Annotated in this window: 93 protein-coding genes and 1 pseudogene (1 of these 94 cut by a window edge); 78 read left to right on the forward strand and 16 right to left on the reverse strand. The window is 70.8% G+C overall.

All coding sequences use genetic code 11. The features are described 5' to 3' along the window. The 4 genes from AC1DZA_RS02500 to AC1DZA_RS02515 all read left to right on the forward strand — a co-directional run. Nucleotides 1-5,179, forward strand: partial view of a hypothetical protein gene (locus AC1DZA_RS02500; RefSeq protein ID WP_476771580.1) — the 3' end only. The gene continues 23,588 nt to the left of window position 1, outside the view; the window shows 5,179 of its 28,767 coding nt (coding positions 23,589-28,767); its start codon lies beyond the left edge, outside the window; its stop codon occupies nt 5,177-5,179. A gap of 154 nt (nt 5,180-5,333) precedes the next feature. Beyond that, complete coding sequence (locus AC1DZA_RS02505) at nt 5,334-5,603, forward strand: GlsB/YeaQ/YmgE family stress response membrane protein (protein ID WP_159601013.1); 270 nt, start codon at nt 5,334-5,336, stop codon at nt 5,601-5,603. 175 nt (nt 5,604-5,778) lie between these two features. Next, nucleotides 5,779-6,072: a DUF6412 domain-containing protein gene (locus AC1DZA_RS02510; protein WP_476771581.1), complete on the forward strand. Its 294-nt coding sequence runs from the start codon at nt 5,779-5,781 to the stop codon at nt 6,070-6,072. Between the two features lie 109 nt (nt 6,073-6,181). After that, nucleotides 6,182-6,997 (forward strand): YidC/Oxa1 family membrane protein insertase, encoded by an 816-nt coding sequence (locus tag AC1DZA_RS02515; RefSeq protein WP_476771582.1) that lies wholly within the window; start codon nt 6,182-6,184, stop codon nt 6,995-6,997. 24 nt (nt 6,998-7,021) lie between these two features. Here AC1DZA_RS02515 and AC1DZA_RS02520 read toward each other — a convergent pair whose 3' ends face one another. Next, the gene (locus tag AC1DZA_RS02520; RefSeq protein WP_476771583.1) at nt 7,022-7,753 is read right to left on the reverse strand and encodes a glutamine amidotransferase; all 732 of its coding nucleotides are present in this window, start codon (nt 7,751-7,753) and stop codon (nt 7,022-7,024) included. Continuing rightward, nucleotides 7,750-8,502 carry a LysR family transcriptional regulator substrate-binding protein gene (locus AC1DZA_RS02525; RefSeq protein WP_476771584.1) on the reverse strand — a complete coding sequence of 251 codons (753 nt, stop codon included), beginning with the start codon at nt 8,500-8,502 and terminating at the stop codon, nt 7,750-7,752. The genes AC1DZA_RS02520 and AC1DZA_RS02525 overlap by 4 nt, the downstream gene beginning before the upstream one ends. 140 nt (nt 8,503-8,642) lie before the next feature. On the opposite strand from AC1DZA_RS02525, the gene AC1DZA_RS02530 reads away from it, so the two are divergent. Beyond that, nucleotides 8,643-9,035, forward strand: a complete 393-nt coding sequence (locus tag AC1DZA_RS02530; protein WP_396133153.1) for a DUF5997 family protein — start codon at nt 8,643-8,645, stop codon at nt 9,033-9,035. Nucleotides 9,036-9,066: 31 nt separating this feature from the next. Here AC1DZA_RS02530 and AC1DZA_RS02535 read toward each other — a convergent pair whose 3' ends face one another. Continuing rightward, nucleotides 9,067-9,714 carry an alpha/beta hydrolase gene (locus AC1DZA_RS02535; protein WP_476771585.1) on the reverse strand — a complete coding sequence of 216 codons (648 nt, stop codon included), beginning with the start codon at nt 9,712-9,714 and terminating at the stop codon, nt 9,067-9,069. A gap of 218 nt (nt 9,715-9,932) precedes the next feature. Between AC1DZA_RS02535 and AC1DZA_RS02540 the strand changes: the two genes are divergently transcribed. Then, a complete protein-coding gene (locus AC1DZA_RS02540) occupies nt 9,933-10,514 on the forward strand; it encodes an NUDIX hydrolase family protein (protein WP_309977229.1) in 582 nt (193 codons plus the stop codon). Nucleotides 10,515-10,558: 44 nt separating this feature from the next. On the opposite strand, the gene AC1DZA_RS02545 is transcribed toward AC1DZA_RS02540, so the two are convergent. The 5 genes from AC1DZA_RS02545 to AC1DZA_RS02565 form a co-directional block, all read right to left on the reverse strand. Further along, complete coding sequence (locus AC1DZA_RS02545; RefSeq protein ID WP_476771586.1) at nt 10,559-11,518, reverse strand: nucleoside hydrolase; 960 nt, start codon at nt 11,516-11,518, stop codon at nt 10,559-10,561. A 64-nt stretch (nt 11,519-11,582) separates the two neighbouring features. Further along, on the reverse strand, nt 11,583-12,086 hold the full coding sequence (locus AC1DZA_RS02550; RefSeq protein WP_476763423.1) for an N-acetyltransferase family protein: 504 nt from the start codon (nt 12,084-12,086) through the stop codon (nt 11,583-11,585). A 169-nt stretch (nt 12,087-12,255) separates the two neighbouring features. After that, nucleotides 12,256-13,824, reverse strand: a complete 1,569-nt coding sequence (locus tag AC1DZA_RS02555) for a DEAD/DEAH box helicase (protein ID WP_476771587.1) — start codon at nt 13,822-13,824, stop codon at nt 12,256-12,258. 242 nt (nt 13,825-14,066) lie between these two features. Beyond that, a complete protein-coding gene (locus AC1DZA_RS02560) occupies nt 14,067-14,696 on the reverse strand; it encodes a DUF1684 domain-containing protein (protein WP_476763464.1) in 630 nt (209 codons plus the stop codon). Continuing rightward, nucleotides 14,693-15,238 carry a hypothetical protein gene (locus AC1DZA_RS02565; protein WP_476763465.1) on the reverse strand — a complete coding sequence of 182 codons (546 nt, stop codon included), beginning with the start codon at nt 15,236-15,238 and terminating at the stop codon, nt 14,693-14,695. The genes AC1DZA_RS02560 and AC1DZA_RS02565 overlap by 4 nt, the downstream gene beginning before the upstream one ends. A gap of 130 nt (nt 15,239-15,368) precedes the next feature. Here AC1DZA_RS02565 and AC1DZA_RS02570 point away from each other — a divergent pair, with 130 nt between their 5' ends. Both AC1DZA_RS02570 and AC1DZA_RS02575 read left to right on the forward strand, forming a co-directional pair. After that, entirely contained in the window at nt 15,369-16,688 is a 1,320-nt protein-coding gene (locus tag AC1DZA_RS02570) for a hypothetical protein (RefSeq protein WP_476771588.1), read from the forward strand. A 302-nt stretch (nt 16,689-16,990) separates the two neighbouring features. Beyond that, nucleotides 16,991-17,812, forward strand: a complete 822-nt coding sequence (locus tag AC1DZA_RS02575; protein WP_476771589.1) for a 2-phosphosulfolactate phosphatase — start codon at nt 16,991-16,993, stop codon at nt 17,810-17,812. A 61-nt stretch (nt 17,813-17,873) separates the two neighbouring features. Here AC1DZA_RS02575 and AC1DZA_RS02580 read toward each other — a convergent pair whose 3' ends face one another. The 3 genes from AC1DZA_RS02580 to AC1DZA_RS02590 all read right to left on the reverse strand — a co-directional run bounded on the left by AC1DZA_RS02580 (nt 17,874) and on the right by AC1DZA_RS02590 (nt 20,408). Then, nucleotides 17,874-18,485, reverse strand: a complete 612-nt coding sequence (locus AC1DZA_RS02580) for a CGNR zinc finger domain-containing protein (RefSeq protein WP_309977243.1) — start codon at nt 18,483-18,485, stop codon at nt 17,874-17,876. A 98-nt stretch (nt 18,486-18,583) separates the two neighbouring features. Next, complete coding sequence (locus AC1DZA_RS02585) at nt 18,584-19,081, reverse strand: SprT-like domain-containing protein (RefSeq protein ID WP_476763497.1); 498 nt, start codon at nt 19,079-19,081, stop codon at nt 18,584-18,586. A gap of 91 nt (nt 19,082-19,172) precedes the next feature. Further along, nucleotides 19,173-20,408 carry a PQQ-dependent sugar dehydrogenase gene (locus AC1DZA_RS02590; RefSeq protein WP_476771590.1) on the reverse strand — a complete coding sequence of 412 codons (1,236 nt, stop codon included), beginning with the start codon at nt 20,406-20,408 and terminating at the stop codon, nt 19,173-19,175. A gap of 47 nt (nt 20,409-20,455) precedes the next feature. Here AC1DZA_RS02590 and AC1DZA_RS02595 point away from each other — a divergent pair, with 47 nt between their 5' ends. The 4 genes from AC1DZA_RS02595 to AC1DZA_RS02610 all read left to right on the forward strand — a co-directional run bounded on the left by AC1DZA_RS02595 (nt 20,456) and on the right by AC1DZA_RS02610 (nt 24,437). Then, entirely contained in the window at nt 20,456-21,217 is a 762-nt protein-coding gene (locus tag AC1DZA_RS02595) for a LamB/YcsF family protein (RefSeq protein WP_476771591.1), read from the forward strand. Next, nucleotides 21,214-21,846 (forward strand): 5-oxoprolinase subunit B family protein, encoded by a 633-nt coding sequence (locus tag AC1DZA_RS02600; protein ID WP_476761678.1) that lies wholly within the window; start codon nt 21,214-21,216, stop codon nt 21,844-21,846. Before AC1DZA_RS02595 ends, AC1DZA_RS02600 begins: the two co-directional genes overlap by 4 nt. Then, a complete protein-coding gene (locus tag AC1DZA_RS02605) occupies nt 21,843-22,703 on the forward strand; it encodes a 5-oxoprolinase subunit C family protein (protein ID WP_476771592.1) in 861 nt (286 codons plus the stop codon). The genes AC1DZA_RS02600 and AC1DZA_RS02605 overlap by 4 nt, the downstream gene beginning before the upstream one ends. A 96-nt stretch (nt 22,704-22,799) precedes the next feature. Beyond that, nucleotides 22,800-24,437 carry a glycoside hydrolase family 10-like protein gene (locus AC1DZA_RS02610; RefSeq protein ID WP_476771593.1) on the forward strand — a complete coding sequence of 546 codons (1,638 nt, stop codon included), beginning with the start codon at nt 22,800-22,802 and terminating at the stop codon, nt 24,435-24,437. A 40-nt stretch (nt 24,438-24,477) separates the two neighbouring features. On the opposite strand, the gene AC1DZA_RS02615 is transcribed toward AC1DZA_RS02610, so the two are convergent. Next, on the reverse strand, nt 24,478-25,338 hold the full coding sequence (locus tag AC1DZA_RS02615) for a spermidine synthase (protein ID WP_476771633.1): 861 nt from the start codon (nt 25,336-25,338) through the stop codon (nt 24,478-24,480). Nucleotides 25,339-25,408: 70 nt separating this feature from the next. Continuing rightward, entirely contained in the window at nt 25,409-26,179 is a 771-nt protein-coding gene (locus tag AC1DZA_RS02620; protein ID WP_476761674.1) for a spermidine synthase, read from the reverse strand. A gap of 346 nt (nt 26,180-26,525) precedes the next feature. On the opposite strand from AC1DZA_RS02620, the gene rpoB reads away from it, so the two are divergent. The 18 genes from rpoB to AC1DZA_RS02710 all read left to right on the forward strand — a co-directional run bounded on the left by rpoB (nt 26,526) and on the right by AC1DZA_RS02710 (nt 52,696). Then, nucleotides 26,526-30,017 carry a DNA-directed RNA polymerase subunit beta gene (gene rpoB / locus AC1DZA_RS02625; protein ID WP_476761673.1) on the forward strand — a complete coding sequence of 1,164 codons (3,492 nt, stop codon included), beginning with the start codon at nt 26,526-26,528 and terminating at the stop codon, nt 30,015-30,017. Nucleotides 30,018-30,058: 41 nt separating this feature from the next. Continuing rightward, on the forward strand, nt 30,059-33,955 hold the full coding sequence (gene rpoC / locus AC1DZA_RS02630; RefSeq protein ID WP_476771594.1) for a DNA-directed RNA polymerase subunit beta': 3,897 nt from the start codon (nt 30,059-30,061) through the stop codon (nt 33,953-33,955). 198 nt (nt 33,956-34,153) lie between these two features. Further along, entirely contained in the window at nt 34,154-35,275 is a 1,122-nt protein-coding gene (locus tag AC1DZA_RS02635) for a hypothetical protein (RefSeq protein ID WP_476761864.1), read from the forward strand. Nucleotides 35,276-35,379: 104 nt separating this feature from the next. Next, nucleotides 35,380-36,573, forward strand: a complete 1,194-nt coding sequence (locus AC1DZA_RS02640) for an RDD family protein (protein ID WP_476771595.1) — start codon at nt 35,380-35,382, stop codon at nt 36,571-36,573. Continuing rightward, nucleotides 36,570-41,066 carry an FtsK/SpoIIIE domain-containing protein gene (locus AC1DZA_RS02645; protein ID WP_476771596.1) on the forward strand — a complete coding sequence of 1,499 codons (4,497 nt, stop codon included), beginning with the start codon at nt 36,570-36,572 and terminating at the stop codon, nt 41,064-41,066. The genes AC1DZA_RS02640 and AC1DZA_RS02645 overlap by 4 nt, the downstream gene beginning before the upstream one ends. Before the next feature lie 122 nt (nt 41,067-41,188). Then, nucleotides 41,189-41,476: a WXG100 family type VII secretion target gene (locus AC1DZA_RS02650; RefSeq protein WP_159603581.1), complete on the forward strand. Its 288-nt coding sequence runs from the start codon at nt 41,189-41,191 to the stop codon at nt 41,474-41,476. Nucleotides 41,477-41,561: 85 nt separating this feature from the next. Then, nucleotides 41,562-41,888, forward strand: coding sequence for a hypothetical protein (locus AC1DZA_RS02655; protein WP_476771597.1), 327 nt, complete (start codon nt 41,562-41,564; stop codon nt 41,886-41,888). A gap of 13 nt (nt 41,889-41,901) precedes the next feature. Beyond that, nucleotides 41,902-43,248, forward strand: coding sequence for a hypothetical protein (locus tag AC1DZA_RS02660; RefSeq protein WP_476761868.1), 1,347 nt, complete (start codon nt 41,902-41,904; stop codon nt 43,246-43,248). A gap of 31 nt (nt 43,249-43,279) precedes the next feature. Further along, nucleotides 43,280-43,882, forward strand: coding sequence for a hypothetical protein (locus tag AC1DZA_RS02665; RefSeq protein ID WP_476761869.1), 603 nt, complete (start codon nt 43,280-43,282; stop codon nt 43,880-43,882). After that, nucleotides 43,879-44,442, forward strand: coding sequence for a hypothetical protein (locus AC1DZA_RS02670; RefSeq protein ID WP_476771598.1), 564 nt, complete (start codon nt 43,879-43,881; stop codon nt 44,440-44,442). Before AC1DZA_RS02665 ends, AC1DZA_RS02670 begins: the two co-directional genes overlap by 4 nt. Beyond that, complete coding sequence (locus AC1DZA_RS02675) at nt 44,439-45,350, forward strand: hypothetical protein (protein WP_476771599.1); 912 nt, start codon at nt 44,439-44,441, stop codon at nt 45,348-45,350. Before AC1DZA_RS02670 ends, AC1DZA_RS02675 begins: the two co-directional genes overlap by 4 nt. A gap of 23 nt (nt 45,351-45,373) precedes the next feature. Continuing rightward, the gene (locus tag AC1DZA_RS02680; protein ID WP_476761872.1) at nt 45,374-45,856 is read left to right on the forward strand and encodes a DUF6121 family protein; all 483 of its coding nucleotides are present in this window, start codon (nt 45,374-45,376) and stop codon (nt 45,854-45,856) included. Nucleotides 45,857-45,929: 73 nt separating this feature from the next. Then, complete coding sequence (locus AC1DZA_RS02685) at nt 45,930-46,577, forward strand: spermidine/putrescine ABC transporter substrate-binding protein (protein ID WP_476771600.1); 648 nt, start codon at nt 45,930-45,932, stop codon at nt 46,575-46,577. 313 nt (nt 46,578-46,890) lie between these two features. After that, nucleotides 46,891-47,265, forward strand: coding sequence for a 30S ribosomal protein S12 (gene rpsL / locus AC1DZA_RS02690; RefSeq protein WP_022889720.1), 375 nt, complete (start codon nt 46,891-46,893; stop codon nt 47,263-47,265). Further along, nucleotides 47,265-47,735 (forward strand): 30S ribosomal protein S7, encoded by a 471-nt coding sequence (gene rpsG, locus AC1DZA_RS02695; protein WP_159600517.1) that lies wholly within the window; start codon nt 47,265-47,267, stop codon nt 47,733-47,735. The genes rpsL and rpsG overlap by 1 nt, the downstream gene beginning before the upstream one ends. Nucleotides 47,736-47,819: 84 nt before the next feature. Next, the gene (gene fusA / locus AC1DZA_RS02700) at nt 47,820-49,934 is read left to right on the forward strand and encodes an elongation factor G (protein WP_309977291.1); all 2,115 of its coding nucleotides are present in this window, start codon (nt 47,820-47,822) and stop codon (nt 49,932-49,934) included. Nucleotides 49,935-50,066: 132 nt separating this feature from the next. Further along, entirely contained in the window at nt 50,067-51,257 is a 1,191-nt protein-coding gene (tuf, locus tag AC1DZA_RS02705; protein ID WP_159600513.1) for an elongation factor Tu, read from the forward strand. Nucleotides 51,258-51,475: 218 nt separating this feature from the next. Continuing rightward, a complete protein-coding gene (locus AC1DZA_RS02710) occupies nt 51,476-52,696 on the forward strand; it encodes an acyltransferase family protein (RefSeq protein ID WP_476771601.1) in 1,221 nt (406 codons plus the stop codon). Here AC1DZA_RS02710 and AC1DZA_RS02715 read toward each other — a convergent pair whose 3' ends face one another. Then, the gene (locus AC1DZA_RS02715; RefSeq protein ID WP_476771602.1) at nt 52,697-53,173 is read right to left on the reverse strand and encodes an OsmC family protein; all 477 of its coding nucleotides are present in this window, start codon (nt 53,171-53,173) and stop codon (nt 52,697-52,699) included. 504 nt (nt 53,174-53,677) lie between these two features. Here AC1DZA_RS02715 and rpsJ point away from each other — a divergent pair. The 23 genes from rpsJ (at nt 53,678) to map (ending at nt 66,226) form a co-directional block, all read left to right on the forward strand. Continuing rightward, nucleotides 53,678-53,986, forward strand: coding sequence for a 30S ribosomal protein S10 (gene rpsJ, locus AC1DZA_RS02720; RefSeq protein ID WP_017201594.1), 309 nt, complete (start codon nt 53,678-53,680; stop codon nt 53,984-53,986). Nucleotides 53,987-53,994: 8 nt separating this feature from the next. Further along, entirely contained in the window at nt 53,995-54,651 is a 657-nt protein-coding gene (rplC, locus tag AC1DZA_RS02725; RefSeq protein ID WP_056734926.1) for a 50S ribosomal protein L3, read from the forward strand. A 3-nt stretch (nt 54,652-54,654) separates the two neighbouring features. Next, complete coding sequence (rplD, locus tag AC1DZA_RS02730; protein ID WP_476760857.1) at nt 54,655-55,329, forward strand: 50S ribosomal protein L4; 675 nt, start codon at nt 54,655-54,657, stop codon at nt 55,327-55,329. Then, entirely contained in the window at nt 55,326-55,631 is a 306-nt protein-coding gene (gene rplW, locus AC1DZA_RS02735) for a 50S ribosomal protein L23 (protein WP_476760856.1), read from the forward strand. Before rplD ends, rplW begins: the two co-directional genes overlap by 4 nt. 16 nt (nt 55,632-55,647) lie before the next feature. Further along, nucleotides 55,648-56,487 (forward strand): 50S ribosomal protein L2, encoded by an 840-nt coding sequence (rplB, locus tag AC1DZA_RS02740; RefSeq protein ID WP_159600503.1) that lies wholly within the window; start codon nt 55,648-55,650, stop codon nt 56,485-56,487. A gap of 12 nt (nt 56,488-56,499) precedes the next feature. Further along, nucleotides 56,500-56,781, forward strand: coding sequence for a 30S ribosomal protein S19 (rpsS, locus tag AC1DZA_RS02745; protein WP_307039500.1), 282 nt, complete (start codon nt 56,500-56,502; stop codon nt 56,779-56,781). Between the two features lie 25 nt (nt 56,782-56,806). Next, a complete protein-coding gene (gene rplV / locus AC1DZA_RS02750; protein WP_026378675.1) occupies nt 56,807-57,172 on the forward strand; it encodes a 50S ribosomal protein L22 in 366 nt (121 codons plus the stop codon). Next, nucleotides 57,172-57,924 (forward strand): 30S ribosomal protein S3, encoded by a 753-nt coding sequence (rpsC, locus tag AC1DZA_RS02755; protein WP_159600501.1) that lies wholly within the window; start codon nt 57,172-57,174, stop codon nt 57,922-57,924. The genes rplV and rpsC overlap by 1 nt, the downstream gene beginning before the upstream one ends. 2 nt (nt 57,925-57,926) lie before the next feature. Then, on the forward strand, nt 57,927-58,346 hold the full coding sequence (gene rplP, locus AC1DZA_RS02760; RefSeq protein ID WP_056010870.1) for a 50S ribosomal protein L16: 420 nt from the start codon (nt 57,927-57,929) through the stop codon (nt 58,344-58,346). Next, the gene (rpmC, locus tag AC1DZA_RS02765) at nt 58,346-58,666 is read left to right on the forward strand and encodes a 50S ribosomal protein L29 (protein WP_309977309.1); all 321 of its coding nucleotides are present in this window, start codon (nt 58,346-58,348) and stop codon (nt 58,664-58,666) included. Before rplP ends, rpmC begins: the two co-directional genes overlap by 1 nt. Before the next feature lie 2 nt (nt 58,667-58,668). Next, nucleotides 58,669-58,983: a 30S ribosomal protein S17 gene (gene rpsQ / locus AC1DZA_RS02770; protein WP_159600497.1), complete on the forward strand. Its 315-nt coding sequence runs from the start codon at nt 58,669-58,671 to the stop codon at nt 58,981-58,983. Nucleotides 58,984-59,015: 32 nt separating this feature from the next. Then, a complete protein-coding gene (gene rplN / locus AC1DZA_RS02775; RefSeq protein WP_122937450.1) occupies nt 59,016-59,384 on the forward strand; it encodes a 50S ribosomal protein L14 in 369 nt (122 codons plus the stop codon). Nucleotides 59,385-59,387: 3 nt separating this feature from the next. After that, a complete protein-coding gene (gene rplX, locus AC1DZA_RS02780; protein WP_309977312.1) occupies nt 59,388-59,747 on the forward strand; it encodes a 50S ribosomal protein L24 in 360 nt (119 codons plus the stop codon). Then, entirely contained in the window at nt 59,747-60,334 is a 588-nt protein-coding gene (gene rplE / locus AC1DZA_RS02785) for a 50S ribosomal protein L5 (RefSeq protein ID WP_309977314.1), read from the forward strand. Before rplX ends, rplE begins: the two co-directional genes overlap by 1 nt. A 128-nt stretch (nt 60,335-60,462) precedes the next feature. Further along, entirely contained in the window at nt 60,463-60,861 is a 399-nt protein-coding gene (rpsH, locus tag AC1DZA_RS02790; protein ID WP_159600491.1) for a 30S ribosomal protein S8, read from the forward strand. A gap of 4 nt (nt 60,862-60,865) precedes the next feature. Further along, entirely contained in the window at nt 60,866-61,402 is a 537-nt protein-coding gene (gene rplF, locus AC1DZA_RS02795; protein WP_476771603.1) for a 50S ribosomal protein L6, read from the forward strand. 2 nt (nt 61,403-61,404) lie between these two features. Further along, entirely contained in the window at nt 61,405-61,764 is a 360-nt protein-coding gene (gene rplR, locus AC1DZA_RS02800) for a 50S ribosomal protein L18 (protein WP_159600487.1), read from the forward strand. Continuing rightward, on the forward strand, nt 61,761-62,459 hold the full coding sequence (rpsE, locus tag AC1DZA_RS02805) for a 30S ribosomal protein S5 (protein WP_203230643.1): 699 nt from the start codon (nt 61,761-61,763) through the stop codon (nt 62,457-62,459). Before rplR ends, rpsE begins: the two co-directional genes overlap by 4 nt. After that, entirely contained in the window at nt 62,459-62,644 is a 186-nt protein-coding gene (gene rpmD, locus AC1DZA_RS02810) for a 50S ribosomal protein L30 (RefSeq protein ID WP_022889741.1), read from the forward strand. Before rpsE ends, rpmD begins: the two co-directional genes overlap by 1 nt. Further along, a complete protein-coding gene (rplO, locus tag AC1DZA_RS02815) occupies nt 62,644-63,306 on the forward strand; it encodes a 50S ribosomal protein L15 (RefSeq protein WP_309977323.1) in 663 nt (220 codons plus the stop codon). The genes rpmD and rplO overlap by 1 nt, the downstream gene beginning before the upstream one ends. A 137-nt stretch (nt 63,307-63,443) precedes the next feature. Then, nucleotides 63,444-64,763 (forward strand): preprotein translocase subunit SecY, encoded by a 1,320-nt coding sequence (gene secY / locus AC1DZA_RS02820; RefSeq protein WP_309977325.1) that lies wholly within the window; start codon nt 63,444-63,446, stop codon nt 64,761-64,763. Further along, nucleotides 64,760-65,392: an adenylate kinase gene (locus AC1DZA_RS02825; protein ID WP_476771604.1), complete on the forward strand. Its 633-nt coding sequence runs from the start codon at nt 64,760-64,762 to the stop codon at nt 65,390-65,392. The genes secY and AC1DZA_RS02825 overlap by 4 nt, the downstream gene beginning before the upstream one ends. Before the next feature lie 6 nt (nt 65,393-65,398). Beyond that, nucleotides 65,399-66,226: a type I methionyl aminopeptidase gene (gene map / locus AC1DZA_RS02830; RefSeq protein ID WP_476771605.1), complete on the forward strand. Its 828-nt coding sequence runs from the start codon at nt 65,399-65,401 to the stop codon at nt 66,224-66,226. 43 nt (nt 66,227-66,269) lie between these two features. Here the strand turns inward: map and AC1DZA_RS02835 are convergent, their stop codons facing one another. After that, on the reverse strand, nt 66,270-68,222 hold the full coding sequence (locus AC1DZA_RS02835) for a BglG family transcription antiterminator (protein ID WP_476771606.1): 1,953 nt from the start codon (nt 68,220-68,222) through the stop codon (nt 66,270-66,272). Between the two features lie 222 nt (nt 68,223-68,444). Here AC1DZA_RS02835 and AC1DZA_RS02840 point away from each other — a divergent pair, with 222 nt between their 5' ends. The 16 genes from AC1DZA_RS02840 (at nt 68,445) to glmM (ending at nt 80,798) form a co-directional block, all read left to right on the forward strand. Continuing rightward, nucleotides 68,445-68,759, forward strand: a complete 315-nt coding sequence (locus tag AC1DZA_RS02840) for a PTS sugar transporter subunit IIB (RefSeq protein WP_309977333.1) — start codon at nt 68,445-68,447, stop codon at nt 68,757-68,759. 91 nt (nt 68,760-68,850) lie between these two features. Beyond that, nucleotides 68,851-69,117: an HPr family phosphocarrier protein gene (locus AC1DZA_RS02845; RefSeq protein ID WP_476760850.1), complete on the forward strand. Its 267-nt coding sequence runs from the start codon at nt 68,851-68,853 to the stop codon at nt 69,115-69,117. Nucleotides 69,118-69,159: 42 nt separating this feature from the next. Further along, complete coding sequence (ptsP, locus tag AC1DZA_RS02850; RefSeq protein WP_476771607.1) at nt 69,160-70,842, forward strand: phosphoenolpyruvate--protein phosphotransferase; 1,683 nt, start codon at nt 69,160-69,162, stop codon at nt 70,840-70,842. Nucleotides 70,843-70,861: 19 nt separating this feature from the next. Further along, nucleotides 70,862-72,361 (forward strand): PTS mannitol transporter subunit IIBC, encoded by a 1,500-nt coding sequence (locus AC1DZA_RS02855; RefSeq protein WP_476771608.1) that lies wholly within the window; start codon nt 70,862-70,864, stop codon nt 72,359-72,361. A gap of 103 nt (nt 72,362-72,464) precedes the next feature. Next, nucleotides 72,465-72,905: a PTS mannitol transporter subunit IIA gene (locus AC1DZA_RS02860; RefSeq protein ID WP_476771609.1), complete on the forward strand. Its 441-nt coding sequence runs from the start codon at nt 72,465-72,467 to the stop codon at nt 72,903-72,905. Continuing rightward, on the forward strand, nt 72,902-74,053 hold the full coding sequence (locus AC1DZA_RS02865) for a mannitol-1-phosphate 5-dehydrogenase (RefSeq protein ID WP_476771610.1): 1,152 nt from the start codon (nt 72,902-72,904) through the stop codon (nt 74,051-74,053). Before AC1DZA_RS02860 ends, AC1DZA_RS02865 begins: the two co-directional genes overlap by 4 nt. 198 nt (nt 74,054-74,251) lie before the next feature. Next, nucleotides 74,252-74,473, forward strand: a complete 222-nt coding sequence (infA, locus tag AC1DZA_RS02870) for a translation initiation factor IF-1 (protein WP_021759551.1) — start codon at nt 74,252-74,254, stop codon at nt 74,471-74,473. Between the two features lie 68 nt (nt 74,474-74,541). Continuing rightward, entirely contained in the window at nt 74,542-74,655 is a 114-nt protein-coding gene (rpmJ, locus tag AC1DZA_RS02875; protein ID WP_129520984.1) for a 50S ribosomal protein L36, read from the forward strand. A gap of 166 nt (nt 74,656-74,821) precedes the next feature. Next, nucleotides 74,822-75,202, forward strand: a complete 381-nt coding sequence (rpsM, locus tag AC1DZA_RS02880; RefSeq protein WP_159605227.1) for a 30S ribosomal protein S13 — start codon at nt 74,822-74,824, stop codon at nt 75,200-75,202. Between the two features lie 33 nt (nt 75,203-75,235). Continuing rightward, a complete protein-coding gene (gene rpsK, locus AC1DZA_RS02885) occupies nt 75,236-75,634 on the forward strand; it encodes a 30S ribosomal protein S11 (protein ID WP_159605229.1) in 399 nt (132 codons plus the stop codon). 97 nt (nt 75,635-75,731) lie between these two features. Next, on the forward strand, nt 75,732-76,718 hold the full coding sequence (locus AC1DZA_RS02890; protein WP_130353495.1) for a DNA-directed RNA polymerase subunit alpha: 987 nt from the start codon (nt 75,732-75,734) through the stop codon (nt 76,716-76,718). A 46-nt stretch (nt 76,719-76,764) separates the two neighbouring features. Next, on the forward strand, nt 76,765-77,292 hold the full coding sequence (gene rplQ, locus AC1DZA_RS02895) for a 50S ribosomal protein L17 (RefSeq protein WP_476771611.1): 528 nt from the start codon (nt 76,765-76,767) through the stop codon (nt 77,290-77,292). A gap of 83 nt (nt 77,293-77,375) precedes the next feature. Continuing rightward, a complete protein-coding gene (truA, locus tag AC1DZA_RS02900; RefSeq protein WP_476771612.1) occupies nt 77,376-78,302 on the forward strand; it encodes a tRNA pseudouridine(38-40) synthase TruA in 927 nt (308 codons plus the stop codon). Between the two features lie 136 nt (nt 78,303-78,438). Next, nucleotides 78,439-78,885, forward strand: coding sequence for a 50S ribosomal protein L13 (gene rplM, locus AC1DZA_RS02905; protein ID WP_476771613.1), 447 nt, complete (start codon nt 78,439-78,441; stop codon nt 78,883-78,885). 44 nt (nt 78,886-78,929) lie between these two features. Beyond that, nucleotides 78,930-79,415: a 30S ribosomal protein S9 gene (rpsI, locus tag AC1DZA_RS02910; protein WP_159606543.1), complete on the forward strand. Its 486-nt coding sequence runs from the start codon at nt 78,930-78,932 to the stop codon at nt 79,413-79,415. A gap of 21 nt (nt 79,416-79,436) precedes the next feature. After that, nucleotides 79,437-80,798, forward strand: coding sequence for a phosphoglucosamine mutase (gene glmM, locus AC1DZA_RS02915; RefSeq protein ID WP_476771614.1), 1,362 nt, complete (start codon nt 79,437-79,439; stop codon nt 80,796-80,798). Nucleotides 80,799-80,846: 48 nt separating this feature from the next. Here glmM and coaA read toward each other — a convergent pair whose 3' ends face one another. After that, on the reverse strand, nt 80,847-81,803 hold the full coding sequence (gene coaA, locus AC1DZA_RS02920; protein ID WP_476761656.1) for a type I pantothenate kinase: 957 nt from the start codon (nt 81,801-81,803) through the stop codon (nt 80,847-80,849). Nucleotides 81,804-81,879: 76 nt separating this feature from the next. Here coaA and glmS point away from each other — a divergent pair, with 76 nt between their 5' ends. From glmS to AC1DZA_RS02965, 9 genes and pseudogenes are all read left to right on the forward strand, one after another. After that, nucleotides 81,880-83,730, forward strand: a complete 1,851-nt coding sequence (gene glmS, locus AC1DZA_RS02925) for a glutamine--fructose-6-phosphate transaminase (isomerizing) (protein WP_476771615.1) — start codon at nt 81,880-81,882, stop codon at nt 83,728-83,730. A 19-nt stretch (nt 83,731-83,749) separates the two neighbouring features. Then, nucleotides 83,750-84,118 carry a holo-ACP synthase gene (locus AC1DZA_RS02930; RefSeq protein ID WP_476771616.1) on the forward strand — a complete coding sequence of 123 codons (369 nt, stop codon included), beginning with the start codon at nt 83,750-83,752 and terminating at the stop codon, nt 84,116-84,118. Beyond that, nucleotides 84,115-85,275 carry an alanine racemase gene (gene alr, locus AC1DZA_RS02935; protein ID WP_476771617.1) on the forward strand — a complete coding sequence of 387 codons (1,161 nt, stop codon included), beginning with the start codon at nt 84,115-84,117 and terminating at the stop codon, nt 85,273-85,275. Before AC1DZA_RS02930 ends, alr begins: the two co-directional genes overlap by 4 nt. After that, nucleotides 85,275-85,796, forward strand: a complete 522-nt coding sequence (gene tsaE, locus AC1DZA_RS02940) for a tRNA (adenosine(37)-N6)-threonylcarbamoyltransferase complex ATPase subunit type 1 TsaE (protein ID WP_476771618.1) — start codon at nt 85,275-85,277, stop codon at nt 85,794-85,796. Before alr ends, tsaE begins: the two co-directional genes overlap by 1 nt. Nucleotides 85,797-85,805: 9 nt before the next feature. Beyond that, nucleotides 85,806-86,426 carry a tRNA (adenosine(37)-N6)-threonylcarbamoyltransferase complex dimerization subunit type 1 TsaB gene (tsaB, locus tag AC1DZA_RS02945; RefSeq protein WP_476771619.1) on the forward strand — a complete coding sequence of 207 codons (621 nt, stop codon included), beginning with the start codon at nt 85,806-85,808 and terminating at the stop codon, nt 86,424-86,426. Continuing rightward, nucleotides 86,423-86,956, forward strand: a complete 534-nt coding sequence (gene rimI / locus AC1DZA_RS02950) for a ribosomal protein S18-alanine N-acetyltransferase (protein ID WP_476761650.1) — start codon at nt 86,423-86,425, stop codon at nt 86,954-86,956. Before tsaB ends, rimI begins: the two co-directional genes overlap by 4 nt. Next, nucleotides 86,953-88,005, forward strand: coding sequence for a tRNA (adenosine(37)-N6)-threonylcarbamoyltransferase complex transferase subunit TsaD (gene tsaD, locus AC1DZA_RS02955; protein WP_476771620.1), 1,053 nt, complete (start codon nt 86,953-86,955; stop codon nt 88,003-88,005). Before rimI ends, tsaD begins: the two co-directional genes overlap by 4 nt. A 144-nt stretch (nt 88,006-88,149) precedes the next feature. After that, entirely contained in the window at nt 88,150-88,575 is a 426-nt protein-coding gene (locus tag AC1DZA_RS02960) for a DUF4190 domain-containing protein (protein ID WP_476771621.1), read from the forward strand. 42 nt (nt 88,576-88,617) lie between these two features. Then, a pseudogene (locus AC1DZA_RS02965) lies at nt 88,618-88,810 on the forward strand (hypothetical protein); the annotation flags it as partial.

The raw sequence follows: 88,810 nt of genomic DNA on the forward strand, positions 1-88,810 counted from the left end.
GGTCTGGAACGCGCCGCTGTTCACCGTCACCGGGTACGACCCGTTGCGCGACGGCGGGCTCGGCATCGGCGGCGACATCATCACCGTCTGCAACCTCGTGAACCCGATCGACGGCGTCGCGTGCGACCTCGAGCAGACGGCCGGCCCGAACTCGCCGCTCGTCGTCTACGGCGACACCTCGCAGGACGGTGTCTGGTATTCGGGCCACCCCTCCGACGTGCTCGGCATGGAGTTCGGCCCGAAGCCGTTCGACCCGTTCACGCACATCCCCGACGCCGAGAACGAGGACGACGAGTGGATGCTCGGACTCGCGCACCCCTACGACAACGCGGGCAACGACATCATCGACGCATCCGGGCTCTTCGCCCACCGCGCCGGGAACAACCTGCCGACCGTCGGCTTCTCGGCCTACGGCGGACTCGGCGACGACCTCATCATCGGCAGCCAGGCGGGCGACCACCTCGCGGGCGGCTCGGGCGACGACGAGATCCGCGGCTTCCGCGGCGTCGACCACATCTACGGCGACTCGGGCATGAACGTGAACCTCTTCACGAGGGCGCTCGACATCGCGGTCATCGACCGTTCGCCGAAGCCCTCCGTCACTGGCGCGGGGTTCCTGAACAACGGCACCACCATCCAGCCGTACCCGTCGCCGGTACGCGACGACCTCCTCGTCGCCGGTCGCGACCTGCTCTTCGGCGAGGGTGCCGGCACGGTCGCCGGCGGACCCGAGTCGGCCTACGACGACATCGTCTTCGGCGACCACGGCGCGATCGTGCAGAACGGCTCGGCCGCCTACAACACGGCCGACCCGAACCTTCCCGACCCGCGCCTGCAGCGCATCCAGACCACCGCGACCTCGACGATCAGCTCGATCGAGAGCCGCAACCTGCAGCGCGGCTCCGACGACACCATCTTCGGCGGCCTCGGGCGCGACGTGCTCGTCGGCGGCGCCGGGCACGACTCGGTCGACGGCGACGAGGCCGACGACCTCGTCTTCGGCGACAACGTCATCTTCGTGCGGACGCCTGGCGACTGGACCAGCCCGCACTTCCAGACCCTCTGCGGCACGCTCCTCTACAGCCGCACCGACCGGGTGAACGCCTGCGGCGGCGTGGTGGGCGAGGACAACTCGGGCCTCCTGCTCGTCGACGGCACCCCCCGTGCCTACCGCGACCCCGACGGGGCGCCGTGGTGGGCCGAGTACGACGTCACGAACCTCTTCCACACGTTCGCGTTCGATGAGGGCACCTCGGGCGCGGGCAGCTTCGGCAACGACTACCTCGCGGGCGGGCAGGCGCACGACGTGGTCTTCGGCCAGCTCGGCAACGACACGATCCAGGGCGACGGCGGCATCGACAGCGCCTTCGCCAGGATGACGGATGACTCGACGGTCACGTGGCACGTCGGTGCGAGCCGCACGCCCCTCGGCTGCGTGGGAGCCGTCGGCGCGATGGTCTGCGACTACACCGGCGTGCTCGTGGTCGTGCCCTCGTTCGAGGCGCTCACCGACGGCGAGGACTACCTCGAGGGCAACGCCGGGAACGACCGCATCTTCGGCAACCTCGGGCAGGACGACATCGTCGGCGGCTCGAGCGACTTCTTCAGCCTCGTCAGCGCCGACCTGCGTCCCGACGGACTGCCGACCCCCGGCGCTTGGTACGGGCCGAAGGACGACCGTGGCGCCGACCTCATCTTCGGTGGCGCGGGCACGCAGATCGGCATCGACAACCAGGTCTCGGGCACGCCGAGCGTGCCCGGCCTCGACGGCGGCCTCCTCGCCGACAACACCCTGCCGGCCGACATGGACGCCCGCGACGCCGACACCATCGTCGCCGACAACGGCCGCATCATCCGCATCGTCGGCATCAACCACGTCGACGTGAACCCGTCGGGCACCGGCCAGACGCAAGCGGGCCAGCCGAACCACGTGACCTTCAACTACGACGTCGGCGGCGCCCAGCGGCTCGTGGTGCGGGGTGTGCACCTGCTCGACTACACGGTCGGCGGCCCCGACTTCATGCCGCAGAACTTCGGCCTCCCGATCGGCGCCGACTGCAACGGCTCGGCGACGCAGCCGACGTGCTCCTCGATTCTCGACACCGCCACCGGCTCGTGGAAGCTCACGCAGATCGGCGGCCGCGACGAGGTGCACGGCGAGACCGGCGACGACACGGTCTACACCGGCGCCGACCACGACGTCATCTACGGCGACGCCCAGAACGACGACCTCATCGGCGGCTGGGGCAACGACTGGATCTCGGGCGGCACGGGATCCGACGGCATCCTCGGCGACGACGGCCGCATCTTCACGAGCCGCAACACCGGATGCTCCGTCGCCTCCTCGTCCGTCTGCAACGAGGTCGCCGAGCCGCTCTACGGGATCCTGAAGTTCCGCACGGTCGACCCCGACACGAAGACGAGCCAGGGCGACGTGCTGGGCGAGTTCATCTACACCCCCGGGCAGGTGCAGACCGCGACGATCAATGTGGCCGGACAGCTCGTGAAGGCGGCTGACCTCACCGTCTACAACCTCGGCCCGAACGAGAACATGAGCCAGCACCAGGTCGCGAACCAGCCCACGTTCGACGCGAACAACTCCGACGACATCATCTTCGGCGGCTGGGGCGGCGACTGGATCCACGGCGGCGCCGGCGACGACGCGATCTCGGGCGCCGAGGCGATCGGCATCGGCGGCACCTCGGGCTACGCTCAGCACTTCTCGCCGATCGGCGACCCGATCGGACTCGAGTACCTCGACTTCGCGCACCCGTGGAACCCGGGCGACGTGCTGCACTTCGGCGCCGACACGAACGCGTGGCACTCGAACAACCACAACGAGATCCGCCTCGGGGAGTTCCTCCTCTACGACGAGTACGACCCGCGGCGGGTCATCCTCTTCAACGGCGACGGCACCGTGTGGAAGGGCGGAACCGCCCCGTGGAACCGTCCGTTCTTCCTCAACAACGAGGCGCTCTCGGGGAACTGGGTGACCGCGTGCGTGGCGGTCGACAACCAGGGCACCTGCACCGCGACGATCTCGAACCAGCCCTCCGACGGCGACGACGTGCTGTTCGGCGACCTCGGCAACGACTGGTCGGTCGGCGGCACCGGTCAGGACACGCTCTGGCCGGGCTGGGGCAACGACCTCTCCAACGCCGACGACGTGCTCACCACCAACGGCGGCCTGAACGACGTGCCCGACGGCGTGAACTCCAGCTACCAGGACCGCGTCTACGGCGGCGCCGGCCTCGACATCCTCATCGGCAACACCGGCGGCGACCGCCTGATCGACTGGGTGGGCGAGTTCAACACCTACCTCGTGCCGTTCGCTCCGTTCGGCATCGCCACTGTGAGCCGCCAGGTCGAGCCGCAGCTGCCGCTCTTCCTCTACGCCCTCTCGCGCAGCCAGGGCGCGGACCCGACGCGCGCGACCGACACCGGCGAGGACCCGGCCCGCAACGGCGAGCCCTACGGCGAGCTGGGGCTCATCACGCAGCACGACCACGGACAGTGGCAGACGCAGACCGGCGGGCCCACCGATCCGCAGGCCGGCAACATCCCGGGCGGACGCCGCGACACCCTGCGTGGTGCCGACTTCAACGACGGCACCACCCAGGGCTTCGCCACCGACTCCGGCGCGTTCTCGGTGCAGGGCGGCGTGCTCAAGGTGACGGCGGCGGGTGTCACGAACGACGCCGTCGCCGTCTGGTACTCGGACGCCTACAAGAGCGTCTACTTCGAGCTGTCGGCGAAGATCTCCATGGACAAGGCCACCGGCGGCTGGAAGGCGAACGCCTACATCGTCTTCGACTACTTCGGGCCGTTCGACTTCAAGTTCGCGGGCATCGACGAGTCGATCAACAAGATGGTCATCGGGCACCGGAACGCGAGCGGGTGGTGGGTCGACGCGCAGGGCGTGGTGCCCGGCGGCGTGCGCTCGGGCAAGTACTACGACCTCAACGTCGTGGTGAACGGGCTCATCGTCACCGTCACGATCGACGGCGGCAACGCGTTCAGCTACACGTTCGCACCGCGCCTCGTCGACGGCGACTCGGTCGCGCTCAACAAGGGGCTCGTCGGGTTCGGCTCGCAGCAGGCGCGCGGCTGGTTCGACAACATCGCGCTCACCGTGATCTCGCCCGCGATCACGGTCGACCGCACCGAGGCATTCGACGGGGCATCCGCTGCCTTCACCCCCGTCGCAGGAACGTGGTCGTCGCCGCCCGGCAGGGTTACGGGGATGCCGGGCGTCGACGGCCTCGCTGCCGCGCTCGTGGGCTACACCGTCGGCGGCGCCCCCGCCTCCGGGGGAACCGGCGTGCGACTCGACCCGATGAGCTACCTCGAGGTCGAGGCGGTGCTCGCCGCCAACGGCTACAGCGGCATCGTCTTCGACTGGTATGCGAACGACGACTTCAAGTTCGTCGCGCTGGATGTCGCGGGCAAGCGCCTCGTCATCGGTCACGTGTCGCCGCGCGGCGGCTGGGTCGTCGACGCCTCGGTCGCGAAGGTCTTCGTCGCCGGGCGCGACTACCGCCTCAACCTGGTGCTGAAGCGCACGGTCGTGACGATCACGCTCGACGGTCAGGTCATCACCTCCTACGCCTACAACTCCCCGCTCGCCGACGGGCAGACCGGCGTGTTCGGGCGCGGCACGGGCCAGTCGTTCGACTCCTTCCGGTTCCGCACGGATGACGCGGCCTTCACTGGGGCGCCGGTGCAGGGCGCTGCGGGGAGCGGAGCCCGGGTCGCCACGACGACCACGACGACGTCCGTCGCGACGACCTCCAGCACGGCGACCGTGACCACCTCCGGCACGACGACGGGGACATCGGGCACCACGACGGGCACGGCGGACGGAACCGCGGCCGCGGCGCCCCAGCCTGCCGCTCCGAACGCGACGAGCCCGTTCTCACTCGCGATCGCACCCGACGGCGGCGTGAGCTTCACCGCCGCGGGTGCGAACAATCGCGACTTCTACCAGGTCCGCCTGGTCTGCTCGGCGGCCGGCGCGATCGTCTACTCCACGACGCTCGTGCTGCAGGTGGGGACCGACGGCGTGGGCACCACGCAGGTCGTGCATCCGCCCGCCGGCGACTGCGTCGCCACGCTCGAGATCCCGAAGGGCGCGGGCAAGGTGCGGGTGCTGGAGACGCTGGGCTTCGTCGCCGTCTGACCGCCGCGGCGCAGCTCCGGCCCGACCTCGTCGACCCGTCGACCCGAAACGGACCGGAGTCTCCGCATACTGGACCCCAGAGTGGCGTTCAAGGGGTTGCGAGGGTTCGGCGTAGCGTGATTTCGTTGGGCACCCCCGAAACGAAGGAGCACGTATGAGTTTCTTTGCATTCCTGATCCTCGGCCTCATTGCCGGCGCGATCGCGAAGCTGATCCTGCCAGGCAAGCAGGGCGGCGGATGGTTCATCACCCTCCTGCTGGGCGTCGTCGGCGCCCTGCTCGGCGGATGGTTGGGAAGCCTGATCCTGAACCGGCCCCTGACCGAGTTCTGGGACCTGGGCACGTGGCTGCTCGCGATCGGCGGCTCGATCATCGTGCTGCTCATCTGGGGCCTCATCACGAGGAACCGCAGCCGCACCACCTGAACCACCCAGCACAGCAACGGGCGGATGACGCAGTCGCGTCATCCGCCCGTTCGTGTTCCCGGCGCCCGGCGCTCACGGAGCCGCCGCCGTCTCCACGGCGACATGCCGCTCGGCGCGGAGCCGACCTACGGTGCTAGCATCGGCGGCGACGCCCCGTGGAGCGAGAGGAGACGACGTGCTCGAACCGTTCCTCGCGATGCTCCGCATGCTGCAGGCGGCGCTCGAGCTGGCTGTCGCCTCCGACGCGCACGTCGGCGCGCTGCTCGTGGGCGTCCTCGGCGCTGCGGCCCTCGCCCTGGTCGTCACCGCATGGCGGGCGATCCCCGCGCTCGTCGCCGCCGACCCGAGCGGCGCGTCGACCCGGCTCCGGCAGACCGCCGACCCGGGGCGGCTCCTCGCGCAGAGCGACCCCGATGCGGCCGGGCGCCCGCGTCCGAGGGCGCCGGGGCGCGGCATTCCGGCCGCGTAGCTCCCGACCGACCGCCCTTCGACGTCCCGCCTGACGGGGCGCTCGCACGTGCACGGTCCCGCCCTCGCGGCCAGACGGATCCCGCATCCCTCGACCGCAAGGACACCTCATGAACCTGTACGACCTTCCGCCCGTCGCCGCCGTGCTCGACGCGGCGCACGCCCTCCTCATGCACCTCGCCGCGGTGCTCACGCCGTTCGCCGGCGCGTCGAGCGCGGCCGCCGCGATCGTGCTCGTCACGCTGCTCGTGCGCGCCGCCCTCATCCCCGTCGGCGTCTCGCAGGCCAAGGCCGAACGGACGCGCGCTCGGCTCGCCCCCCGCCTGGCCGAGCTGCGTCGCCGTCACGCGAAGGACCCCGAGCGCCTGCAGCGCGAGACCATGGCGCTCTACGCGGACGAGGGCGCTTCGCCGTTCGCGGGCTGCCTGCCGATGCTCATCCAGGCGCCGATCGTCGGCGTGATCTATGCGCTGTTCGTGCTGCCGACGATCGCGGGCCACCCGAACGTGCTGCTCGAGCAGACCCTGCTCGGCGTGCCGCTCGGTTCCAGCTTCGCCGGCTCGATCGCGTCGGGCACCCTCACGCCCGGTGCGCTGCTCGTGTTCGGGGCACTGATCGGCGCGATCGCGCTCGTCGGCGAGCTCACCCGCCGTGCCTTCCGCCCGCAGCCCACGCCGCAGGACGGACCCGCTGCACGCCCGGGCGAAGCCGCATCGGGGACGGATGCCGCGGCCGCGGTGCTCGGGTCGGCGGCCATGCTCCGCGTGGTGGGCCTCCTCCAGTTCGTCACGGCGGTGATCGCGGCGTTCGTGCCGCTCGCGGCGGCGCTCTACCTGCTCGTCACCGTGACGTGGACGCTCGGCCAGCGCCTCGTGCTGCGGCGCGTGTATCCGCTGCCGCCCGCGCTGCCCGCCCTTCCGGCGTGAGCGCCCGCGGCCGCCCCGCTCGGCTCAGGCGTCGGCGAGGTCCACGAAGCGGCGCAGCAACCGCTGCGGTTCGGTGACGGATGCCGCGGCGAGCCGCTCGCTCACGGCTCGAAGCTCGCTCGCCGGGAAGTACCCGTGATGGCGGTACACCTGTGCACGGGCCACGAAGTCGTGGGTGGACACCTCGGGGTGGAACTGTGTCGCGTAGACCCGGCGCCCCACCCGATACACCTGCACCGGGCACGCCGCCGAGGACGCGAGCAGCACCGCGTCGTCGGGCAGCCGCTCGGTGGCCTCCTTGTGGCCGACCAGGGCGTGGAAGCGGCGGGGCAGCTCGCCCACGAGCGGATCGGCGACGCCGTCGGGCGTGAGGCTGATCACGACGGCGGCGGCCTCCTCGCCGTGCTCCGTGCCGACGACCCCGCCGAGCACGCGCGTCAGCACCCCGATGCCGTAGCAGGTGAACAGCAGCGGGTGGTCGCGCTCGACCGCGTCCTCGGCGAGGCGTGCGAGGTCCGCCTCGACGCGGCGCTGCACCGGATGCTTCGACGCCTCGGGTGTCGTCACGTTGTACGGGCTGCCGCCCACCACGACCCCGGCGACCTCGTCGAGCCGCAGGTCGCCGAGCGGATCCACGTCGAGTCGCACGTGCTCGAGCCGGCCGGCGTCGAGGCCCATGGCGCGCCGCACGGACTCGTACTCGGGGCCGACGGCCTCGACCTCGGGGCGCGCCGAGAGGAAGAGGAACGGCTTCATCGCGAGCGACCGCCTCGCTTGCGCGCGCTGCGCCCCGAGCGGGCGCCGGAGCCGCGCCCGCCGGCGCGCGATGCGCCGCCCGTGCCGCCCGTGCCGCCCGCCTTCCCGCCCTTCCCACCCTTCGCGCCCTTGGCCTTCTCGGCCGCCGCGGCCTTCGCGTTGGCCTTGGCCTTCGCCGTCGCCTTCGCGGGCGCAGCGGCCTCCTCGTCGTCACCCGCGCGCCGTGAGCTGCGCGCCGTACGCCCACGCACCACTCCGACCAGCTCCTGGATGTCGGCGTCGTCGCGCTCGATGCGCCAGACGAGCGCGATGCGCGTCGGCGCGGCATCCGTCAGCGGCACTGCCACGACGTCGCGGCGGTGGTGCAGGCGCGCAACGCCGTGGGGGAGGATCGCGTGGCCCGTTCCGGCGGCCACGAGCTCGACGGTCATCGCGGCGTCGGGCTGCGCCGGCGCGAGTGGCTCGTGCTCGAGATCGGCGAGCGTCAGCGCCTCGGCCTCGGCGAGGGGGTGGTCCTTCGGGAGCACGGCGACGGCGAGCTCCTCCCAGAGCTGGATGACGTGCAGGCCCGCATCGTCGACGGGCAGGCGCACGAACGCGACATCCGCCTCACCGGCCCGCAGGTCGGCGAGCTGCTCGGCCTCCTCGACGCGCACGGCCTCGAGCGGCAGGTCGGGCCGTCGCTCGTTCCACGCGCGCAGCCACTTCGCGGGGCTCACCCCGGCCACGTAGCGCAGCCTCAGCGTCACGGCGCCCCCAGTCCAGTCATCCGGCCGCTTCCGGCCTCCCCACAGCCTACCGACGGGTGCCGTCGCAGCCGCGCTGCCGCGGGCCGGTGGGCGGATGCCGCGTGACGGGCTACGGTGTGAGGGTGAGCCAGTCCCAGTCGATGAAACCCGAGACCGCAGCCAAGAAGCTCGGCATCCTCCTCGAGGCGGCGCCCGAGGACTTCCGCGAGGGCGACGTCACCCGCGACGAGCTCAACGCGCTCCTGGCCGATCCGCCCGAGTGGCTGCAGGTGCTGCGCCGTGAGGGACCGCACCCGCGCAACGTCGTGGCGGCGAAGCTCGGCATCTCCAACTCGGGCCTCGCCCGGGGCGGCATCACCGAGCCGCTCACGACGGCCGAGATCAAGGCGCTGCTCGTGGCACCGCCGCAGTGGCTCGTGCAGGAGCGGGCCACGCAGGCCGCCGTGCGTGCCGAGAAGATCCGTGTCGCCGACCGCGACCGCGAGCGCGCCGCGCGCCAGGCCGGCGGCGGCGGAGGCGGCTCGGGGGTCTGAGCCTCTGGCGCCCGGCGCTCGGTGACGACCGCTACGCGGCCGGTGCGAACCGGGCGCGGATGAACGCCGCGACGTCGGCGAGCTCGCGATCCGACACGGAGTGGCCGACGCCCTCGTAGATGCGCTCGTCGAGCGTCGAGTGCGCGGGCAGCCACGCCTGCGTGCGGGCGACGGATGCCACGGGGATGACCCCGTCGACGGTGCCGCGGCCCCAGAACACGTGCGGGGCGAGCTGCGACATCCGCTCGTCGCCGTCGCGCTCGCCGGGCAGCGCGAACCCGGCGAGGCTCACCGCGAACGCGAATCGCTCGGGTGCCCGGCGCAGGAGCTCGAGGGCCATCGCACCGCCCTGCGAGAAGCCGAGCAGGCCGATCGGTGCCGCGCCCGGCGCCGCACGATCGAGCCAGTCGAGGATCGCGTCGGTCGCGGCATCCGCCCCCTCGACTGAGAGCTCGGCGCCTTCGGCGACGAGCGGGAACCACGCGTGCCCGTACCCGGTGTACAGCGGTGCGCGCAACGACGCGATGGCGGGCTCGAGCGGCAGGTACGGCGTCAGGCCGAACAGGTCGCCCTCGTTCGAGTTGTACCCGTGCAGCAGGAGCAGCAGCGGACGTCCCGCACGATCCGCGGCCGACGCCGACCAGAGCACGGCCTCGTCGTCGACGCGCACCTCGGGCATGGGTCCTCCGCTCCGGGCGGCGGATGCTGCGAGCCGCCGGATGCCGCACGCCCGCCTTCGAGCGTACCCGCCGCCTCGCGGCGCCCAGCCGCCCGCCCGCCCGCCGCGCCCTCGCATCGAGATCTCGTGTTCGGTGCATCCGCCCCGGCGCGTCGTGCACCGAACACGAGATCGCGACGGATCGGGGCAAGCGGGCGAGCGTGGGGCAGAATCGAGGCATGAGCGTGCGCACCCCCGACCCGGACTGGAATCCCGACGACGAGCCCGTCGTGCGGCCGCCCGCCAACCCGGGCTGGCTCACCGACCTCGAGCTCGCCGAGATCCGGGGCCGCCTTCCGCTGCTCTACGTCGAGGCGGTGCCGGTGCGGGTCGACGGGCTGGGGCAGGTCTCCGAGGTCGGCGTGCTGCTGCGCGCGAACGCGGTCGGCGAGATGACCCGCACGCTCGTGTCGGGCCGCGTGATGTTCGGCGAGACGCTGCGCGACGCCCTGTTCCGCCACCTCGAGAAGGACCTGGGGCCGATGGCGTTCCCGCTGCTGCCCGCGAGCCCGGTGCCGTTCACGGTGGCCGAGTACTTCCCGCTGCCCGGCATCTCGCCGTTCTCCGACGAGCGCCAGCACGCCGTCTCGCTGGCCTACGTGGTGCCCGTCACGGGCACGTGCGAGCCGCGGCAGGACGCCCTCGAGGTCACGTGGATGACCCCGGTCGAGGCGGTGTCCGAGAGCATCGCCGCCGAGATGGAGGGCGGGCGCGGCATCCTCGTCAAGCAGGCGCTCGCGTCGGTGGGCGCACTGCGCTGACGGATGCCACGCTGACGAGCCGCGCCGAGTGACGCCGCGCCGGCTCAGCGCCCGGCGAGCCCGAGCGTCTCGAGGAACAGCCGCGTGAGCCGCGTCGCATCGACCTCGAGGGCGATCTCGACGTTCGCCCACTCGTCGGCGAGCCCGTGCACCATGTCCTCGCCACGACGTTCGCGCAGGTCGACGAGCGTCTGCCCGCGGCCGTAGCCGGCGAGTTCGACGCGCACCGGACGCACCTCGGTGCGGAGGGCCAGCGGGTCGACGATGGAGCACACCGCGCCGGCGTCGCCGATGAGCCCGGTGTACTCCTCCTGCTCGTCGGCCGACAGGGCGATGCGATGCCCGAGGAGCGCGCCCACGACGCGGCCGAGCGGGTCGTCGCCGTGCTCGAGCGCGGCCGCGACGTCCTGCTCGACCGAGACGCGGTTGAACACGTCGAGCCCGTACATGTAGGCGGGCACGTTCGCGTCGAGCACGATGGCGGCGGCCTCGGGGTCGTGCCACACGTTGAACTCGGCCACGGCCGTCGCGTTGCCGACGCCGGCCGAGCCGCCCATGAACACGATGCGCTCCAGGTTGCCGGCGACCTCGGGGTAGGTGCGCAGCAACAGCGCGAGGTTCGTCTGCGGGGCGAGGGCCACGAGCGTGACGGGCGTCGGGTGCTCGAGGATCAGCCGGCGCAGGAGCTCGACCGCGCCCACCGGTTCGGGTCGCCGCTCCGTGGGCGGCAGGGGGACACCGCCGAGGCCGTCGAGGCCGTGCACGTGGCCGGCGGAGCGGGGCGGCTCGAGCAGGGGCCGCGCGGCGCCCGCCGCGACGGGCAGGTCGGGCGCACCCGCGGCGTCGAGCACCCGAAGCGTGTTGTCGACGACCTGCGCGAGCGAGGCGTTGCCCGCGACGCAGGTGATGCCGAGCACGTCGATACCTGGATGCCGCACGGCGAAGAGGATGGCGAGGGCGTCGTCGACGCCCGTGTCGACGTCGAGGATCACGGGAACGCTCATCGCATCACCGTAACGCGACCGCCGGGGTCGCCGCGCCCGTCATTCGACGCGCGTTCGTGCCGCGTCAGCGGACGAACCGCACCTCGTGGATCTCCTCGCCGAGGAACGGCACGTGCTGATCGGCGCCGTCGAGCACGAAGCCGTTGCGCTCGTAGAACCGGTGCGCGCGGGGGTTGTCGGAGGCGACCCAGAGGTACACCGCGTCGTCGCCGACTGCGGCGTCGAACAGCTTCTGGCCGATGCCGGTGCCGTGGTACGCGTCGAGGAGGTAGATGAAGTAGAGCTCGCGCTCCCGGGGCGGGTTCTCGTCGCGTGCGGGACCCGAGCCGACGAAGCCGACGATCTCGCCGTCGACGAGGGCGGCGAACTGCTGGTACTCCTCGCCGCGCTCGGCGTAGTGGTTCCAGAGCTCCGCCATGCGGCGCGGCGAGAGGTGCTCGAAGGCCGCCGCGCTGATCAGGTGGTCGTAGGTCTCGTGCCAGCAGGTGGCGTGGACGCGCCCCAGCGCCTCCACGTCGGAATCGCGGATGGGACGGACGACGACCTCGGCAACAACTTCGGTGCTCATGCGAGAAGGCTAAGCCAGGGTGCGCGGGACGCGAAATCGTGCGATACGCCCTTGCGCTGAGCGCCCGCGCAGGCGCCTGCGCGCGCACCGGGTCCGCCGCGGAGACGGCGAAGGCCCCGCCGTCGACCWGGTGGTCGGCGGCGGGGCCTTCGGCAGGTGGTGCGGAGGGTCAGCCCTGCGCGCGACGGTTGGTGCGCGCGGGTGACACGAGGCTGCCGACGCGAAGCGGCTGCTTGCCCTGGCCCTGGCGGGCGGATGCCCCGCGCTGTGCACCCGTGGCCTGGGCGCCGCGGCTGTGGCCCGCGCCCTGCTTGGGTGCGTGCGCCTTGGCCTCGGCGGGGCGGCCGGAGCGGTCCCGGCGCGGCGTCGCGGGGGCGAGGTCGTCCTGCCCGGCGGGGCGACCGGTGCCGCGGCCACCGCGCGAGCCGCGCGAACCACCGCCGGCACCGGCGCCCTGCGGGCTGCGCTCGTCGCGAGCTGCGCGCTTGCGCTGCGCGTTGGCGCCCTGCGAGCGGCCGCCGCCCTGCGGCTGGACCGCAGCGCGGGGAGCCGGCTTCACGTAGGGGGCGACGTCGCCGACGAGCGAGGTGACCGACGGCGAGTTCGCCGTGACGCGCTCGGGCGTCACGGTGATCGCGGCCTTGCGGAGCAGCGTCTTCAGGTCCTGCTTCTGCGCGGGCAGGCAGATCGTGACGACGTCGCCCTCGCTGCCGGCGCGGGCGGTGCGGCCCGAGCGGTGCAGGTACGCCTTGTGCTCCATGGGCGGGTCCACGTGGATGACGAGCTCGACGTTGTCGACGTGCACGCCGCGCGCCGCGACATCCGTGGCCACCAGGACCCGGGCCGAGCCGTCAGAGAACGCCGCGAGGTTGCGGTCGCGCTGCGGCTGCGACAGGTTGCCGTGCAGGTCGACGGCGGGGATGCCCTGGTCGGTGAGCTTCTTCGCGAGCTTCTTCGCGTGGTGCTTGGTGCGCATGAAGAGGATGCGGCGGCCGGTGCCCGACGCGAGCGCCTTCACGAGGTCGTTCTTCGCGTCGACGTCCTCGACCTCGAACACGTGGTGGGTCATCGCCGCGACGTGCGAGGTGGCCTCGTCGACCGAGTGCAGCACCTCGTTCTGCAGGAAGCGCTTGACGAGCTTGTCCACGCCGTTGTCGAGCGTGGCCGAGAACAGCAGGCGCTGGCCGCCCTGCGGGGTCTTGTCCATGATGCGGGTGACCACGGGAAGGAAGCCGAGGTCGGCCATGTGGTCGGCCTCGTCGAGCACGGTGATCTCGACGGCGTCGAGGGTCACGAAGCCCTGCTTCATGAGGTCCTCGAGGCGGCCGGGGCAGGCCACGACGATGTCGACGCCGGCGCGGAGCGCGTCGACCTGGCGCTTCTGGTTGATGCCGCCGAAGATCGTCGTCGTCTTCATGCCGTAGGCGGCGGCGAGCGGCGCGAGCACCGCGTCGATCTGGGTGGCGAGCTCGCGGGTGGGGGCGAGCACGAGGCCGAGGGGGCGGCCGGGGCGACGCTTGCCGCCGGCGAGGGATCCGCCGAGGCGCGCGGCCATGGGGATCGAGAACGCGAGGGTCTTGCCCGAGCCGGTCTTGCCGCGGCCGAGCACGTCGCGCCCGGCGAGCGTGTCGGGCAGGGTGTCGACCTGGATCGGGAACGGGGTGGTCTTGCCGTCGGCGGTGAGGGCCGCGACGATCGGAGCGGGCACGCCGAGCGTGCTGAAGGTGGTGTCGGTCACTGGTGCCTTTCGGGGCAGAGCGCACCGCACGGGATTGCGCCGCATTCGGCGGCGGTTCGGACCCGTCGGTGGGAGAGTGGCGAAGGCGCCGGTCGGCGCATCCGTTCGCCGTACGAGAATCATCGGGCGCCCTCTGATGAGGCCCTGCCCGGAAGCGTTTCTACGACGCAGGCGGCGCGTTCGTCGCGCTCACCGAGAACCACTCTAGCGGATGCCGCTGCACGCCCCCTGTGCGCGGCCCCTCAGCGCGGCATCCGCTCGCCGACCGGCACCTCCTCGTGAAGGGTGTTGCCCGGCTGCGCGAGGGGACACGACCACGACGGGTCGTAGGCGCACGACGGGTTGTAGGCGAAGTTGAAGTCGATGACCAGCGAGTCGCTGTCGGAGCCGGGACCGAGATCGGCGCCCTTCACCGTGTCGAGCAGGTAGCGCCCGCCGCCGTAGGTGCCGCCGGGCACGCCGGCGAGGGCGTCCTTCACCGGGAGGAACAGCCCGCCGCCGTACGTCGTGAGCCGCCACACGTCGAGCGTGCCCAGGTAGGGGATGCGCACCGTGCCCACGAGCGAGAACGGGATGGCGCCGTCGGACGCGCTGTCGACGGTGATCCGCACCGGCTCGTCGGGGCGGCGCACCTCGAGCTCGAAGCGCCAGTCGGGGTCGTAGCGCGACACCGTCAGCCCCGTGAAGCGCGCCCGGTCGTCGGGCAGCAGCGGCGACTGCGGATGCCCCGCGAAGAGCTCGTCGCGTCCCGACCGCCAGAGCTCGTGGCCCTCGGCGGGGTCGTGCACGCTGAGCTGGCGCACGCCCGTGTAGAGGCCGAACACTCGCCGGCGCCAGTCCGAGAGCTGCAGGGAGCCGATCGAGTCGTTCATGCGGTCGCCTCCGATCGGGTTCCGGAGGCCGCGGCGTCGGCGGCCTCCGCATCCGCGGTGCCAGGCGGGTCGAACGACCACGTCGGGGCCAGCTGCTGCAGCCGGAGGCCCCGCCACTGCCAGAACGCCCACGTCGGATACCACGCCACCAGGTCGAGAGCGCCTGCACGTGCCCGCAGCTGGTCGCGATACAGGGTGCGCCCGTCGGGCAGCTCCGACACGGCCATGCGGTGATCCCAGCGGTCGAACACCGCGAGCGGGCCGGTCAGCGCGCCGCCGCCGTCGCGGAGCATCCGCACGCCCGCGGGCAGGCCGCCCGGATAGCTCACGTCGACGACCTCCTCGCCGGCCGGGAACCGGCGGAACGCGAGCGCCCGCACGCGATGCGGCCCCTCGGGCCACGTCGTCGGCAGGCCGCCGTGTTCGAGCGACGAGAAGTCGAGCCAGGGGGCGACGACCTCGCGCAGCACGGCCGGGCTCCGGAGCGCCCGCCACGCGGCATCCGGAGTGCAATCGAGCGTGAGTTTCAGCAGGACCCGCATGAGCCGAGAGTATGGCCAGCGGATGCCACGGCAAAGCACCGCGACCGGATTCACGGCGCCCGCCCGGCCGACGCGCAGCCTCCGCCGGGGTCCCAGCCGCGTCGCACCCGCACGTCCTAGACTCCGCCACATGGGCGAAGCACTGTGGTGGCTGCCGTCGCTCGTCGTCTTCGGCACGACCGCGCTCGTGATCGCGGGCGGGGTCGTCGGCGTGCGTCGGCTCGGCGTGCGCCGCGAGAGCGCCGCCCTCGAGTCCGGCCGGGAGCTGGAGGTGCGCGCGAAGGGCCTCATCGTGCAGGCCGACACTGCGGTGCGCGAGGCCGACCGCGAGATCGCCTTCGCCGAGGCGCAGTTCGGTCCCGCCGCCGCCCGCGAGCTGCGCACGGCGTTCGACACCGCCGGCTCCCGCCTCCGCGAGGCGATCCTCCTGCAGCGGCGCCTCGACGACGCCGAGCAGGAGTCGGCCGCCGACCGGCGCCGATGGAGCGCGCACATCGTCGACCTCTGCGACTCCGCCCTGCGTACGCTCCAGGCGGCGCAGTCGGGGCTCGCCGCCCGCCGCCGCCTCGAACGGGGCGCCGGAACCGACCTCGCGGCGCTCCGGGAGGACGTCGCCCGCATCGAGCGACGGCGCACGGATGCCGCGGCCGCCCTCGAGCGCCTCGGCGAACGGTTCGCGCCGACGGCGCTGCGCTCGGCGCTCGCTGCTGCTGGGCGCGCCGACGCGGCCCTCGCCGACGCACTGGCCGCGCTCGCCGAGGCCGATCGCCGGATCGCAGCGGCAGAGCCCGCGGCGGAGCCCCTCGCGACCGTCGCCGACCGGCTGGAGCGCGCCGACCACGACCTCGCCGTCGTCGAACGGACGGAGTCCGACCTCGCCTCGGCGGAGGCGGCGGCTGACGCCGCCGCGGCGGCCCTCGACGCCGACCTGGCGGCCGCCCGCTCGGAACGAGACGCCACCGAGGACCGCGACGCCCAGGCCGGCCTCGGCGTGGTCATCGGCGAGGCCTCGGCGGTGCTCGCGGGCAGGACGCCCGGTGGGGCGCAACGGGCGGGTGCCGCGCCCGGCGAAGTCATCCGACCAGTGGGCAGCGTCGACCCCGTCGCCGACCGCGACCGGCTGCGCGCGACCCGCGACCGCCTCGAGGTGGCGAGGGCGGCCGCGCGGAACGCGCAGGGGCGCCTCGACGGAGCCCGCGGTGCGCTCGGCGGGGCGATCGCCGTCGCCGAGAGCCAGGTCCGGGTGGCCCACGCCGCGATCGAGCGCGGCGGCGGYCGGATCGGCGGCGACGCCCGGGCCCGGCTCGCCGAGGCCGAGCGCCAGCTGGTGATCGCCCGGCAGGAGCCCGACCCCGTCGCCGCGCTCGACGCCGCGCGGCGTGCCTCCGCTCGGGCCAGCGACGCCGAGGCGCTCGCGGCGTACGACGCCATGGGCGGCGCCGCGCGCTGACGCCCGCCCCGCCACGGAGACCGCCTCCTCACGCCGCTCGCCTGACGCCGCCTCGCCCTCGCCGCCTCGCCCTCGCCGCCCCGCCCTCGCCGCTCGCCTCGCGCCGCCTCGCCCTCGCCGCCCCGCCGAAATGCAGGAAGAAGCGGAGGGAACGCCGGCCCCGGCCCGGCGCTCCGCGGCGCGCCGCCCGGGACTTCCTCCATTTCGGCAGCGCGAGCGGCGCCGGCGCGCATGGGCGGCGCCGCGCGCTGACGCCGCGACACGGGCCGTCACCCGCGGCATCCGGGCGATACCCTGACCCGGTGAGTGATTCGAACACGCCGTTCGGGCAGGCGAAGTACCAGGTGCGGTTCGACTGGGGCGCGGCGGGCGCCGAACGCATCCTGCCGGGCGCCCACGTGGTGGTCGTGGTCGACGTGCTCTCGTTCACGACGGCCGTGGTGGCGGCGGTGGAGCATGGCGTGCCCATCGCTCCATGGGCGACGGATGACCCCCACGGCGCCACGGCGCTCGCCGAACGGCTGGGCGGGTCGGTCGCCGGCCGACGCGGGGAGCCGGGCCCGAGCCTCTCGCCGACGAGCTTCACCGGCCGCGAGGCCTACGACGAGCTCGACGGACCCGTCGTGCTGCCGTCGCCAAACGGCGGAGCCATCGCCGCCGCGCTCGCCGATCACGGCGTCGTGGTGCTCGCCGGCGCGCTGCGCAACCGCACGGCGGTCGCCCGCCGCATCCTCGCGCTGCAGGAGGAGCGGGGTGAACGCACCGTGGTCGCGATCGTCGCCGGGGGCGAGCGGTCGTCGGGTGCGCCCGGCTCAGCAGCCGGAGCCGGAGCCGCAGCGGCACCCGCCGACGACTCCATCCGGTTCGCGATCGAGGACCAGCTGGCGGCCGGCGCCATCGTCGACGCCCTCGTCGCCCTCGGCATCGACCACACCTCGCCCGAAGCGGCCGTCGCCTGCGCCGCCTTCGAGGGACTCCGGCACGCCGCCACCCACCTCATCGGTGCGTCGGGCAGTGCGGTCGAGCTCGTCGAGCAGGGGTACCGCGCCGACGTGCGCTTCGCCACCGAGCTGGATGCCGCCGAGGTCGTGCCCGAGCTGCGCGACGGCGTCTTCCGCGCCTGACGCGCGTCTCGCGGGGCGTTGCCGGCGTGCGGCCCCACCGCGGCAGCGGCCGGGTCGCGGTTCAGGCCGCGGCCTGCACCGCCTTGCGGGCCCGGTGCGCCCGCACCTTCGCCCGGTTGCCGCAGCGCTGCATCGAGCACCACCGGCGCGTGGCCGCGCGCGAGGTGTCGAGGTAGACCATGCCGCAGTCGGCGCCGTCGCACTCGCGAATGCGCCCGGTGTTGGCGGGATCGAACAGGTCCACGGCGTCGCGGGCGATCGTCGACAGCGCCTGCCCGACGGTCTGCACCGAGCGGCCGGCCTGGCGCGAGCCGCCGCCGAGCACCGGCGGGATGTCGGGCGTGGCGGCATAGAGGTTGACGAGGTCGATGTCCGCCGCGCGGGGTGCGTCGTCTTCGGCGGCGGCGACGGCCAGGCGCCCGATCGCGTCGCGGAGCGAGATCGCGTCGAACAGGTCGCGGGAGCGGGCTGCGCCGACCGCCACGGGGAACCGCTCGCGCATCCACGCGGTGAGGTCGTCGGGCGAGTGCAGCAGCTCGGCCTCCCGCGCACCGCGCATCGGCCCGGTGTAGGCGAAGTCGAGGGCGAACGAGCCCGAGTCGAACCACCAGCGCGTGCCCTCGGCAGAGGTGAACCACTGTCCGATGGGGATGGACACGGTCGAGACGGGCATTGAACCATCCTCAGCAGTGACGGATGCCGCATCCGCGCGTTCGAGTGCGACGCATGCTCGGGCGGGCATGCGTTCCGGCGACCCGGCTGAGGCGGCGCTCAGCCGGAGGCCGCGCTCGCGGCCCGCCGCCGTATCGCCGGCGTGATCTCGCGATGACGCCACACGATGAGGTTCGCCCGGTCGAAGCCACGACGGCAGAGGCCGCAGCTCAGGGGGCGCTGGGGTTCACGGTAGCGGAAATGCTCGTGGCCCGCGGGGCAGTGCCCGACCCACGGGGCGAGTTCGTGCGCGACCTCGCCGTCGTGCGTGCGACGGCCGACGTAGCCGAGCTCCGTGGCGATGCTCGTCCACCGGGCTCCGTGACCGGCGCGGGGCCCGGCAAGCGCGTGCGCGACCTCGTGCAGGAGGATCTGGTGGATCTCGTCGTCGTCGTAGCGGGCGGCGAGGTACCGCGAGACCGAGATGTGCTTGGCGGTGTAGTTGCAGAGGCCCGCGCGCTTCTTGGCGTTGTCGAAGCCGAAGCTCCAGACTGCGGGGTCGAGGTGCAGGGCGATGAGCGCGTCGGCCCACCGTCGCACCCGCTCGAGATCCGCCATGGGATGAGGATAATCCCGCGGAACGCCGCGCGGCAGGAGGTGGTGACCCCCGAACGGGTGCGCGTCTCGCGGCGGCATCCGTCGGTCCGGCTCATGCGGGCGCGAGGCGCACCCGGAAGAGCTTGTCGTCACCGGGTGAGGGCGACCCCCGGCCGTCGGTGTTGTTGCCGATGAACCACAGTTCGCCGTCGGGGCCCGCGGTGACGTCGCGGAGGCGGCCGAGCTCGCCCGTGAACCACGGCGTCGCGGAGAGGGCGGCGCCCGACGTCGCGGGGGCGATCGACCACAGCCGTTCGCCGCGGAGGGCGGCGAGGAACAGCGTGTCGCCGACGATCGCGAGTCCGCTCGGGCTGGCTTCCGCCGTGGCCCACTGCTGCACGGGGTCGATGAAGCGCGGGTCCCCGGCCTGGCCTTCGACGACCGGCCAGCCGTAGTTGCCGCCGCGGGTGATGCGGTTGAGCTCGTCCCACGTGTTCTGCCCGAACTCCGCCGCCCAGAGGTCGCCGTTCGCGTCCCACGCGATGCCCTGGGGGTTGCGATGCCCGAACGACCACGTGAGGTTGCCGAACGGGTTGCCGGGCGCCGGCCGCCCGTCGGGCGTCATCCGCAGGATCTTGCCCGAGAGCGAGTTCGGGTCCTGTGCGACGTCGCGGTTCCCGGCGTCGCCGGCGGTGGCGTAGAGGAACCCGTCGGGTCCGAACCCGAGGCGGCCCCCGTCGTGGTTGCCGGCCTTGGGGATGCCGGTGAGCACGTCCTCCGGCGCCCCGAGGCCCAGCGAGCCGGGAGCGCCCGTGAGCGGCATCCGCACGATGCGGTTGTCGGATGCCGCGGTGAAGTAGGCGTAGACGAGGTCGGGGTCGTCGCCGTCGGTGGGCCGGAACGCCAGGCCGAGGAGCCCTCCCTCGCCACCGGGCACGACGCCCGGCACGTTGGCGGCCACCCGCAGCGACCCGTCGCCGAGCACCTCGACGACGTTCGCGGTGTCGCGCTCGCTCACGAGGGTGCCGCCGCCGGGCAGGCGGAGGATCGACCACGGCGACTGCAGTCCCTGCGCGATGACCTCGACACCGCCGGTGGGCTGCAGCACGGGCGGCGGCCCGGTGGGCGTGGGCGTCGGCGTCGCGGTGAGGGTCGACGGGGCCGGCGTTGCGGTGCCCGGCGGCGTCGACGGCAGTGGGCTGCGGTCGGGCGCGGGCGCGTCGCATCCGGTGATCACGAGGGCGAAGGCGACGGATGCCGCGACGGCGGCCGCGCGCGCGAGGCGCCGCCCGCCCCGCCCTGACTGCTGCAGACGTCCGTTTCGCCGGCTGCGTGCCGCCTCGCGCATGCGCCCTCCCGGCTCCAGTCTGCGCGCAGCTTCGGCAGAATGGGAGCATGGAGCCGGTGATCGACCTCAACAGCGACCTCGGCGAATCGTTCGGCGCCTGGAGCGTGGGCGACGACGAGGCGATGTTCGGCCTCGTCTCGAGCGCCAACGTCGCCTGCGGCTTCCACGCCGGCGACGCCCTGACCATGGCGGAGAGCGTGGGCCGGGCCGCTCGCCACGGCGTGGCGCTCGGCGCGCATCCCGGCTACCGCGACCTCGCCGGCTTCGGACGCCGCGCGCTCGACACGAGTCCGGCCGAGCTCGCCGCCGAGCTGCTGGTGCAGCTCGGTGGGCTCGACGGGCTCGCCCGTGCGGCGGGCATCCGGGTGCGCTACGTGAAGGCGCACGGCGCGCTCTACCACCGGCTCGCGGTCGACGAGGCGGCGGCGCACGCGTTCGCCGAGGCGGTGGCCCGCTACGACGCCACGCTGCCGCTGCTCGGGCCGCCGTCGAGCGCCCTCGAGCGCGCATCGGATGCCTCGGGGCTCCGCTTCGCTCGCGAGGCCTTCGTCGACCGCGGCTACGTCGCCGACGGCTCGCTCGTGCCGCGCGGGGAGCCCGGCGCGGTGGTCGACGATCCGGCCGCGGCCGCCGACCGCGCCCTCGAGCTCGCCGAGACCGGGGGCATCACGGCCGACGACGGCAGCCGTGTCGAGCTCGCGCCCGACTCGCTGTGCCTGCACGGCGACACCCCGGGCGCCGTGGCGATGGCCCGCGCCGTCCGCGCCGCCCTCGAGGCCGCCCGCATCGAGATCCGGGCGTTCGCATGACCCGCCGGCTGCTGCCGAGCGGCGACGCGGCCCTGCTCGTCGAGTGCGACTCGCTCGAGGAGGTGCTCGCGCTGCACGACGCGCTGGCCGCCGATCCGAAGCCGGGCGTGGTCGAGCTCGTGCCGGCCGCCCGCACGATCCTCGTCGCCGTCGATCCCGCGCGCATGGCGCTCGAGTCCGCGGCGACCTGGGTGCGGCGCATCCCCGCCGAGGCGGGATCGCGGGTCGCGGGCGCCGCGGCGTCGCCGGTCACGATCCCGGTCTCCTACGACGGCGACGACCTCGTCGCGACGGCGGCGCTGCTGGGCGTCTCGACGGAAGCCCTGGTGGCCCGGCACACCTCGATCGACTGGCGGGTGGCGTTCATCGGCTTCGCGCCGGGCTTCGGCTACCTCGTGAGCGACGACTGGCCGTTCGAGGTGCCGCGGCTCGACGCGCCGCGCCCACGGGTGCCGGCCGGGTCCGTCGCGCTCGCCGGGGCCTTCGGCGGCGTCTACCCCCGCCAGAGTCCCGGCGGCTGGCGACTGATCGGGCGAACGACGTCCACGCTCTGGGATGCCGAGTCGGCCGACCCCGCGCTGCTCGCGCCCGGGCGTCGCGTGCGCTTCGAGGCGGTCGACGCGGGATGACCCGCCTGCGCGTCGAGCACCCGGGCGCCTCGGCGCTCGTGGAGGACCTCGGCCGGCCGGGCCTCGCGCACCTGGGGGTCGCGGCATCCGGTGCGCTCGACCGCGGCGCGCTCACGCTCGCGAACCGGCTCGTCGGGAACCCCGACGGCGCCGCGGCGCTCGAGCTGGCCGTGGGCGGGTTCCGGGCCCGGTTCGAGGGCGGGGCCTGGTTCGCGGTGACCGGCGCCTGGGGGCCGGTCACGCTCGACGGGCGCCCGGTGCCCCCCTACACGGCGACCCGCGCCCGTGACGGTGCCGTGCTGGAGGTCGGCGTCGCCGCACGCGGGATCCGCTACGTGCTGGCCGTGCGCGGCGGACTCGACGTGCCCGCCGCCCTGGGTTCGCGCTCGCGCGACACGCTCGCCGCCCTCGGGCCCGGGCCGGTGGCCGCCGGGCAGGTGCTCGCGATCGGCGCGGAGCCCGCGGCATCCGTGCCCGTCGTCGACCAGGACGTCGCGTTCGCGCCGCCCGATGGGGCGGTCACGCTCGCGCTCCTGCCCGGCCCGAGAGCCGACTGGTTCACGGATGCCGCGGCCGCGACGCTCTTCGAGTCCGCCTGGCGCCTCTCCGAGCAGGCCGACCGCATCGGCGCGCGGCTGCTCGGGCCCGAGCTCGCACGCCGCCGAGCGGGGGAGCTCGCGAGCGAGGCGACGGTGCCCGGGTCGATGCAGGTCGCGGGCGACGGCCGGCCGACGATCCTGCTCGCCGACCGGCCGGTCACCGGCGGGTACCCGGTCATCGCGGTGGTCGCGCCGGGCTCGCTCGACGCCGTCGCGCAACTGCGGCCCGGCCAGGAGGTCCGCTTCCGCCACGCGTGAGGCGGCCCGTCACCCGCGGCCCTCTCGCGGAAGCAACTCTTCACAAACCGAGCGCCGCGTGAAAGTATCTTCCATACCGACCTTGGAGGATCGACGATGCCCCTCGACGCCACGACGCACGACCACCCGACGCCGAGCGGACTCGGCCGCCGCGACTTCCTCACCCTGGCCGTCGCCGGGGTCGCGGCATCCGCGTTCACCGTGACCGTCGGCACGCTCACGCCCGGCACCGCGTACGCCGAAGGCGCCGGCACCGCCGCAGGCGCCGCACTCGCCCCGCGCAAGCGCGAGCTGCGGGCGATGTGGATCTCGTCGGTCGTGAACATCGACTGGCCGAGCCGCACCGGTCTCGCCGCCGACGAGCAGCGCGCCGAGTTCCTGCACTGGCTCGACGTCGCCGAGCAGTTCCACCTCAATGCCGTGTTCGTGCAGGTGCGGCCCACCGCCGACGCGTTCTGGCCGAGCCCGCTCGAGCCGTGGTCGCAGTACCTCACCGGTGTGCAGGGCCAGGATCCGGGCTACGACCCGCTCGCCTTCATCGTCGACGAGGCGCACCGCCGAAACCTCGAGCTGCACGCCTGGTACAACCCCTACCGCGTCTCGATGCAGGCCTCCCCCGCGCAGCTCGTGCCCGAGCACCCCGCTCGCGTGCACCCCGAGTGGGTGTGGGCCTACGGCGGCAAGCTCTACTTCGACCCGGGCCTGCCCGAGGTGCAGGAGCACATCCAACAGGCGATCCTGCACTCGGTCGAGCACTACGACCTCGACGGCGTGCACTTCGACGACTACTTCTACCCCTACCCGGTGGCCGGGCAGGTGATCCCGGATGCCGCGACCTTCGCCGCGCACGGTGCCGGCTTCGCCGATGTCGCCGACTGGCGCCGGCACAACGTCGACACCTTCGTGCACTCGATCTCCGAGCGCATCAAGGCGCTGAAGCCGTGGGTGAAGTTCGGCATCAGCCCGTTCGGCATCTGGCGGAACCGCACGACCGACCCCCTCGGGTCCGACACGGGCGGCTCGCAGTCCTACGACCTGCAGTTCGCCGACACCCGCAAGTGGGTGCTGGAGGGCTGGCTCGACTACATCAACCCGCAGGTGTACTGGCAGATCGGCCTGGCCGTCGCGGACTACGCGAAGCTCGTGCCGTGGTGGGCCGGGGTCGCCGCGGCATCCGGCACGCACCTCTACATCGGCGAGGCGCTCTACAAGGTGACGTCGGGCGTGTTCACCGACCCGGCCGAGCTCTCGAACCACCTGACGCTCGACCGGGGCATCGACGACGCCGGCACGCCGGTGCACGGCAACGTGTACTTCTCGGCGAAGCACGTGCCAGCCGACCCGCAGGGCTCGATGTCCCGCGTGCTCGCCGACCACTACGCCCACCCCGCCATCGTGCCCGCCATGGAGTGGCTGCCGGCCACCGACGTGCGCGCGCCCGTGCTCACGAGGGCGACCCGCACCGACGCGGGCGTCGAGCTGCAGTGGTCGGATGCCGCGCCGCCGAGCCTGCGGGCCACCTCGTTCGCCGTGTACCGGGTCGAGGGCGGCACCGGGGCCATCGACGTCGAGGACGCCGCAAACCTGCTCGCGACGGTCCGCACGCAGTCGGGCGTCGTGCAGCGCTGGACGGATGCCTCGGCCGCGGAGGGGTCGACGTACCGCTACGTCGTCACCGCGCTCGACCGCGTGTGGAACGAGAGCGCGCCGAGCGTGGTGCGCCGCTCGAGCTGACCGCAGCGCGGCGACGCCGGCCCGCCGGTCGCCGGTCGGGTCAGCGACCGGGCTTGGACAGGAAGATCGAGCGCGCGGGCGGCGGCGACGGCACCGCCGTGGCATCCGTCACCACCGGCGCGCCCGCGATGAACCGGTGCAGCTCGTCGCCGTCGACGAGCTTCGCCGGGGCGGGGTCGCTCGCGAGCCGGCGGGGGAGGCCCGCGAACGGCAGCTCGTCGTGCGAGGCGTACATGACGACGTTGCCGAACCGCCGGCCCTTCAACATCGAGGTGTCGGCGGCGATCGCGACGTGCGCGAAGACGTGTGCGAGGGTCGCGGCCTGCGAGCGCGCGAACGCGAGGCCGGCGCCGTCTGCGACGTTGACGGCGACGATGCCGCCGGGCGCGAGGCGCGGCACGAGGAGCCCGTAGAACTCCGCGCTGGTCACGTGCGCGGGGGTGCGCGCGCCCGAGAAGATGTCGACCACCGCGATGTCGACCGCGCCGTCGAGGCCGGCGGGCAGCTTCGCGAGGACCTCGCGGGCATCGCCGTGCCGCACCCGCACCTGCGCGCCGCGGGGGAGCGGCAGGTGCTCGCGCACCAGGTCGACGAGTTCGCTCTCGAGCTCGACCACCTGCTGGCGCGAGCCCGGACGCGTGGCGGCGACGTAACGGGGGAGCGTCAGCGCGCCACCGCCGAGGTGCACGGCCGTGATGGGCGCGCCGTCGGGACGCACGAGATCGATGGCGTGCCCGATGCGCCGCACGTACTCGAACCCGAGCCAGTCGGGGCGCTCGACCTCGACGTGCGACTGCGGCGTGCCGTCGACGTAGAGCGTCCACGACCCGGGCACCGAGCGCGACTCCTCGAGGCGGGCGACATGGCCGCTCACGGAGAGGCGTCGTTCGAGGTCTGACACGGATGCCACGCTACCCGCCCGCTGCGAGGGGCGCGGCGCCGCGGCATCCGCCACCGCGTCGTACGGCACGTCAGCAGGCGCCCCAGAGCGCCGCGTCGAGACGGTGGCCGGTGAGCACCGCCCCGGGGAACGGCCCGGCCGCGGCGAGCCGGTCGGCGAGCCCCTCGGGGAGGCCGCCGGGAGTGGCGACCAGGAGCGCGTTGCCCTCCTCCGCGCCCGAGAGCACCGTCGGGTCGCCGGCGACGAGCAGTTCCGCCGCGGGGTCGGCGCGGGCGAACGCGCGGGCCTGCGCGCGCAGGCGGGTGAGGCCGGGCGCATCGGCCACGTTCACGGCGACGATGCCGCCGGAGCGCACGAGCGCGAGGCATCCGCCCAGGAATGCCGGCTCGTCGACGAACGCCGGCGCATCGAGCCCCTCGTAGACGTCGACCACCACCGCGTCGAGGGCCGGCCGCTCGGTCGCCGCCGCCAGGACGGCGACCGCATCGCGGGCGTCGGCGAGCCGGAGCTCGATGTCCTCGCCGGCCGGCAGCGGGAGCCGGTCGAGCACGGTGGCGGCGACCTCGGGATCGAGCTCGACGACCACCTGGTGGGACCCCGGCCGGGTCGCCGCGACGTAGCGCGGCAGCGTCATCGCGCCGCCGCCGAGGTGGAGGACCTTGATCGGTTCGCCCGCCGGCGCCACGGCATCGAGCACGTGGCCGAGGCGCCGCATGTACTCGAAGAACAGCCTCGTCGGATCGCTCGGATCCACGTGCGACTGGGCCGTGCCATCCACGAGGAGCGTGAGGCCCGTCGGCGAGAAGACGTCGGCCTCGAACTCGATGCGGGGGTGCGACATGCCTGCATCGTGCCACGTCCGCGGCCGCTCGAGCTGCGCGTTCCGGCCGCGCGAACCGCGCGATTTCGGGCCGCCCGCTGCCGGATCTCCCGGCCGCAACCGGGAATCGGCGGGGCATCCGCGCGGTTATACCGGAGATCCCGGAACAAATCAAGAATCTCGCTGGACATGGCGCGTCGTTTGACATATAGTTGACCTTTGCGCTCCCAGACCCACCATGCCTTCATATTGCGGTCGGCTTCGCGTGCCGGGGTTCCAGACCTCGTGCATCCGCAAACGTCTGAGGGGTTCCACTCTCCGCTACCGACAGTGAACCGGCCCGACGGGGCCGATGGAGGTTATTCACTTGGCTGCTGCGCGCAACGCGACCACGCCCACCCCCAAGAACGGACGCGGTGCAAGCCGCCTCTCGTTCGCAAAGGTCACCGACACCCTCACCGTGCCCGACCTGCTCGCACTCCAGACGGAGAGCTTCGACTGGCTGGTCGGCAACGACGCGTGGAAGGCACGCGTCGCCGAGGCCGAGGAGGCCGGCCGCCAGGACCTGCCCGAGCACACGGGCCTCGAGGAGATCTTCGAGGAGATCTCCCCGATCGAGGACCTCGGCGAGACCATGCAGCTCTCGTTCACCAACCCTGAGCTCGAGCCGCCGAAGTACACGATCGACGAGTGCAAGGAGAAGGGCAAGACCTACTCCGCCCCGCTCTATGTGAACGCCGAGTTCATGAACCACCTCACCGGTGAGATCAAGACGCAGACCGTCTTCATGGGCGACTTCCCGCTCATGACCCCCAAGGGCACCTTCGTCATCAACGGCACCGAGCGTGTCGTCGTGTCGCAGCTCGTCCGCTCGCCCGGTGTCTACTTCGAGCGCACCCCCGAGAAGACCTCCGACAAGGACATCTACTCGGCTCGCGTCATCCCGAGCCGTGGTGCATGGCTCGAGTTCGAGATCGACAAGCGCGACCAGGTCGGCGTGCGCATCGACCGCAAGCGCAAGCAGTCCGTGACCGTCTTCCTCAAGGCCCTCGGCCTCACGAGCGAGGAGATCCTCGAGGAGTTCGCCGGCTACGAGTCGATCGCGCTCACCCTCGAGAAGGACAACATCCTCACCAAGGAGGAGGCGCTCAAGGACATCTACCGCAAGCTCCGTCCGGGCGAGCAGGTCGCCGCCGAGGCCGCGCGTGCGCTCCTCGACAACTTCTACTTCAACCCGAAGCGCTACGACCTCGCCAAGGTCGGCCGGTACAAGATCAACAACAAGCTGGGCCTCGAGGCTCCGCTGACCGACTCGGTGCTCACGGTGCAGGACATCGTCGCCACGATCAAGTACCTCGTCGCCCTCCACGACGAGCGCACCACCATCGCGGGTCGCCGCGGCGGCAAGGCGGTCGACATCCGCCTCGACGTCGACGACATCGACAACTTCGGCAACCGTCGCATCCGCGCGGTCGGCGAGCTCATCCAGAACCAGGTGCGCACCGGCCTCAGCCGCATGGAGCGCGTCGTTCGCGAGCGCATGACCACGCAGGACATCGAGGCGATCACCCCGCAGACCCTGATCAACGTGCGACCCGTCGTCGCCGCGATCAAGGAGTTCTTCGGCACCTCGCAGCTGTCGCAGTTCATGGACCAGAACAACCCGCTCGCGGGCCTGACGCACAAGCGTCGCCTGAGCGCGCTCGGCCCCGGCGGCCTCTCGCGCGACCGCGCGGGCGTCGAGGTCCGAGACGTCCACCCGTCGCACTACGGCCGCATGTGCCCGATCGAGACCCCTGAAGGCCCGAACATCGGCCTGATCGGCTCGCTCGCGTCGTTCGCGCGCATCAACTCGTTCGGCTTCATCGAGACGCCGTACCGCAAGGTCGTCTCGGGCAAGGTCACCGAGCAGATCGACTACCTCACGGCGATGGAGGAGGACGACTACATCGTCGCCCAGGCCAACGCGCCGCTGAAGGCCGACGGCCACTTCCAGGAGGAGCGCGTCCTCGCCCGCAAGAAGGGCGGCGAGGTCGACCTGTTCCCCGCCGACGAGATCGGCTACATGGACGTCTCGCCGCGCCAGATGGTGTCGGTGGCGACCTCGCTCATCCCGTTCCTCGAGCACGACGACGCGAACCGCGCCCTCATGGGTGCGAACATGCAGCGCCAGGCGGTGCCGCTGCTCCGCAGCGACTCGCCGTTCGTCGGCACCGGCATGGAGGGCTACGCGGCCGTCGACGCCGGTGACGTGATCACCGCCGACAAGGCGGGCGTCGTCGCCGAGGTGTCGGCCGACTCGGTCACCGTGCAGCTCGACGAGGGCGGCACGCAGACCTACTACCTGCGCAAGTTCGACCGCTCCAACCAGGGCACGTCGTACAACAACCGCGTGGTGGTGTCGGCGGGCGAGCGCATCGAGGCCGGCGAGGTCATCGCCGACGGTCCCGCGACCGACAACGGCGAGCTCGCGCTCGGCAAGAACCTCCTCGTGGCGTTCATGCCGTGGGAGGGTCACAACTTCGAGGACGCGATCATCCTCAGCCAGAACCTCGTGAAGGACGACGTGCTCTCGTCGATCCACATCGAGGAGTACGAGGTCGACGCGCGCGACACGAAGCTCGGCAAGGAGGAGATCACCCGTGACCTCCCCAACGTCAGCCCCGACCTGCTCGCCGACCTCGACGAGCGCGGCATCATCCGCATCGGCGCCGAGGTCCGCCCCGGCGACATCCTCGTCGGCAAGGTCACGCCGAAGGGCGAGACCGAGCTCTCCGCCGAGGAGCGCCTCCTCCGCGCGATCTTCAACGAGAAGAGCCGCGAGGTGCGCGACACGTCCCTGAAGGTGCCTCACGGCGAGCAGGGCACGATCATCGGCGTGAAGGTGTTCGACTCGCAGGACGGCGACGACGAGCTCGGCTCGGGCGTCAACCAGCGCGTGGTCGTCTACATCGCCCAGAAGCGCAAGATCACCGAGGGCGACAAGCTCGCGGGCCGTCACGGCAACAAGGGCGTCATCTCGAAGATCCTCCCGGTCGAGGACATGCCCTTCCTCGCCGACGGCACGCCCGTGGACGTCATCCTGAACCCGCTGGGCATCCCCGGCCGAATGAACTTCGGCCAGGTGCTCGAGACGCACCTCGGATGGGTCGCCAAGCAGGGCTGGAAGGTCGACGGCAACCCGTCGTGGGCCAAGAAGCTCCCGAAGGACGCGCACGAGGCCGCCCCCGGCACCAAGGTCGCGACCCCGGTGTTCGACGGCGCACTCGAGGAGGAGATCGCGGGTCTGCTCGACTCGACGCTCCCCAACCGCGACGGCGAGCGCCTCATCGACTCGACCGGCAAGACGCAGCTCTTCGACGGTCGCTCGGGCGAGCCCTTCCCGTACCCGGTCTCGGTCGGCTACATGTACATCCTGAAGCTGCACCACCTCGTGGACGACAAGATCCACGCGCGCTCCACCGGCCCGTACTCGATGATCACCCAGCAGCCGCTCGGTGGTAAGGCGCAGTTCGGTGGCCAGCGCTTCGGTGAGATGGAGGTGTGGGCCCTCGAGGCCTATGGCGCCGCCTACGCGCTGCAGGAGCTCCTCACGATCAAGTCCGACGACATCCTCGGCCGCGTCAAGGTGTACGAGGCGATCGTCAAGGGCGAGAACATCCAGGAGCCCGGCATCCCCGAGTCCTTCAAGGTGCTCATGAAGGAGATGCAGTCGCTCTGCCTGAACGTCGAGGTGCTCTCGGCCGACGGCACCGCGGTCTCGCTGCGAGACACCGATGACGAGGCCTTCCGCGCAGCGGAGGAGCTCGGCATCAACATCTCCGCGCGCTTCGAGTCGTCGAACATCGACGAGATCTGAACCCGGCCAGAACGACGACTGAGATTTTTCTAGGAGAGAAATTGCTCGACGCAACCACTTTTGACGAGCTTCGCATCGGTCTGGCCACCGCCGACGACATCCGTCGTTGGTCGTATGGCGAGGTCAAGAAGCCCGAGACCATCAACTACCGCACGCTCAAGCCCGAGAAGGACGGCCTCTTCGGCGAGCAGATCTTCGGACCTTCCCGCGACTGGGAGTGCGCCTGCGGCAAGTACAAGCGAGTCCGCTTCAAGGGCATCGTCTGCGAGCGCTGCGGTGTCGAGGTCACGAAGTCCTCGGTGCGCCGTGAGCGGATGGGCCACATCGAGCTCGCCGCCCCCGTCACGCACATCTGGTACTTCAAGGGCGTGCCCTCGCGCCTCGGCTACCTGCTCGACATGGCGCCGAAGGACCTCGAGAAGGTCATCTACTTCGCCGCCTACATGGTGATCGACGTCGACGACGAGGGTCGTCACGCCGACATGCCCGGCCTCGAGAACGAGCTCCGGCTCGAGATCAAGACCATCGGCGACCAGCGCGACGCGCGCATCGCCACGCTCATGGCACGCAAGGAGGAGGAGCTCGCCGGTCTCGAGGCCGAGGGCGCCAAGTCCGACCAGAAGAAGCGCGCCGAGGCCGCCGCCGACAAGGAGATGACCGGCGTCCGCAAGAGCGCCGACGAGCAGATCGCGCACCTCGAGCGCGTGTGGGAGGACTTCCGCACCCTCAAGGTCGGCGACCTCAAGCCCGAGGACTCGGTGTTCCACGAGCTCCAGGACCGCTTCGGCATGTACTTCGACGCCTACATGGGCGCCGAGGCCATCAAGAAGCGCCTCGAGGCGTTCGACCTGGCGGCCGAGGCGGAAGACCTCCGCCTGCAGATCGCCGAGGGCAAGGGCCAGAAGAAGATCCGCGCGATCAAGCGACTCCGCGTCGTCAGCTCCTTCCTGCAGACCGGCAACTCGCCGGCCGCGATGGTGCTCGACGTGGTGCCGGTGATCCCGCCGGAGCTTCGCCCGATGGTCCAGCTCGACGGCGGCCGCTTCGCGACCTCCGACCTCAACGACCTCTACCGTCGTGTGATCAACCGCAACAACCGCCTTCGTCGGCTGCTCGACCTCGGGGCCCCCGAGATCATCGTGAACAACGAGAAGCGGATGCTGCAGGAGGCCGTCGACGCGCTGTTCGACAACGGCCGTCGTGGTCGCCCCGTCACGGGCACCGGCAACCGCGCCCTGAAGTCCCTGAGCGACATGCTCAAGGGAAAGCAGGGTCGCTTCCGCCAGAACCTGCTCGGCAAGCGCGTCGACTACTCGGGCCGTTCGGTCATCGTGGTCGGTCCGCAGCTGAAGCTGCACCAGTGCGGTCTGCCCAAGCAGATGGCGCTGGAGCTCTTCAAGCCGTTCGTGATCAAGCGCCTCATCGACCTGAGCCACGCGCAGAACATCAAGGCCGCCAAGCGCATGGTGGAGCGTTCGCGTCCGCAGGTGTGGGATGTGCTCGAGGAGATCATCCGCGAGCGCCCCGTGCTGCTGAACCGCGCGCCCACGCTGCACCGCCTCGGCATCCAGGCCTTCGAGCCCCAGCTCGTGGAGGGCAAGGCCATCCAGCTGCACCCGCTCGTCTGCGCGGCGTTCAACGCCGACTTCGACGGCGACCAGATGGCCGTGCACCTTCCGCTGTCGGTCGAGGCCCAGGCCGAGGCCCGCATCCTGATGCTGGCGTCGAACAACATCCTGAAGCCGTCCGACGGCCGTCCGGTGACCCTGCCCACGCAGGACATGATCATCGGCCTGCACCACCTGACGACCCACAAGCCCGGCGCAGCCGGCGAGGGTCGCGCGTTCTCGTCGATCGCCGAGGCCATCCTCGCGTTCGACCAGAACCGTCCGGGTGACATCGCGCTCGACCTCAACGCCACGGTGAAGATCCGCCTCGAGGGGCTGCACTTCGCCGAGGGCGACGAGCCCGAGGGCTTCGTTTCGGGCAAGCCGTTCCTCATGGAGACCACGCTCGGTCGTGCGCTCTTCAACGAGGCGCTGCCGGTCGACTACCCGTTCTTCAACCAGCAGGCCGGCAAGGGCCAGATCTCGGCGATCGTCAACGACCTCGCCGAGCGCTACCCGAAGACCGAGGTCGCCGCGACCCTCGACCGGATCAAGGACGCCGGCTTCCGCTGGGCGACCCGTTCCGGCGTGACCGTCGCGCTCTCCGACATCCTGACGCCGCCGAACAAGGGCGAGATCGTCTCGAAGTACGAGAAGCAGGCCGCGAAGGTCACGTCGCAGTTCGAGAAGGGTCTGACGACCGACCTCGAGCGTCGCCAGGAGCTCATCCAGATCTGGACGAAGGCCACCGACGAGGTCGCCAAGGCCATGCAGGAGAACTTCCCGACCGACAACACCATCAACCGCATGGTGACGTCGGGTGCTCGTGGTAACTGGCTGCAGGTGCGCAACATCGCCGGCATGCGAGGCCTCGTGAACAACCCGAAGGGTGAGATCATCCCCCGCCCGATCATCTCCTCGTACCGCGAGGGGCTGTCGGTGGCGGAGTACTTCATCGCGACCCACGGTGCCCGAAAGGGTCTGGCCGACACGGCCCTCCGTACGGCCGACTCGGGCTACCTCACGCGTCGTCTGGTCGACGTCTCGCAGGATGTCATCATCCGCGAGGACGACTGCGGCACCGGCCGTGGGCTCGACCTCGCGATCGCGACGACGGATGCCACGGGCGAGCTCGTCCGCGACCCGAACGTCGAGAACGCGGTCTACGCCCGCAGCCTCGCCGCCGACGCGGTGAACGCCAAGGGCGAGGTCGTGGCCGAGGCCGGCGAGGACGTGGGCGACGTGCTCATCGACAAGCTGCTCGGTGCCGGCGTCGAGACCATCAAGGTCCGCTCGGTGCTGACCTGCGAGTCCGCGGTCGGCGTCTGCGCGAAGTGCTACGGCCGTTCGCTCGCGACCGGCAAGCTCGTCGACATCGGCGAGGCCGTCGGCATCATCGCGGCCCAGTCGATCGGCGAGCCCGGCACGCAGCTCACGATGCGTACCTTCCACACCGGTGGTTCGGCCTCGGCCGACGACATCACGCAGGGTCTTCCCCGCGTGCAGGAGCTCTTCGAGGCACGTACCCCCAAGGGTGCGTCGCCCATCGTCGAGGCCCCGGGTCGCATCACGATCGACGAGACCGAGCGTCAGCGCAAGGTCATCCTCACGCCCGACAACGGCGACGAGCCCATCGCGTACAACGTGCTCAAGCGTTCGACGCTGCTCGTGGAGGACGGCCAGCACGTCGAGCTCGGCCAGCAGCTGATCGTCGGCACCGTCGACCCGAAGGAGGTCCTCCGGGTCAAGGGCGTCCGCGAGGTGCAGAAGCACCTCGTCGACGGCGTCCAGGACGTCTACCGTTCGCAGGGCGTGCCGATCCACGACAAGCACATCGAGGTCATCGTGCGGCAGATGCTGCGCAAGGTCACCGTCGTCGACCACGGCGACACCGACCTGCTGCCCGGCGAGCTCGTCGACCGCTCGAAGTACAACGAGATCAACCGCGCCACGCTCACCGAGGGCAAGAAGACGGCGTCGGCTCGCCAGGAGGTCATGGGTATCACCAAGGCCTCGCTCGCGACCGAGTCGTGGCTGTCGGCCGCGTCCTTCCAGGAGACGACCCGCGTGCTCACGCAGGCCGCCATGGAGGGCAAGTCCGACCCGCTGGTCGGCCTGAAGGAGAACGTGATCATCGGAAAGCTGATCCCCGCGGGCACCGGCCTGAACAAGTACCGGAACGTCGCGGTCGAGGCCACCGAGGAGGCGAAGGCGGAGCGGTACCCCAACCGCATCTTCGCCGACGACGCGGCCTTCGCCGAGGGAGACCTCAGCTTCGTCGACTTCGACGCGTTCTCGAGCGACGACTTCACCCCCGGCAACTACAGCTAGTCGCCGATACGACCGAAGGGCTCCGGAGCGATCCGGGGCCCTTCGTCGTACCCGGGGTCGTTCCAGGGCCGGGCGAGCGGATGCCGCGGGCGGGCCGCCCTCGTCTCCCGCGCGCCCGCGCGGCTCCGCGGCCGGCGCGACCGCCGTTGCTACAGTGAGCGCATCGCGGGTGCGACGGCGCCCGGAAGGAGCGCGATCATGAGCAGCACGACTCCCGGATCCGACCCGGAACAGCGGCCCGACCCCGACGCGGTCGACGACCGCGCGGAGGTGTCCGGTCCGGGCGAGACCGACCCGGCGGACACGGCCGCGTACGAGCCCGCCGAACCGCTCACGGAGCCCGCCGCGGCATCCGACACCCCTGAGGCCGACGACACGGCTGAGATGTCGACGCCCGGGGCGGCCGAGGTCCCCGTCGATGCGGACACGACGACCGCCGCGGATGCCGATGCGACCGCCGCCGAGCCCGACTACGTGTACGAGGCGGAGCCCGCCGCGGCCGAGCCCGTCGTGGCGGAGCCCGAGCCCGCGTCGACCAGCCGGCTCGACGAGGCCGTGGAGCGCGCGAACGCGGTGCCCGTGGCATCCGACCCCAACGACGTCGGCGACCGCGACGTGCCCGCGCCCATCGCCGCAGGAGCGGTGCGCCGAGAGACCTACGTGCCGTCCGCGACCGTCGCCACGGGAGCCGCAGGCGCCGCCACCCTCGCCCCCGAGCCCGACCTCGCGCCCGCGGCCGCCGTCGCGGCCCCCGCGCCGCAGACCGTGTACGTGCAGGCCCCCACGCCGCCGAAGGTCCGCAGCAACCGCGGATTCGGCGTGCTCGTGGCCCTGGTCGGCACCGTCGTGTTCGCCCTGCTCTACGCCGGCGTGTCCTACCTGATCCTCCTCGGACGCGGGGACGTCGCCCAGGCGTCGTCGGTGTTCACGCAGTTCCTCCTTCAGCCCGTCTTCTGGGTGCCGGTGCTCGCCTGCTTCGTCGGCTTCGCCGTTCTCGCGCTGATCGTGAACCGCGGCCCGTGGTGGTGCTACGCGGTGTTCAGCCTGCTGGTCGGCGCATTCGTGTACCTCTCCTACATCGGCGCGGCGCTGCTCACGGTGCAGGCGTGGACCTTCACGCTCGACCAGGCGAACGACTTCGTCGCGCAGCGCTGGGTCGACCCGTTCGCGATCGTCGCGGGCATCATCGCCCTCGAGGTGCCGATCTGGTTCGGCGGCTGGATCGCGTCGCGCGGCCGCGCCGTCTCCGAGCGCAACCGCCTCGCGCGCGAGGCGTACGACCGGGAGCTCGCCGCAGGCCCGCAGCCGCAGCGCGCCTAGTCCGCCCGGTACGCTGCTGTGTCGGGGATGGTGACCCCTCCCCATCGACAGTGCAGCCCCGATGGCCTTGGGTGGCTCTGTACCCTGCGCACCCGAGGAGCGATGTGAGCATCACGATGCACGTCGACGACGAGCCGACCCCGGGCATCGGTCCCGACGGACGTCCCGACCCCGCCTACGCGCGTGCGCTCGGTCTCGTGCCGGCGCCCGCGGGCCGGCGTGCGGCCGCGTTCGCGCTCGACGCGACCGCGTGGGTCGTGCTCGCGGTGCCGGCGGTCATCGGGTCCGTCATGCTCGCCGGCCTCGTGGTCGGCCAGACGCAGCTGCCGGATGCCGCGACGCTCGCGCTCCCGGTCGTGCTCCTGGGCGTGGGCGAGCTCCTCCTCCTGGTGTTCGGACTCGTGCAGCTCGTCCTGCATGGCCGTCGGGGCGTGACGCTCGGCAAGGCGAGCCTCGGCATCCGCTCGGTGCGCGTGACCGCGTTCGGCCCCGCCGGCTTCTGGCGCGTGGTGCTGCGGGTGCTCGTGCTGTGGGCGTCGTGGGTCGTGCTGCCGCTCGCCGGCCCGGCCGTCCTCTTCGCCTCGTCGGCGTGGGACCCCGAGTCCCGCGGGCGCAGCTGGCTCGACCGCATCGGCCGCTGCTGGGCCGTCGACATCCGCAACGGGCTCGACCCCTTCGACGCCAAGGCGCTTCGCCATGCCCGCCGCCAGGTCGAGGCCGGCGCGCGCGAGCCCGAGGCGCCCCTGCCCTCACTCGCCTCCGACCGGCCCGTCGGCGACGGACTCTTCATCCCGTCGGCACGGTCGAGCTCGGGCGTCGTGTCCGCATCGCCCTCGGAGGCCGGTGCCTGGGCCCCGCCGCCGCTCGTGCCGGTCGCCGACGCGGCGTCTGCGCCAGGTTCCCCGCGGAGTGCGGTCGTCGCCACCGCATCCGCCACCGCACCCGCGCTGCGCTCGGAGTTCGTGCTCGTCTTCGACGACGGCACCCGGCTGCCCGTCTCCGAGCCCGGGCTCCTCGGTCGGAGCCCGGCCGTCGCGCCGGGGGAGTCGCCCGTGCGACTGGTGCCCCTCGTCGACGAGAGCATGCGCATCTCCAAGACGCACGCGGCCTACGGCGTCGACGACGGCGCCCTCTGGGTGTCCGACCGCTCGTCCAAGAACGGCACGTTCGTGGAGCTGCCCGACGGCACATCCCGCCAGCTGACCCCGGGCATCCGCACCCCGGTGCCGGCTGGCGCCACGGTGGCGCTCGGCGGACGACGATTCACCGTGACCGTGGCATCCGGAGGCACTGCATGAAGCTCAAGCTCGGACTCCGGCGACACAGCGGGTCGCCGGTGGACGTGATGGTCACCGCCGACTCGACCGCCACGGTGCAGGACATCGCGCACGCGATCCTGACGAACGACCCCCAGACGGCACGACTCGGCGGCGCGGCCGGCGTCGGCGTGGTGACGCTCGCGGTCGCGCCGCCGACGTCGACCGAGCCCACGATGCTGGACCCCGAGCTGCCGATCGGGGATGCGCCGATCGGATCCGGATTCAATGCGGCCGTCGTGCCGCACAGCCCCCGTTCCGCTCGTGCGTCGGAGGGCGCGGCGGCCGTCATGCGGGTGCTCGGTGGCCCCGACGCCGGCCGCGAGTTCCCGCTCCGTCGGGGCAACAGCGTCATCGGTCGTGCGGCGGGCGTCGACGTGCTGCTCAACGATCCGCTCGTCTCGAAGCGGCATGCCCGGATCGAAGTGGACCAGACGGTCGAGCTCGTCGACCTCAACTCCGCGAACGGCCTCATCGTCGACGGCGGCCTCGTGCAGCGGGTGCGGGTCTCACCCGGGCAGGTGGTGACGATCGGCGACAGCGAGGTCTCGTTCACGCTCGTCGCGGGCACGGATCACGCACCGGATCCCGTGCTCGAGCGCGGCGGTGCCCTCATGTTCAACCGGTCGCCGCGCGTCGAGGCCCGCTATCCCGGCATGGAGCACAAGCATCCCGTCGTTCCGAGCGAGGCGGAGCCGAGGCTCTTCCCATGGCCCATGATCGTCGCACCCATGATGCTCGGGCTGGCCATGTTCTTCATCACCCGGAATCCGTTCTCGCTGTCGATCGTCGCCATGTCGCCGCTGATGATGTTCGGCAACTTCATCGGCCAGCGCACCCAGCAGGGGAAGAAGCTGCGGCTCGAGGTCGACACCTTCGAGGAGCAGCTGGAAGAGCTGGAGGAGACCCTGGCGCGTGAGACGCTCGTCGAGCGCGAGCGCCGGCATGCCGAGGCACCCGCTGTGGCGACGGTCTACGAGGCGGCCATGCGGCTCGGCCCGCTCCTCTGGACCCGACGACCCGAGCACTGGAACTTCCTCGCCCTGCGGCTGGGGATCGGCGCGGCGAGGAGCCGCAACACCATCCAGGCGTCCAACGAGCAGAAGGGCATCGTGCGATATGCCCGGCAGGTGGATGCGCTGCGCCGACGGCACGAGACCATCGACGAGGTGCCGCTCGTCGAGATGCTGCCGCACGCGGGCGCCATCGGCATCGCCGGCCCCCGCCATCTCGCGGCGGACGTGCTTCGAGGCATCGGCATCCAGATCTTCGGCCTGCACGCGCCGAACGAGCTGATCACCGCCGCCATCGTCGGTCCGGCGTGGGCGAAGGAACTCGAGTGGATGAAGTGGCTCCCGCACACCACGAGCCCTCGCTCGCCCTTCGCCGACCTCGCCCTCGCCGACAGCCAGTCGGCCGGGACCGCGCTGCTCAACGGCCTCGAGGAGGCCATCCTCGGGCAACTGTCGGGAACGCCGAGTCGGCGCGGACCCCTCAGCGAGGAGGCGACCACGATGGCGCTCGGGGCCAGGGTCGGCGAAGGCAACGGGAGTGGGAGCGAGCTCGAGGGCGATCTCGCACTGGTGCTCATCGCCTCGAACGATGCACCCGTCGACCGGCCGCGCCTCACCCAGGTCATCGAACGCGGCGCCGACGCGGGCATCTTCACCGTGTTCCTCGCCCCGACCGTCGAGTCGCTCCCGGCCGCGTGCCGCACCTACATCGATGCCACCGAGGGCTTGGACCGAGCTCGGGTGGGCTTCGTCCGGGCCGGCGAGGAGCACGAGGGCATCGTCGTGGAAGGCGTCTCCAACGAATACGCCGAGGTGTTCGCGAAGCGGCTGGCGCCCGTCGTCGACTCGAGTTCGGTCACCGCCGACTCGAGCGACCTGCCCCCCAGCGTGTCGCTGCTGAAGCTCCTCGGCCCCGACCTGGCTGCGCAGCCCACCGCGGCGATCGAGCGCTGGCGGCAGAACAACTCGATCCTCGATCGGTCACGCGGTCCTCGTCCACGCCTGAAGCGGGCCGGCACGCTGAAGGCGTTCGTCGGGCAGGGGAGCCCCGACGCGATGTCGCTCGACCTCCGCACGCAGGGTCCGCACGCCCTGGTCGGCGGAACGACCGGCTCCGGCAAGTCGGAGTTCCTCCAGGCCTGGGTGCTCGGCATGGCCGCCGAGTACAGCCCCGATCGCGTGACCTTCCTCTTCGTCGACTACAAGGGCGGATCGGCGTTCGCCGACTGCGTGGAGCTGCCGCACTGCGTGGGGCTCGTGACCGACCTGAGTCCCCATCTCGTGCGCCGTGCACTCACGAGCCTGCGCGCCGAGCTGCACCACCGCGAGCACCTGTTCAATCGCAAGAAGGCGAAGGACCTCCTCGAGCTCGAGAAGCGGCAGGATCCCGAGACGCCGCCGGCCCTGGTCCTCGTCATCGACGAGTTCGCCGCCCTTGCGGGCGAGGTCCCCGAGTTCGTGGACGGCGTCGTCGACATCGCCCAGCGCGGACGGTCGCTCGGCATCCACCTGATCATGGCGACGCAGCGGCCGGCGGGCGTGATCAAGGACAACCTGCGTGCGAACACGAACCTGCGGGTGGCGCTGCGGATGGCCGATGTCTCCGATTCCAACGATGTCGTGGGCGACCCCGTCGCCGGCACCTTCGATCCGTCCATCCCCGGCCGCGGTATCGCCAAGACCGGCCCTGGGCGGCTCGTCCCGTTCCAGTCGGGCTACGCCGGCGGCTGGACGAGCGATGCGCCCGCAGTGGCCCAGGCGAAGGTGGCCGAACTTCGCTTCGGCTCGACGCAGGTCTGGGAGTCGGCCACCGACGACGAGCCCGACACCCACGAGGGCGACCTCGGACCGAACGACCAGCGGCGCATCGTCGCGAATCTCGTCGCGGCCGCATCCGCCGCGGGCGTCCCCTTGCCGCGCCGGCCATGGCTCGACGACCTGAAGACGACGGTCGACCTGCGCGAACTGCCACTCGACGGTGACGGCCGCATCCCGCTCGGGCTCGCCGACATCCCCGAGCGGCAGGCGCAGGAGCCGGTGTTCTTCGAGCCCGACACCGACGGCCATCTCCTGGTCTACGGCACGAGCGGCGCCGGAAAGACCGCCGCCCTCCGCACGATCGCGACGGCGGTGGGCGCGGCGCCCGAGGCTGGCACCGCGACGGTCTACGGGCTCGACTTCGGCACGGGTTCGCTTCGCTCGATCGAGGCGCTCCCGCACGTGGGATCCGTGGTCTCCGGCGACGACGTCGAACGGGTGCAGCGGATGCTTCGCACGATCCGGGGCATGCTCGACGACCGTGCGAAGCGATTCTCGGCCGTGAACGCGGGAAGCCTCAGCGAGTACCGAGAACTGGCAGTCCGGCCGCGAGAGCCCCGGATCCTCCTGCTCATCGACGGATTCGGGACGTTCAAGCAGGAGTGGGAGAGCACGGCGGCGCGCTCCGCGTTCTACAACATCTTCATGCGGGTGCTGGGCGAGGGCCGTCCCCTCGGCATCCACGCCGTCGTGAGCGCCGACCGGTACGGCGCCGTGCCCACCGCCGTCAGCGCCAACGTCAGCCGCCGCATCGTCCTGCGAATGTCCGATGAGGGCGCCTATTCGATCCTCGGCGCGCCGAAGGACGTGCTCAACGAGCGGAGCGCTCCCGGGCGCGCGATCGTCGACGGGTTCGAGACCCAGCTCGCCGTCATGGGCGGAACGGCCAACGTCGCCCAGCAGACCACCGCGCTCCAGGCGTTCGGTGCCGAGCTCCGCGCGCGCGGCGCCGTCGAGGCCGGGGAGATCGGCGCCCTGCCGACCGAGTTGGACATCACCGCCCTCCCCGATGCAGTCGACGGCCAGCCCGTCCTCGGCGTCTCGGAGGACATCCTCGGCCCGCGAGGTTTCGAGCCCGTGGGCACCTTCGTCGTCACGGGGCCGCCGCGAAGCGGGAAGTCGACGGCCTTGCGGGCGCTGGCCACCTCCATGGCGCGGTTCGATCCCGACGCGAAGTTCTTCCACTTCGGTGGTCGACGGGCGGTGCTCCGGGACTTCCGTCCGTGGGTCCGGTCCGCGGGAAGCGTCGAGGACGCCCGGGCACTCGCCAAGGAGCTCACGGGCATCGTCGGCGACGAGACCGTTCCCGGCCGGATCGTGATCGTGATCGAGAACGTCACGGAGTTCGCGGACTCCGACGCCGAGCGTCCGCTCAAGGAGCTCTTCCAGGCGATCAACCGGAGCGACCACTTCCTCATGGGCGACGGAGACGTGAGCCAGCTCGGGTCCGGATACGGCTTCATCGGGGACTTCAAGGGAGGCCGCCGCGGCATCGTGCTGAAGCCCGACACGTACGACGGCGATGCGGTCTTCAAGGTTCCGTTCCCGCGCGTGCAGCGCCACGAGTTCCCCGAGGGCCGCGGACTGTTCGTGGAGAACGGACGCGCCCTGACCGTGCAGCTGCCGTTCGTCGCCGCCGACTGACACCACGGCCGGCGCGCGACCGGGGGTGGGGACCGCTCCCCATTGAGTACCGGCTTGACCCCCCAATACGGTGGAACCCGGATGGTCCGCAGGGGGCCGAAATCAGAAGAGAAAGGCCGATAATGGCTGACTTCAAGGCGACGTACTCCGAGATGGAAGCGATGGCGGGCAAGCTCGAACAGGGCCGCGAGGACATCGCCGACATCCTCCGCCAGCTCAAGCAGGGCGTCGACACGCTGCTCGGCGACGACTTCAAGACCGAGCACGCCTCGGGCAAGTTCGGCGAGGGCTACACCGAGCTCACGACCGGACTCGAGTCGGCGATCGACGGCATCCGCGACATGGGCGACTCGCTGCGCAAGATGCAGCAGGCGATCAAGGACACCGACGCCGCGCTCGCCGGGCAGTAGCACCCGCGCTCAGGGGAGGGCGTTCGCCCTCCCCTGAGGCGTGGCACTCCCAGCACACCACCTTCTCGTCGAACAGGACATGGCAATGGCCGATGTGTACATCAAGGTCGATCACCTGAACCGGCTGAACGGCTCGCTCAAGCAGATCCTCGTGGAGTTCGCGGATGCCGCGAAGCGCACCGATGCCCTCCAGGACATGATCGGCCGTCCCGACGGACGCAGCAGCCTCCGCGATCGGACCCACGAGTTCGAGGGTGGCTGGGACGACCGTCGCAACGCGCTGATCCAGAAGCTCACCGGCATCCAGACCGCAGTGGAGAGCACGTGCACCGGATGGCAGGACTTCGACCTCGAGGCGGCGGACAGCCTCAAACTGCAGGAGAACGACGGCGCGAACCTGCCGACGCGATGACGGGGAGTGGAAGATGAGTGAACTGCGGACGCACCGCGGTCATCGGGTCGAGGTGCTCGAGGGCAACGCACAGGGGGTCATCGATCGAGGCAAGGAGATCGAGGACCTCGGGGAGCAGATGATCGGCGCGGCCGACGTCCTGCGCGAGATCGGCGACGGCGCCAGCGAAGAGCGAGGCCGTTCGATCGAGAAGATCCGCGACGAGGTGGGTGACGCGCACGCCGAGCTCCGCAAGGCCGGCGAACGCTACAAGCCGACCGGCACGGTCATGAAGACCTACGGGTCCAAGCTGGCCGATGTGCAGGCGGCCATGCGCACGATCGTGACCGACGCGCTCGACGCGAAGTCCACGCTCGACAGCAAGCGGCACGCGGCAGCGACCGCGGCGCAGACCGCGTCGAACGCGCCCGATCCCGACCCGACCGATCCCACGGCACTCGAGCGTCAGCGTCGGCTCGATGAGGCGGCGACCGACTCCCAGGGTGCGGTGCACAGCGCGGAGGCCGACCTCGACGCGCAGTTCGCCCTGTTCGACTCGCAGTGGGACACCTGGGACGAGGCGTACGAGACGGCGCTGCGTGGCATCACGGATGCGACGGAGGGCAATGTCAGCGACGACTGGACCGACAACCTGGCGGGCGTGGTCGAGGTCGTGCTCGAGGTGCTCACCTGGGTCGGCGTGGCACTGGCGATCGCGGCCATCATCATCGGCGGACCGTTCATCGCCGTCATCGCGGCCATCGTCGGCGTCATCGCGCTCATCGGCACGCTGTTCCTCTACGCCAAGGGCCGCAAGGGCCTCGGCGACGTCGCATGGGCCGTGGTCGGGGTGCTGCCGTTCGGCAAGCTCGGCAAGCTCTTCCAGTCGGGCAAGCGGCTGACGGCGATCAAGGAGTTCCTCGGCGGTCCCTACCTCGAGATCGCCACGCCGCTCCGGCGCATCACGGCGCTGCGCGGGCTGACCAATCCGGCCAGTCTCCGGGCGGGCGGCAACCTCGGAAGCCGCGCCGCCTCGGGCCTGGCATCGCGGCTCGGCCGCGATTTCTCGGTCTTCCAAGGCGCAGGTCCGAAGAACATCCTCAATCGCATCATCGGCGGGTCCAGCCGGGGGTACTCCCTCTCGATCGCGCAGAACTTCGCCAACCTCTCCGCGCACCACCAGCGCGTGATCACCCCGCACCTCGGAGCTCTCGCCGACGTCATCAGCGGCGGCGCGAAGCCCGTGGCGTTGAGCGAGGGCATCGCGAACTCGCTCGAGTTCGGGGTCAAGCGCGGCCGCATGGTGCTCGGCCGGGTCAACGAGATCAGCTCGTGGGGGGACCCCCAGCCGGTCGACACCTGGCGCGCCCAACTCGCGTGACGGCACGACCGACCTCGATAAGGTGTTCACGATGCCGCTGACCGAAACGCCCGCCGTTCCCCCGTTCCGCCTCATGCTGCCGGCCGGGTGGGAGGAGCTGCCCGCCGACCGCGCGAGCATCGGCTTGCTCATCGAACGTTCGAGCGCCGTCTTCGCGTCGCAGCACCGTCCCGACCTCGATGTCGAGTTCCGGCGGATGCTCGAGACGGCGTATCGCAAGATGCAGCAGGGTCGGGTGTTCGCCCTCTACCTGCAGACGTCGGTGCCGGCCGAGCGGATCCTGCCGATCTCCATGACCGCTGCGGTCGCCGACGGCCAGCTCGGTGGAACGCTCGACCGCCAGGTGACGGCCCTGTTCAAGGAACGCGGCGCGGAATTCCTCACCGATGACCGCACGATCGTCCGCTGGCAGGCGGATGCCTCGAGCGGTGGTGACCTCGCCGGTACCAGGGCCCGCGTCATCAACTACCTCGTGCCGGTGCCGGGGACCGGGCGCCGTTCGGCGGTGGCCTTCACCACGACGATCCCGTACCCCACCGAGGAGGACGACGGGTTCCGCGACGAGTTCGTCGATGAGCTGTGCCTGCTGAGCGACACGATCGTGAGCACCTTCGCGTGGGAGCCCGCCGCGTGAAGTACGAGATCGAATACGACGCGGCCGTCTGGTTCCCCGCGCCGGCCTCATTCCCGTGGGGCCCGTGGGCCGACGAATCGGCGTGGACGGAGGCGCTCGTCGAGGCCTACGAGACCGACCTCGGCGACCTGACGGCCGACGCGCGGGCTGCGATCCGCGAGTTCGCGGCGCTCGCCCGGGCGCAGCGCACCGAACTGGCCACGGAATGCCTGCTGTTCTGCCCGCGCGGGGTGCCGGCGCTGGGCGTCGCGAACATCTTCGTGGGCGAGCACGACGACGACCTGGTCGACCTCGAGCACGAAGCGGGCGACGACGAGCGTGCCCAACTGCCGCCGACCATCATCGACTTCCCGACGGAGCACCTCGGCGTCGGGCGCCGTGCCGCCATCGTGCTCCCCTCGAGTGACCCCGAGATCGCCGCCGGCCGGCTCAACTACGTCTTCGACACCGCAGGCGTCGCCGTGGCGGTGAGCGGCACGGCCGACAGCGCCCGGGACGCGGGGTTCATGGCGCCGTTCCTCGACGAGCTGGTCCGCGGCATCCGCCTCGAGGCGGCATGAGCACACGCGGTCCCGAGTCGGGCACCGCCGGCCCCGACCAGTCGGCCGTCGCCTCGGCAGCGGCACTGGCCGTGGCCGCACGCTACGAACGCACGTTGAGCGACGGACTCGCCGTGGTGGTGCGTCCGATCGAGGATGCAGCGCTCGGTGCCCTCGATCGGAGGGTGATGCAGGTGATCCAGGCCATCGACCGCCGCTACGACCGCCGTCTCCGCGAGCTCCGGCTGGAACTCGCACGGGCCGAGGACGCCGACGCGCCGGAGTATCCGGGTGGCGCGAGCCGAGAGCTGCTCGACGGACTCGGCTTCCTGCTCGCCATCGTCGGCGCGGGCATCATGTTCACCGGCCGGTCGGGGAGCCTGCCGATGGCCGCGGCCGCCTGGAGCGCAGTGCTGCTCATCGGGGCGGGCGTCGTGCTGCACGCGATCAGTGCCGTCGTCACACGACACGGTCACGCGAGCCGCTCGGCTCCCGGGTATCTCGCCTTCACGGTGGTGGCGGCCTTCGGTTCCGCGACCGTCCTCGCGAACTGGCCCGATGCCGCGGCTGACCCCACGACCGCCGCAGTCATCGCCGCGCTCTTCGTGCTCGGCGCTGCTGCCGTCGTGCTGCTGGTCGTCGCGTCGGCGCGGGCCTGGAATCTCGCCCGCCGCATCCGCGACTTCGATCGCTCGATCGCAGCCCTGCGCGTCCCGTTCGAGGCCGAGGCGGCCGAGCTCGGGGCCGCCGCAGCCGCCGAGGCCGCCGAGGTGCTCGAGGCGATGGAGGGCCCACGGCGTCTCGCCCTCGTCGCCGCGCGACGTGCCGGGATCGAGGCGATCGTCGCACGCGGGGCCCTCACGCCGGCCACGGTGTCCCGGGTCCGGTCCGCGCCGCCGTTCGCGCTCCGTTACGCCGAAGACGTCTGACGCGTCCGGCGTAGGCTCGAAGGGTGGAGGACGACACCGCGAGCCGCAACGCGTGGGTCGTCGCCGCGTTCGCGGCGGCGCTCGACCTCGCCGCGGTGGTGTGCGCCTACGGGTTCGTCAGCCTGCTCACCGACGCCGAGGTGATCACCAGCCCCGAGGCCGGCCGATTCGTCGGGCCGGCCGCGGTCGGGGCATCCGTCGCCGCGGTGCTGCTCACGCTCGCGCGCACCCTGCGCCATCCCGAGCGGCAGTGGTCGAACATCGCCTGGCCCGCACTGTGGAGCTGGCTGGCCGCGGTGGTCGTCGCCGGGCTCGGCTACGCGTTCGCGACCGGCACGATCGTGGCGGCGCTCCTGTTCGGCCTGGGCTTCGGCATCGGCTGGTTCGGGCTGCTCATCCCCGTGCTCGCCGCGATCATCGGCTCCCTCGCGGCGCTCGTCGCGCGCGGGCGCGACAGCGGCATGGAGCGCCCCCGCTGGCCGTGGGAGCGCGACGACGAGGGCTGACGGATGCCGCGTGCGGCGCGCCAGTCGCGACGCGGAACGACGCCGCGCCACGCCCGGGCAGTATCGTGAACGCGTGGAGGGATCGATCGAGGCGCGCGTCAGCCACGAGGTCGACCGGTGGCTGGCGTGGCTGCCCCGGTGGCGTCCGGGCACGCATCGCGCCCGCGTCCGGCTCTGCACCCGCTGCTTCGGCTCGCCCATCCTCGCCGCGGCCGGCCTCGACGTCGACGTGCCGCATCCGGTTCAGCACGCGTTCTCGATGCGCATGAAGGCCATCATCGACGCCGCGGTCGACGACTACACCGCCCGCAACCTGCCGATGCTGCACCGCGAGATCCGCCTCGCCGAGGAGCGCAAGGCCCGCCGCCCGTACCGGGCGGGCGAGGGGCTCGACCCCGAGTTCCTCGGCCTCGACCTCGACCCCGAGCCGGTGCCCGACCAGCCGTTCCTGTTCACCCTCACGGGGCTCGAGGCCGACACTGCCGCCGAGGCGAACGAGCCCGCGCCGCGGCCGTTCACGATGGAGGAGAAGGAGGCGCTCCGCGAGGAGGTGCGCCTCGCCGACGAGTTCGCGAAGCAGCTCGGGCGGCGCATCTGCGTGGAGCTCGCACAGCACCGGGAGCGCATCGCCGCCGCGGTCGTCGCCTACGTGGAGCCGCAGGTCGAGGAGCTGCTCGCCGATCTCGACCGCGAGCTCGACGCGCCCGGATGGCCGTCCTGAGCCGCTCGGGGCATTCCGCCTTCGGAGAACATGCGGCCTGCGGCATCCGCCCCATTTGACCGCAAGGTTACGCGGCATTACCATTGACCGGGTGTGCGCGTTGACGCGCGCTTGAATCGTGCCTGCCGATCGACCAGCAATGGTCGTGGCGGTGCACCTCCGGTTCTCGGCAGAACGCACACTCCAAGGGCGCCTCGACGGTCGCCCCCACGGCATACCCACCACTCCAAGGCGCTGCGGTTCCGCGGTGCCGGTGGGTCGTGATGTGAAATCCATCAACGCTGTCACCGTGCAGCATCAACAAGGAGAAGCAGTGCCAACCATTCAGCAGTTGGTCCGCAAGGGTCGCTCGCCGAAGGTCACCAAGACCAAGGCTCCCGCCCTGAAGGCCAACCCCCAGCAGCGCGGCGTGTGCACGCGTGTGTACACCACCACCCCGAAGAAGCCGAACTCCGCGCTCCGCAAGGTCGCTCGTGTGAAGCTCTCGAACGGCACCGAGGTCACGGCCTACATCCCCGGTGAGGGCCACAACCTGCAGGAGCACTCGATGGTGCTCGTGCGCGGCGGTCGTGTGAAGGACCTCCCCGGCGTGCGCTACAAGATCATCCGCGGCGCGCTCGACACGCAGGCCGTCAAGAACCGCAAGCAGGCTCGTAGCCGCTACGGCGCGAAGATGGAGAAGAAGTAATGCCTCGCAAGGGACCCGCTCCGAAGCGCCCCGTCGTCGCCGACCCCGTCTACGGCTCGCCGGTCGTCAGCCAGCTCGTCAACAAGATCCTCGTCGACGGCAAGAAGGACCTCGCGCAGCGCATCGTCTACGAGGCGCTCGAGAACGTCGCGACCAAGTCCGGCCAGGACGCCGTCGCCACCCTCAAGAAGGCGCTCGACAACGTGCGTCCGACCCTCGAGGTGCGTTCGCGCCGCGTCGGCGGTTCGACATACCAGGTCCCCGTCGAGGTCAAGCCGCACCGCGCCAACACCCTCGCCCTGCGCTGGCTCACGAGCTACGCGAAGGCCCGTCGCGAGAAGACGATGACCGAGCGTCTCACCAACGAGATCCTCGACGCGTCGAACGGCCTGGGTGCCGCGGTCAAGCGCCGCGAGGACACCCACAAGATGGCCGAGTCGAACCGCGCCTTCGCCCACTACCGCTGGTAGTCGGCCGAGCGGATGCCGCAGGCCGCGGCTCGCGGCATCCGCTCACCCTCATCTGCCCTTCCTGAACCATCCGGAGGAACCCCCGTGGCACAAGACGTGCTCACCGACCTGAGCAAGGTCCGCAACATCGGCATCATGGCGCACATCGATGCCGGCAAGACCACCACCACCGAGCGCATCCTGTTCTACACGGGCGTGAACCACAAGATCGGCGAGACCCACGACGGCGCTTCGACGACCGACTGGATGGAGCAGGAGAAGGAGCGCGGCATCACGATCACGTCTGCCGCCGTGACCTGCTTCTGGAACAAGAACCAGATCAACATCATCGACACCCCCGGTCACGTCGACTTCACGGTCGAGGTCGAGCGCTCGCTCCGCGTGCTCGACGGCGCGGTCGCCGTCTTCGACGGCAAGGAGGGCGTCGAGCCCCAGTCCGAGACCGTCTGGCGCCAGGCCGACAAGTACAACGTGCCCCGCATCTGCTTCGTCAACAAGATGGACAAGCTCGGCGCGGACTTCTACTTCACGGTCGACACGATCGTCAAGCGCCTCGGCGCGAAGCCGCTGGTGCTCCAGCTGCCGATCGGCTCCGAGAGCGACTTCGTCGGCGTCGTCGACCTCATCGAGATGCGGGCCCTGGTGTGGCCCGGCGACGCCAAGGGCGACGTGACGATGGGTGCCAAGTACGAGGTGCAGGAGATCCCCGCCGACCTCAAGGAGAAGGCGGAGGAGTACCGTCACACCCTCCTCGAGACCGTCGCCGAGACCGACGACGCGCTGCTCGAGAAGTACTTCGGCGGCGAGGAGCTCACGATCGACGAGATCAAGGGCGCCATCCGCAAGCTGACCGTCAACTCCGAGATCTACCCCGTGCTCTGCGGCTCCGCGTTCAAGAACCGCGGCGTGCAGCCGATGCTCGACGCGGTCATCGACTTCCTGCCGTCGCCGCTCGACGTGCCGGCCGTCGAGGGTCGCAACCCCCGCAACGAGGACGAGATCATCGAGCGTCACCCCGACGCCAACGACCCCTTCGCCGCGCTCGCGTTCAAGGTCGCGGTGCACCCGTTCTTCGGTCGCCTCACCTACATCCGCGTGTACTCGGGTCACCTCGACTCCGGCGGCCAGGTCATCAACTCGACCAAGGGCAAGAAGGAGCGCATCGGGAAGATCTTCCAGATGCACGCCAACAAGGAGAACCCGGTCGACTCGGTCACCGCGGGCAACATCTACGCGGTCATCGGCCTCAAGGACACGACGACCGGCGACACGCTGTGCGACCCCGACAACCAGGTCGTGCTCGAGTCGATGACGTTCCCGAACCCCGTGATCGAGGTCGCCATCGAGCCGAAGACCAAGGCCGACCAGGAGAAGCTCGGCACGGCCATCCAGAAGCTCGCCGAAGAGGACCCCACCTTCCGCACCGAGCTCAACCCCGAGACCGGCCAGACCGTCATCAAGGGCATGGGCGAGCTGCACCTCGACATCCTCGTCGACCGCATGAAGCGGGAGTTCAAGGTCGAGGCGAACGTCGGCAAGCCCCAGGTGGCCTACCGCGAGACGATCAAGCGCGCGGTCGAGAAGCACGACTACACCCACAAGAAGCAGACGGGTGGTTCGGGCCAGTTCGCGAAGATCCAGTTCGCGCTCGAGCCCCTCGAGATCACGGCCGACAAGTCGTACGAGTTCGAGAACAAGGTCACTGGTGGCCGCGTTCCGCGCGAGTACATCCCCTCGGTCGACGCCGGCTTCCAGGACGCCATGCAGTACGGCATCCTGGCCGGCTACCCGATGGTCGGCGTCAAGGGCATCCTGCTCGATGGCGCAGCCCACGACGTCGACTCCTCGGAGATGGCGTTCAAGATCGCCGGCTCGATGGGCTTCAAGGAAGCCGCTCGGAAGGCGAACCCGGTTCTGCTCGAGCCGCTCATGTCCGTCGAGGTCCGCACCCCTGAGGAATACATGGGTGATGTCATCGGCGACCTGAACTCGCGTCGCGGTCAGATCCAGTCGATGGAGGATGCCGCCGGCGTGAAGGTCGTGCGTGCGCACGTCCCGCTCTCGGAGATGTTCGGCTACATCGGCGACCTGCGGTCGAAGACCTCGGGCCGCGCGGTGTACTCGATGGAGTTCGAGAGCTACGCGGAGGTCCCGAAGGCTGTGGCCGACGAGATCGTCCAGAAGAACAAGGGCGAATAGCTCCTTCGCAGGAGTTCGGGCCCTGCCCGCACGACCCAGCCGGGTCGCGTAACATAACAACACAACCCCCGTAGCACACCGGTCGCAATCCAGCGCCCGGGGTTCCTACACGAGTCCTGAGGAGGACCCACAGTGGCTAAGGCCAAGTTCGAGCGGACCAAGCCGCACGTCAACATCGGTACGATCGGTCACGTCGACCACGGCAAGACCACGCTCACCGCAGCGATCTCGAAGGTGCTCGCCGACAAGTACCCGTCGGCCACCAACGTGCAGCGTGACTTCGCGTCGATCGACTCGGCTCCCGAGGAGCGTCAGCGCGGCATCACGATCAACATCTCGCACGTCGAGTACGAGACGCCGAAGCGCCACTACGCGCACGTCGACGCCCCTGGTCACGCCGACTACATCAAGAACATGATCACCGGTGCGGCGCAGATGGACGGCGCGATCCTCGTGGTCGCGGCGACCGACGGCCCGATGGCCCAGACGCGTGAGCACGTGCTGCTCGCCAAGCAGGTCGGCGTGCCCTACCTGCTCGTCGCGCTGAACAAGGCCGACATGGTCGACGACGAGGAGATCCTGGAGCTCGTCGAGCTCGAGGTGTCCGAGCTGCTCGCCAGCCAGGGCTTCGCCGAGGACGCTCCGGTCGTCCGCGTCTCGGGCCTCAAGGCGCTCGAGGGCGACGAGAAGTGGGTCCAGTCGATCCTCGACCTCATGGAGGCCGTCGACAACAGCATCCCCGACCCCGTGCGTGACAAGGACAAGCCGTTCCTCATGCCGATCGAGGACGTCTTCACCATCACCGGTCGTGGCACGGTCGTCACGGGTCGCGCCGAGCGCGGCACGCTGAAGATCAACTCCGAGGTCGAGATCGTCGGCATCCGCCCGACGCAGAAGACCACGGTCACGGGCATCGAGATGTTCCACAAGCAGCTCGACGAGGCCTGGGCCGGCGAGAACTGCGGTCTGCTCCTCCGCGGCACCAAGCGCGAGGACGTCGAGCGCGGCCAGGTCGTCGTGGCCCCCGGTTCGGTCACCCCCCACACGAACTTCGAGGGCACCGCGTACATCCTCTCCAAGGAGGAGGGCGGGCGTCACAACCCGTTCTACGCGAACTACCGTCCGCAGTTCTACTTCCGCACCACCGACGTCACCGGCGTCATCACGCTGCCCGAGGGCACCGAGATGGTCATGCCCGGCGACACCACCGACATGACGGTCGAGCTCATCCAGCCGATCGCCATGGAGGAGGGCCTCGGCTTCGCCATCCGTGAGGGCGGCCGCACCGTCGGCGCCGGCACGGTCACGAAGATCGTCAAGTAACACCCTTCGCACCCCTCGCGGGTGCGGAACCGACAGGGGTCGGGCCGTTCGCGGCCCGGCCCCTTCGTCGTCGGTGCGATCGGGGTCGGGTCTGCGGCATCCCCGGCGCGGCCCGGCCCCTTCGTCGTCGGTGCGGCGCGTTACCGTCTCATGACGGTCAGGTCAACGGTCGACGGCGGAATTCGGGCACACCCCCCGAACGGGTTACCCTCGATGGGATGGCCGTCTCCGCTCCGCCACTGCCCCGTACCACCTCCACGCGGCCCGAGATCCAAGCGCTCCGGGCCGTGGCCGTCGGTGCTGTCGTCCTGCACCACGGCTGGCCGGCCGTGGCCCCTGCGGGGTACATGGGCGTCGACGTCTTCTTCGTCGTGTCGGGCTTCCTCATCACCGGGCTGCTGCTCCGCGAGCACGAGCGCGCCGGGCGCATCGACCTCGGCGCGTTCTACCTCCGACGGGCCCGCCGAATACTGCCCGCCGCCGTGACCGTGCTCCTCGTGGTCGCGGCAGCCACGCTCGCGCTCGTGCCGCAGCGGGACTGGGCCGAGTGGTTCCGTCAGATCGTCGCGAGCGCCCTCTACTACGAGAACTGGCAGCTCGCCGCCGACTCGCAGACGCCCGCCTACGCCGACCTCGCCTCGACGCCGGTGCAGCACTACTGGTCCCTCTCCGTCGAGGAGCAGTTCTACCTCGTCTGGCCGCTGCTGCTCATCTTCGCGGTCTGGTACGCGCGCCGACGCAGCCGGGCCGCCGCGCCTGTGCTCCTCGTCGTCCTCGGCGCGGTGACCGCGGCATCCCTCATCCACTCGGTCATGCTGACGGCGGCCGACCACAACCTCGCCTACTTCTCGACCACGGCCCGCACGTGGGAGTTCGGTGCCGGGGGACTGCTGGCCCTGCTCGCCGCCTCGCCCCTCGTGGGCCGTGAGCGGCTCCGTACGGTCGTGTCGTGGTCCGGCCTCGCGCTCATCGTGGTGCCGATCCTGAGCTTCCGCGACCACGACGCGTTCCCCGGCATGTGGGCGGCGCTGCCCGTCGCGGGCACGATGGCGGTCATCTGGGCCGGCATGCCCGTCACGCGTTGGTCGCCGGCGCGGCTCGCGGGGCTCCAGCCGGTGCAGTGGGTCGGCGACGTGTCGTTCTCGCTCTACCTCTGGCACTGGCCGATCTTCATGTTCACGCCGTTCCTCATCGGCATGCCGAGCCCCTCCTGGGCCATGGTGCTGCTCGTGGCGCTCTCGCTCCTGGTGGCGGGGCTCTCGAAGCAGCTCATCGAGGACCCGTTCCGCACGCGGCGCAACCCCGTGTCGCGCCGGCCCGCGGTGCTCCTCGGCGCGCTCGGCATGCTGGTGGCCGCCGTGGTCGGCGCCGGTCTCGTCGCTCCGGGCATCGCGGCCGAGCAGCAGGTGGCGTGCGAGCACGCCGGCGACCCAGGCTGATCAGACCTCGACGCCGTCGATGGTGGTGCGCAGCTCGACGCTGTCCTCGATGGACCGCGCCACGGTGCATCCGCGCTCGATGGCCTTGTCCATGATGTGGATGAGCTTGTCGCGGTCTTCGGGATCGAGGACCGAGAGGTCGACCAGGATCTCCTCGTCGATCCGGGCGTACCGGTTCTCCTCGTTGGAGTGGCCGTGCGCCCAGATGGTCATCGCGAAGTCGTCGCCGAGACGGCGTGCGGCGACGGTGTCGGCGCTGAGGCCGGCGCAGCCGACGAGCGCGATCTTCAGCAGCTCACCGGGCGTGAAGTGCTCGCCCTCGAGCTCCTCGCCGCCGATGGTCACCGTGGCGCCACGCTCGTTGAGCCCCTGGTACCGGCGCGGCGCGATCCGGGCCACCGAGACGCTGCCGGGCGCGATGCGCTCGCTGACCGCGTGGGCGTGCTCGAGGGGCTGCTCGATGGGCTGCTCGGCCATGTGGACTCCCGTCGTCGTGGACCTCGATTCCATCATGTTCCGGGCCGCATCGTCGCGGAGGCTGCGACCTCCCTGTGAACCCGCGACGGCGCGACACGCCCGGGTTGCACGGATGCCTCGACTGTGGCAAACTCGATGAGTTCAACATTTCGAACGGCGTGCCATGCTGCGTGCCGTTCGAATCACTGCCAGGCAGTGCATAGCCACCAAAAAGCTCTCGGAGCCGCACGGGTCAGGCTAGGCCGCAGGCAGCAGAACACACAACCGACAACCACTTTCGAGCATGGTTCCGCCATGCCCGTTCCGCGAGGGCGACACGCCCGAGCGCGGGGGTCGGTGGGGCTCACGGGTCGAGCGTGCCGAGGTCACCGCGCCAGCGGGGTGGTTTCGACAGGCTCGATCACGGCCTTTGACAGATGAACAGTGGTGCTTCACACGGAGTAGCTACGCGGCGTCCAATGCCCTCGGAAGGGGTAAGACGCCTTGACAGAGAGAGAGTCAGCAATGGCGGGACAGAAGATCCGCATTCGACTGAAGTCGTATGACCACGAGGTCATCGACACCTCGGCGCGCAAGATCGTCGACACGGTGACCCGCGCGGGCGCCACGGTCGTCGGCCCCGTGCCGCTTCCGACCGAGAAGAACGTGGTGTGCGTCATCCGTTCGCCCCACAAGTACAAGGACAGCCGCGAGCACTTCGAGATGCGCACCCACAAGCGTCTCATCGACATCGTGGACCCGACGCCCAAGGCCGTCGACTCGCTCATGCGCCTCGACCTCCCGGCCGACGTCAACATCGAGATCAAGCTCTGAGGTAACAGATGTCTTCCGCTACCAAGAACGTGAAGGGTCTGCTCGGCACGAAGCTCGGCATGACCCAGGTGTGGGACGAGAACAACAAGCTCGTTCCGGTCACCGTCATCGAGATCGCCCCGAACGTGGTCACCCAGCTCCGCACCGCGGAGAAGGACGGCTACGAGGCCGTGCAGATCGCCGCAGGCGCCATCGACCCGCGCAAGGTGAACCAGCCCGCGTCCGGCCACTTCAAGGCCGCCGGCGTCACCCCGCGCCGTCACCTCGCCGAGGTGCGCACCGCTGACGCGTCGAGCTACGAGCTCGGCCAGGAGCTCACCGCCGACGGCACCTTCGAGGCCGGCCAGCTCGTCGACGTCGTCGGCACGAGCAAGGGCAAGGGCTTCGCCGGTGTCATGAAGCGCCACAACTTCAAGGGCGTCTCCGCCTCGCACGGTTCCCACCGCAACCACCGCAAGCCCGGTTCGATCGGTGCTTCGTCGACCCCCAGCCGTGTATTCAAGGGCATGCGCATGGCCGGTCGCATGGGTGGCGAGCGCGTGACCGTGCTCAACCTCCGCGTGCACGCCGTCGACGCCGAGAAGGGCCTGCTGCTCGTCAAGGGCGCGGTTCCCGGTGCTCGCGGCCGTCTCGTTTTCGTCCGCAACGCTGTGAAGGGGGCGTAGTCCATGGCTACCGCCAACACCATCGACGTGCTCGACGTGACCGGCAAGAAGTCCGGCTCGTTCGAGCTGCCCGCCGAGCTCTTCGACGTGCAGACCAACGTCCCGCTCATCCACCAGGTCGTCGTCGCCCAGCTCGCCGCAGCGCGCCAGGGCACGCACAAGACCAAGACCCGCGGAGAGGTCTCCGGCGCCGGTCGCAAGCCGTTCAAGCAGAAGGGCACCGGCCGCGCCCGTCAGGGTTCGATCCGCGCCCCGCAGATGACCGGCGGTGGCATCGTCCACGGCCCGCAGCCGCGTGACTACTCGCAGCGGACCCCCAAGAAGATGATCGCCGCCGCGCTCCTCGGCTCGCTGTCCGACCGCGCACGCGGTGGCCGCATCCACGCCGTCGAGACGTTCGCCGCGGGCGAGGCGCCCAAGACGAAGGACGCCGTCGCGCTCCTCGGTGCGATCGCGCCGGCCAAGCACTACCTCGTCGTGCTCACGCGTGACGAGGAGCTCTCGGCGCGGGCCGTTCGCAACATCCCGACCGTGCACGTGCTGCAGGTCGACCAGCTGAACGCCTACGACGTGCTCGTCTCCGACGACATCGTCTTCAGCGCCGCTGCGCTCGAGGCCTTCGTGGCCGCGAAGTCGCCCAAGGCCGACAGCGCTGTGAAGGAAGAGGTTTCCGCATGAGTTCCGCCGCATACAACAAGGACCCGCGCGACATCATCATCGCGCCCGTCGTCTCGGAGAAGAGCTACGGCCTGATCGACGAGGGCAAGTACACGTTCACCGTGGACCCCCGCTCGAACAAGACCGAGATCAAGCTCGCCATCGAGAAGATCTTCAACGTCGAGGTGGCGTCGATCAACACCCTGAACCGCCAGGGCAAGACCCGCCGGACTCGCTTCGGCACGGGCAAGCGCAAGGACACCAAGCGCGCGATCGTCACCCTCAAGTCCGGCTCGATCGACATCTTCACGGCTGTCGGCTAGGGAGCAGAGGAAAAACATGGCTATTCGTAAGTACAAGCCCACGACCCCGGGTCGTCGCGGTTCGTCTGTTGCGGACTTCGCAGAGATCACCCGCTCGACGCCCGAGAAGTCGCTGCTCCGCCCGCTGTCGAAGACCGGTGGCCGCAACAACCAGGGCCGCATCACCACGCGTCACATCGGTGGTGGCCACAAGCGCCAGTACCGCGTGATCGACTTCCGTCGCAACGACAAGGACGGCGTGCCCGCCAAGGTCGCGCACATCGAGTACGACCCCAACCGCACGGCTCGCATCGCGCTCCTCCACTTCGTGGACGGCACCAAGCGCTACATCCTCGCGCCGAACAAGCTGCAGCAGGGCGACCCGATCGAGTCGGGCCCCAACGCCGACATCAAGCCCGGCAACAACCTGCCGCTGCGCAACATCCCCACCGGTACCGTCGTGCACGCCATCGAGCTCCGCCCCGGCGGCGGCGCCAAGCTGGCCCGCTCGGCCGGCACCTCGGTGCGTCTCGTCGCGAAGGACGGCCCCTACGCCCAGCTGCGCCTCCCCTCGGGCGAGATCCGCAACGTCGATGCGCGCTGCCGCGCGACCGTCGGCGAGGTCGGCAACGCCGAGCAGTCGAACATCAACTGGGGCAAGGCCGGCCGCAAGCGCTGGAAGGGCGTCCGCCCGACCGTCCGCGGTGTCGCGATGAACCCGATCGACCACCCGCACGGTGGTGGTGAGGGCAAGACCTCCGGTGGTCGCCACCCGGTCAGCCCCTGGGGCAAGTCCGAGGGACGCACCCGTCGCCCCAACAAGGAGAGCGACAAGCTCATCGTCCGTCGTCGCACCGTCGGCAAGAAGCGCAAGTAGGAGTAGAAGAAGATGCCGCGCAGTCTCAAGAAGGGCCCCTTCGTCGACGACCACCTGCTTCGCAAGGTCGTCAACCAGAACGAAGCCGGTTCGAAGAACGTCATCAAGACCTGGTCGCGTCGCTCGATGATCATCCCCGCCATGCTGGGGCACACGATCGCCGTGCACGACGGCCGCAAGCACATCCCGGTGTTCGTCACCGAGACCATGGTGGGCCACAAGCTCGGCGAGTTCGCGCCCACCCGCACCTTCCGTGGACACGTGAAGGACGACAAGAAGGGCCGCCGCCGCTGACGCGGTGGCGTGAAGGAGGAAAGAAATGGTGGAGTCGATCGCACGCGTGCGTCACATCCGCGTGACCCCCATGAAGGCCCGCCGCGTCGTCAACATGATCCGCGGCAAGCAGGCTCAGGAGGCCCTGGCCATCCTGAAGTTCGCCCCCCAGGGTGCGAGCGAGCCCGTGTACAAGCTCGTCGCCTCGGCCATCGCGAACGCTCGCGTCAAGGCCGATGCCACGAACACCTACCTGGACGAGCAGGACCTCTACATCAGCCGCGCATTCGTCGATGAGGGCACCACCCTCAAGCGATTCCAGCCGCGCGCGCAGGGTCGTGCCTTCCGCATCAACAAGCGAACGAGCCACATCACCGTCGTGCTCGCCACGCCCGAGGAGGGTACGAAGTAATGGGTCAGAAGGTCAACCCGTACGGCTTCCGTCTCGGCATCACCACCGACCACGTGTCGCGGTGGTTCTCCGACTCGACGAAGCCCGGACAGCGCTACGCCGACTACCTGGCGGAGGACATCAAGATCCGCCGCCTGCTGCAGACGTCGCTCGACCGCGCGGGAGTCTCGCGCATCGAGATCGAGCGCACCCGCGACCGCGTCCGAGTGGACATCCACACGGCGCGTCCCGGCATCGTGATCGGCCGCCGCGGCGCCGAGGCCGAGCGCATCCGCGCCGACCTCGAGAAGCTCACCGGCAAGCAGATCCAGCTCAACATCCTCGAGGTCAAGAACCCCGAGGCCGACGCCCAGCTCGTCGCGCAGGGCATCGCCGAGCAGCTCTCCGCACGTGTGGCGTTCCGCCGCGCGATGCGCAAGGGCCTGCAGGGTGCGCAGCGCGCCGGCGCCAAGGGCGTCCGGATCCAGGTGTCGGGCCGTCTCGGCGGCGCCGAGATGAGCCGCTCGGAGTTCTACCGCGAGGGCCGCGTGCCCCTGCACACGCTCCGCGCGAACATCGACTACGGCTTCTACGAGGCCAAGACCACCTTCGGCCGCATCGGCGTGAAGGTCTGGATCTACAAGGGCGACATCACCAACAAGGAGCTCGCCCGCGAGCAGGCTTCGCAGAAGCCCTCGCGCGGTGACCGCAATGACCGTCCCCGTCGTGCGCCCAAGGCGCAGGAGCCGGTGGCAGCAGGAGTTGAGGCATAACCATGTTGATTCCCCGTCGAGTCAAGTACCGCAAGCAGCACCACCCCGGCCGTTCGGGCCACGCCACCGGCGGCACGAAGGTCACCTTCGGTGAGTTCGGCATCCAGGCGCTGACCCCCGCGTACGTGACGAACCGTCAGATCGAGTCCGCTCGTATCGCCATGACGCGTCACATCAAGCGCGGCGGCAAGGTGTGGATCAACATCTACCCCGACCGTCCGCTCACGAAGAAGCCCGCCGAGACCCGCATGGGTTCCGGCAAGGGCTCGCCCGAGTGGTGGGTCGCGAACGTCAAGCCGGGTCGAGTCCTCTTCGAGGTCTCCGGCGTCTCCGAGGAACTCGCTCGTGAGGCCATGACCCGTGCCATCCACAAGCTGCCCCTCAAGGCACGCATCATCAAGCGCGAGGAGGGCGACGCATAATGGCCGTCGGCACCAAGGAGCTCAGCCCCACCGAGCTCGACACCTTTGAAGACGAGCGACTCGTCGACGAGCTGAAGAAGGCCAAGGAAGAGCTGTTCAACCTGCGCTTCCAGTCGGCCACCGGCCAGCTCGAGAGCCACGGCCGCCTCCGGGCGGTCAAGCGCGACATCGCGCGCATCTACACGGTCATCCGCGAGCGCGAACTCGGCATCCGGGCCACGCCCGCGCCGGTCGAGGCTCCGGCCAAGGCCGAGAAGAAGACCAAGAAGGCCAAGGCCGCCGACGAGGCAGCTGCGACCGAAGAGACGAAGGAGGCCTAGTCATGGCAACCGCCAAGGAGACGACTGGCCACGAGTCGGCCGAGCGCGACGTCAAGGACGTCGACGCACGTGGCTACCGCAAGGTGCGACGCGGCTACGTCGTCAGCGACAAGATGCAGAAGACCATCGTCGTCGAGGTCGAGGACCGCGTGAAGCACCCGCTGTACGGCAAGGTCATCCGCCGCACCTCGAAGATCAAGGCGCACGACGAGCAGAACACCGCCGGCATCGGCGACCTCGTCGTGATCACCGAGACCCGGCCCCTCAGCGCCACCAAGCGCTGGCGCCTCGTCGAGATCGTCGAGAAGGCCAAGTAAGCCTCGGGCTTGCTTGAAAGAAGGAGTTCAAAGTGCTTCAGCAGGAATCACGACTCAAGGTCGCCGATAACACCGGCGCCAAGGAGCTGCTCACGATCCGCGTCCTCGGTGGGTCCAAGCGCCGGTACGCCGGCCTCGGCGACACCATCGTCGCGACCGTCAAGGACGCGATCCCCGGCGGCAACGTCAAGAAGGGCGACGTCGTCAAGGCGGTCATCGTCCGCACCGTCAAGGAGACCCGTCGCCCCGACGGCTCGTACATCAAGTTCGACGAGAACGCCGCGGTGATCCTGAAGAACGACGGTGACCCCCGTGGCACCCGTATCTTCGGACCGGTCGGTCGCGAGCTTCGCGACAAGAAGTTCATGAAGATCATCTCGCTGGCACCGGAGGTTATCTAAGTCATGGCCAACATCAAGAAGGGTGACCTCGTGCAGGTCATCTCGGGCCGCAGCCAGGCCCGCGGCGGAGACCGCGGCAAGCAGGGCAAGGTCCTCGAGGTGCTCGTCGCCGAGAACCGCGTCGTGGTCGAGGGCGTGAACTTCGTCACGAAGCACGTCCGCGTCGGCCAGACGCAGCGCGGTTCGAAGACCGGCGGCATCGAGACCCAGGAGGCACCGATCCACGTGTCGAACGTCGCGCTGGTCGACCCCGAGTCCAAGAAGCCGACCCGCGTCGGCTTCCGCAACGAGACGGTGACGAAGGACGGCGTGCAGAAGACCGTCCGCGTCCGCTACGCCAAGAAGTCAGGTAAGGACCTGTAATGACCGATACGGCTACGCAGGCTGGCAAAATCCAGCCGCGACTGAAGACCAAGTACCGGACCGAGATCTCGAAGACCCTCACCGAGGAGCACGGCTACACCAACGTGCACCAGGTGCCGGGTCTCGTGAAGATCGTCGTGAACATGGGCGTCGGCGAGGCGGCCCGCGATGGCAAGATCATCGACGGCGCGATCGCGGACCTCACGAAGATCACCGGGCAGAAGCCGCAGGTCACGAAGGCCCGCAAGTCCATCGCGCAGTTCAAGCTCCGCGAGGGCCAGCCGATCGGCGCCCACGTGACGCTCCGCGGCGACCGCATGTGGGAGTTCCTCGACCGCCTGCTCTCGCTCGCGCTGCCCCGCATCCGCGACTTCCGTGGCCTGTCGGACGCCCAGTTCGACGGCAACGGCAACTACACCTTCGGTCTCACGGAGCAGTCCGTGTTCCACGAGATCGACCAGGACAAGATCGACCGCGTCCGCGGCATGGACATCACCGTGGTGACCACCGCCAAGACCGACGAGGAGGGCCGCGCGCTGCTCAAGCAGCTCGGCTTCCCCTTCCGGTCCGCCACGGCCGCCAACTGATCCACGGATGCCGCGGGCTCGCGCTCGCGGCATCCGACCAGGCCGGGGCATCCGCCCGGGCCTCACACCACAGGTCATCACTCGTGTAACGGGTGCTGAAACCTGGTGAACGTTAGGAAACATCCGTCATGACGATGACCGACCCGGTCGCTGACATGCTGACCCGCCTTCGCAACGCGAACTCGGCGCACCACGACTCCGTGTCGATGCCGAACTCGAAGCTCAAGGGGCACATCGCCGAGATCCTCAAGAACGAGGGCTACATCGCCGGCTTCGAGGTCACCGACGCTCGCGTGGGCACGACGCTCACGCTGCAGCTCAAGTTCGGCCCGAACCGCGAGCGCTCGATCGCGGGCATCAAGCGCGTCTCGAAGCCCGGCCTCCGCGTCTACGCGAAGTCGACCGAGATCCCCAAGGTGCTCGGCGGCCTCGGCGTCGCGATCCTGTCCACTTCCAGCGGTCTGCTGACCGACCGCCAGGCCGAGAAGAAGGGCGTGGGTGGGGAAGTCCTCGCCTACGTGTGGTAGTTCCATGTCACGAATCGGACGACTCCCCATCGACATCCCCGCTGGTGTCGACGTCACGGTCGACGGCGCGGCCGTCACCGTCAAGGGCCCCAAGGGCGAGCTCACGCTCAACGTGCCCACGCCCATCGAGGTGAAGATCGAGGACAACCAGGTGCTCGTCACCCGTCCCGACGACGAGCGCGACTCGCGCTCGCGCCACGGCCTGACCCGCTCGCTCATCGCGAACCAGATCCTCGGCGTCACCGAGGGCTACTCCAAGGGCCTCGAGATCGTCGGCACCGGATACCGCGTCGCCCAGAAGGGTGCGGCCGTCGAGTTCGCGCTCGGCTTCTCGCACCCCGTCACCGTCGAACCGCCGGCCGGCATCACGCTGACCGTCGAGGGCAACAACAAGCTCACGGTCGCCGGCATCGACAAGCAGGCCGTCGGCGAGACCGCCGCCAACATCCGCAAGATCAAGAAGCCCGAGCCGTACAAGGGCAAGGGCATCCGCTACGCCGGCGAGGTCGTGCGTCGCAAGGCCGGAAAGTCAGGTAAGTAATCATGGCTGTGAAGACCAAGACGGCTGCGCGTTCGCGCCGCCACACCCGCCTTCGCAAGAAGATCGTCGGCACCGTCGAGCGTCCGCGCCTCGTCGTGACCCGATCGGCCCGCCACGTCTTCGTGCAGGTCGTCGACGACGCCGCCGGCCGCACCCTGGCATCGGCATCCACCATGGAGGCCGACCTCCGCGCATTCGACGGTGACAAGACCGCGAAGGCGAAGCGGGTCGGCGAGCTCGTGGCCGAGCGCGCGAAGGAGGCGGGCGTCGAGTCCGTCGTCTTCGACCGCGGCGGCAACAAGTACGCAGGCCGAGTCGCCGCCATCGCCGATGGTGCGCGAGAGGCGGGGCTGAGCCTGTGACCGACAACAAGAAGGAGAACGAGGTGGCTGCAGTGGCAGAGGCACCCGTGGAGACCGCCGCGGCGAGCGCTCCCCAGAACGAGCCCCGCGAGGCCCGTCGTGGCAGCCGCGACCGCGGCCCGAGCCGCGACCGCGGTGGCCGTGACGCCGAGAAGAGCCAGTTCCTCGAGCGCGTCGTGACCATCAACCGCGTCTCGAAGGTCGTCAAGGGCGGCCGTCGCTTCAGCTTCACGGCGCTCGTCGTCGTCGGCGACGGCAACGGCCTCGTCGGCGTCGGCTACGGCAAGGCCCGCGAGGTGCCGACCGCCATCTCGAAGGGCGTCGAGGAGGCGAAGAAGAACTTCTTCCGCGTCCCCCGCGTCGGCGCGACCATCCCGCACCCCGTGCAGGGTGAGGCCGCTGCCGGTGTCGTCCTGCTGCGCCCCGCATCGCCCGGTACCGGTGTCATCGCCGGTGGTCCGGTGCGTGCCGTGCTCGAGTGCGCCGGCATCCACGACGTCCTGAGCAAGTCGCTCGGCTCGTCGAACACCATCAACATCGTGCACGCCACGGTCGAGGCGCTGCAGCAGCTCGAAGAGCCGCGTGCAGTGGCCGCCCGTCGTGGTCTCGACTACGACGAGGTCGCCCCCGCCCGTCTGCTGCGTGCCGAGGCCCAGGCGGCCGAGGCCGCCGCAGCAGCGAAGGCAGGTGCCTGATGGCCAAGCAGCTCAAGGTGACCCAGATCAAGTCCAAGGTGAGCGAGAAGCAGTACCAGCGGGACACGCTCCGCAGCCTCGGGCTCAAGCGCATCGGCCAGTCGGTCGTTCGCGAGGACACCCCGCAGAACCGCGGCTACGTGAACACCGTCGCGCACCTCGTGAAGGTTGAGGAGATCGACTAATGGCAGACAACGAGAAGACGACCGAGGTCGCCGAGCCCAAGAAGGCTCCGGCGAAGAAGGCCGCCGCGAAGCCCGCCGCCGAGAAGTCGGAGAAGGCTCCCGCGAAGAAGGCGCCGGCCAAGGCCGCCGCCGCGAAGACCGACGACGCGAAGGCCGAGAAGGCCCCCGCGAAGAAGGCCCCGGCGAAGAAGGCTGCCGACAAGGACGCCGTCGACGCCAAGCGCGAGCCCGTGCTGAAGGTGCACCACCTTCGCCCGGCGCCCGGCGCCAAGAAGGACAAGACCCGCGTCGGACGCGGTGAGGGTTCGAAGGGCAAGACCGCCGGTCGCGGCACCAAGGGCTCCAAGGCCCGCAACAACATCCGCCCCGGGTTCGAGGGTGGCCAGCTTCCGTACCACATGCGTGCGCCGAAGCTGCGCGGCTTCAAGAACCCGTTCCGCGTCGAGTACCAGGTGGTCAACCTGGAGAAGCTCGCCGAGCTCTACCCGAAGGGCGGCGACGTCACCGTCGCCGATCTCGTCGAGAAGGGTGCCGTCCGCAAGAACGAGCGCGTCAAAGTGCTCGGCAACGGCGACATCCAGGTGAAGCTCAACGTGGCGGTCGACAAGGTCTCCGGCTCCGCCGAGCAGAAGATCGTCGCCGCAGGCGGCTCGGTCAAGTAGGCCGCAGCATCACCGATTGTTCGAGCCTGTCGGGACCTCGCGTATGATTCACGGGGGTCTCGACAGGCTCGAGCCGCATACGGACTGAGTCCGGGGCGGCATGACATCAGCTCCAAGACGGAGCCACAGGAGGACGAGTGTTCAACGCCATCGGGCGGATCTTCCGCACGCCGGATCTTCGCCGCAAGCTCGGGTTCACGCTGGGCATCGTCGCCCTGTTCCGGCTCGGCTCCTTCATCCCGGCGCCGTTCGTGGACTTCAGCAACGTGCAGGCGTGTCTCGCGGCGAGCCAAGGGGCATCCGGTCTCTACGACCTCGTCAACCTCTTCTCGGGCGGCGCGCTGCTGCAGCTGTCGATCTTCGCGCTCGGCATCATGCCGTACATCACGGCGTCGATCATCGTGCAGCTGCTGCGCGTGGTCATCCCTCACTTCGAGACCCTCTACAAGGAGGGCCAGGCCGGCCAGGGCAAGCTCACGCAGTACACCCGCTACCTGACCATCGCCCTCGGCGTGCTCCAGTCGACGACCCTCATCACCGTGGCTCGCTCGGGCGCACTGTTCCCGACTGGCGCTCCCGAGTGCTCGCAGCTCATCACGAACGACGCCTGGTACGCCATGCTCCTGATGGTCATCACGATGACCGCGGGCACCGGCCTCATCATGTGGATGGGTGAGCTCATCACCGAGCGCGGCATCGGCAACGGCATGTCGCTGCTGATCTTCACGTCCATCGCGGCGCAGTTCCCCGGCTCGCTCTGGGCCATCGGCATCGCCCGCGGCTGGGACGTCTTCGGGATCGTCCTCCTGGTCGGCCTGGCGGTGGTCGTCGGCGTCGTGTTCGTCGAGCAGTCGCAACGGCGCATCCCGGTGCAGTACGCGAAGCGGATGGTCGGCCGGCGCACGTACGGCGGCAACAACACCTACATCCCGATCAAGGTCAACATGGCCGGCGTCGTGCCCGTCATCTTCGCCTCGTCGCTGCTCTACCTGCCGGCGCTCATCGCCCAGTTCAACCAGCCGGCCGCCGGTGAAGAGCCGCAGCCCTGGGTCGTGTGGATCACGAACTACCTCACCAAGGGCGACCACCCGCTCTACATGCTCCTCTACTTCCTGCTCATCGTCGGGTTCACGTACTTCTACGTGGCGATCACGTTCAACCCCGACGAGGTCTCCGAGAACATGAAGAAGTACGGCGGCTTCATCCCCGGCATCCGTGCCGGGCGCCCGACGGCCGAGTACCTCGACTACGTGCTCACCCGCATCACGCTGCCCGGCTCGTTCTACCTCGGCGCGATCGCGCTGCTGCCGCTCATCGCGTTCAGCCTCGTGGGGGCGAACTCGAACTTCCCGTTCGGCGGCGCCTCGATCCTGATCATCGTCGGCGTCGGCCTCGAGACGGTGAAGCAGATCGACGCCCAGCTCCAGCAGCGTCACTACGAGGGGCTCCTCCGATGACGGGGTCGGCCACCGGCTCCGCGCGGTTCCTGATCGTCGGCCCCCAGGGGTCGGGCAAGGGCACCCAGGGCGTCCTCGTCGCCGAGGCCTTCGGCGTTCCCGCGATCTCCACGGGCGATGTCTTCCGCGAGAACATCTCGGGCCGCACCGAGCTCGGCTCGCGGGTACAGGCGATCGTCGAGGCCGGGGATCTCGTACCCGACGAGCTCACCTGCGAGCTCGTGCGCGACCGGCTCGCGCAGCCTGACGCCGCGCGCGGCTTCCTGCTCGACGGGTTCCCCCGCAACCGCGCCCAGGTCGCCGACCTCGAGGAGTTCCTGGCCGGTCGCGACGAGGCGCTCGACGCGGTCATCGAGCTCAGCGTGCCGCGTGACGAGAGCATCTCCCGGCTGCGCCAGCGGGCGATCGACCAGGGCCGCACCGACGACACCGAACAGGTGATCGCGAATCGCCTCGCGATCTACGAGCGTGAGACCGCCCCGATCCTCGAGGAGTACCGCGGAAAGGGCCTCGTCGTGCAGGTCGACGGCGTCGGCACCCTGGACGAGGTCACCGAGCGCATCTTCGACGCGCTCGCCGACCGTGGCCTTCGCGCCACCGGCGACGGCGGCAACGGCGCGGCTGCCTGAGCCGGCGTGTTCCGTCGCTCGATCTACAAGTCCCCGGCTGAACTCCGCTCGATGATGGCCGCCGGTGCGGCAACCGCGGCGGCGCTCGACGAGGCACGTCGCCTGCTCGCCCCCGGCGTGACGCCGCTCGAGCTCGATGCGGCCGCCGAGCGCGTGATCCGGGGCCTCGGCGGGATCCCGAACTTCCAGCTGGTGCCCGGATACCGGCACACGCTGTGCGTCTCGGTCGACGACGACGTCGTGCACGGCATCCCCGGAGACCGCGCATTCCGCCCCGGGGACATCGTCTCCGTCGACGGCGGCGCGGAGGTGGACGGCTGGAACGGCGACGCCGCGTTCACCGTGGTGCTGCCCGACCCCTCGCGGCCAGACGTGGTGGCGGCGCGGGAGCTCCTCTCCTCGGTGACCGAGGCGGCGCTCTGGCGCGGCATCGCGACGCTCGCGCACGCGCGGCATCTCAACGAGGTCGGGGCCGCCATCGAGGAGCACGTCCACGATGCCGGCGACTACGGCATCCTCACCGATTACGTCGGTCACGGCATCGGCCGCACCATGCACGAGGAACCCCCGGTCTTCAACTACCGGGTCGACCGCAAGGGCCCGACCGTGAAGCCCGGCCTGGTCGTCGCGATCGAGCCGATGGTGGTCGCCGGCGACCTCGAGACCTTCGTCCGCGACGACGAGTGGACGGTCACCACCGCCGACGGGGCCGACTCCGCGCATTGGGAGCACTCGGTCGCCGTGCACGAGGGCGGCATCTGGGTGCTCACCGCCGAGGACGGCGGCGCGGCGGGCCTCGCACCCTTCGGCGTCGTCCCGGTCCCGTTCGCCTAGCGGGAGCCGGGAGGCCGGCGCCGTCAGGCGCCGTCAGGCGCTGTCAGGCGCCGTGAGGTTCCATGAGTCGGGCGAGCTCGACGAGCAGTCCGGGGTAGTCCGTCGCGCCGCGCACCAGCCGTTGCACGTTCTCCCGCTCCGAGAATGCCTCGACGAACTGGTCGAACACCTCCTGGAACTCCGCGCGCCCGCTCTCCGAGAAGGCGATCAGGGCGACGACGTTGACGTTCACGCCACCCCAGTCGATCGGCACGTCGTCGACGGCGATGGCGATCGCCGTGCGCCGTGCGGACATGGTCATCGCGTGCGGAACGGCGAGGTGCTCCGTGAAGGCCGTCGACGACAGGCGCTCCCGGGCGAGGGCCCCCTCGACGTAGGCCTGGTCGATCACTTCGGCGCCGATCATGCGGTCGCCGAGCATCCGGATCGCACCGTCCCGATCGAGCCCGCGCAGGCCGCGCACGAACAGCTCGGGCGCGATGTACCCCGACAGGCTGGCCGCCAGTCGCGCCCGTCGCCGCGCCCGCCGCACCCGCGACACCTCCGCGCGCACGCGTTCGAGGTCGGCCTCGCTGGGGAACGGCGAGACCAGGACCATGTGCTCCGTCGGCGCGGTCGGCTCCAGCACGGCCACGAGCACGTCGGCCGACTCGGCTCCGTCGCCGGCTCGGTCGCCGTCGGCCACGACCTCCACGTCGTCGTCGACCGCCGATCGGATGCGCGCCTCGAGCGCTCGGTGCACGTCGTGGTACGCCGGTGCCGCGACCACCAGGCGCACCGTGCCGCCGCGCGACCGTCGCTGGTCCAGGTGCGCGCCCACGTGCATCGCGATGTACGCGATCTCGTCGTCGGTGACGCCGATGCCCTCGGTGCGTGCCAGCTCGCTCGCGATGTACACGGCGAGCTCGTAGATGAGCGGGTAGGCCGCCTTGATCGAGGCGGTGAGCGGGTTGCGCGAGAACTGTGCGTCCGTCGCCCGCGCCACCAGGTTGTCGACGTGCAGCGCGAGCCGATCGATGAACTCCTCGTCGTCGAGGTCGATGAGGTAGGCGGATGACGCGCTCGCGACGATGCGGCGGACGAGCGGCACCCGCGGTGAGAGCGGCCGGCCCGCGGCATCCGCTCGCGCCGTCGCGGTGGTGCGCGTCGCGGCCCGGGTCTCGAGGAGCCGGGTGAGGTGCTGGAGGTCGGCCGGGCCGATGTCGGTGCCGAAGTGCTCGCCGACGAGCCGCGCCACGAGCTCGGCGAGGGGGCCCGTGGTCGTCGGGTCCGCGGGCTCGGCGGGACTGCTGCCGTCGGCAGGGGTCGGTCCTGCCCGCGACGTCGGCTCCTGCGGCTCCTCCGTCTCCAGCGGATGGTCGGCGGCGACCCGGTCGAGCGCGATGGCGGCGTGCAGCAGCACGTCGTTGAGGCCGTACTCGTTGGGCGCGTAGCCGGCGTCGGCGAGGCCGGCGACCAGTGCGGTTCGGAAGTCGGACACCTCGGGGAAGGCGGCCCGAAGCGCGTCGAGTTCGAGCATGCCGCGCGACGACTCCTCGCGGAAGAGCGCGCCGAGCAGGCGTCGGCGCGCCGACTCGGGCCCCTCGAGGACGATGCGCGGCCCGTGCCGCACGAGGGTGAGGCCCGTGCCCTCGAGTCGGGCGCGCACCCGGCCGAGGTCGCTCTCGAACGTCGAGTCGCTGACGTGCGCCGCGGCGGCGGTCTCGTACACGTCGAGGCCGTCGGTCGCGTCGATGAGCGAGCGGATGACGCGCGCCACGCGCATCGCCGGCGTCGAGTCGCGGCGCGCCGGGGTGCGCTTGCCGGCCCAGGCCGCGCGATCGAGCCGGTAGCCGGCCGGCCCGGACTCGACGACCGTGCCGCCCCCGTTCGCCTGCGCGGCATAGCTGCGGATGGTGCGCGGGGTGACGTCGAGCCGAGCGGCGAGTTCGGCGGCGGTCGTCCAGCCGCCGGCGTGCGCGAGTGCGTCGACGAGGCGCTCCCACTTCTCGGCCACTGCAGCTCCCGGGTGTCACCGGCGCCACGCGACGCCGTGCGGTGGAGCCAGTCAACCACCGACGCGCCGTCCCGTGGCCCGATCCGCGATCGGTTTCCGGGGGTGCGGAAGCGAATCGGGTGGCTCGCAACGGGAACCGGTCGGCAGACTCGTTCCATCGCGGCGGGATGCCGTGGCCGAACGATCGACGAGGACCGGGCGAGAACCGGGCGAGGAGGCTTGGTGGTGCGCATCATCGTGGTCTGTGGCGCTGGCGCATCCAGCACCTTCATCGCCCATCGCATCCGGCGGGCCGCCTCGAACAGGGGAATCGAGGTGCGTGCGAACGCGACGAGTGAGTCACAGCTCGACGCGGCGCTCGCCGACGCGGACGTGCTCCTCGTCGGCGCCCACCTCGTCGACCGCATCGGCCAGCTGCGCGAACGCGCGGCCGCGGCATCCGTGCCGTTCGCCATCCTCACCTCGGAGGCGGCCGCCGCCCCCGACGGGGAGGACGCCCTCGACCTCGCCCTCGAGTTCGCTGGGGCGGCGTCATGAACCCGAGCACGGCGCGCGCCGCGGTTTCCACCGCAGTGGCCCCGGGCTATGGTGAACGAGGGAACGGAAGCCAGCGACGGAGACCGGAGTCATGGTGGAACGCACTGTTCGAATCGGATCGACCCACGGCCTGCACGCCCGGCCTGCGAAGCTCTTCACGCAGGCCGCTGCCGCATCCGGCGCGTCGGTCACCATCCAGAAGGCCGGCGGCGCACCCGTCAACGCGGCGAGCATCCTCGCCGTCATCGCGCAGGGCATCGACCACGGCGACGACGTCACGATCGTCGTCGACGGCGGCGACGAGTCGGCCGTGCTCGACCAGCTCGTGGAGTTGCTCAGCACCGACCACGACGAATAGCGCGCGGCATCCGTCGCCCGGGCATCCGAACGGGGAGGGCGAATGATGGAGATCAAGGGCACGGGCATCGGACAGGGTGTCGCGGTCGGACCGGTCGTGCGCATGGCCGAGGCATTGCCGGAGCCCGTCGATCGACCCAGCCACCTCGACCCCGAGCGTGAGGGCGAGCGGGCGAGGGCGTCGTTGTCGGTCGTCGCGGCGGAGCTCGCGAACCGCGGCGCGAAGGCCGGCGGTGCCGCGAAGGATGTGCTCGAGGCGCAGGCCATGATGGCCGAGGACCCGAGCCTGATCGACGAGGTCACGAAGCTGCTCGCCACGGGCAAGACCGCCGAGCGCGCCGTGTACGAGTCGTTCGCCGCGTACCGCGACCTGCTCGCCGGCATGGGCGGCTACATGGGGGAGCGTGCCGCCGACCTCGACGACATCTCGCAGCGGGTCATCGCGCACCTGCTGAAGCTCCCGGCGCCGGGCGTGCCCAACCCCGGCCATCCGTTCGTGCTCGTCGCCCGCGACCTCGCGCCGGCCGACACCGCGACCCTCGACCTCGGCCAGGTGCTCGGGCTCGTCACCGTCGACGGCGGCCCGACCTCGCACACGGCGATCCTCGCGCGTGAGAAGTCGATCGTCGCGATCGTCGGGGCGACGGATGCCGCGAGCCTCGCCGACGGCGACACCGTCGTCGTCGATGCGGCGAACGACCTCGTCATCGCCGACCCCACGCCCGACCAGGTGACCGATGCCCGGACCCGCATCGCGGAACGCGCCGCCCTGGAGGCGGCCCCGGTCACGCCGGGCGCGCTCGCCGACGGCACGCCCGTGCCGCTGCTCGCGAACCTCGGCTCCGCCGACGGCGCCGCCGAGGCGCTGCAGCTCGGCGCAGAGGGCGTCGGCTTGTTCCGCACCGAGTTCCTCTTCCTCGACGCCGATTCCGCACCGAGCGTGCGCGAGCAGCAGGAGCACTACACGCGCCTGCTCACGGCCTTCGCGGGGAAGAAGGTCGTGGTGCGCGTGCTCGACGCCGGCGCCGACAAGCCGCTGGCGTTCCTGAACGATGCGCACGAGGAGAACCCGGCCCTCGGCCTCCGCGGCATCCGAGCCCTGCGGCACTCCGAGGTCATCCTGCGCGAGCAGCTCACCGCCCTCGCCGCCGCGGATGCCGCGACCGACGCGGAGCTCTGGGTCATGGCGCCGATGATCGCCACCGTCGAGGAGACCCGCTACTTCAACGGCCTCGCCAAGGAGCTCGGCATCCGGGTCGCCGGCGTCATGGTCGAGACCCCGTCGGCCGCGCTGGTGGCCGATCGCGTGCTCGCCGCCTGCGACTTCGCCTCCATCGGCACGAACGACCTCACCCAGTACACGATGGCGGCCGATCGGCTGCTCGGCACCGTGGCCAACCTGCAGAGCCCGTGGCATCCGGCGGTGCTCCGCCTCATCGCCGACGTGGGCACGGCCGGCGCGGAGCTCGGCAAGCCCGTCGGCATCTGCGGCGAGGCCGCCGCCGACCCACTGCTCGCCGTGGTCCTCGTGGGCCTCGGCGCCACCAGCCTGTCGATGTCCCCATCGGCACTCGCAGATGTCCGCGCCTCCCTCGCGCGGTACAGCCCCGACGACGCCAAGGCGCTCGCCCGGGCAGCCCTGGCCGCTGAGGGAGCGGCCGAAGCCAAGCAGGCGGCCGTGTCCGCCGCATCCCACATCACCTCGGCGCGCACCGCCGCGCCGTGACCACGAGAGAGGCACCACCATGACAACGACGTCTGCGGACACGAAGCGGCCGGGGGGAGCACGCGTCGCAGTCCAGAGGTTCGGCACCTTCCTGTCGAGCATGATCCTGCCGAACATCGCCGCGTTCATCGCCTGGGGCATCGTGACGATGTTCTTCATCCCCGCCGGATTCACCCCGAACGAGTCGCTCGCCGAACTCGTGGGCCCGATGATCACCTACCTGCTGCCGCTGCTCATCGCCAACCAGGGCGGCCGGCTCGTCTACGACACCCGTGGCGGCGTCGTGGCGTCGATCGCGACGGTCGGCGTGATCGTCGGCACCGACATCCCGATGTTCCTCGGCGCCATGATCATGGGGCCGCTGGCGGCCTGGCTCATGAAGCAGGTCGACCGCATCTGGGAGGGCAAGATCAAGGCCGGCTTCGAGATGCTGGTGAACAACTTCTCCGCCGGCATCCTCGGCTTCGCCCTGGCGATCGCCGGCTATGTCGCCTTCGGGCCGGTGGTCGAATGGCTCAGCAACGGCCTCGAGGCCGCCGTCGACTGGCTCGTGAAGCTGTCGCTGCTGCCGCTGCTCTCGATCCTCGTCGAACCCGGCAAGGTGCTGTTCCTGAACAACGCCATCAACCACGGCGTGTTCACCCCCATCGGAACCCAGCAGGCGAGCGAGACGGGCAAGTCGATCCTCTTCCTGGTGGAGGCGAACCCCGGCCCCGGCCTCGGGATCCTGCTCGCCTTCACCTTCTTCGGCATCGGTATGGCCCGGGCGACCGCTCCCGCGGCGATCATCATCCAGTTCTTCGGCGGCATCCACGAGATCTACTTCCCGTACGTTCTGATGAAGCCGATGCTGATCATCGCCGCCATCGCGGGCGGCATGACGGGTGTCGCAACGAACGTGCTGTTCAACAGCGGCCTCCGGGCTCCGGCGGCGCCGGGCAGCATCATCGCGGTGCTCGCGCAGACCGCGCCGGACAGTTATGTCGGAGTGATCCTCTCGGTGGTGCTCGCCGCAGCCGTCTCCTTCCTCGTCGCGGCGATCATCCTCCGTGCGAGTCGGAAGCGCGATCTCGCGAAGGAGAACGCCGGTGACCTCTCGGCGGCGATCGCGCAGACCGAGGCCAACAAGGGCAAGGAGAGCGGCGTCCTGCAGAACCTCCAGGCCGAGGGCGTGGCGGCTGGCGGCGGACTCATCGCCGAAGGCGAGGAGGCGGCCTTCGAGCGCAAGCCGATCCACACGATCATCTTCGCGTGCGACGCCGGCATGGGATCGAGTGCGATGGGCGCCACGGTGCTCCGCAACAAGATCAAGAAGGCCGGCATCGACAGCGTGACGGTGACGAACAAGGCGATCGCCAACCTCACCGATGACGTCGACCTGGTCATCACGCACCAGGACCTCACGGATCGTGCCCGGCTGCAGTCGCCGAGCGCCCTGCACGTCTCGGTGGACAACTTCATGAACTCCCCGAAGTACGAGGAGATCGTGAACCTGCTGGAGTCGGAGGGCGTTCGCTGATCCATCCCGCCGCACCTGCTGCGGCACCCCGCTGTCGCGGCGACCGTCCATCCGGAGGTCGCCGCGGCACCGGCCAGTCGAATCGATCAAGAAGGAGCATCCGATGACCGAAGAGATCCTGCCCCCGGGCAACGTCCGGCTCGTCGTCCGCGCCGCGAGCCGCGACGACGCGATCCGCGAGGCGGGCGCCGTGCTCGTCGAGAGCGGCGCGGTCGACCCGGGCTACGTCGACTCGATGCTCGAGCGTGAGGGCTCCGTGTCCACGTACATGGGCAACTTCCTCGCGATCCCGCACGGCACGAACGAGGCCAAGGACCGCATCCGTCGTTCGGCGCTCTCGGTCGTGCGCTACGACGAGCCCGTCGACTGGAATGGCGAGGAGGCCAGGTTCGTGGTCGGCATCGCCGGCATCGAGAACGAGCACCTCGAGATCCTGTCGAAGATCGCGATCATCTTCTCCGACGAGGACGCCGTGCAGGAGCTCATCGCGGCGTCGACCGCGCAGGAGCTGCACGCCCTGCTCTCCGAGGTCAACGACTCGTGAAGGCGGTGCACTTCGGCGCCGGCAACATCGGGCGCGGATTCGTCGGCCTCCTGCTCCACGACGCGGGCTACGAGGTCGTGTTCGCCGACGTGAACGCCGAGCTCATCGATGCGCTCTCGGCGTCCGACCACTACACGGTGCACGAGGTCGGCGCGGGGGCTCGCGACCTCGTCGTCGACGGCTATCGCGCGATCAACAGCCAGACGGATGCCGCGGCGCTGGTCGACGAACTCGTGACGGCCGACGTGGCGACGACCGCCGTGGGCCCGAGCATCCTGCGGTTCATCGCCCCGCACCTCGTCATGGCGCTGCGGGCCCGACCGGCGGATGCCCCGCCGCTCGTCATCATGGCGTGCGAGAACGCGATCAACGCCACCGACCTCCTGCGCGACGAGATCGCCTCGCTGTCCAGTCCCGAGGAGTGGCCGTCGCTCAGCGCAAGGGCGGTGTTCGCGAACACCGCGGTGGATCGGATCGTGCCGGGCCAGGCGCCCGACGCGGGCCTCGACGTCACCGTCGAGACGTTCTTCGAGTGGGCGATCGAGCGACCGCCGTTCGGCGAGGAGGCGCCCGCGATCCCCGGTGCGCACTTCGTCGACGACCTCGCGCCCTACATCGAACGCAAGCTCTTCACCGTGAACACGGGCCACGCGGCGACCGCGTACTTCGGCTTCCTCGCCGGGCACGCCCGGATCAGCGACGCGCTCGCGGATCCCGACGTGGCGGCGGCCGTCGAGCGGGTGCTGGGGGAGACGTCCGCGCTCATCACGGCGAAGCACGACTTCACCGAGGAGGAGCAGGCGACGTACCGAGCGACCATCCTCGAGCGCTTCCGCAACCCCGAGCTGCCCGACACCGTCGAACGGGTGGGGCGGCAGCCGCTGCGCAAGCTGGGCCGCCACGAGCGCTTCGTCGGCCCCGCGGCCGACCTCGCCGAGCTCGGCCGGCCCGTCGACGGACTGCTCGCCGCGGTCGGCGCGGCGCTGCGCTTCGACGTCCCGGCCGACCCCGAGAGCGTCGAGCTCCGCGAACTGCTCGACCGCAGCGAGCCCGCCGCGTTCGTGCACGAAGTCACCGGCATCGCCTCGCGGCATCCGCTCGAGGCGGGCCTCGTCGAGGTCACGACAGCGGCGAAGCGCTCGCGGTAGAGCCCACCGTCAGGTCCGTGGTCGGGCGCCGTGGCGCCCCGGCGCGTCATCCGCGGCCTCGACTGGCGAAACGCCCCGGAATCACCTATAGTTGACCCTTGGTGTTCTGCACGCCTGCTTCGGCATGCCCGACGAGTGATCGTCGGTCGCGAACACATCGCACGACCAGCATCCCAACCTTAAAGCGATAGTGAGGCTATGGCCAAGAAAGACGGCGTCATCGAGATCGAAGGCTCGGTTGTCGAGGCCCTCCCGAACGCGATGTTCCGGGTGGAACTCACGAACGGGCACAAGGTCCTCGCGCACATCTCCGGAAAGATGCGCCAGCACTACATCCGCATCCTTCCCGAGGACCGCGTGATCGTGGAGCTGAGCCCATACGACCTCACGCGCGGGCGAATCGTCTACCGCTACAAGTAAGGGCAGCTGGAAAGTAACGGCCCGCGGCATCCCGCGGGTACGAAGACAGCGAACTCCAAGGAACAACAATGAAGGTCAACCCCTCCGTCAAGCGCATCTGCGACAAGTGCAAGGTCATCCGTCGCCACGGCAACGTCATGGTGATCTGCGAGAACCCGCGCCACAAGCAGCGCCAGGGCTAGTCGCGAAGGCTTCGGGGCGCACCTCGCGTGCGCCCCGCTCCCACAACTGAACACCGCAACGGCAGCGCCAGAACCACGACATACGGATGTCGCGGGGACACCTCGGGTCGGAGGCCCGGGCACCGGCGTTGCTCCACACCTCCACTTCGAAACAGGAGAAGCCAACATGGCACGTCTGGCAGGAGTCGACATCCCGCGCGAGAAGCGCGTGGAGATCGCACTGACCTACATCTACGGCGTCGGGCGCACCCGTGCGCTGCAGACGCTCGCGGAGACCGGCATCAGCGGAGACATCCGCGTGAAGGACCTCAGCGACGACCAGCTCGTCGCGCTCCGCGACTACATCGAGGGCAACTTCAAGGTCGAGGGTGACCTCCGCCGTGAAGTGGCCGCCGACATCCGCCGCAAGGTCGAGATCGGATCCTACGAGGGCCTGCGCCACCGTCGCGGCCTCCCGGTCCGCGGCCAGCGCACCAAGACCAACGCTCGTACCCGCAAGGGCCCGAAGCGCACCGTTGCCGGCAAGAAGAAGCCCGGCCGCAAGTAACCGCTCGTTCGCCAGATACAGGAGATTTCACACATGGCAGCACCCAAGGCGGCTACTCGCAAGCCGCGCAAGAAGGAAAAGAAGAACGTCGCCGTGGGCCAGGCCCACATCAAGTCGACCTTCAACAACACCATCGTCTCGATCACCGACACCAACGGTGCCGTGATCAGCTGGGCTTCCTCCGGCGGCGTGGGCTTCAAGGGCTCGCGCAAGTCGACCCCGTTCGCCGCGCAGCTGGCCGCCGAGTCGGCCGCCCGCCAGGCGCAGGAGCACGGCATGAAGAAGGTCGACGTCTTCGTCAAGGGCCCCGGCTCGGGCCGTGAGACCGCGATCCGCTCGCTCCAGGCCGCGGGCCTCGAGGTCGGCAGCATCAACGACGTGACGCCCCAGGCGCACAACGGATGCCGCCCGCCCAAGCGCCGCCGCGTCTGACCCTTCCGTCCTGCGGACCGGGGAGCCAGGCCGTCGCGGGAACAGAAAGGATACCACGAAGCTCATATAGCGGACACCCTGCCGAAAGGAATCCACAGTGCTGATCGCACAGCGCCCGACGCTCACCGAAGAGAACATCTCGGAGTTCCGTTCGCGTTTCGTGATCGAGCCCCTCGAGCCGGGCTTCGGTTACACCCTGGGCAACTCGCTCCGTCGCACCCTCCTCTCCTCGATCCCCGGCGCAGCCGTGACGAGCATCCGCATCGACGGCGTGCTCCACGAGTTCTCGACCGTTCCGGGCGTGAAGGAGGATGTCACCGAGATCATCCTCAACATCAAGAACCTCGTCGTCTCGAGCGAGCACGACGAGCCCATCACCGCCTACCTGCGCAAGCAGGGCGCCGGTGAGGTCACGGCCGCTGACATCTCCGCTCCGGCCGGTGTCGAGGTGCACAACCCCGAGCTCGTGATCGCCACGCTCAACGACTCGGCGAAGTTCGAGCTCGAGCTCACGATCGAGCGCGGCCGCGGCTACGTGTCGGCCAGCCAGAACCGCAACGAGTACTCCGAGGCGGGCCAGATCCCGGTCGACTCGATCTACTCGCCGGTGCTCAAGGTCACCTACCGCGTCGAGGCCACCCGTGCCGGCGAGCGCACCGACTTCGACCGCCTCGTGGTCGACGTCGAGTCGAAGCCGGCCATCACCCCGCGCGACGCCATCGCGTCGGCGGGTCGCACGCTCACCGAGCTGTTCGGCCTCGCCCGCGAGCTGAACGTCGCGGCCGAGGGCATCGAGATCGGCCCCGCGCCGGTCGACGCCGTGCTCTCCAGCGAGCTCTCGATCCCCATCGAGGACCTCGACCTGTCGGTGCGCAGCTACAACTGCCTGAAGCGCGAGGGCATCAACACGGTGTCGGAGCTCGTCGCCCTGTCGGAGTCGCAGCTCATGAACATCCGCAACTTCGGCCAGAAGTCGGTGGATGAGGTCAAGGACAAGCTCACCGAGATGGGTCTTTCCCTGAAGGACTCTGTGCCCGGATTCGACGGCGCCCACTTCTACACGGGCTTCGACGACGAGAACTAGTCGACCGCCCGCCGTACTGACACCCCACCACTGGAGATAACGAACCATGCCGAAGCCCACCAAGGGCCCCCGCCTCGGAGGCGGACCCGCGCACGAGCGGCTCTTGCTCGCGAACCTCGCCGCAGCGCTCTTCACGCACAAGCGCATCACCACCACCGAGACCAAGGCCAAGCGCCTGCGTCCCCTCGCCGAGCGTCTCGTGACGTTCGCGAAGCGCGGTGACCTGCACGCCCGCCGTCGCGTCCTCGGCGTGATCGGCGACAAGGCCGTCGTGCACGAACTGTTCGCGATCATCGCGCCGCAGGTCGCCGACCGCCAGGGCGGCTACACCCGCATCACGAAGATCGGCAACCGCAAGGGCGACAACGCGCCCATGGCGGTCATCGAGCTCGTGCTCGAGCCCGTGACCCCGAAGCAGCGCGCCGCCAAGCCGGCCGCCGACGAGGCTCCCGCCGCCGAGCCCGAGGTCGAGTCGACCGACGAGGTCGTGACCGAGGCCGAGGCCGCGGTCGACGAGGCCGCCGGCGCCGAGGCGTCCGAGGAGTCGACCGAGGAGCCCGCCGAGGTCAAGTAGCCTCGCAACGCTCGAGAACGGCCCCGGTGCACTGCACCGGGGCCGTTCGTCGTCCCGGCCGAGCGTCGCTCTAGGCTGGTCGTATGCCCGAGTACGAGACCGTCGTCGACGAGACGGATGCCGCGGCATCCGTCGTGCGCGTGCGCCTCGGCATCGCCTACGACGGCACCGACTTCAACGGCTGGAGCCGGCAGCCGGGCCTCCGCACCGTGCAGGGCGTGCTCGAGGAGGCGCTCGCGACGCTCTTCCGCCGCACGGGCGCCGTGCCGCGGCTCACCGTCGCCGGACGCACCGACGCGGGCGTGCACGCGCTCGGCCAGGTCGCCCACCTCGACGTGCCCGAGGCGGCGCTCGCCGTGGTCGCGCGACCGCGACGAGGCAAGGACGAGGATGCCACGCCCGAGCAGACCCTGGCCCGCCGCCTCACGGGCATCCTGGGTGCCGACGCCGATGTCGTGGTCACGCACGCCGAGCGCGCGCCGGCCGGGTTCGACGCGCGCTTCTCGGCGATCTGGCGACGCTACGAGTACCGCGTGGCCGACGCAGCCTCCCAACGCGATCCCCTCGCACGGCGACGCACCGCCGGCCGTCCGAAGCGCCTCGACGAGCGGGCGATGGATGCCGCGGCCGCCTCGCTCGTGGGCCTGCACGACTTCGCGGCGTTCTGCCGCCCGCGCGAGGGCGCGACCACCATCCGCACCCTGCAGGCCTACGGGTGGACGCGCGCGTCCGACGGCGTGCTCGTGGCCTCCCTCCAGGCCGACGCCTTCTGCCACTCGATGGTTCGCGCGCTCGTCGGCGCGTGCGTCGCGGTGGGGGAGGGGCGGCTCGACCAGGCACAACCCGAGGCGCTGCTGCACGCGGCCGAACGCACGAGCGCGTTCACGGTCATGCCGGCCAAGGGCCTCGTGCTGACCGAGGTCGGCTATCCCGACGACGCGGAGCTCGAAGCGCGGGCCGCGCAGACGCGGCGACGTCGCGAATTGCATGCCGAGGGCATCGTCGGCTAAGCTACCTCTTTGGTGCCGCCATCTGCGCCGGCACCCGAAGATGAGCCCTCCACCAGGGCGTTCGCTCGCATCGCGGGCGAACTCCCCCCGGAGTGGGATTCACGAACCCCTCTCTCGACCAGAAAGCAGCACTTCCGTGACGCGCACCTACACTCCCAAGTCGAACGAGATCCAGCGTGACTGGGTCGTCATCGACGCCACCGACATCGTGCTCGGCCGCCTCGCCAGCCACTCGGCTGCGCTCCTGCGCGGCAAGCACAAGGCGATCTTCGCGAACCACGTCGACACCGGTGACTTCGTCATCATCGTGAACGCCGACAAGGTGGCCCTCACCGGCCAGAAGCTCGAGCAGAAGAAGGCCTACCGCCACTCGGGGTACCCGGGCGGCCTGAAGGCCGTCACCTACGCCGAGCTCCTCGAGAAGAACCCCGTCCGGGCCGTCGAGAAGGCGATCCGCGGCATGCTCCCGAAGAACTCCCTCGGTCGCGCCCAGCTCAAGAAGCTCAAGGTCTACGCCGGCCCCGAGCACCCCCACGCGGCGCAGCAGCCCAAGCCGTACACCCTCACCCAGGTCGCCCAGTAACTTCCGGCACCCTCGACGTTCTCGAAATAAGGATTCACACCAAAATGGCGAAGATCGCAGACCAGATCGAAGCGGCTCCCGAGAGCTACACGACCGAGAGCACCCCCTCGGCCGCACCCACCACTCCCCGCCCCGTGCTCAACGTGTCGGGCGCGGCCGTCGGTCGTCGCAAGCAGGCCATCGCCCGCGTGCGCATCGCCCCCGGCGCCGGCGGCATCACGGTCAACGGCCGTGAGTTCGCGGACTACTTCCCCAACAAGCTGCACCAGCAGCTCATCACCGACCCGTTCACCGTGCTCGAGCTCTCCGGCTCGTACGATGTGATCGCCCGCATCACCGGCGGCGGCCCCTCGGGCCAGGCCGGTGCGCTGCGCCTCGCGATCGCCCGTGCGCTCAACGAGATCGACCGCGAGAACAACCGCGCGACCCTGAAGAAGGCCGGCTTCCTCACTCGTGACGCCCGCGTCATCGAGCGCAAGAAGGCCGGTCTCAAGAAGGCCCGCAAGGCGCCTCAGTTCTCGAAGCGCTGATCCGGGCCTCCGGTTCTCCGTATGCCTCGGCTCTTCGGAACCGACGGGGTCCGGGGCCTCGCCAACCGTGATCTCACGGCTGACCTGGCCCTGGGCCTCGCCCAGGCGGCTGCCGCCGTCCTCACGCAGGGGCGGCACGCCGACGAATTGCGCGCCACCGGTCGACGGCCGGTCGCCGTGGTCGCGCGCGACCCGCGCGTCTCGGGCGAGTTCCTCATCGCCGCGGTCGCGGCCGGACTCGCCAGCTCCGGGGTCGACGTGCTCGACGCCGGGGTCATCCCGACGCCGGCGACCGCCTTCCTGATCGACTCGATCGGCGCGGACTTCGGCGTGATGATCTCCGCCTCGCACAATCCGGCCCCCGACAACGGGATCAAGTTCTTCTCGTTCGGCGGCACGAAGCTCCCCGACGAGGTCGAGGACCGCATCGAGTCCCACCTCGGCAAGCCGAAGCTGGCCCCCGTCGGCGACGGCGTCGGCCGTATCCGCCGGTTCTCCGACGCCGAGGACCGCTACGTGGTCCACCTGCTCGGCACCCTCCCCAACCGTCTCGACGGCCTGCACGTCGTGCTCGACTGCGCCCACGGCGCCGCCGCCGGCGTCTCGCCGGAGACCTTCCGCGATGCGGGTGCGACCGTCACCGTGATCGGTGCCGATCCCGACGGCATGAACATCAACGACGGTGTCGGCTCCACCCATCTCGGCCTGCTCCAGGCGGCGGTGCGCGAGCACGGCGCCGACCTCGGCATCGCCCACGACGGCGACGCCGATCGCTGCCTCGCCGTCGATGCCGACGGCAATGTCGTCGACGGCGACCAGATCATGGCGATCCTGGCCGTGTCGATGCACGAACGCGGCACCCTCACCGACGACACGCTCGTCGTCACGGTGATGTCGAACCTCGGCCTGCGACGCGCGATGGCCGAACGCGGCATCCGGGTCATCGAGACGAAGGTCGGCGATCGCTACGTGCTCGAGGCGCTCGGAGCCGAGAAGCTCGCCCTGGGCGGCGAGCAGTCGGGCCACGTCATCATGACCGAGTTCGCCACGACGGGCGACGGGGTCCTGACCGGCCTGCACCTGGCCGCCGAGATGGCCCGCACGGGGCGTACCCTCGCCGAGCTGGCGTCGGTCATGACCGTGTACCCGCAGGTCCTCGTGAACGTGCGCGGGGTCGACCACCACGGGCTCCACGACGACGCGCAGGTCGCGGCGGCGGTCGCGGCCGCGGAGGCCGAGCTCGGCGACACCGGTCGCGTGCTGCTGCGCCCGTCGGGCACCGAGCCGATGGTCCGGGTCATGGTCGAGGCCGCCGACCAGGACACGGCCGAGCGTCACGCCGCCGCACTGGCCGACGTCGTGCGCGAGCGACTCACGGTCTGACGCCGCGGCCGCTCACGCGGTCGGCTGGACGGGCATCGCCCGGCGCGGTCAGAGCTTGCGGAGCAGCACGCTCGACACGGTGTGGTCGGCGCTCTTGCGGAGTACGAGCGACGCCCGCGAGCGGGTCGGCCGGATGTTCTGCAGCAGGTTCGGCTCGTTGATCGACCGCCAGATGTCGCCCGCCCGCTGGCGCGCCTCGGCCTCGGTCAGGCTCGCGTACCGGTGGAAGTAGGATCGCGGGTTCGAGAACGCGCCGCGCTGCAGCTTGAGGAAGCGTTCCTCGTACCAGCGCGCGATGTCGCTGGTGCGCGCGTCGACGTAGATGCTGAAGTCGAAGAGGTCGCTGACGGCGAGGCGGTGCCCCGGCCCGGGCGGCTGCAGCACGTTGAGGCCCTCGATGATGAGCACGTCGGGACGGCGCACGGTGACCTGCGCGTCGGGCACGATGTCGTAGGCGAGGTGGGAGTAGAACGGCGCTCGCACCTCGGCGGCGCCCGCCTTGACCTCGCTGACGAACCGCAGGAGCGCCCGTCGGTCGTACGACTCGGGGAAGCCCTTGCGTGCCATGAGGCCGCGACGCTCGAGCTCGGCGTTGGGGAACAGGAAGCCGTCGGTGGTCACGAGCTCGACGCGCGGCGTGTGCTCCCACCTGGCGAGCAGTTCGCGGAGGAGCCGCGCGATCGTCGACTTGCCCACCGCCACCGATCCCGCCACGCCGATCACGAAGGGCGTCGCCTCGACGCGTTCGCGCAGGAACTCGCTCGTCACGTCGTGCAGCGACTTCGTACCGCCGACGTAGAGGTTGAGCAGGCGGCTCAGGGGCAGGTACACCTCGGCGACCTCGCGGAGGTCCAGCGGCTCGCCGAGTCCGCGCAGTTGGACGATCTCGGTCTCGCGCAGCGGCGAGGGGATCGATGGGGCGAGCGCGGCCCAGTCCGCCCGGCCGAGTTCGATGAAGGGCGAGATCTGCGCGACGTGCGACGACGGGCTCTGCGGATCCAGCACCGTGTCAGTCTAGTGAGCGGCCCGCGGCATCCGACGCCGGGAAGGCGCGCAGGCGACCACGGGTAGGATCGAGCCCATGTGTGGAATTGTCGGTTACGTCGGCGAGCGCAACAGCCTCGACGTGCTCATGGGCGGCCTTCGCCGCCTCGAATATCGCGGATACGACTCGGCGGGAGTCGCGATCGTCGATGACGACGGCGTCATCGAGACCGCCAAGCGCGCGGGCAAGCTGCAGGTGCTCGCCGACGACCTCGAGGCGTCGCCGCTGCACCGCGGTGGCACCGGCATCGGCCACACCCGCTGGGCCACGCACGGCGGACCGACCGATCGGAACGCGCACCCGCACCTGGGCGACGACGGCCGTCTCGCCCTCATCCACAACGGCATCATCGAGAACTTCTCCGAACTGAAGGACGAGCTCCTCGCCGAGGGCTATGTCTTCGAGAGCGAGACCGACACCGAGGTCGCCGCCGTGCTGCTCGGCCGTGAGTACCGCCGTGTCGGCGAGCTCACCGAGGCGTTCCGCGCGACCGTGTCGCGCCTCGACGGGGCGTTCACGCTGCTGGCCGTGCACCGCGACCAGCCGGGTGTCGTCGTCGGCGCCCGACGCAACTCGCCCCTCGTCATCGGCCTCGGCGACGGCGAGAACTTCCTGGGCTCGGATGTCGCCGCCTTCGTCGAGTTCACCAAGCGCGCCGTGGCCATCGGCCAGGACCAGATCGTCACCATCACCGCCGACGACGTCACGGTCACCGACTTCGCGGGCGAGCCCGTCGAGGTGGAGCCGTTCGACGTGGCGTGGGACGCGTCCGCCGCCGAGAAGGGCGGCTGGTCCTCGTTCATGCGCAAGGAGGTGTCGGAACAGCCCGACGCGGTGGCCAACACGCTGCGCGGTCGCATCAGCGAGGGACAGGTGCACATCCCCGAGCTCGACTCCTTCGGAGACGAGGAGCTTCGCGCCATCCGTCGCATCACCGTGATCGCGTGCGGCACGGCGGCCTACGCCGGCATGGTCGCGAAGTACGCCATCGAGCAGTGGGCCAGGGTTCCCGTCGAGGTCGAGCTCAGCCACGAGTTCCGCTACCGGGAGCCGGTGCTCGACGAGGGCACGCTGGTGGTCTCCATCAGCCAGTCGGGCGAGACCATGGACACCCTCATGGCGGTGAAGTACGCCCGCGAGATGGGGGCGCGCACGATCTCGATCTGCAACACCCAGGGCGCGACGATCCCCCGCGAGTCCGACGCCGTCGTCTACACGCACGCCGGCCCCGAGGTCGCCGTCGCGTCGACGAAGGCCTTCGTCGCGCAGATCGCCGCGCTCTACCTGTTCGGCCTGCACCTGGCGCGTGTGCGCGGCACGCTGACCGACGAGGAGCTCGGTGTGCAGCTCGCCGAGCTGCAGGCGGTTCCCGAGAAGCTCGAGACGGTGCTCGGCCAGTCCGAGCGGGTCGGCCAGCTGGCGCACTGGATGGCCGACACCCGCTCCGTCCTGTTCCTCGGCCGGCACGTCGGCTACCCCATCGCGCTCGAGGGTGCGCTGAAGCTCAAGGAGCTCGCGTACATCCACGCAGAGGGCTTCGCCGCCGGCGAGCTGAAGCACGGCCCCATCGCCCTCATCGAGCCCGGCCAGCCGGTCTTCGTCGTCGTGCCGAGCCCGCGCGGCTCGGCCAACCTGCACCCGAAGGTCGTGTCGAACATCCAGGAGATCCGTGCCCGCGGCGCCCGCGTGATCGCGATCGCCGAGGCGGGCGACGCCGCGGTGCTGCCGTTCGCCGACGAGGTCATCCGGATCCCGCTCGCCGCTCCCCTCTTCGAGCCGCTCCTCGCGGTGGTGCCGCTGCAGGTCTTCGCGATGGAGCTCGCACAGGCGAAGGGCCTCGACGTCGACCAGCCCCGCAACCTGGCCAAGTCCGTGACGGTGGAATGACCCGGGAGCAGGAGGCGCCGTGATCGTCGGCATCGGCATCGACGTGGTCGACATCGCTCGGTTCGAGCGCTCGATCACGCGCACGCCGGCGCTCGTCGAGCGACTGTTCGCCGAGAGCGAACGCGGCCGGCCGGCGCGGTCGCTCGCCGCGCGGTTCGCGGCGAAGGAGTCGCTCATCAAGGCGCTCGGCGGCCACGCCGTCATCCGCTGGCACGAGATGCGGGTGGTGCAGGACGCGGACGGCAACCCCGACTTCGCCCTGTCGGGCGGCCTCGCCGAGCATGTCCGTCGCCTCGGCATCGACCACGTGCACCTCTCGATGAGCCACGATGCGGGCATCGCCAGCGCGTTCGTGGTGCTCGAGTCCGCGGGTGGCGGTTCGCAATGACGTCAATCGCCGAGCCGGCGCCGGATGCCGCGGCGCGGCCGTTCCGCGAGGCCGTCGTCGACCTGGGTGCGGTCGAGCACAACGTACGCGTCCTGGCTGACCGTATGGCACCCGCCGAGGTGATGGCGGTGGTCAAGGCGAACGCCTACGGCCACGGTGCCGTCGCCTGCGCGCGGGCCGCGCTCGCCGGAGGGGCGACGCGCCTCGGCGTGGCCGACCTCGATGAGGCGCTCGAACTCCGGGACGCGGGCATCGAGGCGTCGATCCTCGCCTGGCTGCACGACCCCGACGCCGACTTCGGGCGCGCGGTCGCCGCCGGCGTCGAGATCGGCGTCTCGAGTTCCGAGCAGCTCGAGCGCGCCGCCGCCGCGGGACCCGCCCGCGTGCACCTGAAGATCGACACGGGGCTCAGCCGGAACGGCGTGCCCGAGTCCGAGTGGCGCGACGTCGTCGCTCGTGCCGCCGAGCTCGAGCACGCGGGCGCGATCAGCGTCGTGGGCATCTTCAGCCATTTCGCGAACACCTCCCGCGACGTGGATGCCGCACAGCTCGCCGTCTTCGAGCGGGCGCTCGCCGAGGCCGAACGGGCCGGCCTGCGACCGGACGTGCGGCACATCGCGTCGTCCGAGCAGGCCATCCGCGACCCGCGGTCGCGCTACGAGCTCGTGCGCATCGGCATCGGCACCTACGGGCTCACGCCGTTCGGCGACGGCACGACCGCCGCGGACCTCGGACTCACCCCGGCGATGACGCTGCGCACGCGCGTGGCGGCGGTCCGCCGTGTCGAGGAGGGTGCCGGCGCCTCGTACGCGCACATCTGGCACGCCGAGCGTCCGACGACCCTCGCGCTCGTGCCGCTCGGCTACGCGGACGGCATCCCACGCCATGCCTCGGGCGGCGGCGCCGAGGTGCTGATCGGCGGCACGCGTCGACCGGTGGTCGGCCGGATCGCCATGGACCAGTTCGTCGTCGATGTCGGCGACGATGCGGTCTCGGTCGGCGACGAGGTCGTCGTCTTCGGCGACCCCGCGACCGGCGCGCCCACCGCCGACGAGTGGGCCGCGGCATCCGGCACCATCGGCTACGAGATCGTCACCCGCATCGGTCCGCGCGTCGGCCGCACCTACCTGGGCGCGGCGCCGGGCGAGGCCGCGTGATGGAGGTGCACGCCCCGGACGCCGACGCGATGGAGGCGTTCGGCCGCGAGCTCGCCGCCGACCTCCGCGCGGGCGACCTCGTGCTCCTGACCGGCCCGCTCGGCGCGGGTAAGACGACCCTCACGCGCGGCATCGGCGATGGCCTCGGCGTCCGGGGCCCGGTGCAGAGCCCGACGTTCGTGCTGGCACGCACCCACCCGAACCTGGCCCGCGGTCCGTCGCTCGTGCACGTCGACGCCTACCGGCTCGGCAGCGCAGCCCTGCTCGACGACCTCGACCTCGACTTCGACCACGCGGTCGTCGTGGTCGAGTGGGGTGCCGGGCTCCTCGACGATGCCGGCGAGTCGTGGCTCGAGGTCGTCATCGAGCGACCCACCGGTGCGGCGGGCGACGGCACGGGTGTCGGTGACGCCACGGATGCCGCCGACGCGGAGCTCCTCGGCGCCGATGAGCCGCGCGTGCTCGACGTCCGGGGGTACGGGCCCCGCTGGGCCGGAACCCGGTTCGCGGTCGGCCGGTAGGCTGGAACCATGCTGCTCGCGATCGACACGTCGACGGGCACGAGTGTCGCCGTCGTCGACCGCGACCGCGGGGTGATCGCCGAGACGGGCACCGGCGACACGATGCGGCATGCCGAGGTCGTCGGCGGGTTCATCCGCGAGGCGATGGATGCCGCGGGCGTGCGCCCGGGCGACCTCTCCGGCGTCGCCGGCGGCATGGGGCCGGGGCCGTTCACGGGCCTTCGGGTCGGCATCGCCGCTGCGCACGCCTTCGCGGTGGGAATCCGCCGCCCCTTCGTGCCTGTACCGAGCCACGATGCGGTCGCCTGGGCCTGGTACCGCGCAGGGGGCGCCGGACGCCTCCAGGTCGTGACCGACGCCCGCCGCCGGGAGTTCGCGGTCTCCGACTACGACGGGCTCGACCCCGACGGACTCCCGCGCCGCGCCGGTGGCCCGGCGCTGAGCCCGCGCGACGCGGTTCCGCAGACGCCGGGCACTCGCCTCGACGCGCACCTCGTTCCCGCCGGCGGGATCGGCATGCTGGCCGAGCTGGCGTTCGCGGCCCGGCGCCTGCCGCTGGCCGATGACGTGCCGCTCTACCTCCGTGCGCCCGACGTGACGCCCTCGGCCGGCAAGCGGGTGCTGCAGTGAGCGTGTTCATGCGCCGTGCGAAGCTCCACGACCTCGACGCGATCATGCGGCTCGAGCGCGAGACCTTCGTGAACGACGCGTGGCCCGAGGCCGCCATGCGCCGCGAGCTCGAGGGGCCGCACGGCTACTACCTCGTCGCGGTCGACGAGGACGAGGAGGAACCCGAGCGCCGCCTGCTGGGCTACGCGGGACTGCTCGCGCCGTCGGGCAGCGGCCAGGGCGACATCCAGACCATCGCGGTCGCGCGGTTCGCGCGTGGGATCGGCCTCGGCCGTGGCCTGATGCACGCGCTCATCACGCAGGCCCGCCGCCGCCACGTCGCGGAGCTCTTCCTCGAAGTGCGTGCCGACAACCCGATCGCCCGCTCGCTCTACGAGTCGCTCGGATTCGTCGAGATCGGCGTGCGCCGGGGCTACTACCAGCCCGACAACGTCGACGCGATCGCCATGCGCCTGCAGGTCCCGGCCGCGGTGACCGGGCCCGCGGCATCCGGAGCGTCATCGGGCACCGCCGATGGGGGTGTCGCGTGAACCGCGAGGCGCCGCTCGTGCTCGGCATCGAGACGTCCTGCGACGAGACCGGCATCGGCATCGTGCGCGGCACCACGCCCCTCGCCAATGTCATCGCCTCCTCGATGGAGGAGCACGCGCGCTACGGCGGCGTGGTTCCCGAGGTCGCGGCACGCGCGCACCTCGAGGCGCTGGGGCCGACGATCGCGGCGGCGCTCGCCGAGGCCGAGGTCGAGCTCGCCGATGTGGACGCGGTGGCCGTCACGAGCGGTCCGGGGCTCGCCGGCGCGCTCATGGTCGGCGTCGGCGCGGCCAAGGCGCTCTCGCTCGCGCTGGAGAAGCCGATCTACGCCGTGAACCATCTCGTCGGCCACGTCGGCGCCGACCTCCTCGACGACGAGGCGCCGCTCGAGACCCCGACCGTGGCGCTGCTCGTCTCGGGAGGCCACACGTCGCTCCTCCTCGTGCGCGACCTGGTCGCCGATGTCGAGCTGCTCGGCGAGACCATCGACGACGCCGCGGGCGAGGCCTTCGACAAGGTCGCGCGCCTGCTCGGCCTGCCGTACCCCGGCGGACCCGAGATCGACCGCGCGGCGCTCGGAGGCGATCCCACGGCGATCCGGTTCCCCCGTGGGCTCACCCTGCCCAAGGACCTCGTGGCGCATCGCTACGACTTCAGCTTCTCGGGGCTGAAGACGGCGGTGGCCCGCTGGGTCGAGCAACGCGAGGCGGCCGGTGAGCCTGTGCCCGTCGCCGACGTGGCCGCGAGCTTCCGGGAGGCCGTCGTCGACGTCCTGGTCGGCAAGGCCGTCGCCGCGTGCAACGACCTGGGGGTGCCGCGCCTGCTCCTCGGGGGCGGGGTCGTGGCGAACGCGCGACTCCGCGAGGTGGCCGAGCAGCGGGCGGATGCCGCGGGCATCGCGCTGCGGGTCCCGCCGCTGTCACTCTGCACCGACAACGGCGCCATGATCGCCGCCCTGGGCGCGCAGCTCATCATGGCGGGCCACGCTCCCTCGCAGCTCGGCTTCGGTGCCGACTCGACGCTGCCGGTCACCGACATCCAGGTCTGACCGGGCGGCTTCGAAGGCTGCGTTCCGCCTGCCCATCGCGCTAGTGTGTGAAACGGAGACCGCGGTGCCGTGAGGCGAGCGCCGCCGCGCCGCCACAGCGGCGTGTGGAACATCCGATCTGCAGCATCGAGGGGAACACCGACCGTGACCGATCCGAACCTTCCCGAGCAGCCGGGCACTCCGGTGCCCCCGCCGCCGCCGCCTGGGCCTGCCCCGGCCCACGGTGCGGTCCCGCCGGCGGCGCCCGCCCCGTCGTACCCGCAGCCCGCCACGGCGTATGGCCAGCCGCCGGCCACCAAGACGAACACGCTGGCGATCGTCTCGCTCGTCGCGTCGATCGCCGGCATCGTGATCCTGTGGGGCATCGGCTCCATCGCCGCGGTGATCTGCGGGCACATCTCGCTGAGCCAGATCAAGAAGACCGGCGAGCAGGGCCGCGGCATGGCCCTCGCCGGCCTCATCATCGGCTACGCCGGCATCGTCCTGGCCATCATCGGCGTGATCGTCGCGGTCGCGCTGAGCGCGTGGCTCGTCACCTACTACGGCACGACAGGCGACCTTCAGTACTGAGCAGTCGCGGCATCCGCACCACCGATCGAGAAGGACGTACTCATGAGTGACCCCAGGAACCCCGACGAGCCGACCGTGCCGGCGGAGCCGGCGGTGCCGGTCGAGCCGACCGAACCCGTGGTGCCCCCGGCGCCGGTGGAGCCCACGGCTCCCTCGGAGCCCGAGCCCACCTTCCCGGCGCCCGAGGAGCCGACCGCCCCGGGCATGCCGTCCGCGCCCGAGGCGCCGCCCGTGG

It is taken from the genome of Agromyces sp. P2_B3 (assembly GCF_056404815.1).

Bases quoted from the DNA above. Each gene is read 5' to 3' on its own strand.
- AC1DZA_RS02505 (WP_159601013.1), top strand. From the start codon at position 5,334: ATGAGTTTCTTTGCATTCCTGATCCTCGGCCTCATTGCCGGCGCGATC.
- ptsP (WP_476771607.1), top strand. From the start codon at position 69,160: ATGATGGAGATCAAGGGCACGGGCATCGGACAGGGTGTCGCGGTCGGA.
- tsaE (WP_476771618.1), top strand. From the start codon at position 85,275: ATGGAGGTGCACGCCCCGGACGCCGACGCGATGGAGGCGTTCGGCCGC.
- AC1DZA_RS02845 (WP_476760850.1), top strand. From the start codon at position 68,851: ATGGTGGAACGCACTGTTCGAATCGGATCGACCCACGGCCTGCACGCC.
- rplD (WP_476760857.1), top strand. From the start codon at position 54,655: ATGGCTACCGCCAACACCATCGACGTGCTCGACGTGACCGGCAAGAAG.
- AC1DZA_RS02650 (WP_159603581.1), top strand. From the start codon at position 41,189: ATGGCTGACTTCAAGGCGACGTACTCCGAGATGGAAGCGATGGCGGGC.
- rpsK (WP_159605229.1), top strand. From the start codon at position 75,236: ATGGCAGCACCCAAGGCGGCTACTCGCAAGCCGCGCAAGAAGGAAAAG.
- rplW (WP_476760856.1), top strand. From the start codon at position 55,326: ATGAGTTCCGCCGCATACAACAAGGACCCGCGCGACATCATCATCGCG.
- rpsG (WP_159600517.1), top strand. From the start codon at position 47,265: ATGCCTCGCAAGGGACCCGCTCCGAAGCGCCCCGTCGTCGCCGACCCC.
- infA (WP_021759551.1), top strand. From the start codon at position 74,252: ATGGCCAAGAAAGACGGCGTCATCGAGATCGAAGGCTCGGTTGTCGAG.
- rplC (WP_056734926.1), top strand. From the start codon at position 53,995: ATGTCTTCCGCTACCAAGAACGTGAAGGGTCTGCTCGGCACGAAGCTC.
- AC1DZA_RS02535 (WP_476771585.1), bottom strand. From the start codon at position 9,714: ATGCCCGAGGTGCGCGTCGACGACGAGGCCGTGCTCTGGTCGGCGTCG.
- AC1DZA_RS02550 (WP_476763423.1), bottom strand. From the start codon at position 12,086: ATGAGCACCGAAGTTGTTGCCGAGGTCGTCGTCCGTCCCATCCGCGAT.
- AC1DZA_RS02600 (WP_476761678.1), top strand. From the start codon at position 21,214: ATGACCCGCCGGCTGCTGCCGAGCGGCGACGCGGCCCTGCTCGTCGAG.
- AC1DZA_RS02855 (WP_476771608.1), top strand. From the start codon at position 70,862: ATGACAACGACGTCTGCGGACACGAAGCGGCCGGGGGGAGCACGCGTC.
- rpsJ (WP_017201594.1), top strand. From the start codon at position 53,678: ATGGCGGGACAGAAGATCCGCATTCGACTGAAGTCGTATGACCACGAG.
- AC1DZA_RS02825 (WP_476771604.1), top strand. From the start codon at position 64,760: ATGACGGGGTCGGCCACCGGCTCCGCGCGGTTCCTGATCGTCGGCCCC.
- rpmJ (WP_129520984.1), top strand. From the start codon at position 74,542: ATGAAGGTCAACCCCTCCGTCAAGCGCATCTGCGACAAGTGCAAGGTC.
- AC1DZA_RS02675 (WP_476771599.1), top strand. From the start codon at position 44,439: ATGAGCACACGCGGTCCCGAGTCGGGCACCGCCGGCCCCGACCAGTCG.
- rplQ (WP_476771611.1), top strand. From the start codon at position 76,765: ATGCCGAAGCCCACCAAGGGCCCCCGCCTCGGAGGCGGACCCGCGCAC.
- rplF (WP_476771603.1), top strand. From the start codon at position 60,866: ATGTCACGAATCGGACGACTCCCCATCGACATCCCCGCTGGTGTCGAC.
- rplO (WP_309977323.1), top strand. From the start codon at position 62,644: ATGGCAGACAACGAGAAGACGACCGAGGTCGCCGAGCCCAAGAAGGCT.
- rpsI (WP_159606543.1), top strand. From the start codon at position 78,930: ATGGCGAAGATCGCAGACCAGATCGAAGCGGCTCCCGAGAGCTACACG.
- rpsQ (WP_159600497.1), top strand. From the start codon at position 58,669: ATGGCAACCGCCAAGGAGACGACTGGCCACGAGTCGGCCGAGCGCGAC.
- rpsM (WP_159605227.1), top strand. From the start codon at position 74,822: ATGGCACGTCTGGCAGGAGTCGACATCCCGCGCGAGAAGCGCGTGGAG.
- rplE (WP_309977314.1), top strand. From the start codon at position 59,747: ATGACCGATACGGCTACGCAGGCTGGCAAAATCCAGCCGCGACTGAAG.
- rpmD (WP_022889741.1), top strand. From the start codon at position 62,459: ATGGCCAAGCAGCTCAAGGTGACCCAGATCAAGTCCAAGGTGAGCGAG.
- AC1DZA_RS02710 (WP_476771601.1), top strand. From the start codon at position 51,476: ATGGCCGTCTCCGCTCCGCCACTGCCCCGTACCACCTCCACGCGGCCC.
- tsaB (WP_476771619.1), top strand. From the start codon at position 85,806: ATGCTGCTCGCGATCGACACGTCGACGGGCACGAGTGTCGCCGTCGTC.
- AC1DZA_RS02860 (WP_476771609.1), top strand. From the start codon at position 72,465: ATGACCGAAGAGATCCTGCCCCCGGGCAACGTCCGGCTCGTCGTCCGC.
- rplR (WP_159600487.1), top strand. From the start codon at position 61,405: ATGGCTGTGAAGACCAAGACGGCTGCGCGTTCGCGCCGCCACACCCGC.
- AC1DZA_RS02540 (WP_309977229.1), top strand. From the start codon at position 9,933: ATGAGCGTGCGCACCCCCGACCCGGACTGGAATCCCGACGACGAGCCC.
- AC1DZA_RS02715 (WP_476771602.1), bottom strand. From the start codon at position 53,173: ATGGCCGAGCAGCCCATCGAGCAGCCCCTCGAGCACGCCCACGCGGTC.
- AC1DZA_RS02585 (WP_476763497.1), bottom strand. From the start codon at position 19,081: ATGGCGGATCTCGAGCGGGTGCGACGGTGGGCCGACGCGCTCATCGCC.
- truA (WP_476771612.1), top strand. From the start codon at position 77,376: ATGCCCGAGTACGAGACCGTCGTCGACGAGACGGATGCCGCGGCATCC.
- rpmC (WP_309977309.1), top strand. From the start codon at position 58,346: ATGGCCGTCGGCACCAAGGAGCTCAGCCCCACCGAGCTCGACACCTTT.
- AC1DZA_RS02595 (WP_476771591.1), top strand. From the start codon at position 20,456: ATGGAGCCGGTGATCGACCTCAACAGCGACCTCGGCGAATCGTTCGGC.
- AC1DZA_RS02565 (WP_476763465.1), bottom strand. From the start codon at position 15,238: ATGCGGGTCCTGCTGAAACTCACGCTCGATTGCACTCCGGATGCCGCG.
- AC1DZA_RS02645 (WP_476771596.1), top strand. From the start codon at position 36,570: ATGAAGCTCAAGCTCGGACTCCGGCGACACAGCGGGTCGCCGGTGGAC.
- AC1DZA_RS02590 (WP_476771590.1), bottom strand. From the start codon at position 20,408: ATGCGCGAGGCGGCACGCAGCCGGCGAAACGGACGTCTGCAGCAGTCA.
- rplB (WP_159600503.1), top strand. From the start codon at position 55,648: ATGGCTATTCGTAAGTACAAGCCCACGACCCCGGGTCGTCGCGGTTCG.
- AC1DZA_RS02580 (WP_309977243.1), bottom strand. From the start codon at position 18,485: ATGCCCGTCTCGACCGTGTCCATCCCCATCGGACAGTGGTTCACCTCT.
- rplP (WP_056010870.1), top strand. From the start codon at position 57,927: ATGTTGATTCCCCGTCGAGTCAAGTACCGCAAGCAGCACCACCCCGGC.
- AC1DZA_RS02515 (WP_476771582.1), top strand. From the start codon at position 6,182: ATGAACCTGTACGACCTTCCGCCCGTCGCCGCCGTGCTCGACGCGGCG.
- glmM (WP_476771614.1), top strand. From the start codon at position 79,437: ATGCCTCGGCTCTTCGGAACCGACGGGGTCCGGGGCCTCGCCAACCGT.
- AC1DZA_RS02660 (WP_476761868.1), top strand. From the start codon at position 41,902: ATGAGTGAACTGCGGACGCACCGCGGTCATCGGGTCGAGGTGCTCGAG.
- AC1DZA_RS02635 (WP_476761864.1), top strand. From the start codon at position 34,154: ATGAGCAGCACGACTCCCGGATCCGACCCGGAACAGCGGCCCGACCCC.
- glmS (WP_476771615.1), top strand. From the start codon at position 81,880: ATGTGTGGAATTGTCGGTTACGTCGGCGAGCGCAACAGCCTCGACGTG.
- rpsH (WP_159600491.1), top strand. From the start codon at position 60,463: ATGACGATGACCGACCCGGTCGCTGACATGCTGACCCGCCTTCGCAAC.
- rplV (WP_026378675.1), top strand. From the start codon at position 56,807: ATGGTGGAGTCGATCGCACGCGTGCGTCACATCCGCGTGACCCCCATG.
- AC1DZA_RS02610 (WP_476771593.1), top strand. From the start codon at position 22,800: ATGCCCCTCGACGCCACGACGCACGACCACCCGACGCCGAGCGGACTC.
- AC1DZA_RS02605 (WP_476771592.1), top strand. From the start codon at position 21,843: ATGACCCGCCTGCGCGTCGAGCACCCGGGCGCCTCGGCGCTCGTGGAG.
- AC1DZA_RS02530 (WP_396133153.1), top strand. From the start codon at position 8,643: ATGAAACCCGAGACCGCAGCCAAGAAGCTCGGCATCCTCCTCGAGGCG.
- rpsC (WP_159600501.1), top strand. From the start codon at position 57,172: ATGGGTCAGAAGGTCAACCCGTACGGCTTCCGTCTCGGCATCACCACC.
- AC1DZA_RS02655 (WP_476771597.1), top strand. From the start codon at position 41,562: ATGGCCGATGTGTACATCAAGGTCGATCACCTGAACCGGCTGAACGGC.
- AC1DZA_RS02560 (WP_476763464.1), bottom strand. From the start codon at position 14,696: ATGAACGACTCGATCGGCTCCCTGCAGCTCTCGGACTGGCGCCGGCGA.
- AC1DZA_RS02665 (WP_476761869.1), top strand. From the start codon at position 43,280: ATGCCGCTGACCGAAACGCCCGCCGTTCCCCCGTTCCGCCTCATGCTG.
- AC1DZA_RS02520 (WP_476771583.1), bottom strand. From the start codon at position 7,753: ATGAAGCCGTTCCTCTTCCTCTCGGCGCGCCCCGAGGTCGAGGCCGTC.
- alr (WP_476771617.1), top strand. From the start codon at position 84,115: ATGACGTCAATCGCCGAGCCGGCGCCGGATGCCGCGGCGCGGCCGTTC.
- rpsS (WP_307039500.1), top strand. From the start codon at position 56,500: ATGCCGCGCAGTCTCAAGAAGGGCCCCTTCGTCGACGACCACCTGCTT.
- AC1DZA_RS02545 (WP_476771586.1), bottom strand. From the start codon at position 11,518: ATGAGCGTTCCCGTGATCCTCGACGTCGACACGGGCGTCGACGACGCC.
- rplX (WP_309977312.1), top strand. From the start codon at position 59,388: ATGGCCAACATCAAGAAGGGTGACCTCGTGCAGGTCATCTCGGGCCGC.
- AC1DZA_RS02620 (WP_476761674.1), bottom strand. From the start codon at position 26,179: ATGTCGCACCCCCGCATCGAGTTCGAGGCCGACGTCTTCTCGCCGACG.